General features: G+C 64.1%; 98 protein-coding genes (1 of these 98 running past the window's edge). 40 read left to right on the top strand and 58 right to left on the bottom strand.

What is annotated here, in order from left to right:
* From D3227_RS03105 to D3227_RS03080, 6 genes are all read right to left on the bottom strand, one after another.
* Positions 1 to 2186 carry the 5' portion of a dipeptide ABC transporter ATP-binding protein gene (locus D3227_RS03105; RefSeq protein ID WP_120012423.1) on the bottom strand. The gene continues 19 nt to the left of window position 1, outside the view, so the window shows 2186 of its 2205 coding nt (coding positions 1-2186); the start codon lies at positions 2184 to 2186; its stop codon lies beyond the left edge, outside the window.
* Positions 2187 to 2238: 52 nt separating this feature from the next.
* Complete coding sequence (locus tag D3227_RS03100) at positions 2239 to 3396, bottom strand: ABC transporter permease (RefSeq protein ID WP_120012421.1); 1158 nt, start codon at positions 3394 to 3396, stop codon at positions 2239 to 2241.
* A gap of 12 nt (positions 3397 to 3408) precedes the next feature.
* Positions 3409 to 4443, bottom strand: a complete 1035-nt coding sequence (locus D3227_RS03095) for an ABC transporter permease (RefSeq protein WP_120012419.1) — start codon at positions 4441 to 4443, stop codon at positions 3409 to 3411.
* Between the two features lie 226 nt (positions 4444 to 4669).
* Positions 4670 to 6322, bottom strand: coding sequence for an ABC transporter substrate-binding protein (locus D3227_RS03090; protein WP_120012417.1), 1653 nt, complete (start codon positions 6320 to 6322; stop codon positions 4670 to 4672).
* A gap of 286 nt (positions 6323 to 6608) precedes the next feature.
* Positions 6609 to 12659 (bottom strand): translocation/assembly module TamB domain-containing protein, encoded by a 6051-nt coding sequence (locus D3227_RS03085; protein WP_120012415.1) that lies wholly within the window; start codon positions 12657 to 12659, stop codon positions 6609 to 6611.
* A 3-nt stretch (positions 12660 to 12662) separates the two neighbouring features.
* Complete coding sequence (locus tag D3227_RS03080) at positions 12663 to 14591, bottom strand: autotransporter assembly complex protein TamA (protein ID WP_120012413.1); 1929 nt, start codon at positions 14589 to 14591, stop codon at positions 12663 to 12665.
* A gap of 280 nt (positions 14592 to 14871) precedes the next feature.
* Here D3227_RS03080 and D3227_RS03075 point away from each other — a divergent pair, with 280 nt between their 5' ends.
* The 10 genes from D3227_RS03075 to D3227_RS03025 all read left to right on the top strand — a co-directional run bounded on the left by D3227_RS03075 (position 14872) and on the right by D3227_RS03025 (position 30779).
* On the top strand, positions 14872 to 20352 hold the full coding sequence (locus tag D3227_RS03075) for an alpha-2-macroglobulin family protein (RefSeq protein WP_120012411.1): 5481 nt from the start codon (positions 14872 to 14874) through the stop codon (positions 20350 to 20352).
* A gap of 213 nt (positions 20353 to 20565) precedes the next feature.
* Complete coding sequence (gene pbpC, locus D3227_RS03070; protein WP_245451630.1) at positions 20566 to 22656, top strand: penicillin-binding protein 1C; 2091 nt, start codon at positions 20566 to 20568, stop codon at positions 22654 to 22656.
* Between the two features lie 18 nt (positions 22657 to 22674).
* Positions 22675 to 23397, top strand: coding sequence for a M15 family metallopeptidase (locus D3227_RS03065; RefSeq protein ID WP_120012407.1), 723 nt, complete (start codon positions 22675 to 22677; stop codon positions 23395 to 23397).
* Positions 23398 to 23623: 226 nt separating this feature from the next.
* Positions 23624 to 24652 carry a sulfate ABC transporter substrate-binding protein gene (locus tag D3227_RS03060; RefSeq protein ID WP_120012405.1) on the top strand — a complete coding sequence of 343 codons (1029 nt, stop codon included), beginning with the start codon at positions 23624 to 23626 and terminating at the stop codon, positions 24650 to 24652.
* Positions 24653 to 24726: 74 nt separating this feature from the next.
* On the top strand, positions 24727 to 25578 hold the full coding sequence (cysT, locus tag D3227_RS03055) for a sulfate ABC transporter permease subunit CysT (protein WP_120012403.1): 852 nt from the start codon (positions 24727 to 24729) through the stop codon (positions 25576 to 25578).
* Entirely contained in the window at positions 25571 to 26455 is an 885-nt protein-coding gene (gene cysW / locus D3227_RS03050) for a sulfate ABC transporter permease subunit CysW (protein WP_120012401.1), read from the top strand. The genes cysT and cysW overlap by 8 nt, the downstream gene beginning before the upstream one ends.
* Positions 26456 to 26468: 13 nt before the next feature.
* A complete protein-coding gene (locus D3227_RS03045) occupies positions 26469 to 27509 on the top strand; it encodes a sulfate/molybdate ABC transporter ATP-binding protein (RefSeq protein ID WP_120012399.1) in 1041 nt (346 codons plus the stop codon).
* A 319-nt stretch (positions 27510 to 27828) separates the two neighbouring features.
* Positions 27829 to 28815 (top strand): sulfate ABC transporter substrate-binding protein, encoded by a 987-nt coding sequence (locus tag D3227_RS03035; RefSeq protein ID WP_120012395.1) that lies wholly within the window; start codon positions 27829 to 27831, stop codon positions 28813 to 28815.
* Positions 28816 to 29064: 249 nt separating this feature from the next.
* Positions 29065 to 29514, top strand: a complete 450-nt coding sequence (locus tag D3227_RS03030; protein ID WP_006202816.1) for an RrF2 family transcriptional regulator — start codon at positions 29065 to 29067, stop codon at positions 29512 to 29514.
* A 113-nt stretch (positions 29515 to 29627) separates the two neighbouring features.
* Entirely contained in the window at positions 29628 to 30779 is a 1152-nt protein-coding gene (locus D3227_RS03025) for a hypothetical protein (RefSeq protein WP_120012393.1), read from the top strand.
* Here the strand turns inward: D3227_RS03025 and D3227_RS03020 are convergent.
* The 7 genes from D3227_RS03020 to D3227_RS02990 form a co-directional block, all read right to left on the bottom strand.
* Positions 30774 to 31334 carry a gluconokinase gene (locus D3227_RS03020; RefSeq protein WP_120012391.1) on the bottom strand — a complete coding sequence of 187 codons (561 nt, stop codon included), beginning with the start codon at positions 31332 to 31334 and terminating at the stop codon, positions 30774 to 30776. The two genes, D3227_RS03025 and D3227_RS03020, sit on opposite strands and share 6 nt — an antisense overlap.
* A gap of 3 nt (positions 31335 to 31337) precedes the next feature.
* A complete protein-coding gene (locus D3227_RS03015; protein ID WP_120012389.1) occupies positions 31338 to 32324 on the bottom strand; it encodes an ABC transporter permease in 987 nt (328 codons plus the stop codon).
* Positions 32321 to 33301, bottom strand: coding sequence for an ABC transporter permease (locus tag D3227_RS03010; RefSeq protein ID WP_120012387.1), 981 nt, complete (start codon positions 33299 to 33301; stop codon positions 32321 to 32323). Before D3227_RS03010 ends, D3227_RS03015 begins: the two co-directional genes overlap by 4 nt.
* Positions 33298 to 34845 carry a sugar ABC transporter ATP-binding protein gene (locus D3227_RS03005; protein ID WP_120012385.1) on the bottom strand — a complete coding sequence of 516 codons (1548 nt, stop codon included), beginning with the start codon at positions 34843 to 34845 and terminating at the stop codon, positions 33298 to 33300. The genes D3227_RS03010 and D3227_RS03005 overlap by 4 nt, the downstream gene beginning before the upstream one ends.
* A gap of 78 nt (positions 34846 to 34923) precedes the next feature.
* Entirely contained in the window at positions 34924 to 36051 is a 1128-nt protein-coding gene (locus D3227_RS03000; RefSeq protein WP_120012383.1) for a sugar ABC transporter substrate-binding protein, read from the bottom strand.
* 305 nt (positions 36052 to 36356) lie between these two features.
* Positions 36357 to 37385 (bottom strand): HTH-type transcriptional regulator GntR, encoded by a 1029-nt coding sequence (gene gntR / locus D3227_RS02995; protein WP_120012381.1) that lies wholly within the window; start codon positions 37383 to 37385, stop codon positions 36357 to 36359.
* A 151-nt stretch (positions 37386 to 37536) separates the two neighbouring features.
* On the bottom strand, positions 37537 to 38769 hold the full coding sequence (locus D3227_RS02990) for an MFS transporter (protein ID WP_167480578.1): 1233 nt from the start codon (positions 38767 to 38769) through the stop codon (positions 37537 to 37539).
* Between the two features lie 173 nt (positions 38770 to 38942).
* Here D3227_RS02990 and D3227_RS02985 point away from each other — a divergent pair, with 173 nt between their 5' ends.
* Positions 38943 to 39230 carry a DUF3175 domain-containing protein gene (locus tag D3227_RS02985; RefSeq protein WP_120013028.1) on the top strand — a complete coding sequence of 96 codons (288 nt, stop codon included), beginning with the start codon at positions 38943 to 38945 and terminating at the stop codon, positions 39228 to 39230.
* Between the two features lie 83 nt (positions 39231 to 39313).
* Here D3227_RS02985 and D3227_RS02980 read toward each other — a convergent pair whose 3' ends face one another.
* Complete coding sequence (locus D3227_RS02980) at positions 39314 to 40966, bottom strand: ABC transporter substrate-binding protein (protein WP_120012379.1); 1653 nt, start codon at positions 40964 to 40966, stop codon at positions 39314 to 39316.
* A gap of 153 nt (positions 40967 to 41119) precedes the next feature.
* Positions 41120 to 43117, bottom strand: a complete 1998-nt coding sequence (locus D3227_RS02975) for an oxidoreductase (RefSeq protein WP_120012377.1) — start codon at positions 43115 to 43117, stop codon at positions 41120 to 41122.
* Between the two features lie 129 nt (positions 43118 to 43246).
* Here D3227_RS02975 and D3227_RS02970 point away from each other — a divergent pair, with 129 nt between their 5' ends.
* Entirely contained in the window at positions 43247 to 44275 is a 1029-nt protein-coding gene (locus tag D3227_RS02970) for an AraC family transcriptional regulator (protein WP_147377572.1), read from the top strand.
* 40 nt (positions 44276 to 44315) lie between these two features.
* Here D3227_RS02970 and D3227_RS02965 read toward each other — a convergent pair whose 3' ends face one another.
* Together D3227_RS02965 and D3227_RS02960 are read right to left on the bottom strand one after the other, a co-directional pair.
* The gene (locus tag D3227_RS02965) at positions 44316 to 45092 is read right to left on the bottom strand and encodes a FadR/GntR family transcriptional regulator (protein ID WP_120012373.1); all 777 of its coding nucleotides are present in this window, start codon (positions 45090 to 45092) and stop codon (positions 44316 to 44318) included.
* Positions 45093 to 45200: 108 nt separating this feature from the next.
* The gene (locus D3227_RS02960; RefSeq protein WP_120012371.1) at positions 45201 to 46091 is read right to left on the bottom strand and encodes an NAD-dependent epimerase/dehydratase family protein; all 891 of its coding nucleotides are present in this window, start codon (positions 46089 to 46091) and stop codon (positions 45201 to 45203) included.
* Between D3227_RS02960 and D3227_RS02955 the strand changes: the two genes are divergently transcribed.
* Positions 45997 to 47148: an NAD(P)-dependent oxidoreductase gene (locus D3227_RS02955; RefSeq protein WP_342633987.1), complete on the top strand. Its 1152-nt coding sequence runs from the start codon at positions 45997 to 45999 to the stop codon at positions 47146 to 47148. The genes D3227_RS02960 and D3227_RS02955 overlap by 95 nt on opposite strands.
* 24 nt (positions 47149 to 47172) lie before the next feature.
* On the opposite strand, the gene D3227_RS02950 is transcribed toward D3227_RS02955, so the two are convergent.
* Positions 47173 to 47970 (bottom strand): FadR/GntR family transcriptional regulator, encoded by a 798-nt coding sequence (locus D3227_RS02950; RefSeq protein WP_120012369.1) that lies wholly within the window; start codon positions 47968 to 47970, stop codon positions 47173 to 47175.
* A 189-nt stretch (positions 47971 to 48159) separates the two neighbouring features.
* Positions 48160 to 49149 carry a sugar-binding protein gene (locus D3227_RS02945; protein WP_120012367.1) on the bottom strand — a complete coding sequence of 330 codons (990 nt, stop codon included), beginning with the start codon at positions 49147 to 49149 and terminating at the stop codon, positions 48160 to 48162.
* A gap of 448 nt (positions 49150 to 49597) precedes the next feature.
* Here D3227_RS02945 and D3227_RS02940 point away from each other — a divergent pair, with 448 nt between their 5' ends.
* From D3227_RS02940 to D3227_RS02890, 11 genes are all read left to right on the top strand, one after another.
* A complete protein-coding gene (locus tag D3227_RS02940; RefSeq protein ID WP_006202797.1) occupies positions 49598 to 50341 on the top strand; it encodes an ATP-binding cassette domain-containing protein in 744 nt (247 codons plus the stop codon).
* A 76-nt stretch (positions 50342 to 50417) separates the two neighbouring features.
* Positions 50418 to 51416 carry an ABC transporter permease gene (locus D3227_RS02935; protein ID WP_120013026.1) on the top strand — a complete coding sequence of 333 codons (999 nt, stop codon included), beginning with the start codon at positions 50418 to 50420 and terminating at the stop codon, positions 51414 to 51416.
* A gap of 177 nt (positions 51417 to 51593) precedes the next feature.
* Positions 51594 to 52421, top strand: coding sequence for an AraC family transcriptional regulator (locus tag D3227_RS02930; RefSeq protein ID WP_120012365.1), 828 nt, complete (start codon positions 51594 to 51596; stop codon positions 52419 to 52421).
* Between the two features lie 114 nt (positions 52422 to 52535).
* Entirely contained in the window at positions 52536 to 52979 is a 444-nt protein-coding gene (locus D3227_RS02925) for an SRPBCC family protein (protein WP_120013025.1), read from the top strand.
* A gap of 16 nt (positions 52980 to 52995) precedes the next feature.
* On the top strand, positions 52996 to 53790 hold the full coding sequence (locus D3227_RS02920; RefSeq protein ID WP_120012363.1) for an FAD binding domain-containing protein: 795 nt from the start codon (positions 52996 to 52998) through the stop codon (positions 53788 to 53790).
* A 60-nt stretch (positions 53791 to 53850) separates the two neighbouring features.
* The gene (locus D3227_RS02915) at positions 53851 to 54333 is read left to right on the top strand and encodes a (2Fe-2S)-binding protein (protein ID WP_120012361.1); all 483 of its coding nucleotides are present in this window, start codon (positions 53851 to 53853) and stop codon (positions 54331 to 54333) included.
* A gap of 13 nt (positions 54334 to 54346) precedes the next feature.
* Positions 54347 to 55714: a xanthine dehydrogenase family protein molybdopterin-binding subunit gene (locus tag D3227_RS43690; protein WP_120012359.1), complete on the top strand. Its 1368-nt coding sequence runs from the start codon at positions 54347 to 54349 to the stop codon at positions 55712 to 55714.
* A 1-nt stretch (position 55715) separates the two neighbouring features.
* Entirely contained in the window at positions 55716 to 56720 is a 1005-nt protein-coding gene (locus D3227_RS43685) for a xanthine dehydrogenase family protein molybdopterin-binding subunit (protein WP_120012357.1), read from the top strand.
* 8 nt (positions 56721 to 56728) lie between these two features.
* A complete protein-coding gene (locus D3227_RS02900) occupies positions 56729 to 57610 on the top strand; it encodes an AAA family ATPase (protein WP_120012355.1) in 882 nt (293 codons plus the stop codon).
* Between the two features lie 35 nt (positions 57611 to 57645).
* Positions 57646 to 58743 (top strand): vWA domain-containing protein, encoded by a 1098-nt coding sequence (locus D3227_RS02895; protein ID WP_120012353.1) that lies wholly within the window; start codon positions 57646 to 57648, stop codon positions 58741 to 58743.
* The gene (locus tag D3227_RS02890; RefSeq protein ID WP_167480577.1) at positions 58743 to 59630 is read left to right on the top strand and encodes an amidohydrolase family protein; all 888 of its coding nucleotides are present in this window, start codon (positions 58743 to 58745) and stop codon (positions 59628 to 59630) included. Before D3227_RS02895 ends, D3227_RS02890 begins: the two co-directional genes overlap by 1 nt.
* A 237-nt stretch (positions 59631 to 59867) precedes the next feature.
* Here D3227_RS02890 and D3227_RS02885 read toward each other — a convergent pair whose 3' ends face one another.
* On the bottom strand, positions 59868 to 61301 hold the full coding sequence (locus D3227_RS02885) for a DHA2 family efflux MFS transporter permease subunit (protein ID WP_120012350.1): 1434 nt from the start codon (positions 61299 to 61301) through the stop codon (positions 59868 to 59870).
* Between the two features lie 115 nt (positions 61302 to 61416).
* Between D3227_RS02885 and D3227_RS02880 the strand changes: the two genes are divergently transcribed.
* Both D3227_RS02880 and D3227_RS02875 read left to right on the top strand, forming a co-directional pair.
* The gene (locus tag D3227_RS02880) at positions 61417 to 62418 is read left to right on the top strand and encodes an ornithine cyclodeaminase family protein (protein ID WP_120012349.1); all 1002 of its coding nucleotides are present in this window, start codon (positions 61417 to 61419) and stop codon (positions 62416 to 62418) included.
* Entirely contained in the window at positions 62415 to 63896 is a 1482-nt protein-coding gene (locus D3227_RS02875; protein WP_120012347.1) for an HAL/PAL/TAL family ammonia-lyase, read from the top strand. The genes D3227_RS02880 and D3227_RS02875 overlap by 4 nt, the downstream gene beginning before the upstream one ends.
* Before the next feature lie 39 nt (positions 63897 to 63935).
* On the opposite strand, the gene D3227_RS02870 is transcribed toward D3227_RS02875, so the two are convergent.
* The 13 genes from D3227_RS02870 to D3227_RS02810 form a co-directional block, all read right to left on the bottom strand.
* Positions 63936 to 64739, bottom strand: a complete 804-nt coding sequence (locus D3227_RS02870) for a 3-methyl-2-oxobutanoate hydroxymethyltransferase (protein ID WP_120012345.1) — start codon at positions 64737 to 64739, stop codon at positions 63936 to 63938.
* Positions 64740 to 64776: 37 nt separating this feature from the next.
* On the bottom strand, positions 64777 to 65091 hold the full coding sequence (locus tag D3227_RS02865; RefSeq protein WP_120013024.1) for a MocE family 2Fe-2S type ferredoxin: 315 nt from the start codon (positions 65089 to 65091) through the stop codon (positions 64777 to 64779).
* A gap of 26 nt (positions 65092 to 65117) precedes the next feature.
* Positions 65118 to 66209, bottom strand: coding sequence for a fatty acid desaturase family protein (locus D3227_RS02860; protein WP_167480576.1), 1092 nt, complete (start codon positions 66207 to 66209; stop codon positions 65118 to 65120).
* A 17-nt stretch (positions 66210 to 66226) separates the two neighbouring features.
* Positions 66227 to 67141, bottom strand: coding sequence for a sugar phosphate isomerase/epimerase family protein (locus D3227_RS02855; protein WP_120012341.1), 915 nt, complete (start codon positions 67139 to 67141; stop codon positions 66227 to 66229).
* A 61-nt stretch (positions 67142 to 67202) separates the two neighbouring features.
* Positions 67203 to 68291 (bottom strand): Gfo/Idh/MocA family protein, encoded by a 1089-nt coding sequence (locus D3227_RS02850; RefSeq protein WP_120013023.1) that lies wholly within the window; start codon positions 68289 to 68291, stop codon positions 67203 to 67205.
* Positions 68292 to 68423: 132 nt separating this feature from the next.
* Entirely contained in the window at positions 68424 to 69491 is a 1068-nt protein-coding gene (locus D3227_RS02845; protein ID WP_120012339.1) for an ABC transporter ATP-binding protein, read from the bottom strand.
* On the bottom strand, positions 69491 to 70276 hold the full coding sequence (locus tag D3227_RS02840) for an ABC transporter permease (RefSeq protein WP_120012337.1): 786 nt from the start codon (positions 70274 to 70276) through the stop codon (positions 69491 to 69493). Before D3227_RS02840 ends, D3227_RS02845 begins: the two co-directional genes overlap by 1 nt.
* A gap of 2 nt (positions 70277 to 70278) precedes the next feature.
* A complete protein-coding gene (locus D3227_RS02835; RefSeq protein ID WP_120012335.1) occupies positions 70279 to 71148 on the bottom strand; it encodes an ABC transporter permease in 870 nt (289 codons plus the stop codon).
* A gap of 67 nt (positions 71149 to 71215) precedes the next feature.
* Positions 71216 to 72277 carry an ABC transporter substrate-binding protein gene (locus D3227_RS02830; RefSeq protein ID WP_120013022.1) on the bottom strand — a complete coding sequence of 354 codons (1062 nt, stop codon included), beginning with the start codon at positions 72275 to 72277 and terminating at the stop codon, positions 71216 to 71218.
* A gap of 55 nt (positions 72278 to 72332) precedes the next feature.
* On the bottom strand, positions 72333 to 73307 hold the full coding sequence (locus tag D3227_RS02825) for a PfkB family carbohydrate kinase (protein ID WP_120012333.1): 975 nt from the start codon (positions 73305 to 73307) through the stop codon (positions 72333 to 72335).
* A complete protein-coding gene (locus D3227_RS02820) occupies positions 73304 to 74347 on the bottom strand; it encodes an ADP-ribosylglycohydrolase family protein (protein WP_120012331.1) in 1044 nt (347 codons plus the stop codon). The genes D3227_RS02825 and D3227_RS02820 overlap by 4 nt, the downstream gene beginning before the upstream one ends.
* A gap of 3 nt (positions 74348 to 74350) precedes the next feature.
* Positions 74351 to 75076 (bottom strand): GntR family transcriptional regulator, encoded by a 726-nt coding sequence (locus D3227_RS02815; RefSeq protein WP_120012329.1) that lies wholly within the window; start codon positions 75074 to 75076, stop codon positions 74351 to 74353.
* 86 nt (positions 75077 to 75162) lie between these two features.
* Entirely contained in the window at positions 75163 to 75933 is a 771-nt protein-coding gene (locus D3227_RS02810; protein WP_120012327.1) for an IclR family transcriptional regulator domain-containing protein, read from the bottom strand.
* A gap of 119 nt (positions 75934 to 76052) precedes the next feature.
* Here D3227_RS02810 and D3227_RS02805 point away from each other — a divergent pair, with 119 nt between their 5' ends.
* Genes D3227_RS02805 through pcaF form a run of 3 tightly spaced genes read left to right on the top strand, consistent with a single transcriptional unit; the run spans position 76053 to position 78907 of the window.
* A complete protein-coding gene (locus D3227_RS02805) occupies positions 76053 to 76910 on the top strand; it encodes a CoA transferase subunit A (RefSeq protein ID WP_120012325.1) in 858 nt (285 codons plus the stop codon).
* Positions 76907 to 77701: a CoA-transferase subunit beta gene (locus D3227_RS02800; RefSeq protein WP_120012323.1), complete on the top strand. Its 795-nt coding sequence runs from the start codon at positions 76907 to 76909 to the stop codon at positions 77699 to 77701. Before D3227_RS02805 ends, D3227_RS02800 begins: the two co-directional genes overlap by 4 nt.
* Positions 77702 to 78907 carry a 3-oxoadipyl-CoA thiolase gene (gene pcaF, locus D3227_RS02795; RefSeq protein WP_120012321.1) on the top strand — a complete coding sequence of 402 codons (1206 nt, stop codon included), beginning with the start codon at positions 77702 to 77704 and terminating at the stop codon, positions 78905 to 78907.
* Positions 78908 to 78920: 13 nt separating this feature from the next.
* Here the strand turns inward: pcaF and pobA are convergent, their stop codons facing one another.
* Genes pobA through pcaD form a run of 6 tightly spaced genes read right to left on the bottom strand, consistent with a single transcriptional unit; the run spans position 78921 to position 83728 of the window.
* Entirely contained in the window at positions 78921 to 80093 is a 1173-nt protein-coding gene (gene pobA, locus D3227_RS02790; protein WP_120012319.1) for a 4-hydroxybenzoate 3-monooxygenase, read from the bottom strand.
* The gene (locus tag D3227_RS02785) at positions 80093 to 81145 is read right to left on the bottom strand and encodes a 3-carboxy-cis,cis-muconate cycloisomerase (protein WP_120012317.1); all 1053 of its coding nucleotides are present in this window, start codon (positions 81143 to 81145) and stop codon (positions 80093 to 80095) included. The genes pobA and D3227_RS02785 overlap by 1 nt, the downstream gene beginning before the upstream one ends.
* A gap of 11 nt (positions 81146 to 81156) precedes the next feature.
* Positions 81157 to 81771 (bottom strand): protocatechuate 3,4-dioxygenase subunit alpha, encoded by a 615-nt coding sequence (gene pcaG, locus D3227_RS02780; protein ID WP_120012315.1) that lies wholly within the window; start codon positions 81769 to 81771, stop codon positions 81157 to 81159.
* Complete coding sequence (gene pcaH, locus D3227_RS02775; RefSeq protein ID WP_120012313.1) at positions 81771 to 82523, bottom strand: protocatechuate 3,4-dioxygenase subunit beta; 753 nt, start codon at positions 82521 to 82523, stop codon at positions 81771 to 81773. Before pcaH ends, pcaG begins: the two co-directional genes overlap by 1 nt.
* On the bottom strand, positions 82516 to 82926 hold the full coding sequence (gene pcaC / locus D3227_RS02770; RefSeq protein ID WP_120012311.1) for a 4-carboxymuconolactone decarboxylase: 411 nt from the start codon (positions 82924 to 82926) through the stop codon (positions 82516 to 82518). The genes pcaH and pcaC overlap by 8 nt, the downstream gene beginning before the upstream one ends.
* Positions 82919 to 83728 carry a 3-oxoadipate enol-lactonase gene (pcaD, locus tag D3227_RS02765; protein ID WP_120012309.1) on the bottom strand — a complete coding sequence of 270 codons (810 nt, stop codon included), beginning with the start codon at positions 83726 to 83728 and terminating at the stop codon, positions 82919 to 82921. The genes pcaC and pcaD overlap by 8 nt, the downstream gene beginning before the upstream one ends.
* A 92-nt stretch (positions 83729 to 83820) precedes the next feature.
* Here pcaD and pcaQ point away from each other — a divergent pair, with 92 nt between their 5' ends.
* Complete coding sequence (pcaQ, locus tag D3227_RS02760) at positions 83821 to 84738, top strand: pca operon transcription factor PcaQ (protein ID WP_120012307.1); 918 nt, start codon at positions 83821 to 83823, stop codon at positions 84736 to 84738.
* Between the two features lie 93 nt (positions 84739 to 84831).
* Here pcaQ and D3227_RS02755 read toward each other — a convergent pair whose 3' ends face one another.
* The 10 genes from D3227_RS02755 to D3227_RS02710 all read right to left on the bottom strand — a co-directional run bounded on the left by D3227_RS02755 (position 84832) and on the right by D3227_RS02710 (position 94441).
* The gene (locus D3227_RS02755) at positions 84832 to 85560 is read right to left on the bottom strand and encodes an ABC transporter ATP-binding protein (RefSeq protein WP_120013021.1); all 729 of its coding nucleotides are present in this window, start codon (positions 85558 to 85560) and stop codon (positions 84832 to 84834) included.
* Positions 85541 to 86305, bottom strand: a complete 765-nt coding sequence (locus D3227_RS02750) for an ABC transporter ATP-binding protein (RefSeq protein ID WP_120012305.1) — start codon at positions 86303 to 86305, stop codon at positions 85541 to 85543. Before D3227_RS02750 ends, D3227_RS02755 begins: the two co-directional genes overlap by 20 nt.
* Positions 86302 to 87303: a branched-chain amino acid ABC transporter permease gene (locus D3227_RS02745; RefSeq protein WP_120012303.1), complete on the bottom strand. Its 1002-nt coding sequence runs from the start codon at positions 87301 to 87303 to the stop codon at positions 86302 to 86304. Before D3227_RS02745 ends, D3227_RS02750 begins: the two co-directional genes overlap by 4 nt.
* Positions 87304 to 87306: 3 nt before the next feature.
* Complete coding sequence (locus tag D3227_RS02740; protein ID WP_120012301.1) at positions 87307 to 88167, bottom strand: branched-chain amino acid ABC transporter permease; 861 nt, start codon at positions 88165 to 88167, stop codon at positions 87307 to 87309.
* A 77-nt stretch (positions 88168 to 88244) separates the two neighbouring features.
* Positions 88245 to 89417 (bottom strand): ABC transporter substrate-binding protein, encoded by a 1173-nt coding sequence (locus tag D3227_RS02735; protein ID WP_120012299.1) that lies wholly within the window; start codon positions 89415 to 89417, stop codon positions 88245 to 88247.
* 205 nt (positions 89418 to 89622) lie between these two features.
* A complete protein-coding gene (locus D3227_RS02730) occupies positions 89623 to 90477 on the bottom strand; it encodes a sugar phosphate isomerase/epimerase family protein (RefSeq protein WP_120012297.1) in 855 nt (284 codons plus the stop codon).
* 3 nt (positions 90478 to 90480) lie between these two features.
* Positions 90481 to 91257 (bottom strand): ATP-binding cassette domain-containing protein, encoded by a 777-nt coding sequence (locus D3227_RS02725; RefSeq protein ID WP_120012295.1) that lies wholly within the window; start codon positions 91255 to 91257, stop codon positions 90481 to 90483.
* The gene (locus D3227_RS02720) at positions 91254 to 92246 is read right to left on the bottom strand and encodes an ABC transporter permease (RefSeq protein ID WP_120012293.1); all 993 of its coding nucleotides are present in this window, start codon (positions 92244 to 92246) and stop codon (positions 91254 to 91256) included. Before D3227_RS02720 ends, D3227_RS02725 begins: the two co-directional genes overlap by 4 nt.
* 67 nt (positions 92247 to 92313) lie before the next feature.
* Positions 92314 to 93303 (bottom strand): sugar ABC transporter substrate-binding protein, encoded by a 990-nt coding sequence (locus D3227_RS02715; RefSeq protein ID WP_120012291.1) that lies wholly within the window; start codon positions 93301 to 93303, stop codon positions 92314 to 92316.
* A gap of 70 nt (positions 93304 to 93373) precedes the next feature.
* The gene (locus tag D3227_RS02710; RefSeq protein WP_120012289.1) at positions 93374 to 94441 is read right to left on the bottom strand and encodes a LacI family DNA-binding transcriptional regulator; all 1068 of its coding nucleotides are present in this window, start codon (positions 94439 to 94441) and stop codon (positions 93374 to 93376) included.
* A gap of 141 nt (positions 94442 to 94582) precedes the next feature.
* On the opposite strand from D3227_RS02710, the gene D3227_RS02705 reads away from it, so the two are divergent.
* Positions 94583 to 95614, top strand: a complete 1032-nt coding sequence (locus D3227_RS02705) for a hydroxyacid dehydrogenase (RefSeq protein WP_120012287.1) — start codon at positions 94583 to 94585, stop codon at positions 95612 to 95614.
* A gap of 215 nt (positions 95615 to 95829) precedes the next feature.
* A complete protein-coding gene (locus tag D3227_RS02700; protein WP_120012285.1) occupies positions 95830 to 96135 on the top strand; it encodes a hypothetical protein in 306 nt (101 codons plus the stop codon).
* 62 nt (positions 96136 to 96197) lie between these two features.
* On the opposite strand, the gene D3227_RS02695 is transcribed toward D3227_RS02700, so the two are convergent.
* On the bottom strand, positions 96198 to 96875 hold the full coding sequence (locus D3227_RS02695; protein WP_120012283.1) for a GntR family transcriptional regulator: 678 nt from the start codon (positions 96873 to 96875) through the stop codon (positions 96198 to 96200).
* A gap of 142 nt (positions 96876 to 97017) precedes the next feature.
* Between D3227_RS02695 and D3227_RS02690 the strand changes: the two genes are divergently transcribed.
* The 8 genes from D3227_RS02690 (at position 97018) to D3227_RS02655 (ending at position 105801) form a co-directional block, all read left to right on the top strand.
* Positions 97018 to 97605 carry an amino acid synthesis family protein gene (locus D3227_RS02690; RefSeq protein WP_120012281.1) on the top strand — a complete coding sequence of 196 codons (588 nt, stop codon included), beginning with the start codon at positions 97018 to 97020 and terminating at the stop codon, positions 97603 to 97605.
* On the top strand, positions 97598 to 99382 hold the full coding sequence (locus tag D3227_RS43680) for an alpha/beta fold hydrolase (protein ID WP_120012279.1): 1785 nt from the start codon (positions 97598 to 97600) through the stop codon (positions 99380 to 99382). Before D3227_RS02690 ends, D3227_RS43680 begins: the two co-directional genes overlap by 8 nt.
* A 5-nt stretch (positions 99383 to 99387) precedes the next feature.
* Complete coding sequence (locus D3227_RS02680) at positions 99388 to 100440, top strand: LLM class flavin-dependent oxidoreductase (protein ID WP_120013020.1); 1053 nt, start codon at positions 99388 to 99390, stop codon at positions 100438 to 100440.
* Positions 100437 to 101912: an aldehyde dehydrogenase gene (locus D3227_RS02675; protein ID WP_120012277.1), complete on the top strand. Its 1476-nt coding sequence runs from the start codon at positions 100437 to 100439 to the stop codon at positions 101910 to 101912. The genes D3227_RS02680 and D3227_RS02675 overlap by 4 nt, the downstream gene beginning before the upstream one ends.
* Before the next feature lie 81 nt (positions 101913 to 101993).
* Positions 101994 to 102998: an ABC transporter substrate-binding protein gene (locus tag D3227_RS02670; protein ID WP_120012275.1), complete on the top strand. Its 1005-nt coding sequence runs from the start codon at positions 101994 to 101996 to the stop codon at positions 102996 to 102998.
* A 67-nt stretch (positions 102999 to 103065) separates the two neighbouring features.
* Positions 103066 to 103926, top strand: coding sequence for an ABC transporter permease (locus D3227_RS02665; protein WP_120012273.1), 861 nt, complete (start codon positions 103066 to 103068; stop codon positions 103924 to 103926).
* 1 nt (position 103927) lies between these two features.
* Positions 103928 to 104728 (top strand): ABC transporter permease, encoded by an 801-nt coding sequence (locus D3227_RS02660; RefSeq protein WP_120012271.1) that lies wholly within the window; start codon positions 103928 to 103930, stop codon positions 104726 to 104728.
* Positions 104725 to 105801, top strand: a complete 1077-nt coding sequence (locus tag D3227_RS02655) for an ABC transporter ATP-binding protein (RefSeq protein ID WP_120012269.1) — start codon at positions 104725 to 104727, stop codon at positions 105799 to 105801. Before D3227_RS02660 ends, D3227_RS02655 begins: the two co-directional genes overlap by 4 nt.
* 3 nt (positions 105802 to 105804) lie before the next feature.
* On the opposite strand, the gene otsB is transcribed toward D3227_RS02655, so the two are convergent.
* The 8 genes from otsB to D3227_RS02615 all read right to left on the bottom strand — a co-directional run.
* Positions 105805 to 106563, bottom strand: coding sequence for a trehalose-phosphatase (gene otsB, locus D3227_RS02650; RefSeq protein ID WP_245451628.1), 759 nt, complete (start codon positions 106561 to 106563; stop codon positions 105805 to 105807).
* A gap of 17 nt (positions 106564 to 106580) precedes the next feature.
* On the bottom strand, positions 106581 to 108368 hold the full coding sequence (locus D3227_RS02645; protein ID WP_120012265.1) for an alpha,alpha-trehalose-phosphate synthase (UDP-forming): 1788 nt from the start codon (positions 108366 to 108368) through the stop codon (positions 106581 to 106583).
* Between the two features lie 157 nt (positions 108369 to 108525).
* Positions 108526 to 110688 (bottom strand): amylo-alpha-1,6-glucosidase, encoded by a 2163-nt coding sequence (locus tag D3227_RS02640; protein ID WP_120012263.1) that lies wholly within the window; start codon positions 110686 to 110688, stop codon positions 108526 to 108528.
* 49 nt (positions 110689 to 110737) lie between these two features.
* Positions 110738 to 111799, bottom strand: coding sequence for a glycosyltransferase family 4 protein (locus tag D3227_RS02635; protein ID WP_120012261.1), 1062 nt, complete (start codon positions 111797 to 111799; stop codon positions 110738 to 110740).
* Between the two features lie 160 nt (positions 111800 to 111959).
* A complete protein-coding gene (locus D3227_RS02630) occupies positions 111960 to 113135 on the bottom strand; it encodes a hypothetical protein (RefSeq protein WP_120012259.1) in 1176 nt (391 codons plus the stop codon).
* Between the two features lie 38 nt (positions 113136 to 113173).
* A complete protein-coding gene (locus D3227_RS02625) occupies positions 113174 to 114184 on the bottom strand; it encodes a succinylglutamate desuccinylase/aspartoacylase family protein (RefSeq protein ID WP_120012257.1) in 1011 nt (336 codons plus the stop codon).
* 4 nt (positions 114185 to 114188) lie between these two features.
* Entirely contained in the window at positions 114189 to 114533 is a 345-nt protein-coding gene (locus D3227_RS02620; protein WP_120012255.1) for a RidA family protein, read from the bottom strand.
* 36 nt (positions 114534 to 114569) lie between these two features.
* Positions 114570 to 115343: type III PLP-dependent enzyme domain-containing protein (locus D3227_RS02615; protein ID WP_483466628.1), on the bottom strand; the 774-nt coding region annotated here is incomplete at its 5' end.

Here is a 115343-nt window from a genome sequence, read left to right as displayed (position 1 = left end):
CCCGGGCGTTTGGGCTTGGCGGCGGCCGGTTGCGCCTTCGTCACCTGCGGCGCGTCTTCCGGCACGCCCTCATGCGCGGCGTGCTCCTTGTCGAACTTGATCACCGGCTCCATCTTGGCCAGCACGTCGTCGGCAAGCCAGCACAGGCTCATATGGCCATCGCCCAGATTCTTTACTGGCGGCACCTTGGTCTCGCACAGATTGTCCGGCACCAGCTTCTTGTAGCCGCAGCGCGTCTGGAACGGGCAACCGCTCGGCGGGTTCATTGCCGACGGGATGTCGCCCTCCAGCACGATGTGCTTCTTGACCACGCTTGTGTCGGCGATCGGGATCGCCGACAGCAGCGCCTCGGTATAGGGATGATAGGGCGGTGCGAAGATCTGGTCGGTCGTGCCCTGCTCGACGATATAGCCGAGATACATGACGACGACACGGTCGGCGATGTAGCGCACGACGGACAGGTCATGGCTGATGAACAGCATCGTCGTCTTGTTCTTGCGCTGGATGTCCATCAGCAGCTCGGTCACCGCCGCCTGAACGGAGACGTCGAGCGCCGAGACAGGCTCGTCGGCCACCACCACCTTGGCGTCGCCGGCAAAGGCACGTGCCACGCCGATGCGCTGCTTCTGGCCGCCTGACAGCTGACGCGGCTTGCGGGTCTCGAACGCCCGCGGCAGCTTCACCAGGTCGAGCAGTTCGAGCATCCGCTTGCGGCGCTCGGCGACATTGTTGCCGACATTGAACTTTTCCAGCGTGCGGATGATCTGCGAGCCGACCGTGTGGCTAGGGTTGAGCGTATCGAACGGATTCTGGAACACCATCTGGATCGACGACACCGTTTCGACGCTGCGCTTTTCGATGCCGGTCGACTGGATTTCCTTGTTGCCCAGCGTCACGCTGCCGGAACTTGCCGTTTCCAGGCCGAGCAGCACCTTGGCCAGCGTCGACTTTCCGCAACCGGATTCACCGACGATGGCCACCGTCTCGGATTCGCGCGCCATGAACGAGATCGTCTCATTGGCCTTGACGACGCGGCCCTCGCTCGAACCGAACACCTCGTTGCCGCCGACTTTGTAGTATTTCCTCAGGTCCTCGATCTTGAGCACCGGCGCGCCGGGGACGACGCGCTCATTGACCTTCTTGGCGCCCGGCGGCAGCGCTTCCCAGTCGATCTCGTTGAAGCGCACGCAGCGCGAAAAATGCCCTTCGTGACCTTCGACCTCGATCATCGGGATCTCTGCGGCGTTGCAGACGCCCTCGACGAAATGGTGGCAGCGTGGACCGAAATTGCAGCCCTTCGGCCGCTCGTGCGGCAGCGGCAATTGTCCGGGGATCGAGATCAGCGGCCGCGAATTCTTGTCGGCGCCGGGCAGCGGGATCGAGCGGAACAGGCCTTGCGTGTAGGGATGGCGCATCCGGTCGAAGACGTCCTTGATCTTGCCGGTCTCGACCGCCTCGCCCGAATACATCACCGTGATGCGGTCGCAGGTCTCTAGGATCAGGCCGAGATTGTGCGACACGAAGATCATCGACGTGCCGAACTTCTCGCCGAGCCCCTTGACCAGGTCGACGATGCCGGCCTCCACCGTGACGTCGAGCGCCGTCGTCGGCTCGTCGAGCAGAAGCAGCGCCGGCTTCGACAGCAGCGCCATGGCGATGACGATGCGCTGCTGCTGGCCGCCGGAAAGCTGGTGCGGATAGGACCGCATCATGCGTTCGGGATCGGGCAGCCTGACCGAGCGCACCATGTCGAGCGCTCGGCTGTAAGCCTCTTCCTTCGACACCTTGTCGTGGATCAGCGGCACTTCCATCAATTGCTGGCCGACCTTCATCGCCGGATTGAGGCTGGCCATCGGCTCCTGGTAGATCATGGCAATTTTGTTGCCGCGGATGGCGCGCAGTTCCTCGTCGGACAGTTCGCCCATGTCCTTGCCCTGGAACTTGATCCGGCCGCCGACGATCTTTCCGATGTTGGACAGGTCGCGCATGATGCCGAGCGACACGGTCGACTTGCCGCAGCCGGATTCGCCGACGATGCCCATGGCCTCGCCGGGCATGACCGTGCAGGAGAAATCCATGACGGCCGGTATCTCGCCCTTGCGGGTGAAGAAGGAGATCGACAGGTTCTCGATCTCGATGATCGGCCCATCGGTCGGCTTGCCGGGATTTCGAACTGCCTCGTTCATGGGTCGCTCCAATCCTTGTTCTTCCAGTCAAGCCGGGTCGAAGACCCGTCTGTCAGTCTTTCATCGATTGTTCGCGCAGCGAGTCTGCCAACAGGTTGAGCCCCAGCACGAACGACATCAGCGCGATCGTCGGCGGCAACGCCGGGTGGATGAAGGACCGCAGCAACCGGCTGGCGTCCTTGATCGCGGTGCCCCAGTCCGGACTTTCCGGCGCCAGTCCGAGGCCGAAATAACCCAGCGTGCCGAGCAGGATCGTGGTGTAGCCGATGCGCAGGCAGGCATCGACGATCAGCGGTCCGCGCGCATTGGGCAGGATCTCCCACAGCATGATGTACCAGGGTGATTCACCACGCGTCTGCGCCGCCGCCACATAGTCGCGCGTCTTGATGTCCATGGTCAGGCCGCGCACGATGCGAAACACGCCGGGACTGGAGGCGAACACCACCGCCACGAAGATGTTGAGCTGGTTGGGATCGATGTGGACGATCTTGAGCGGATCGGCGTCGAAGACGAGGCCGACATAGACCCAGCCACCGAGAACAAGCGTCAGCCCAAGCAGGATGTAGAGGCGATCGGGCCGGTTCTTGTAGCGGGTCCAGAACAACACGCTGAAGAAGATGATCGGAAACAGGAAGAACAGCCCGGCCATGGCATAGGGGATCGGCGTGTCCATGATGCCCGGCGTCACCAGCAGGTAGAACAAAAGGATCACCGGGAAGGCCAGCACCAGATTGGCGAGGAAGGACAGCACAGTGTCGATCCTGCCGCCATAGTAGCCGGCCGGTAGGCCGAGGGTGACGCCGACCATCAGCGCAAAGCCGGTCGCCGCCGGCGCGATGATCAGCACGATCTGGCTGCCAAAGACCATGCGGGAAAACACGTCGCGGGCCAATTTGTCGCCACCGAAATAGTAGATGAGCTTCGATGCCGGCTCGATCCCGCCCGGCAGCGCGTCCTTCATGATCGGCACCTGGGCGAGTGGGTCGAAGGGCGCGACGGTCGAGGCAAAGATCGCCGTGAACAGCCAGAACAGGCAGATGCCGACGCCGACGATGCCGACGCCGCTATCGAACAGCTGGCCATAGAGGCCGAGCTTCTTCTTGTAGACGAAGCTCGCGCCCATGACGATGGCAAGTGCGATCCAGACCGGCCAGAACCGCCCGAGCACTCCGAGGACGACATTGAAGGCGCTGATATATTCGACCTGCATCCGCCCGATCCCCTACTGCACTCTGATACGCGGATTGAGAAACGCGTAGCCGACGTCTGAAATGAGCTGCGTGATCAGCACGATGAATACCGAGACCAGCGAACAGCCGAGCAAAAGGTCGATATCATTGTTGCCGGCGGCCTCGACCAGCGTGTAGCCGAAGCCCTGGTAGCGGAACATCACCTCGACGATGACGACGCCGGTGAGCAGCCAGGGAAACTGCAGCATGATGACGGTGAACGGCGCAATCAGCGCGTTGCGCAGGGCGTGCTTGACCACGACGCTGCCGAAGGAGAGGCCCTTCAGCCTGGCGGTGCGGATATATTGCTGCGTCATCACCTCGACCATCGAGGCGCGCGTCATGCGCGCGATATAGCCGATGCCGTAGATCGCCAGCGTCATCACCGGCAGCGTGAAATTGTAGAAGGTGATGCCCTGGCTGGCCGAGGCCGCCGAACCGTTCAGCCAGCCTAGCCAAGAGGCGAAGATGACGGTGAAGATGACGCCCGACACATATTCGGGCGTCGCCGTCGAGGCGATCGAGGCAACCGATAGCGTCCGGTCCGTTCGCGACCCCTCTCGCATTCCGGCAAGGATGCCGATCAGCAGCGAGATCGGTATCATGACCAACAGCACGCAGAGCATCAGGATGCCGGTGGCACTGAGCGCCGGGAACAGCTTCGACGCCACGGTGGTCTTGAACTTGGTCGAACAGCCGAAATCGCCCTGCAGGATACCGGAAAATGTAGGCACAAGCGGATCGTTGCAGAAGGAAAAACGCTGGGCCGGCTTGCCCGTCGCGGCATCGGTCACCGGCTGCTTGGGCAACACGCCGAGCCACTGACCATAGCGGACGAAGAAATTCTGACGATAGCCGTGTCCCGCCAGCCAGCTTTCGAGCTGCTCGGCCGACGTATGCATTTCAGTTTGGCTGATCGCCAGCTTCTTCAAATTCGGATCGAGGTTGATCAGGAAGAAGACGATGATCGTCAGGCACAGCATCGTCAATGCCATGGTGCCCAGGCGCCTGAGAACGAAAGATAGCATGGCGGTCCCCTGCCGGTCTGGTTGGGGTTGTAGCCAGCTTCAAAACCAGCCCTACCGTTGCCGGCAGAGTTGGCTGTCAAACCGGCCCTCGGATGCGATCAACCCTGTTTTATTGCACGATCTTTCCCGAAGAGTCCGCAACTTTTTTGCTGCGCCGACTTCCGGTTCTGGAACCATGCAAGCAGTGATGGGGAAGGGGCGAACGCCCCCTCCCCGATCGGTCCGATTACGCCTGTTCCAGCCAGACCTTGCCATAGTCGCGTTCGAAGGTCGGATGCATCTTGTAGTTCTGCACCGCCTTGACCGAGTGGCTGTAGAGCTTGCGCCAGTAAGGCTGGATGATGATGCCGGCATCCTGCAAGATCTGCTGGATATCCTTCATCATCTCCTTGCGCTTTGCGGCGTCTGCAACGGCGAGCGCAGCATTGAGCTTGGCGTCCCAGTCGGGATTCGACCAGGCTGTCTCGTTCCAGGATTCGCCGGTGCGGTAGCCCAGGGACAGAACCTGGACGCCGAGCGGCCGCATGTTCCAGGTGGTCATGGACAGCGGATATTTGGTCCAGTCGTTCCAGAACGTCGAGCCCGGCAGCACCGTACGCTTGACCTTGATGCCGGCGTCGCGCAATTGCGCGGCGATCGAATCGCCGGTATTCTTCTGCCAGTCCTCGTCGACCGTGATCAACTCGTGCTCGAAGTCGGCTTGGCCGGCTTCCGCCATCAGCGCTTTCGCCTTGGCCGGGTCGCGAGCGATTTTCGGCAGCTCGTAATATTCCGGATGAATCGGGCAGACATGGTGGTTCTCGGCGACAGTGCCGGCATTGCCGTAGCCCAGTTGGAGCACGACAGCGTTGTCGACGCCGAGCTGCAGCGCCTGACGCACCTTCTGGTCGTCGTAAGGCTTGTTGTTGACGTTGGTGCGGCAGACGATGGTCCCGGCGGTGACCACTTCGGACTTCACCAGATCCAGACCGTCGAGGATTGACACGTAGTCGGCCGTGGTTTCGTAGTTGGCGTGCACTTCGCCCGCTTCGAAGGCGCTGACAGTGGCCGCCGGATCGGTGCCGTAGTCGATGAACTCGATGCCGTCGAGAAAGACTTCGCCGTCCCACCACTTGTTGTCTTCGCGGCGCTTGTAGACCACCTTCTGGCCGACATCGTAGGAGACGAGTTCGAAAGGACCGGTACCGATCGGACAGGCTTTGAAGTCGCCGCCTTTTTCATCGAAGGTCTTGTGGACGATCAGGCCCGGATAGTCGCAGACATTGGGAATGATCGAAATGTCCGGCGAGCCAAGCTTCAGCTTTATGGTGTGATCGTCGACCTTGGTGACGGCGCTTTCATCGAGCTTGTCGTCCTTGACCAGCGTGCCGAGGCGGCCGGGCATGGAATTTCCTTCGGCTTTCTTGTCGGCCCAGCGCTTGAGGTTGAAGATGACGTCATCGGCGTTGAATGCATCGCCGTTCGACCAGGTCACGCCCTTGCGCACATGTAACGTGTATTCGGTGGCGTCGTCGTTGATGTCCCAGCTTTCGAGCAGATAGGGGCGGAACGTGTATTCGGTCGTGTACTTGACCAGCGGCTCGAGCGCCTGGCGCTCGGCATTGGCGATTTCAGACCAGTCGGCCTTGCGTGGATCCTTGGGGTCCTTGATCCACTGCGCGACCTTCAGGATGCCACCCTTCTTGCCCTGTACTTCTTCCGCCTTGGCCGGCGTCGGATCGGCGAGACCGAGCATGCCGTAGGCCATCGCCGTGGATGCGCCGAAGACGCTGGCCAAAGCGAGAAATTCGCGGCGATCCATCTTGCCTGCTTTGGCTTCTTCGGCCATTGCCAGGATATGATCCGGAACGCGGTCACCGTTGCTTTTGTAGATTGCCATGACTGACTCCCATTGTTGGCTTTCTGCCTTTTAACATTCCGCATCCGCGCCGTGATGTCAAAGACCGACACGGACTGGGAACATGTTAGCGAATGTGCAACTTTGGAAGGAGGGCAGTTCGCGCGATAACGACAGTCTTGGCGCAAAATTGCTACTGCCCGGCAGATTCCGTTCGAATCCCGGCGCCCGATTAAGATGAGACATTTAAGCGGGATAGGACAGCGCCAGCTGATCCTTGAGTTTGCGCCAGGGCGATAGCTCCCGACGCTCGCGATCGTCGCCGATTTCAGTATTCGCGCTCGTAGAAGATGCCGCCCTTGGCTTCCCCTGCATCGTTGGCTTCGCCGCGCAATTTGACGCCGCGCCCGACATTGAGATCGATGGTCGCCTTGCCAGACCCCGGCTTGTCGCCCTTCTGGATCGTCACATAGGTGCGGTCGTTGAGGTATTTGCCGGCCGAAACGGCTGTGCCGCCCTTCTCGTCCGTCGTGACGTCGAGATCGTCGACGCCGATCGCGCTGCGCAGGTTTTCGAGCAGCGATGTCGAGCCGCCGACGCCAGCCAGCTGCCCTGCGGCTTCGGCAAGCTGGGCGATCTGCAGCGGCGACAGGTTCGACATCGAGCGGCCGAAGATCAGTTGCGCCAGCACCTCGTCCTCCGGCAGGGCCGGCACGGACGAGAAGGTGAATTTCGGATTGGTCGCCTCGCCCGACACCACAATGGTGACGGTGGCGCTGCTCGTCGTCGACGTCGCCGTCAGGTTGAGGTAGGGCACCAGCGAACCGGAAAACCCGACCGTGCCTTCGGTGAAGGTGAGCCGCTTGGCGAGGATCGACAGCCGCCCGCGCTGCAAGGTGAAAGTGCCGACCGCATGCGGCGACGCCGCCGGGCCGGTCAGCTTCAGCGAGCCGCCAAGCTCGGCATCGACGCCCCTGCCCTGGATGAAGATCTGGTTCGGCGCGTTGACCGTGACGTCGAGGGCAAGCCCGCTGCCGCCACCACCACCGCTTGTCGTTGGCGGACGCAGCGCCTTGTCCTGCGCCCGCACGGCGACCGGCGCGTTCTTGTGCTTTACGTCGAGTGCCGACAGCGATCCCGGCAGCTTCTCGGGGACAGTGATGACGGTCTTGGCCAGGTTGATGGTTCCAGAGATCACCGGCGCCGAGGCGAGCGGTCCCTTGATGGTAAGGTCGCCGCCGAGATTGGCGGTGACCACCCGACCGTCGGTATAGCGGCCGTCGGTGAGCTTGACCGACAGGTCGGCGGGGAACCCTTGCGCCGGGTTGATGCCGACCGTGCCGCTGGCCGACAGGCTGCCGCGCGTCGACAGCGTGCCGGTCAGGCGGTTGATCCGGGCAACGCCGGCGCCGATCGAAACGTCGAAAGCGATGTCGTTGACGGCAAGGCCGGAGCGCGCATCGATCAGGCGGGCACCTGACGTGCTGACCGTGCCGCCGATGACCGGCGACGTCGCCGGGCCGCGCACTTGCACATTGACACTGGCAGTACCGTTCAATGACAGGCCTTGCGCGGCAAGCTTCGCGGCAAGGAAGGAGAACGGCACCTTGCCGGAAAAGTCGAGCGCCAGCGCCGGCGTGCCCGCAATGGTCACCGTGCCGCCGCCCTTGAGGCCAAGTCCGGCCCCGTCACTGATGTTGGCGTCAAAGGTAAGTTTCTTGCCGGCGAACGTTCCTGACGAGGAAATGTTCATGCCGCCAAGGCCGGCGCCGCGGGTCTGCGAGGTCTGCACGCCGCCTGCATCGATTTTGAACGCAATGCTTGGATTGGCTGGTGCGCCTGTCACCTTGACCGTGCCGGAGATCGAGCCGGCGGCATCGAGGCCTGGCGAGAAACTGTTGGCGAGCGAGATTGGCACCTTGGCCAGTGCGGCATTGACGTCGAGCGCCTGCCCGACCTTGCCGGTCACCGTCGCCGTGCCGCCACCGAGGTTGAGCACCAGCCTGTCCAGCGTCGTCGTGCCGTTGGCGATGCTGATGGTCGAGGCCTGCGCGATCGCGGCCCTGATCCCCTGCACCGTCGCCTGGCCGGAGGCGAGCTCGATGGTCGTCGTGCCGTTCGCCACCTTAACCCGGCCGGCGGCCTTGGCAGGAATGTCCTTGACGGTGGCGCCGCCGGAAAAGCCGGTCCAGTCGCCGTCGCGCTTCAGATCGACATCAATGCCGCGGATGACGGTGCCGCCGGAGATGACGCTGTCGGCGCGGATCTTGCCGGAGATCACCGGCGCGGCAAGATAGTTGGCGATCAGCGCGTCGATGGAAACGGTCTTCGCCACCAGGTCGCCACGCGAAAGCGAACCGGTTGTCGCCTTGATAGCGACTTGCGGCGCGTTGCCGCTCTTCGAGAAGACAATCGTGCCGCGCACGTCGCCTTCGGCCTTTTCCAGGGCCAATGCGGCCAGCGGCCCGATATCGGGCAGGTCGAGGGCGACCGTGCCTTCGGGCACGAAGGCCTGGTCGAGCGCGAGGTCGCCGGAGATCCGGTTCTTGCCGAGCGACAGCAGCAGTCCGTTGATGGCGCTCTTGCCGTCCGTCGTCGCCAGCACGGCGCTGCCTTGCAGTGCTTGCCCGGCGACATTGCCGGTCAGTTGCACATTGGCCGCCGGGTTGGCGGCATCGGCCTTGCCGGTGGCGGTCAGCTTCAGGCCAGTGATCTCGCGCTCCGCCACCGAAAGCCGGTCACTATCGACCGTCAGCGAAAGGTCCGGCGCCAGGCTCGGGCCTTGCGCATTCAGCGCAAAAGCGATGGCGCCCTTGGCGTCTTTCGACAGCAGCGAGATGTCTGATAGAGCGCCCTTGATGTCGGCGCTGAGCTTGTTGTCGGCGAGGCTTGCCTGCCCATTGGCGGTCAGCGCACCCGACGCCAGCGTGACCGGGCTCGCGCTGACATTGCCATGGGCATCGCGCTTCAGCGTCGCGCTGAGCTGGGTCCGCTCGGCCAGCACGCCATGCGCCGCTGCCGGCAACGCCGCCGAAAGGGCGTCAGCCTTGAGGTTGAGGTCGATGGCGCCGTCGGCCAGGGAAACCCGGCCGTTGAAAGCGCTGTCGAGTGCTGCGCCCTGCACCGAGCCGCTGTCGATAGTGATGGCATCGGCGGCCAGGCTGCCGGCGACTTTTGCAATGATCTTGCCAGCGATCAGCGGCGCGATGGTCGAGTTGTCCAGTCCTATCTTGTCCGCCGTCACCGTACCCGAGATCGGTCCGGTACGGCTCTTGACGTCGAAGGCGTCGGAATGCAGCGCAAGCGCGATGCCTTCGACCTTGGCGTGGTTGGTGGCGACCGAGGGCAGCGCTGCGGAAATATCCAGCTTCACCTTCATGCCTTGCCCCGCCGCCTTCACCGACAATGCCTGCAGCTCGAATTTGATCGGGCTTTCGGCGCTGCCGAGCGTCAGCGGCAGGCTGGGACCGGTGGATGTCAGGTCGAGCGCGAAATCGCTGGCGCCGTTGGGGTTGATCGTGCCGGCGGCCTTGCCGGAGATCTTTTCGCCGGCAAGCGTCGCATGATCGATGGCGATCCCGCCGGCCGGCGTGAAACCGCCGGCGGCATTGAGGTTGAGCGGCCCGAGCCCGGCCTGCCGGGTCTGGCTGGTCTCGGCGCCGGCGAGCTGGACATTGAAGCGTATGTCGGGGTTTGCCGGCGATCCCGTCACCTGCGCCGTGCCATCGAGTGTCCCCACACCGTCGAGGCCGGGGGAGAAATCATTGGCAAGTGCTGCCGGCAGTGCGGAGAAAATTGCCGCTAGGTCGAGCGTCCGGCCTGCAGTGCCGGAGAGCGTCACCGCGCCACCGCCGACATCGACCACCAGTCGCTCGATGCTGGTCACGCCATTGGCGATGGAGAGACTTGATGGGCTGGCGATGGCCGCCTTGATGCCGCGAACGGTCGCCTCGCCCGAGGCAATCTCGATGCTGGTCGTGCCACCGGCGATCTTCGCCCGGCCGGCGGCGGTAGCTGGGATGCCGGCGATCGTCGCGCCGCCGGTGAAATTGGTCCAGTCGCCGTCGCGCTTCAGATCGACGCCGATGCCGCTGATGACAGTCGTTCCCGATGTCACGCTGTCGGCCCTGATCGTACCGGAGATCGCCGGCCTCTTGAGATAGTTGGCGATCAGCGCGTTGACGGTGATCGCCTTCGCCGCCACCTCACCGCGCGAGATCGATGCACTGGCCGCATTGATGCTGACGGTCGGCGCTTCGCCCTCCTTGGCGAAGGCAATGGTGCCACCGATATCGCCTGCCGCCGTCTGCCCGCCGAGCGAAGCCAGCGGCGCGATATCGGGGGCAGCAAGCGTCAGCGTGCCGAGAGGCAGCAACTTGTCGTCGAGCACAAGATCGCCCGAAACCTTGTTGTCGCCCAGCGACAGGCTCAGCCCCTTGATGGAACGCTTGCCATCGCTGGTCACCAGCGCCGCCTTGATGTCGAGCGGCTGGCCGTCGACAGACCCGGTCAGCGAGACATCCGCCGCCGGATTGGCGACGTCGGCCTTCCCCGCTGCGGTCAGCTTGATGTCTTTCACCGTGCGGCCCGACGCCGTCAGGCTGGCGCTGTCGGCCGAAACGGAGAAGTCCGGTGCCCAGCGCGCGCCGCTTGCCGTCAGCGCGAAATCGACGCCGCCGGCGAGAGGCACGCCGGCCAGCTGCGAGAGCACCGAAACGTCGCCGAGCGTGCCCTTGATGTCGGCCTGGATATCGCTGCCTTGCGCGCTGGCGGTGCCGCTGGCCTTGAGCGAACCGGAGGTCAATTCGAGTGAATTGGCGGCGAACGAACCTTGCGGGTCGCGGGTCGCGGTCGCCGAGAACGTCACGCGCTCGCCCAGCACCGAGCCGATCTGAGGCGGCAGCGCCGATGAAACCGCATCGGCGTTCATGTTCAGCTTCATCGCCAGGTCGGTCAGCGATAGAGTGGCCGTCAGGGAGGCGTTGAGCGCATCGCTGCGCAACGTTCCCTGGTCGAGCGAAATCTCGTCCTTGCTTATCTTACCGGCGAGATCGGCCGCCAGCTTGCCGGTCACCAGCGGCGTCAGCGTCGCAACGTCGGTTTTCAAGCCGCCGGCTTCAAGCTTGATGCTGACCGGGCCGCTGCGATTCTCAATGTCGAACCCGTCGGAATGGATCTGCGCCGCCAGATCGTTGAGCTGCGTGCCGCCTGCCGCCACCGAAACCAGCGACGCACCGATATCGACCATCGGCGCCTTGCCGTCGCCGAAGGCGCGGGCAGTCGCGTCCTTCACCGCCACCGTGACCGGTTGCGCCTTGGTGCCGACGTCGAGCACCACGGGCTCGCCCTTGGCGGCGATCTCCACCGAAAGGTCGCTAGCGCCCTTGGGATCGACCCTGCCCGCGGCGGTGCCATGCACGGCGTCGCTCTCGATCGTGGCGCGCTCGATGTCGACGCCGCCGGCCGGCGTCGCGGTGCCGGCAAGGTCGAAGCTGGTCTTGCCGGCAAACAGCGGCTTCAGCTTCTCTGGCAGGAAACGCCCGAAATCGCCGTCGCCCTTGGCCTCGACGTGATTGCCCTGGTCGCTGAGCTGGTGGCGGCCGGTAAGCTGGGTAACGATCTGGCCGTCGACGACGAAGGTGCCGATGCCGCTCCAGTTGGCCAGTGGCCCCGTCCCCGAGACGATGATGTCGACCGGCGGCGCGTCGGGCAGTTTGAGCAGGTTGGCAATGATGCCGCCCGCCGGCTCGGATGCCTTGAGATCGAGGTCGAGCTTGTTGTCGGCGGGCGCGAAATGGACCTTGGCGTCGACATTGCCCTGCTTGCCGTCACGGCGAGTGATCGCGAGCACCGTTTCGACCGCCAGCGGCGACGCATCGACCTTGGCCGATCCCTTGGCGGCAAGCTCGGCAATGCCACTCCCGGCCAGTTGCTCGCCAAGCGCAATCTCGGGCATATCGATCTGTTTAATGTCGATCGAAACCGGCAGCGTCGTTGCACCACTCTGCGCCGGCTGGGTGCTCGCAGCCGGCAAGCGGGCGAGTTCGATGCGCTCGGCGCCGATGCGCTCGGCGCTGAAGTTCTTCGACAAAAGTGCTGTCGGCGACCAGTCGACGGCGACCTTGCGCGCCACCAGCCAGGCGCCGTTGCGGTCTTCCAGCACGACATGGTCGAGCCTGAGCGCGCCCGACCAGATGCCGTCTATGCCGCTGACGGTGACTTTTCGGTCATCGCTGGATGCAAGATGCGAGATGATGCCGGCGAGGTTGTCGCGGCCGCGCTCGGTCTTGGTCAGCACGACGAGCGCGCCGACGCCCGCCGCCACCACGATGAGCAGCGTGTAAAGAACAATGCGGAGGATGCGCCAGAACGTCTTCATGGCTCAGAACGCCTGTCCGATGCCGGCATAGATGCCGAAACGCGGGTCGCCCGGGTCGCGGTTGAGCGGGATCGCCGCGTCGACCCTCAATGGTCCGAATGGAGTAAGATAGCGCACGCCGACGCCGGCGCCGACCTTCATGTCGGAAAAGTCCGGGAAAGATTTCGTCGAGACGGTGCCGGCATCGACGAACGGCACGATGCCGATCGTATCGGTGACCGCAATGCGCATCTCAACCGAGGTTTCGAAGAAGGAAAGGCCGCCGATCGGCTGCCCGTCGATGTCCTTGGGCCCGATGCCCTGATAGGCATAGCCGCGCACCGAGCCGCCGCCGCCGGAATAGAAGCGGCGGTCGGCAGGGACATGCTCCAGGCTGGTGCCGACGATGGAACCGATGGCAACGCGCTCGGCGAGCACGAATTTTGAGGCGGAGTCGATCGATTGGTAGGCAGACCCTTCGCCCTTCAGCTTGAGGAAAGCTGCGCCGCTCAAAATGTCGTAGCTCGGCTCGGCATAGGCCAGCACCCTGAAACCTTTTGTCGGATTGAGCCTGACGTCGCGATTGTCATAGACATATTGCAGCGGAATGCTGGCGATCAGATAGGTGTGTTTGCCGAAGGCATCGGTGATTTTCGAATAGTCGAGCGCGACTTCCGCCGACACCCTCTGCTTCTTGTCGATGTCATAGGAAAGCCCGGTGCTGCCCTTGATCGAGAAACGGTCATAGGCGTCGGGATGCTCGAGCACGGTCTTGACGCTGGCGATGAATTTCGACGCCGGCCCGACCACGCCCGGCTTTTCGAACATGATGCCGGCATTGTAGTTGAGCTCGCCCAGATCGTTGCTGCCGATGCCGCTGATGGCGCCGTCGATGCGCAGCTTTTCGGCGCGGCCGAACAGGTTGCGGTGACCCCAATAGCCTTCCAGTCCCAGGCCTTCCGTATTGGACACGGTGCCGCCGAGGCCGAAGTAACGCGGCTTGCGCTCGCTGACCTGGACGTTGATCGGGATGTTGCCGTCGGCGTCGAGGCCGTCGGCCTCCTTCAGCGTCACGCTGTTGAACACTTCGAGCCCAAGCAGCCGGTCGCGTGCATCATCGATCTCGTCGGGCGAATATTGGCGGCCGCATTTCAGGCCGGTCATGTATTCGGAGAAATCGCGGTCGACCTTCTCGGTGCCCTCCACCGTGGTGTCGCCATAGCCGGCGACCGGTCCGGCCGCCACGGTCAGCGTGACGTCGAGCGTCGAAGTCGCATGGTCGGCAACGATATGGCTGCCCGTGACCTTGGCCAGCGGCCTGCCTTCCTGCTTCAGCGCCCGGATGATCAGCGCTTCGGCCTTGAGCACGGCGCCGGATCCGGCATCGCCGCCAGCGATCAGCCCGAAATCGGCGCTCGCCAGCCCGGCCGCATCGCCCTCCAGCCTGATGTTGCCCAGCGTGAATTTCGGCCCGGGCGTCACTGTGACCACCACGGGGATCGGCTGCGGCCCGGTGAATTCGGCGTCCGGCGGCAATTCGTCGAGCGGCTTGCCCTGGATGGTGATGGTGACGATGCCTTCATAACGGGCATCCGCATAAAGCGCGGCAACCAGTTGCTCGCGGTCGCTGCGCGCCTTGGCCAGCAGGCCGAGCGAACCGGACACAGGACGTTCTTCGTCGGCCTTCAGCGTTGACGCGTTTTCGAGTTTCTTGACCAGATCCTTGTCGGCATCGGTCGCCTCGATGGTCACGGCGTAGCGCAGCGGGTCGACGATATCGGCGTCCTCGTCGTTCGACGAGCCCCACAATTTGATGCCGAAAATCTCGAAAGCGGCAGCATTCCGGCTTTCCGCGGCGAGCATGGTGGAACACATCAGCACGAAAAGCAGGGCGCGCGGAAGCCCGCGCATTCGCGCGGTTCCTCCCGACATATGTCTTTCATGCGCCGACATTACAAATCTAACCTAGCTTGCAATGCTAAAATTGGAATGAAGTTCTGAAGTGCTCGTAAAGGGGCCACAATCCAATTGTCTGAAATAGACAGGGCTTGGAATTCACACCTTCTGCGTCGCCGCAAGAATGCGTGATCCCCTGTCCTATGGAGGTTCTATCCGATACCGGCTCTCGGCCGGAAAGGAAACCGTTGGCAGGCGGAACCTGCCGCGTCCTCGTGTTGACAAGCCTGACTGAAGCTTGATCATGTCGGGACGTAAGCACTGTCTGGAGGGTGTTATGGCAATGCGCGCGGCTCGTGGTCTGTCTTTTCTTCTCCTTCTCTTTTTTGCCTTGGGAAGCGTCGCGCAAGCGGCCGAAGCCCGGCGAATCGTGACGACCGATAATTCCGACTATTTCGGTTTCGATCTCAGATCCGACCAGAATGTCAGCCTCGACCAGTGCAAGACGACCTGCCTGGGCGATCCGGCCTGCCGCGCCTTCACCTACAACACCAAGGCCAAATGGTGCTTCCTCAAATCCGACTATAACCAGCTGAAAACCTTCAACGGCGCCATCGCCGGCAAGGTCGCCAATGTCGATGGCGATCCCGATATTGGCGCGCCGCCGGAGCTTGCCTTCTTCCCCAACTGGATGGCCGACCAGGCACAGCAGTACCGCAACAAGCTGACCGATCCGGCCTATGACAAGCCGACCGAAGGGCTGGAAGCGCTCAAAGCAGCGGCCGAGCAGTCGTCGCTGACCGGCGACCATCGCTCCGCCATGCAGAAATACGAGGCCGCGGTTTCGGTATTGCCCGATGACGGCCACCTCTGGTTCGAACTGGCGCGCGAGACGCTTGCGGTGCAGCCGGCCTCCAACACCTCCGAAGCATCGACCTTGCCGGCAAACGCCACCTCCGCCGGCTTCAACGCCTACAAGCTGCTGCGCACCACCAGGACGCGCGCCGAAGTGCTGGCGCTGCTCGGCGCCGGGCTTGACCGCCGCGACCTCTACCGTCCCGCGCTCCAGGCCTATGAAGCCAGCCTCGCGCTGGTCGCTTCGCCTTCGGTCCAGGCCGACTATGCGGACCTCAAGTCGCGCAAGGGCTTCCGCGTCATCGACCACACGGTCGATGCCGACACCAGCGCGCCACGCATCTGCGCGCAGTTTTCAGAGGATCTGGTCAAGACCGGCGTCGACTATGCCCAGTTCGTCACCGTCGGCAACGCGCCGCCGAAGGGCGTCGAGGCCAAGGACAAGCAGATCTGCGTCGAAGGGCTGGAGCACGGCCAGCACTACGAAGTGACCTTCCGCACCGGCCTGCCGGCGGCCATCGGCGAGGTGATTTCCGTACCCGTGGTGCTGTCGATCTACGTGCAGGACCGCGCGTCATCGGCCCGCTTCACCGGCGACAGCTTCGTGTTGCCGGCCGGCGCGCGCCGCGGCATTCCGGTCGTCACCGTCAACATGGCCGCCGCCAAGATGAAGCTTTACCGCATCGGCGACCGTTCGCTGGCGCAGCTTCTGTCCGGCTATCAGTTCCTGAAGCAGCTCGACGGCTACGACCTTTCCAACATTTCCGACCAGATGGGCGAGCCGGTCTGGGAAGGCCAACTCGACATCGCCAACGATCTCAACAAGGAGGTCACCACCTCCTTCCCGGTCGACGAGGCCCTGCCGCAGCGCAAGCCTGGCGTCTATGTGCTGACCGCGCAGGCTGTCGACGACCGCAGCGACGACTACAATTCGCGGGCCACGCAATGGTTCGTCGTCTCCGACATCGGCCTGTCGACCTATACCGGGCAGGACGGGCTCAACGTCTTCGCCCGGTCGCTGGGAACCGCCAAGCCGATATCGGGCGCCGAGCTCACCCTGCTTGCCCGCAACAACGAGATCCTCGGCACCGCCACCACCGACGCCGAAGGCAGCGCTGTCTTCAACCCCGGCCTGACGCGCGGCGACGGCGGCATGGTGCCGGCCGTCCTGATGGCCAAGCAGGGCGACAACGACTTCGTGTTCCTGGATATGGGTCGGGCCGGCTTCGACCTGTCCGATCGCGGCGTCTCCGGGCGCCCGGCGCCGGGCGCGCTCGACGTCTATGCCTGGACCGAGCGCGGCATCTACCGCGCCGGCGAGGATGTCCATGTCGCGGCACTCGCTCGCGACGGCGCCGCCAAGGCGGTCGAGAACCTGCCGCTGACCTTCATCTTCACGCGTCCCGACGGCGTCGAAAACCGCCGCATCGTTAGCGACGGCGCATCGGCCGGCGGCCATGCCGTCGACCTGCCGCTCGAACCCAACGCCATGCGCGGCACCTGGACCGTATCTATCTACACTGACCCTAAACAGGCGGCGGTCGCCAGCCAGATGTTCCTGGTCGAGGATTTCGTGCCGGATCGCATCGAGTTCGACCTCGCCGCCGACAAGAAGGAGATCGCGCAGGGCGAAACCGCCAACGTCACGGTCGATGGCCGCTTCCTCTATGGCGCGCCGGCGGCGGGCTTGGCTCTCGAAGGCGAATTGACACTATCGACCGCCCGCGACTGGGATCGCTTCAAGGGCTATTCCTTCGGTCTCGCCGACGAGCAGTCGGCCGAACCCTCGGTGACCCCGTTCATCGGCCTGCCCGTGGTCGGCGAAGACGGCAAGGCGATCTTCCCGGTCTCCGTCGACCAATTGCCATCGACCACCAAGCTGGTCGACGCCAAGGTCACGGTCAGGATGCGCGAAACCGGCGGCCGCGCCATCGAGCGCTCGCTCGAGATCGGCATCCGCCCGCAAGGCCACATGATCGGCATCCGGCCGGATTTCGACAATGACGAGGTGCCGCAAGGCGGCACTGCCAAGTTCAGCCTGATCGCCGTCGATCCCGACGGCAAGCGCGAGGCGCTGAAAGGCGCGCTGTGGTCGCTGGTCAAGGTCGAACGCAATTACCAGTGGTACCGCTCCAACAATTCCTGGAACTATGAGCCGGTGACCTTCACCAAGTCGGTGGCCAACGGCCAGGTCGACCTCAGTGCCGACGGCGAGGCGACGGTGTCGTTGCCAGTCGACTGGGGCCGCTACCGGCTGCAGGTCGAAACTGCCGACCCGGAAGGCCCGGCGACCAGCTATGAGTTCGACGGCGGCTGGTATGTCTCCTCCACCACCACCGAAACGCCTGATGGCCTCGAGATCGCCCTCGACAAGGACGCCTACGCGGCGGGCGAAGTGGCCAAGCTCAAGGTCTCGCCGCACTTTGCCGGCGAACTGCTGGTCACCATCGGCGCCGACAAACTGCTGAAGACCGTCACCGCCACGGTGCCGGTCGGCGGCAGCACCGTCGACATCCCGGTCGGCGACGACTGGGGTGCCGGCGCCTACATCACCGCGACGCTGTTCAGGCCGGGCGATGCGCAGGAAACGCGCATGCCGGCGCGCGCCATCGGTGTGAAATGGCTGAACGTCGATCCGGGCTCGAAGAAGCTCGCCGTCACCCTGACGCCGCCCGACAAGACGATGCCGCGCCAGCAGCTGTCGATCCCGATCTCCGTCGCCGGCGTCCAGCCCGGCAGCAATGCCTATGTCATGGTCGCCGCCGTCGATGTCGGCATCCTCAACCTCACCAATTACAAGGCGCCGGACCCGGAGAACTGGTTCTTCGGCCAGCGCATGCTGGGGCTCGAGATCCGCGACCTCTATGGCCGCCTGATCGACGGTTCGCTCGGCACCACCGGCAAGTTGCGCACCGGCGGCGACGGCGCCAATTTGCAGGCGCAAGGCAGCCCGCCGACCGAAAAGCTGGTCGCCTTCTTCTCCGGCACGGTCCAGCTCGATGCCGACGGCAAGGCCAGGGTCGATTTCGACATTCCGCAGTTCAACGGCACCGTGCGCGTCATGGCCGTCGCTTGGACCAAGGAAGCGGTCGGTCATGCCCAGTCCGACGTCATCGTGCGTGATCCGATTGTGATTACCGCCGGCCTGCCGCGCTTCCTGGCGCCCGGCGATGCCGCTGTCATGCGGCTCGACATCGCCGACACGGACGGTCCGGCCGGCGATTATGCCCTGTCGATCGACACGACAGGCGACCTGTCGACCGGCGACAAGCCGCTGCCGCAGATGCTGACGCTCGCCCAGGGCAAGCGCCAGACGCTGACCGTACCACTGATCGCGAAGACGGCCGGCAATGCTTCGCTGACCATCAAGCTCGCCCATGCCGACGGCACCAAGGTCGAGCAGACGCTCTATGTCCCGGTGCGGCCGCCGCAATTGCCGGTCACCACCCGCCTGGTGGTCGATCTCAAACCCAATGTCGGCGCGCTGCGCGTCGACAAGGAACTGCTGGCGGCAAGCCTGCTCGACGGCGCCTCCGTCAGCGTCGGCGTTTCGCAGACGGCAGCCTTCGACGTGCCGTCGCTGCTGATGACGCTCGACCGCTACCCCTATGGCTGCGCCGAGCAGACGACCAGCCGTGCGCTGCCGCTGCTTTACGTCAACGAACTGGCGTCAGGCATCGGCATGGCCAGCGACCCGGACCTGCATAACCGCATCCAGGAGGCCATCTACAAGGTGCTGAGCTACCAGGCCTCGGCCGGTAGCTTCGGCCTGTGGGGCCCGGGTTCCGGCGATCTCTGGCTCGACGCCTATGTCAGCGACTTCCTGACCCGAGCGCGCGAGCAGAAATACGACGTGCCTGCGCTGGCGATGAGCCAGGCACTGAACAATCTGCAGAACTCGCTCGGCTACGACCAGGACGTCCAGGGCCGCGGCAGCGAGATCGCCTACGCGCTCTATGTTCTGACCCGCAACAAGAAGGCGTCGGTCGGCGACCTGCGCTACTATGCCGATACGCAGCTCGAGGCCTTCACCAGCCCGATGGCCGTCGCCCAGTTGGCGGCGAGCCTCGCGCTCTACGGCGATACGCAGCGCTCGGAAGCGACTTTCCAGGCGGCATTCCGTCTGGCCCAGTCGGCCACCGACTATGACTACTACAGGTCGGATTACGGCTCGCCGTTGCGTGACGGCGCGGCGATGCTGGCGCTGGCGGCGGAATCGAAGCCGGTGCCGACCATCGTGCCGGCGCTGGTCAAGCTGGTGGCAAGGAAGCGCGCCGACGCCCGCTGGACGAGCACGCAGGACGAGTCCTGGATGCTCTTGGCGGCGCGGGCGCTGAAGGAAGGCAACGACTCGATTACGCTCTCGGTCAATGGCGCCCCGCATGCCGGCGGTTACTCCGACCAATTCAGTGGCAGCGACATTGCCGAAAGCCCGCTCACCATCGCCAACACCGGCAAGACGCCGCTGCAGGCGGTGGTCACCACGGTGGCTTCGCCGGTCGAGCCACTGCCGGCCGGCGGCGACGGCTTCACCATCGAGCGCACCTACTACAAGCTCGACGGCACCGAAGCCAACGTCACCGAGGTCCAGCAGAACGAGCGCTACGTGGTCGTGCTCAAGGTCTACGAGCAGAACAAATGGCCGTCGCGCCTCTTGATCACGGATCTGTTGCCGGCCGGCTTCGAGATCGACAATCCCGGCCTGGTTTCCAGCGCCCAATTGTCGAACTTCTCCTGGCTGGCGCAGACCGATGCCGCCCATCTCGAATTCCGCGACGACCGTTTCGTCGCGGCGTTCAACCCGAACGACGGCGACGGCGACCGCAGCATCGCGCTGGCCTATGTCGTGCGCGCGGTAACGCCCGGCACCTACGCCCATCCGGCGGCAACGGTCGAGGACATGTACCGCCCGCAATATTCGGCCCGCACCGCCACCGGCATGATGGAGGTCAAGGCGCCGTAGGGCAAAGATGGCGAACAGGAACATGGCGATGGCGCCGCCCCTCATTGCCCTGCCGGGCATTTCTCCCCGTATAGTGACGGGGAGAAAGAAGCCTGCGTCGAAGCTTTCGCCAATCTCGAACGCTGCGGAAAAGGCGCCGAGGGTCGCGACAGCTTTCTTCTCCCCGTCACTATACGGGGAGAAGGTGCCGGCAGGCGGATGAGGGGCAGCGCCATGCTCTCCAGAATAGTCCTGCGTCGGGCGGCCATTGCGGTCGCCACCCTCGCCGGTCTCACAACAATTGCCGCCGTCGCTCTCTGGCAGCTCGACCGCGCCTTTCCACCGCCGCTGCCGGAAAAGCTCACAGTGTCGACCGAGGTGCAGGACCGCGACGGCCAGTTGCTGCGTGCCTTCGCCACGCCTGACGGTTACTGGCGGCTCGAAACCCGTCTCGACCAGGTCGACAAGCAGTTCGTCGACATGCTGGTCGCCTATGAGGACAAGCGCTTCTGGGACCATGATGGCGTCGACGTGCTGGCGCTGGCCCGCGCCGCCAGGCAGTTCGTCAGCAATGGCCATATCGTCTCCGGCGGCTCGACGCTGTCGATGCAGCTTGCCCGGCTGACCGAGCCGCGCGACAGCCGCAGCCTTGGTTCCAAGATCAAGCAGATGCTGCGCGCCATCCAGATCGAGCGGCGGCTCTCCAAACGCGAGATCCTGGAGCGCTATCTGACGCTGGCGCCATATGGCGGCAATCTCGAGGGCGTGCGCGCCGCCTCGCTCGCCTATTTCGGCAAGGAGCCCAAGCGGCTCACCGTCTCGGAAGCCGCCCTGCTCGTCGCGCTCCCGCAATTGCCGGAAAGGCGCCGGCCCGACCGCAACCTCGGCATTGCGCACGCCGCCCGCGACCGCGTGCTGACCCGCATGGTTTCGGCCGGCTTGCTCGGCGAGCGCGAGGCAGCGCGCGCCGCGCTCGACGATGTTTCGGGCCTGCGCCGCAAATTGCCGGCGCTCGCTGCCCACGCTGCCTATGCAATGCTGCCCAAGGCCACGCCCGGCAAGCCGCTGCAGCTGACGATCCGCAAAAGCGTCCAGGAAGGGCTGGAACAGGTCGCGAAGGAGGCAGCCGCCAAGCTCGGCCCGCGCCTGTCGGTGGCCATGGTGATGGCCGACTCCCGCACCGGCGACATCCTCGGCGAAGTTGGTTCGGCCGATTTCTTCGACGCCAGCCGCTCCGGCTGGATCGACATGACCAGGATCATCCGCTCGCCGGGTTCGACGCTGAAGCCTTTCATCTATGGGCTCGCCTTCGAGCAGGGGTTGGTGGCGCAGGAGACCATCATCGAGGATAGCCCTGCCGATTTCTCCGGCTACCGGCCGAAGAATTTCGACATGGGCTACCAGGGCGATGTCAGCATCCGCCAGGCGCTGCAGCTGTCGCTCAACGTACCGGCGATCCGGGTGCTCGACGCGGTCGGCCCGGCGCGGCTGACGGCGCGCTTTCGCCAGGCCGGCGTCAGCCCAGTACTGCCGGTCAACGAGGCGCCGGGCCTTGCGATCGGTCTCGGTGGCGTCGGGGTGACGTTGCGCGACCTTGTCCAGCTCTATACGGGGCTCGCCAATGGCGGCAAGGCGCACACGCTGCATGACGGCACCGAGCCGGCCAATGCCGAACGCTCCACCGCCACCATCCTCGACGACCAGGCGAACTGGCAGATCACCGACATATTGTCGGGCGTCAAACCGCCCGAAGGTGCCTCCCAGCGCGGCATCGCCTACAAGACCGGCACCTCCTATGGCTACCGCGATGCCTGGTCGGTCGGCTTCGACGGCCGCTACGTGCTGGGCGTCTGGGTCGGCCGCGCCGATGCCGGCGCCGTGCCCGGCCTGTCCGGCTATGTCTCGGCCGCACCGATCCTGTTCGAGGGCTTTGTCCGCTCCGGCCTCGCCACCGTGCCGCTGCCGGGACGGCCGGCCGGTGTGTTCAGCGCCAGGCGCGAAGACCTGCCGGTGACGCTGGCGCGCTTCGGCGCCGTCACCGAGGGGCTGGCGCAGGCAGCACCCACCGAACCCGCGCCGACGATCATCTTTCCGCCCGACGGCGCCCGCGTCGACCTCGCCACCAATTCGCCTGACGCTTCGCCGCTGGTGCTGAAGCTGCAAGGCGGCCGCGCGCCGTTCCGCTGGCTGGCCAACGGCAAGCCGCTGACCGGCATCGACCGACGCCGCACCGCGACCTGGCTGCCCGACGGCGCCGGCTATTCGACGCTCACCGTTATCGACGCCGCCGGACGCGCGGCCAGCGTGAAGGTGTTCGTCGAATGAAAGTGCTCGTTGAATAGAATGCGCCAAACGATTCAGCGCATTGGGCTTTGCGTCCTGCTGCCCCTCGCCTGCACCCTCCCCACCTCCGCCGATCCCCTCCCAGCCGGCTTCGTCCGTCTCGCCGATGTCGACCCCTCGATCCGCCAGGACATCCGCTATGCCGGTCTCGAAAACTTCCTGCACCGCAAGACCGATGGCTATGACGCCCCGGTCTGCATCCTCACCCGGCAGGCGGCGGCGGCTCTGTCCAGCGTGCAGAACGCGCTCACCGTCGAGAACCTGACGCTGGTCGTCTTCGACTGCTATCGGCCCGCGCGCGCCGTCACCGATATGGGCGAATGGACAAGAAAAGGCGGACCATCCGATCCGCAATGGTATCCGGCGGTCAAGCGCAACGACCTCACTGCCAAGGGCTATATCGGCGAACTGTCCAGCCACTCACGTGGCTCGACCGTCGACGTCGCCATCGTCAGGGCCGATCGCAGGAGCGCACCAAAACCCGCCTGTGGCGCACCCAATGCCGACACGCTCGATTTCGGCACCGGCTTCGACTGCTTCGATCCAATGAGCGAAACCGCCCACCGCCCACTTACCGGCGACGCGGCGGCAAACCGCAGAAAGCTTGTCGAGGCCATGCGGGCCGGCGGCTTCAAGAACTATGCCCGCGAATGGTGGCATTTCACGCTCTCAGACGAACCGTTTCCCAAACAGCGCTTCGACTTTCCCGTCAGCGCGCAATAGAACGCCGTAAGCGCAAACCTCTCGCAACGTGGCCTTGCCTGAACACACGCCGTTTCTAGATAGCGTCGGACCGCGTGGTGTCGGTGCTGGCTAATATGAGGAAAATGTTTCCTCAGCAGGCCAATCCCCGGCGAAAAATTGCTTCGAGACAGCAAAAAAGGCAACGTTGAATGCATCTAATTTCTATCAATTCGGTAGAGTTCGGCCATCATCAACGGAGGCGGAAATGACCAACCCTCATTTCAGGAAACTGCTCGGCGCACTGGTCGCCACATCTGTCCAGTTCGGCACGCTCGGTTTCGCGTTTGCCGACACAACCCTTCTCAACGTGTCCTATGACCCGACACGAGAACTCTACAAGGCCTATGACGAGGCCTTCGCCGCCCATTGGAAGGCCGAAACCGGCGAGACCGTGACCATCCAGCAGTCGCATGGCGGCTCCGGCGCCCAGGCCCGCGCCGTGATCGACGGCCTCGATGCCGATGTGGTGACGCTGGCGCTCGAAGGTGACATCAACGCCATCGTCTCCAAGTCGCAGAAGATCAATCCCGACTGGCGCACGAAATTCGAGAACAACTCCGCCCCCTACACCTCGACCATCATCTTCCTGGTCCGCAAGGGCAACCCGAAGGGCATCCATGACTGGAACGACCTGGTCAAGGAAGGCGTCCAGGTGATCACGCCGAACCCGAAAACCTCGGGCGGCGCGCGCTGGAACTACCTCGCAGCCTGGGCCTATGCCAACGCCAATGATGGCGGCGACGAAGCCAGGACCAAGGAATTCGTCGGCAAGCTCTACTCCAATGTCCCGGTGCTCGACACCGGCGCGCGCGGCTCGACCGTGACCTTCGCGCAAAAGGGCCTCGGCGACGTGCTGATCGCCTGGGAGAACGAAGCCTATCTGGCGCTTGACGAATTCGGCGCCGACAATTTCGACATCGTCTATCCGCCGACCTCGATCCTGGCCGAGCCGCCGGTCGCGGTTGTCGACGCCAATGTCGACGCCAAGAGCACACGCAAGGTCGCGGAGGCCTATCTGGGCTGGCTCTATTCCAAGGAAGGCCAGACGCTGATCGCCAAGAACCACTATCGCCCGGCAAAACCCGACCTGGTGCCGGCGGAAGACCTCGCCAAACTGCCCGCGATCAAGCTTGTCACCATCGACGATCCGCTTTTTGGCGGTTGGAAGAAGGCACAGCCTTACCATTTCGGCGACGGTGGTATATTCGACCAGATCTACAAGCCGGCCCAGTGAGGCGCGGCGGCCGCACGGCCGCGATATCACCGACGGCAATCTGGTCTGAATAAGAAGGGACGAACCAGAATTCCATGACCACAGCACCCGCTCGGGCGGGGTGGCGGTTCAGACAGCCGAGCGTCATTCCGGGTTTCGGATTGACGCTCGGCTTCTCGCTTGCCTACCTCACGCTCATCATCCTCATCCCCCTCTCGGGGCTGGTCTGGCGCTCGGCCGCGCTCGGCTGGACCGATTTCTGGGCGATCGTCGCCGACCGCCGCACCATCAACGCACTCCAAATCAGCTTCGGCACCGCCTTCGCCGCCGCCGCCATCAATGTCGTCTTCGGCACGCTCGTCGCCTGGGTGCTGGTACGCTACCGCTTTCCCGGCCGCCGTATCGTCGATGCCATGGTCGACCTGCCCTTCGCGCTGCCCACGGCAGTCGCCGGCATCGCGCTCACCACGCTCTACGCGCCGAACGGCTGGATCGGCAAATTGCTGATGCCGCTCGGCATCAAGGTCGCCTACACGCCGCTCGGCATCGTCATTGCGCTGGTCTTCATCGGCCTGCCCTTCGTCGTGCGCACAGTGCAGCCGATCATGGAGGAAATCGACAAGGAGGTGGAGGAAGCCGCCGCAACGCTTGGCGCCAGCCGTTTCCAGATTATCACCCGCATCCTGTTTCCCGGCCTGGCGCCGGCAATCGTCACCGGCTTCTCGCTGGCCTTTGCGCGCGGCGTCGGTGAATACGGCTCCGTCATCTTCATCGCCGGCAATCTGCCGTTCAAGTCGGAGATCGCGCCGTTGCTGATCGTCATTCGGCTGGAGGAGTACAACTACCCTGCGGCGACCGCGATCGCCGCGATCATGCTGGCGCTGTCGTTCCTGATGCTGCTCGTCGTCAATCTGGTGCAGTCGTGGAGCCGCAAACGCTATGGCTGACCCCGAGATCAAATCCTACGAGCCGCATCACGAAAGCCAATCGGCGGCGGTGACGGAAAGCCGGCCGGTGCGGGCGGTGCTGATGGCCGTGGCCTTCGCCTTCCTCGGCGTCTTCCTGGTCCTGCCGCTGATCGTCGTCTTCAACGAAGCTCTGGCAAAGGGCGTCGGTGCCTACACGGAGGCGCTGGCCAGCCCCGACACGCGCTCGGCGATCCGCCTGACGCTGCTGGTGGCGGCGATCTCGGTGCCGCTCAACATCGTCTTCGGCATCTCGGCCGCCTGGGCGATCGCCAAGTTCGAGTTCAAGGGCAAGGCCTTCCTGACCACGCTCATCGACCTGCCCTTCTCGGTCTCGCCGGTCATTTCCGGCCTGGTCTATGTGCTGCTGTTCGGCGCTCAAGGGTTGCTCGGCGCCTGGCTGAAGGCACATGGCATCGTCATCCTGTTTGCCGTGCCCGGCATCGTGCTCGCCACCGTCTTCGTCACCTTCCCCTTCGTCGCCCGCGAGCTGATCCCGCTGATGCAGGAACAGGGCAATGGTGACGAGGAGGCGGCGCTTTCGCTTGGCGCCAATGGCTGGCAGACCTTCTGGTACGTGACGTTGCCCAACGTCAAATGGGGATTGCTCTACGGCGTACTGCTGTGCAATGCCCGCGCCATGGGCGAGTTCGGCGCGGTGTCGGTGGTGTCTGGACATATACGCGGCCTGACCAACACCATGCCGCTGCATGTCGAAATCCTCTACAACGAGTACAATGCCGTCGGCGCCTTTGCCGTGGCTTCGCTGCTTGCTGGCCTTGCGCTGGTCACGCTGGTCTTGAAAACACTTCTCGAGATGCGCTACGGCGCCGAGATCGCCGCGACGCGCGGACACTGACAGAGGGATTTGCATGGAAGTTCGCGTTGCCAACGTGCGCAAGGAGTTTGACCGGTTTCCGGCCCTCCACGACGTATCGCTCGACATCAAGTCCGGCGAGCTGATCGCGTTGCTCGGGCCATCCGGTTCCGGCAAGACCACCCTGCTCCGGCTGATCGCCGGACTGGAGCGGCCGACCAAGGGGGCCATCTTCTTCGGCGACGAGGATGCCTCGCAGAAGTCGATCCAAGAGCGCAATGTCGGCTTCGTCTTCCAGCACTATGCACTGTTCCGGCATATGACGGTCGCCGACAATATCGGCTTCGGCCTGAAAGTCCGGCACGGGCCGTCGCGCCCGCCGGCTCAGGAGATCCGCCGACGCGCGTCGGAACTTCTCGATCTCGTCCAGTTGTCGGGGCTGGAGAAGCGCTATCCGGCGCAGCTTTCAGGCGGCCAGCGCCAGCGCGTGGCTCTCGCCCGCGCCATGGCGATCGAACCCAAGGTGCTGTTGCTCGACGAGCCCTTCGGCGCGCTAGACGCCCAGGTGCGCCGGGAACTGCGCCGCTGGCTGCGCGATATCCATGACGCCACCGGCCACACCACGGTGTTCGTTACCCACGACCAGGAAGAGGCGCTGGAGCTTGCCGACCGTGTGGTGGTGATGAGCCAGGGCCGCATCGAGCAGGTCGGCACCGCCGACGAGATCTACGACACGCCGAACTCGCCATTCGTTTATGGCTTTATCGGCGAATCTAGTTCGCTTCCCGTCAAGGTCGAGAACGGCGATATCTGGCTCGCCGACCGTCCGATCGGGCTGTCGGCGCCACATGCGGCGTCCGGTGAAGCGATGCTGTACTTCCGTCCGCACGATGTCGAACTGCTCGACGGCTGCAGCGGTTGCATCGCCGGCACCGTCGCTGCCAGCCGCCGCGTCGCCGACACAAGGCGGGTGGAACTCGAAATCGGCGGCGAGCGCCAGCGGGTCGAGATCGAACTGCCCGTCGATCATCCGGCGGCGCAGAAGAGCCGCGTAGCGTTCAGGCCGCGGCGCTGGAAGCTCTTTCCGGCTGCTTAGGCCGACGCCGGGAGTTCTCCGCCGAGCAGCAAGGCGGCCGCTGTGGTGGCCGGATGCCGGTTTGGCTCTGCTTGAAAGAAAATCCTACCAAGCGGCTGTTTCGGCGATATTCTTTCCGGCTGCTGCACCAGGGCCCTGATCGCATGTCTCGTCGTGGCGGGCTCTTCGCGGCTATGCTTGCGTCCGAGCAATTCCAGGAAAAGTGCGTAGCGGTTTTCCGTCCGGGAATTGCGCAAAAACAAACACCAAGAGCGGGTCGGCGATTCTATCAAAAGCTGAACCGCTCTGGTCCCAGGACATTCTCAAGGAGCTTGTTTTCATGAAGCGACTTTTGCTTGGCGCCGCAGCGCTTGCCGCACTCGTTCTCGCATCCTCCCAGGCCTGGTCGGCCGACAGACTACTGAATGCCTCCTACGACGTCGGCCGCGAACTGTTCGCCGACGTCAACAAGGCCTTCATCGCCGGGCATCCGGGCGTGAGCATCGACCAGTCGCATGCCGGCACCTCCGCCCAGGCCCGCGCCATCGCCGAAGGGCTGGAGGCTGATGTGGTCACTTTCAACCAGGTCATCGATGTCGATTTCCTGGTCAAGAAGGGCCTCGTCTCCGCCGACTGGCAGAAGGATTTCCCCGACAACGCCTCGCCCTTCTATTCGCTGCCGTCCTTCCTGGTGCGCGCCGGCAATCCCAAGCACATCAAGGACTGGAACGATCTCGTGCGCGACGACGTCCAGGTGATCTTCCCCAATCCAAAGACTTCGGGCAACGCGCGCTACACCTATCTCGCCGCCACCGCCTACGCCAAGGAAGCCTTCAAGGGCGACGACGCCAAGGTAAAGGAGTTCGTCACCAAGCTGTTCAACAACGTACCAATCTTCGACACCGGCGGCCGCGCCGCCACCACCACCTTCGTGCAGCGCGAGATCGGCGACGTGCTGATCACCTTCGAGTCGGAAACGCGCGGCATCCGTAAGGAGTATGGTGACGACAAATTCGAACAGGTCACGCCTTCGGTCAGCCTGCTGGCGGAGTTCCCGGTGGCCATCGTCGACAAGGTCACCGACGAGCACGGCACGCGCGATCTCGCCAAGAGCTATCTCGACTTCCTCTATACGCCCGAAGGACAGGACATCGCCGCCCGCAACGGGCTGCGAGCCCGCGATGCCGCTGTCGCTGCCAGGTACAAGGCCGAATTCCCCGATGTACGCTTGCTGACGGTGGACGAGGTCTTCGGCGGCTGGGCCAAGGTGCAGGCCGAGCACTTTGCCGCCGGCGGCCTGCTCGACCAGGTCTACGGCAGCCGCTAACCTTTTTTGCCTCATGAACTAGGCACGAAAGCCGGCTTGGCCGGCTTTCTTCGTTTCATGCGCCGGCAATCCGTTCCGGCTAAATCCAGGCATCATCTGTGAAAAACATTACAAAGCATCAACGCGTTTGTGCCTAACGTGCCGCCGGGCGGATTGTTTCGCGAAACAGCTTCGCGGCCAAAACGTCATGATTTACACACAAACAACCGCCAGATGCGGGTGGTTGGGGCTTTATGGGTTGATCAGGGCATGCTGACGAAAAAAGGCAAATACGGCCTCAAGGCCCTCGTGCATCTTTCCGGCCTGCCGGTTGGCCAGCTTGCCTTCGTCAACGACATCGCCGTCGCCAACAACATCCCGAAGAAATTCCTCGACGCCATTCTGGGCGAACTGCGCAATGCCGGCTTCGTCCAGAGCCGCAAGGGCAAGGAAGGCGGCTATCGCCTCGCCCGGCCGGCCTCCGAAATCAAGATCGGCCATGTCGTGCGCGTCCTCGACGGACCGCTGGCGCCGATCCCTTGCGCCAGCCGCACCCAGTACCAGCGCTGCGAGGACTGCGACGAGGCGACCTGCCAGGTCCGGCACATGATGCTGGAGGTACGCCAGGCAATCGCCGAGGTGCTGGACAACCGCAGCCTCGCCGCCATGCGCGACGCCGACAATGACGATTTCCCGGTCGAGCTGACCTCGCAGATTTAGCGAAGTTCCACATCATCACCTGTTCGGCTCCGGCCGGCACCCAATTGCGTCACCGCTGCGGACGCAGTAGAGGCTTTTGGGCGCAACCCAGGAACAGGCGAGACACCGATCGGATGAAGCTGCCGTGGTTCGGAAAATCCCGCAGGGCCAACCGCGCACCATCCGCCGCCAGCTACCACACTGAAATAATCGCCGACGTGCTCGTCCCGGAGCGCGGCGAACCGGTGCGGTTCTTCAGCCGCAAGCTGGTCAGGCCCGGTAAGCTGCGCCGTTTCTCGAACCGGGACTTTCGCGAGAGCCTGCTGCTGGGCTTCTATCTCGGTGTTGCCGCGGTGCTGCCGGTCGCCTGGTGGACATCAATCTGCGGCTGGACTTCGAAGCTCCGGTTGAAGCGGCACCTCCGCAAGGACTTTTCGCGCTACGCAGCCGCGGTCCGCGCGGTGCTTGGCAGCGGCATCGACGCGGAAACGCTGTTCCGGGGCCTGCTTGCCGCCACCCATCGCCGGCAACTGCTGCTTGCCGCGCATCTGACCGGCTGGGGCTGGTCGCCGGCGATCCGTCTGGAGGGGCTTGACGGCCTGGTTGCTGCACTGAAGCGCGGCCGCGGCGCCATCATCTGGTGCGATCAGTTCACCGCCCAGACTATCATCGGCAAGCGGGCGCTGCACGAGGCCGGCGTCGAAGCCCACCATGTGAGCGTCGATTTCCACGGCTTCTCGGACACGATCTTCGGCTTGCGCTTCCTGAACCGGCTGCTGGTCGTGGCGGAGAACCGCTTCCTGAAGAGCCGGGTCGTTTTCGAACGCGGCGACGCCTATCAGGTGACCGTGCGCATGCAAAGGATCCTGAGGGAAAACGGCATTGTCCTGATGACCAACACCATCCACGCCGGCACGACATTCACCGAGGCCGGTATCGGGGAAAGCGGCTGGGCCCATCTGGCCTCGGCGCCGGCAAATTTCGCCGCCAGGGGCGGCACGGCGCTGTTTGCGATGTCGACCTTCGAGATCGTCCCCTTCCGCGAATACCGAGCGGTCATCAGTCCCGAACTCGTGGCGGCGCAGAAGCCGGCATCGGCCGTGCCCGCGACGAGGGACATGGCGGCAAAGAACCTGGAGTTGCAGGCACGCTACATACTGCTCAAGCGCGACCGTTTCCTGGAAGCGCTGAAGCTGCATCCCGAGCAGATGATGGCATGGTCCGCCGCCCCGAGGCTCACCGAGCGCTCGGACGACGTGGCGGAAAGCGAGACCGGGACCTCATAAGGTCTTGCCATCCAGCAGGCCGACGGTCCTGATGACGATGTCAGAGATGCGGCCGGTGCCGTCGAGAGTCAGGGCGCGTTCATCCGGCGCCGGCGCCTCCAGGATGGCGAACTGGCTGTCGACCAGGCTTGCCGGCATGAAATGTCCCTTGCGGTCGGCGACACGTTGCCTGGCAGTTTCGCGGTCGATCTCCAGATAGACGAAAACGATGCCGTCGCAAAAACCGCGCAGCCGATCGCGATAGCTGCGCTTCAGCGCCGAGCAGGCGGCGACGACACTTTGTCCGCCGGCGACGGAGGTGGCGATGCGCTGGCCGATGGCGTCGAGCCAGCCTGCGCGCAGTTGATCGGTAAGCGGCTTGCCGCTCGCCATCAGGGCGACATTTTCGGGCGGATGCAGCCTGTCGCCTTCGACGAACACAGCTCCCAGGGCCTCGGCCAGGGCCTCGCCGACTGCCGACTTGCCGCAGCCGGCGACCCCCATCACCACGATGGCCGACACCTGCCGGGCTTCGTCTGCTCGCGCCGGTGCCGGCTGTGTTGCCTTCTCGTCCACGGGTCAGCGGCTTGCAGGCGCGCGGCCGTAGAGCAGCAGCATGGCGACGATGACGACACCATAGATGATCTGCCGCCCCGCCTCCGGCATCTGCAAGACCGATAGAATAGACTGCAGCAGCGTGATCAGGATGACGCCGGCCACGGTGCCGAGATAGGAACCGCGCCCGCCAAGGATCGAGGTGCCACCGAGCACCACCGCGGCGATCGACGGCAGCAGATAGGCATCGCCCATCGATTGCGCCGCCTTCGAAGCATAGCCGGCCAGCAGAACGCCGCCGAAAGCAGAGAGGCCGCCGGAAACAGCGAAGGCGATCATCACCACGCGCCTGGTGTCGACGCCGGAAAGATAAGCGGCGCGCTCACGGTTGCCGATGCCGTAGACGCTGCGGCCAAAGCTGGTGCGGGTCAGCACGAAGACTGTTGCCGCACCGATAAGCGCCCAGATGACGACGGCGTTGGGCACGCCCGGAATGGTAAAGCCGGTCGCCAGATAGCGCATCGCGGGGGTCGCTGAATCTTGCGGCGAGAACCCGCCCGTGTAGACCACCATCAGCCCTTGCGCGACGGCGTTGGTGGCTAAAGTGATGATCATCGAGGGAATGCGCAGGTAAGCGACACCAATGCCGTTGACGGTGCCTATCAGCACGCCGCACAGAATGCCGAACGGGATCGCCAGCGCCACGCCGACTGGCCCGAAGGCAGCCACCGCACTGGCCATCATGGCGCCGACCGCCACCGACCATGGCACTGAAAGGTCGATCTGGCCAAGCAGGATGACCAGCATCATGCCGGTGGCGATGACGCCAAGGAACGAAGCCACCTTGAGCTGCTGCAGCAGATATTCCGGCGACAGGAAGCTGCGCGAATAAAGGCTGCCGAGAAACAGCAAAAGCACGATGCAGGCAAAGGCGGTAACGACGGCCGGGTCGGCGCGGCGGATGAATTTGGGCATACGGTTGGCGATGCCGTTCATCGTCGTCTCGCTCACAGGAACCACTCCAGCCGGTTGCGGACTCTGAAAAGGGCAAAGGCGCCGAGGCTGACGGCGATCAAAAGGATAACGCCCTGGAACAGCGGCTGCCAGAGCGGATCGAAATCGAAGACGAAGAGCAGGTCGCCGATGGTGCGGAAGGCCAGCGCGCCGAAGATCGCGCCGATGGCGCTGCCCTTGCCGCCGAACAGCGAAACGCCGCCGAGCACCACGGCGGCGATCGAAAACAGCGTGTAGGCGTTGCCGCTGGCATAGGCGGCATCGCCTGTATAGGTGAAGAAGGTCAGGAACAGCCCACCGATCGCTGCCAGCAGCCCGGCAAGCGCATAGGCGGCGAACTTGCCACGCCGGATCGGCACCCCGGACATGTAGGCCGCCGTTTCCGACGAGCCGGCGGCGTAAGCCGCACGACCGAGCACCGAGCGGCTGAATGGCACCCAGACGACAAGCACGACGGCGAGCAGCACCACCAGGCTCGCCGGCACGGCGCCGAACAGGCGCCCGGTCAGCGCGTCGGCAAGATCCTCATTGACCGAACCGCCCGGAAACGGCCTGAGCAGCAGCGCGAGGCCGAAATAGACGGCGCCTGTGGCGATGGTGGCGACGATCGGCTGCAGGCGCCCATAGATGACGATGGCGCCGTTGATCGCTCCGCACAACAGCCCGGTACCGAGCACGGCGACGACCCCGAAAGCAGTCTCGATGCCGGTGCCGATGACCAGCCAGGACGCCAGGCAATTGGTCAGCGTGAAGATCATGCCGACCGAAAGGTCGATGCCGGCGGTGACCACCACCAGCGTCTGCGCCATGGCGACGAAGGCGAGCAGCACGCCCTTGTTCGAGGCCGTCTGCACGACATTGGCGGTGAAGCCCGCGGGATGGTTCGCCGTGTAGATGAAGAACATGACGATGAAGATGCCGAAAGCCAGCAACGTTCCGCGCTGTTCGGCAAGCCAGTAACGCCAGTCTTTCACGCGTCCGCTCCTTGTGTTGGGCCGGCGTTCTCGCCGTGGATGTTGAGCGCGCTTGATATCAGCGCCCGCTCGGTGAGCTCGACGCCAACCAACTCGCGTTTGACAGCGCCGTCATAGAGCACCAGCACCCGGTCACAGCAGCCGATCAGCTCGTCATAGTCGGTCGAATAGAACAGGATCGCAGCACCCGCATCGGCAAGCTTGCGCATCAGTTGATAGAGTTCCTGCTTGGTGCCGACATCGATGCCGCGCGTCGGATCGTTGAGCAGGATGATACGCGGCTGCCGCATCAGCCATTTGGCGATGACGACCTTCTGCTGGTTGCCGCCGGACAGCGCCCCGACCGGAATGTCGAGGCCGGCCGTCCTGATCGCCAGCAATCCCACCATGTCGTCGATGAGCCGCTGTTCGGCAGCGCGGTCGATAACGCCGGCCTTGGACAGCCGGTCGAGTGCGGCGAAGGAGAGGTTCTCGCGCACCGTCATCGGCAGCATCAGGCCTTCGGTCTTGCGATCCTCCGGGATCAGCGCCATGCCGATCCGGTCGTCGCGCGCCGCGGCCGGGCTGGCGATCGCCACCGGTCTGCCGTCGATCAGTATCTGGCCGGAAAGGCCGCGCAGCACGCCGAAGAAGGCAAGCAGCAGCTCCCGCTGACCCTGGCCGTCGAGCCCGCCGAGACCGACGACCTCTCCTGCCCCGACCGTGAGCGAGACATTATCGAGTCGATCGACCCAGGACAGTTTTCGCGCTTCCAGAACCGGAGGAGCGGCTGAAGCAGCGCGGGCCGGTTTCGGCGGAAAGATATGGCTGTATTCGCGGCCGATCATCAGCTCGACGACCTCGTTGTCGCTCTTCGAACCGGCCGTATAGGAGGCGACATTGCGACCGTTGCGGAACACCGTGCACTGGTCGGCAAGCTCGGCAATCTCGTTCATCCGGTGCGAGATGTAGAGCAGCGCCAGCCCCTCCCTCCGCAGCCGCTTCAGCACGCTGAATATCTTGGCGACGTCAGCCCCAGCGAGCGCCGAAGTCGCCTCGTCGAGGATCAGGATGCGCGGCTTCCTGGCCAGAGCCTTGGCGATCTCGACCATCTGCCGTCTTGAAAGTGGAAGGTCCTTGACCAGCGCCAACGGGTGGATGTCGGAGGCGCCGGCGCGGGCAAGGGCTTCTTCCGCGATGCGCCGCTGCGCCTTGCGGTCGATCATGCCGAAGCGCGTCGGCGGATCGGAAATGACGATGTTGTCGGCGACGCTGAGTTCGGGAACCAGCGACAATTCCTGGAAAATGCAGACGATGCCCGCCTTGTTGGCCGCCGCCGGCGAGGCGAAGGTCACCTCGCTTCCGTCCAGCGTCATGCGGCCCTCGTCGGGTGCGACGACGCCGGCCATGACCTTGATCAGCGTCGATTTGCCGGCGCCGTTCTCGCCGAGGATGGCGTGGATGCTGCCTGATGTGACCAAAAGCTCGGCCTTCTCCAGCGCCCGCACGCCGCCATAGCGCTTGGAAATGCCTTCCATGCGAAAGAGCGGAACCGCACCGTCCATCGGCCCTCCGAGGCAGCTTTACGATTGAGATGACAAGCCATCGGCGCTGCGGGAGATCCGCAGCGCCGAGTGTGCAGTCTATTGGTCCGCCTTGGTCTGACCCATGATTTCCTGCGCGGTGAAATTGATGCCGCAGGTCGGGAAGGCATTGCCGACGAAGAAATTATCGGACTGGTCGGGGAAGTAGTCCTGGCCTTCCTTGAAGTTCGGATCCTCGACGATGGCCAACGGCAGCTTGACCGATTGCGGCACGACCTGACCCTCGAGCGCGGCGATCGCCGTCTTGATGGCAACCGCCACCTGGGCGGGACCGGTGCCGGCCGAAGAGCATTTCAGCCCGTCGGCGGCATGCTTCGCGCAGAACTTTCGGAAGCCGTTCTCGGTTTCGCCGCCGAACGGCACGAAAGCATGCTTGGCATCGATCATCGCCTGCACGATGCCGGTATCGCCGCCCTGGCCGGTGATGCCGACGAAGGGACCGTTGGTGGCGATGGCGTCGGCCGTGACCTTCTGCGCCGTCGGATCATCCCACTTGCCGGCGACTTCGGTGACGTCCCATTTCTTGCCCGAAGCGGCGAGGACCTCATGGATACCATTGTGGCGGTCGGTATCGACTGACGTGCCGGCAACACCGCGCACTTCAAGTATCTTGCCGCCATCAGGTATATGGCTGATCAGCCACTTGGCCCACAACTCGCCAAGTCCCTTCTGGTCGACATTGACGTTGATGGCGTCCTTGGTGTCGAGGATGTTGTCGAAGGCCACCAACACGACGCCGGCTTCCTTGGCGCGCTTGATGACCGGCCCGAATGCCGTCGGGTTCTGTGCATTGACGACAATGGCGTCATAGCCGGAATCGATGAAGTTGTTGATCGCCGAAATCTGCGCCGGCACATCCTCGCCGGTCGATACGACCTTGAATTCCTTCAATTTCGCCGCGACGTCCTTTTGTGCGGCATAGGCCTTTGCCGTCTGGATCATCTGGATGCGCCAGGTGTTGGCGATGTAGCCATTGGCGAGCGCGATGCGGTAGGGGCCGTCCTTCTTGGGGAACTTGAAGAACTGCGTGTCGGCCGCCCATGGCGCGAAACAGTCCGGCTCGGCGGCCGGTCCCTTGACGACTTCAGGGCCTGCGGCCATCGCCGACGAACTCAACATGACGAATGCAGTGGCGGCAACGATGCCACCAACGAGTGACTTGATCATCGATATTCCTCCCAGTTGCAGTTCTTGTTGGTAAGTGTCGTGACGTCTCGCGCCTGACTTGGCCAAGGCACCTCCCGCCTTGCCAACCGCGCCTTCCGGGTGGCCGCATGCCGACCCGATCCCCTCCTCCGTCGCCGCTCAGGCGAGCGCAAAAACTATCATATTATACATAATAAACAAGCTTAAGCTGTCGCTTATATATAATAAACAGTCTTTGACTTTGCTTCGAGGTTTCGTGCAAAGAGGATGGTAGCGCTACCAGTAAGTTGTGTAAACCGGCATTCGCACAGTCGCTTCTGCGTGTTTCAACGCGCGGTGCTCTCGCGCCGCTTGAGCTCGAAACCGAGGTCGACGATCCGCTGTTCCGGCCTTTTTCCCGAGATCGCCGCCAGTGCCATGGCAACCGCGCGACGGCCGATTTCGTAGCGGGGCGTCCGGATGCTGGTGATCGACGGAAACGCCGACTGCATCATGTCGAGATCGTTGAAGCCGGTGATGCCGATGGTCTTCGGCACCGCGATGGCGGCACGGTGACACTCGAACAGCACGCCGAGAGCGATGTCGTCATTGTTGCAGAAAACCCCCTCGAGCGTCGGCATTTTGGCCAGCGCGTCGCGAAACAGTTCGCGGCCGAGCGGTACGCTGGAAGGCACCGGCGTGGTTGTCACCAGCCGAGGATCGAACAGGCCGGCTGTCTCCATCGCCGCGCGATAGCCGGCCAGTCGCCGCTGCGAGCGCGGGTCCATGCGCGCGCCGATGAAGCCGATCCGGCGGTAACCCGCTTCGATCATGTGCTCCGTTGCGGCGCGGCCGCCATCGAGATGCGAGAAGCCGACCAGCATGTCGACCGGATCGGACCCGGTCTCCATCACCTGCACGACCGGACAGCCGGCCGTCTCGAGCAATCTGCGCGATGTCGGCGTCTGGTCGATGCCCGCTACGATCAGCGCCGCCGGTCGCTGCGGGCCGAACACCTGCAGCAGGCGCTCCTCCTCGAGGCCGGAATAGTGGGTGTGGCCGAGCTGGATGCGGAACGGACTGTCCGACAGGCTGTCGTAGATGCCGCGCACCACCTCGGCAAAGACGTTGTTGGTCAGTGACGGCACCAGCACGCCGAACACCTCGGCGCGTGCCGAGGCGAGAGCGCGCGCATTGGGGTCGGGCACATAGCCGAGCTCGTCGACGGCAGCCTGGATCTGGCGGCGCAGATCCTCCGAGACGCGCCCCGGTTCGCGCAGCGCCCGCGATACGGTGATGGCGCCGACACCGGCCTTGCGCGCCACATCGGCGATGGTCGGCCGGCCGCCGCCACGGCGCGAGCGCGGTTTGCTCACGGCCTCGTTCCCGGCAGCATTACCCTTGTCGCCATGTCCATTCCGGCTTCCCTCGCCACGCCGTGTCAGCTTGGCGTCGCGCAGCCCTTGCCCATTGTCAAGCCAATGGTCCGGCTGGGCGACTGGGATATCGAGCCTGTCGGCGTCAGCCTCAGGCCATCGCCACCTCGCTGCGCTGCGCCTTCCACATGAGGAGCAAAATCGCCGCCAAGTTCACCAGGTTCCAGGCAATGCCGTTCAAGAAGGCGGCGGCATAGGAGCCGGTAAGGTCATAGATCCAGCCCGACGTCCAGCCGCCGACCGCCATACCGAAGATGGTCGCCATCATGACGATGCCGACGCGCTGGCCGGCTTCTTTCGCCGGCATGTAGTCGCGCACGATGATCGCATAGCATGGCACGATGCCGCCCTGCGACAGGCCGAAGACCAGCGAGACAACGTAGAGCGAGGCAAGCCCGTCGAAGGGGATGTAGAACAGCAGCGACAGGCATTGCAGCACGGAGCCGATCAGCAGCGTCTTTACCGCACCGAAGCGATCGGCGAGGAAGCCGGATGCGAGCCGGCTGACCACGCCGGCCGCCAGCATGATCGACAGCATATCGGCGCCATGCGCCACGCCATAGCCGAGATCCATGCAATAGGCGACGATATGGACCTGCGGCATCGACATCGCCATGCAGCAGCCGAAACCGGCGATGACCAGCAGCACCTGCAAGGCCGCCGGCGACAGCGAGATCGGCCGGACCGGCCGGCTGCCGGGCGAGCCGGGCGCAGCTTCGCGGGGCGCGCCGCGCCTCAGCATCAGCACCAGCGGCACCATGGTGGCGAGGCAGACGACGCCGATCGCGGCATAGGTGAAGCGCCAGCCTTCTTCCTTCATGAGCATCGGCATGACGAACGGCCAGATCGCCCCGGCGAGGTAGTTGCCCGAAGCAGCCGCCGTCACCGCGACGCCGCGGCGGCGGTTGAACCAATGCGAGATGTCGGCGATCAGCGGGCCGAAGATCGCCGACGTGCCGACGCCGATCAACAGCCCCTGGACAAGGGTGAACTGAAGGATCGATGTGGTCAGCGACGCCAAAAGGAAACCGGAGCCGAGCGCAATCGCCGCTATCAGCGCGGGGATCCAGTAGCCCATGCGGTCGATGGCGCGTCCGACAAGGACATTGCCGGCGGCGAAGCCGACCATGGTCGCGGTGTAGGGCACCGACGCGGCTGCTCGGTCGACGCCGAATTCAGCCTGCACGGCGGGCAGCACCACGACCACCGCCCACATGCCGACACCGCCGATCGTCGACAGCAGCATCGAAATGCCGAGCCGGGTCCATGCATAGGCGCTGTCGATGCCAGGGCTGCTCGTCTGGCTGGAGACGATTGGGGTCAAGGCGTTTCCTGTCCGCGGTGCTGCAGATCGACCGGTTCCGCGCCACTATCGGCGCATTCGCCTCTGCGAGCAGCGCCACGACGGGCAATTCCGTGACGCCAGGGATGCGGCTTCAGCGATTGCGGAACCCGCCACACCGCCTGACGTTTCCCGACACGGAAGGAGTTCCTGTCATGACCGCGAAAAGAAAATGGTCGGCCCAAGTGACCGAGCACAGCGATGCAATGGATCTCGAGGAGCATGTCTTCGAATCCGACGATGCCAAGAAGATCGCGGCCTCGCTCAAGCGATCGGCCGAGCACAGCAACCGCCGCAAGGCCGAGCCGTTCCAGTCCGCCTTGTCGATGCTGAATTTCTACATCAACCGCGCCGGCAAGAACCTGCCGCAGGAGCGCCGGGAGGTGCTGGAGGAGGCGAAGGACGAGTTGCGCGCCGCGTTCGGGCGGCCAAAACAGGACTAAATTTTGCGGCTGCGAAATTTTCCTTCCGAAGGAAGGGCATTTCGCAGCCGCCACTTGGCCTTTAAGGCAAGGATGCCAAAGGGTCAGGCCTGTTCCAGCCAGACCTTCTGCAGATCTATCTGGAATGTTGGGTGGATGGCGTAGTTCTTCACCTTCTCACTCATGTGATTGTAGAGCTTCTGCCAATAGGGCTGGATGATGATCCCCGAGTCCTGAATGATGGCCTCGACGTCCTTCATCACCTCACGGCGTTTTTCGGGGGCGCTCACCGACAGAGCCTCCTGGAGCTTCTTGTCGAACTCCGGATTGGAGTAGCCTGTCTCGTTCCAGGCCTCGCCACTACGATAGGCCAGCGCCAGAACCTGAACTCCAAGAGGGCGCATGTACCAAACCGTCAAGGAGTAAGGATACTTCGTCCAGTCGTTCCAGAAGGTCGAGCCAGGCAGCACCGTGCGCTTGACCTTGATGCCCGCTTCGCGAAGCTGGGCGGCGATCGCATCACCGGTGCCCTTGTTCCAATCATCGTCCACGGTGATCAACTCGTGCTCGAAATCCGCTTGGCCGGCCTCGGCCATGAGTTTCTTGGCCCCTTCCACGTCGCGCGTTTTCTGAGGCAGGGGGTAGTATTCCGGATGAATTGGGCTGACATGATGATTTTCGCCCACCGTGCCGAGCCCGGCATAGCCGAGTTGAAGCACAACGTTGTTGTCGACTGCCATCTGGAGCGCGTTGCGCACCCGCTTGTCGTCGTAGGGCTTTTGCGTGACGTTGGTGCGCGCAACAAGCGTAGTCGCTGTCTGGATCTCTGTTTTCTTAAGTCCAAGGCCGTCCAGGATCTCGACATAGTCCGCCCCGGTTTCATTGTTGAGATCGACCTCACCCGCCTCGAAAGCGTTCACCATTGCGTTTGGATCGGTACCGTAGTCGATGAACTCGACCCCATCGAGCAGCGCCTCTCCACCCCACCACTTGCCGCTCTCGCGCCGCTTGACGACTGCCTTTTGGCCAACATCGTAGGAGACAAGCTCGAATGCACCCGTACCAATCGGTTTCGTGGCCGGGTCGGCGCCATCTGCGTCAAAATTGCGGTGCACGATCAAGGCAGGATAATCGGTAAGATTGGCGATGATCGCGATATCCGAAGAGCCCAGCGAAAGCTTGACCGTGTAGTCGTCGACCTTGGTGACGCCGCCCTCGCGCGCCTTACCGGTGTTCTGGTCGATCAAGCTGTTGACGCGTGCCGCCATGGAATTGCCTGGCGCCTTCTTGTCGCACCACCGGTTGAAATTGTAGACGACATCGTCGGCATTGAACGCGTCGCCATTGTTCCAGGCTACGCCCTTGCGGACATGGAGCAGGTATTCGGTGGCATCGCCGTTGACTTCCCAGCTCTCCAGAAGGACCGGCTCGAAGGTGAATTCGCGGGTATATTTGACCAGCGGCTCCAGCCAGGTGCGGCTGATATTGGCCATCTCGACCCAATCATAGGTACGCGGATCCTTCTGTTGCTTCACGACCATGGCAACGCGAAGCGTTCCGCCCTTCTTGCCTTCCTCGGCAAAGGCGGGGACCGGCACAGCCAGGCCAACCATGCCGTAGGCCAGCGCAGTCGATGCGCCGAAGGTGCTGGCCATCGCGAGGAACTCGCGCCGGTCCATAAGGCCCTCGCGAACGTCCTTGGCCATGCTCGTGACTGCTTCCGGTACGCGGGTTCCACCGCTTCTGAAAAACTTCATTTTGGATCTCCCATTGTTTGTGTCTAACGCATTGCCCAACCAACCGTTGAACCCCGGGATTTCCCGCCCGGGTCTCGGAAATCAGGACCACTGCACGAAAGCCGCGCCTGGTCGGCCAAGGATCTGGTCTGCCATTTGGCAGTTGGCAGCAGTCTAGATAGACTGGCCGAGCACCCTCCCTTCGTAGATTGCCGCCACAGCTAGCCGAGGCGCCAAGGCGTCGCCGATTATTTTCGGCATCAGTGCGGGTACCTGCTCGGCGAGATCGTCCAGCACCCATGTGTCCGAGACGTTGGTGGTCGCAAGGACGAGGGTATCGGCCCTGATCACGGTTTCGGTCCCATCGAGATGGCACCTGACTGTGGCGCCGTCGCCGTGCCATTCCTTGACCACCGCGTCTGTTATCCAGCCACCGCCCGCAGTCTTCAGCCGGGCTCGCGCAACGCCGTCGCTTTCCGTTCGCTGCAGGTAACGGCCGAGGACGGGCCATGCCGTGACAACCGTCACACTGTGTCCGCGTGCTGCGATTTCGAGGGCCGTGCCTAGCCCGCGCCAGTCGCCCGTGTCGTCGATGAGAAGGACATGGTCGCCCAACCGCGCCGTCCTCGTCATCACGTCCTCGACGGACCAGACATTCGGCAAATCCACCCCTGGCAGACGATCCTGCCCCGGCAAACCGCGCTGGAAGCCTGTCCCGGCAGGTTGCGAACCGGTCGCGATGACGATTTCATCGACGTCGTGCCCGGCGATCTCCGCAGCGTCGAGCGGCGCGTTGAGCAGCACCCGTACGCCCAGCCTGGTCAACTGCTGTTCGTACCAATCGATCAATTCCAGTATCTGCGACCGGCGCGGCTGCATGCCGGCCAGCCTGAATTGTCCGCCGAGCTGCGAGGCGGCTTCTGCGAGCGTCACGCTATGGCCGCGCTCGGCCGCGACGCGAGCCGCTTCGAGTCCGGCCGGTCCGCCTCCTACCACCAGCACGCGCTTCGGCGTCCTGGCCGGGATGAAGGTGTCGCCTCCCCATTCGAATTCACGGCCCGCCGACGGATTGACGAGGCACGAGATCCAGTAATCCCTCGAGCGTCTTCCCCAGCACATTTGATTGCAGGAGATGCAGCCCCGGACCTCGGTGTCACGGCCGCCCGCCACTTTCTTGACCCAGTACGGATCCGCGATCTGGCCTCGCACGATACTGACCATGTCCGCCTGTCGCGACGATATGACCTCATTTGCGTTCTCGGGCGTTCGGATGTGGCTCTCTGCCTGGACGCGTATGTGCTTGCAGACCTCCTTCAGCGCCTGCGCATGGGGCGCGCCGAGTTTGTCGGCGAAGAGAAACGTGGGCATGACCGAGGAGTGATCGAAATAGCTGCCAGTGCCGCAAGTGATGTAGTCGATCAGAGCGCGCGTATCGTGGTACGCGGCGATTTCCTGGAGAAGTTCGGTACCCATTCCGACGTCAACCGAGGTATCGATGCTTGAGGCGAGCCCGATAATGAATTCATCTCCCGCAGCCGCACGGATGCGCGAGGTGATCTCGGTCGAGAACCGCATCCTGTTTTCGAACGAGCCGCCCCATCGATCGTCGCGGCGGTTTGACCAGGGCAGCCAGAACTGCTCGATGAGCGAGTTGTAGGGGCCGAACAGCTCCACCCCGTCGAAGCCGCACGCCTTCGCCCGGACAGCCGCGCGAACGAAGCTCTCGATTATCTCCTCGATCTCGGCTTCCCGCATGCGGTGACTGCCGTCTCCGTCGTGGTAGGACGGAAGCCCGGAGGGGGACCAGTTCGCGCTGTACGAATTGTCGAAATCGCCGTGCTGTCCGACATGATAGAGCTGGTGGACCATGACCGCTCCCTCGGCTTTGCAGGCCTCGGTAATCGCCCTGAATCCGGGTATTACGGCGTCATCGTCATGGCGGAAATTGCCTCGCGTCAGACGGGCGGTCTGATGAACCGGCATCGGCTCGACCACGATCATCGCTGCGCCCCCTCGGGCGCGTTCCCGATAGTAACCCAAGTGGCGCGAGCCGGGCAGTCCATCCTCTGCCATGTTCGCGGTGTGCGCACCGAAATTTATGCGATTGCGCAGCGTCTTGTGGCGCAATTGGAGCGGCTCAAGAATCCTATGAAAGGCCGGCTTCGCAGTCATTCTCAGGCTGTCCGGTATCGTGGACACAGCTTAGGCATGACTAATATTAGCGGCGCACGACACGGGAGGATTGTGATTCCGGCTCATTTTTCATAACATTTGAATCGGGAGGCGGATCGGGAGCGCGCGTTGACATCTACGCTGAGGGTGCCAAACCGAACGGCCCTTCCTTACCTCCGCGTCGGCTTGATCCTTTGTCCGAGCTTCACGCTGACGCCGATGGCCAGCTTTGTCGACGCTCTTCGACTTGCCGCGGACAAGCAGGACCATAGCCGCCAGGTCTATTTCGCCTGGGATTTCATCTCGGCGGGGCCGTCACCCGTGCGCGCCAGCTGCGGACTGGAAATGACGCCGGCAGGGAACCTGGACGATCCCGAGGCGTACGATTGCATCGCGGTATGCGGCGGATTGATACCTGACCTTGCAGGCATTCATCCGGCGACGTTTGAGTATCTTCGTGCCGTGAACGCCCGCGGAATCCCTCTTGTCGGTCTATGCACGGGCAGCTTCGTCCTGGCCCAGGCAGGGCTGCTGGAGCATCGCGAATGCGCTTTGCATTTCGATACCTTGGGCGAGTTCCTGAGCAGGTTCCCAAACAGCAATCCCGCGACGAGCCAGAATTATGTCATCGATGGCAACATCATCACATGTCCGGGCAGCATCGTCGCCATCGACATCGCGGCGTTCCTGATCGCGCGATACAGTGATGCGGCCCGAGCCCGGAAAGCACTGAACTATCTTCTCTTCAAACCCGAAGAATCTCGGATCGTCCTCAAGGCGAAGCCCTACGAGGAAGCCCTTGGCAGCGCCGCGCGGCTGACGGTGGAGGCCGTTAAGGCGATGGAGACCCGCATCGATTCGCCATGTTCGATCGAGGATCTGGCGCTATCGCTGAACACCACAAAAAATACGATTGAACCGCGCTTTCCATGCAGACCTGCAGATGGCCCCTGCAGCGTTCTGGCGACAGATTCGCTTGATGGCGGCGCGCGAACTCCTGAACAGTCGGCGGCGCAGCGTGACCGAAATCGCCTACGAAACAGGTTTCAGCGACACCGCGCATTTCTGCAGCGCATTCAAGAAGCACTATTCGATGACTCCTCGGGAGTTCGGGCGAATTATGCAGAAAGATGCTGTAGGATCAGGCGACTAGAGTGAGGCAGCGACTACTCGAACCTTACTCGCGACGATCTCGCACCTATCTCGACTTGATGACGTCGTCGGTGTTGGCGAGCAGCTTGCGCACCGCGGCGCGCGCCGCATCCGGCCGCTGCAGGCGGATATTCTTCTCGATCGCCTCATGCAGCTTCTGTGCGTGCTGCAGATCGTCCAGTTCGCGCGTCGTATAGGCGAACAGATGATCGAACGCCGATTCGATCAGCACGCCGAGCGGCACCAAGAGGTCGTTGCCGGAAGCCCTCAATATGGCGAGATGGAAGCGCGTGTCGGCGCGCGTGCGCTCCTGCAGGCTGGGGGCTTCGCCCATCTCCCGGCAGGCCTGGCTGATCTCGGCCATCTGCTCGTCGGTGCGCCGCATCGCGGCGTAGGCGGTCGCCTCCGGCTCGATGATGTGGCGGAATTCCTGCACCGTCTTCAGGAACACTTCGCGGTCGGGCGAAGTCGCGTACCAGGCGAGCACGTCTCGGTCGAGCAGGTTCCAGCGCTCCTTCGGCTCGACCCAGCTGCCGATCTTGGGGCGCGAGGCCAGAAGGCTCTTTGCCATCAGCATTTTGATCGCCTCGCGCACCGCCGAGCGGCTGACGTCGAAGGTTTCCGACCATTTGGCTTCGTTGGGCAGGATGGTGCCCGGCGGATAGTCGCCGCGCACGATCCGAAGTCCGATCTCGCTGGCCAAAGAGGCATGCACGCTGGAGCCCGGAATACGCGCCGCATCGGCCCGCCGAACGGCAGCCGGACGCTCGGCGGATGCCGCCTTGGCCGGTGTTTTCTCGTTGTTCGGCTTCCCGTCCCGCATGTGGTTCACAAAGTCTGGATTTCGAAAGCTGTCAAGCCGCCGACAGGCGCCGGAGCACAATGCGGGCGGCTGTGCACAGATCAGTCCGGTATCATGGCCCGGCCGGGCCTATTTGACGTATTTGCGCCAGCTATGTTCGGGGCGGAAGCCGAGCATGTCGCGCGCCTTGCGGTTGGAAAGCAGCGTCTCGTATTCGCCGAGTTCGGCCTTGACCGGCACGTTGGGGTAGAAGCGCTGCAAAAGCTCCGCGGTCGGCAGATCGGACGAGGTGTCGTCATTGGCGGCGTTGAACACCTGATAGCCGAGTCCGTCCTTCTCGATGGCGCGCAAGGTGATTTGGCCAAGGTCGCGCGCGTCGACATAGCTCCAGGCGATGCGCTTGCGGAAGCCCGGATCGGCGAACCATTTCGGGAACAGCGAATATTCATGCGGCTCGATGACGTTGCCGATGCGCAAGGCGTAGATGTCGGTGCCGTTGCGCTGCGCGAACGCGCGCGCCGTCTGCTCGTTGACGACCTTGGACAGCGCATAGCTGTCCATCGGATCAACGTCGTACGCCTCGTCGAGCGGGAAATATTTAGGGTCGCGCGGCTCGTTGGCGAACACCACGCCATAGGTCGTCTCGCTGGAGGCGATCACCACCTTGCGGATGCCGAGCTTCACCGCCGCCTCGATGACATTGTAGGTGCCGAGTGCGTTGATGCGGAACACCTCGTTGTCGGTCGTGATCATGATGCGCGGAATGGCGGCGAAATGCACCACGGCATCGACCGGCTGCGGACGCAGCGACGGATCGAACTCGTGCAGGCCCGTATAGCTGGACAGCGCGTTGAACACCTGGCCGCTGTCGGTGATGTCGGTGATTAAAGTGCGCACCTTGGGGTTGTCGAGCGGCTTGGTGTCGATGTTGAGCACCTGGCAGCCATGCTCGACAAGATATTGCACGACATGGCGTCCAGCCTTGCCGCTGCCGCCGGTGAACATGATCCGCTTCGTCATTTTGCTCTCCACATTGCTCGGGAATTATGTGTATTGTCAGACAATATTGCATTCTGCAACCGCATGCGGCAAGAACGACGGCGCCATTATCGATAATTTCCAGACAGGACGAAACGACATGAGCACGACTGCCGCCCGCGAGAAGATCGGTTTCATCGGCCTTGGCTTGATGGGGCACGGCATCGCCAAGAACATCGTCGACAAGGGCTATGCGCTGACGTTCCTCGGCCGCAAGAACCGCAAGCCGGCGGAGGATCTGCTAGGCCGGGGTGCTGCGGAAGCGGCGACGTCGAGCGAGGTCGCCGCCGCATCCGACATCGTCTTCATCTGCGTCACCGGCTCGCGCGAAGTCGAGGCCATCATCCGCGGTCCCGGCGGGCTCAAGGAAAGCCTGAAGAAAGGCTCCGTCGTCGTCGATTGCTCGACGTCGGATCCGGTTTCCACGATAGCCCTTGCCGCCGAACTCGAGGCGCTCGGCGTCGACTATGTCGACGCACCGCTCAGCCGCACGCCGAAGGAGGCCTGGGAAGGCACGCTCGACACAATGGTCGGCGCCTCCGATGCGCTCTTCGCCCGGCTGAAGCCGGTGCTCGAAACCTGGGCCGGGCGCATCGTCCATATCGGCGGCACCGGCGACGGCCACCGCATGAAATTGCTCAACAACTTCATTTCGCTGGGCTACGCTGCGATTTATTCTGAAGCGCTCGCCCTGGCCGAAAAGGTCGGCATCTCGCCGCCGCGTTTCGACAGTGTCATCCGCAACGGCCGCATGGATTGCGGCTTCTACCAGACCTTCATGCGCTGGACGCTCGAGGGCGATCGCGACGCCCATAAATTCTCCATCGCCAATGCCTTCAAGGATCTCACCTATCTCGAATCGATGGCGGGTGCTGCTGGCATCGCCAACCCGCTCGGCAACGCCACCAAGAACTCCTTCGCCGGCGCCTTCGCCGCAGGCCCTGCGGAACAGTTCGTGCCGATGCTGGCGACGCATGTCGCCAAGGTCAACGGCGTCGACCTGATGCCGTCGAAGAGCGGCAAGAAGCAGACGATCTGAGGCTCCTCGATATCGCGAGCGGCGTCACCGCCGCGATCGCCCGATCACCTCGTCGGTGTTGGCGAGCAGCCTGCGCACGGCGTTGCGGGCCGCTTCCGGACGCTGCAGGCGGATGTTCCTCTCGATTGCCTCGTGCAGTTTCTGCGCCAGACGCTGGTCGCTGGTCTCGCGGGTGACGAACACGAACAGGTGGTCGAGCGCCGATTCGATCAGCACGCCGAGCGGCACCAGCAGGTCGTTGCCAGAAGCACGCAGGATGGCAAGGTGGAAGCGCGTGTCGGCGCGCGTGCGCTCCGGCAAATTCGTGGCCTGCCCCATCTCCCGGCAGGCCTGGCTGATCTCCAGCATCTGCTCCTCGCTGCGCCGCATGGCGGCGTAGGCGCTGGCTTCAGGTTCGATGATGTGGCGGAATTCCTGCACGGTGCGCAGGAACAATTCGCGGTCCGGCGCGGTCGCGTACCAGGCGAGCACGTCGCGGTCGAGCAAGTTCCAGCGCTCCTTCGGCTCAACCCAGCTGCCGATCTTGGGACGTGACGCCAAAAGGCTCTTGGCCATCAGCATCTTGATCGCCTCGCGCACCGCGGAGCGACTGACGTTGAAGGTTTCCGACCATTTGGCTTCGTTGGGCAGGATGGTGCCCGGCGGATAGTCGCCGCGCACGATCCTGAGGCCGATCTCGCTCGCCAGCGAGGCATGCACGCTCGATCCTGGGTTCCATGCCACATCTGGCCGTCGAACGGCGACGGCGGGTGGGCTGGCTGGAGGGGGGCTGGCTGGCGCCCCTGCCCTGGCGGGTCTCTTTCTTGACTTGTCGTCCGGCATCGGCGTTCCGGCATCGGCAGTCTGTCGCTGGGAAACTGTCCGGAATTGTCCGCGCCCGCGGATATTAGGTCGAAAAGCGAGAAGTATGGGCGCGTCAAAGCCGGAGCACGCTGCCCCGACAATGCTGCCTTGTCCTTGTTCTGAAGGAAGTGACGGGGCGCCCTTCGAAGGGCGCCCCGAGATCGAGGCCTACTTCTGGATGCAGGTGTCGACCGTGTCCTTGGTGCATTCGTCGAGGCCGGTGAAGACCGGATCATCGACCTTCTTGCCTTCGATCAGGTCGATCATCACCGACGGTGCCTTGTAGCCCATTTCGAAGGGCCGCTGGCCAACCAGTGCTGTGACGAGGCCCTCACGAGCGATCGCCACTTCGTCGCCGATCGTGTCGGCAGCGCCGATGACGAAGGCGTTGCTGGCGATCTTGTCGGCCATCGGCTTGAACAGGTCGCGATAGGGCTGCGGAGCGCCGAACAGCGGCCAGCCGCCCATGATGCCGAAAGCGTCGAGATCGGGATTGGCGGCGAGGATGTCGGTCATCGCCTGCACGCCCTTGGCGCCGTCGTCATTGGTGAACACCGGGCAGCCGGCGACTTCCGTCCAGCCGCCTTCGCCGGCGAGCGCCGGAAGATCTTTCTTGCCCGAGAGCGCGTCGCGCATGCCTTGCGCACGGCGCAGGATGTTGTCGGCCGCGGGATTGCCTTCGATGGTGCAGATCTTGCCGCCATTCGGCTTGCCCTTCTTGATGTATTCGCCGATTTTGAAGCCCATCAGGTAGTTGTCGGTGCCGAGATAGGTCTTGCGCAGCGCCGCATCTTCCTTGGCAAGGTCAGCGTCGATGGTCATGATCGGGATCGACGGATTGGCGGTCTTGATCGTCTGCGCGATCAGCGGCGCATTGGACGGTGAAATCGCCATCGCCACCGTGTCGGGCTTGCTCAGCATATCCTGGACGATCTGGGCTTCGCCGGCCTCGTCGGACGTCGACGCCGGGCCGGTGTAGAAGCACTCATATTCCGAGCTGGCGTTTTCCTTGTTCCACTTCTCGCAGCCCTGGTGGATGGCTTCGAAGAACGGATTGTCGAGACCTTTCACGACGATGACGAGCTGTTTCTTGGCCAAAGCCGGCCCGGCGCCCAACGCCATGACGGCGGCAGCGGCGAGCAAAAGTGATTTCCTCATGTCAGTCCTCCCTTGAAACAGACGGGCACGGCGTGCCCGCCACACAGATCAACCCGGACCGAACGATGACAGAGGGTCGTTTCACGAGCACTCTTGCCGCAAGGCCAGGTCGATAAGCATTTCCAGATGCAGTCCTGGGCCGGCCCCCAAAAGGGCACTACCGAATCCTGGGACCCATAATCTCGGCTGATCCATCGGGCGAACCGGCCGATGGATCGGCATAATCTCCTCCGACGCTTAGCTAATATCGGCTCGCTGCCAACGTCAATTGCTATTTGTCCTACAAAACGGATTTTTGGAAAAACTTGCGTTCAATTCGTCCGACAAATGATTGACGCTTGCATGAGCATTCGCGTAAATGCGTGAAATCGCCGTCCCCCGGGACGAGCTGGGGAGAGCGAGGCCGCGGCGCAGCCGCAGGCTGGAAACATGGGAGGCATGAAGGCTGGTGGCGGTTCTCGAACTCACCAACATCTCGAAGCATTTTGGCGCCATCCAGGCGGTCAACGACGTGTCGCTGTCGATCGAGCCCGGGCAGGTCGTCGGCCTGATGGGCGACAACGGCGCCGGCAAGTCGACGCTGGTCAAGATGATCGCCGGCAATTTCCGCCCGAGCCACGGCACCATGCAGATGGACGGCAAGGAGCTGATCCTGCACAAGCCGGTGGAGGCGCGCCAGCACGGCATCGAGATCGTCCACCAGGACCTGGCGCTGTGCAACAACCTGACCGCTGCCGCCAACGTCTATCTCGGCCGCGAGCTGCGCCGGGGCGTCGGACCGTTCCGCATTCTCGACTACGCCGCGATGTACAAGCGCGCCGGCCAGATCTTCGCCGAGCTGAAGTCGGAGACCCGTCCGCGCGACCTCGTCAAGCAGATGTCCGGTGGCCAGCGGCAAGCCGTGGCGATCGCCCGCACCATGCTTTCGCAAGCCAAGATCGTGCTGATGGACGAACCGACGGCGGCGATTTCAGTGCGTCAGGTGGCCGAGGTGCTGAACCTCATCCGCCATCTGCGCGACCAGGGCATCGCGGTCGTGCTGATCAGCCACCGCATGCCCGACGTCTTTGACGTTGCCGACCGCGTCATCGTCATGCGGCGCGGCAGGAAGGTCGCCGACAAGACGATCGCGTCGAGTTCGCCCGAGGAAGTCACCGGGCTGATCACCGGCGCCATCGAACAGGTATTGTGAAATTGATGCGTCCGGAATTTCGCAGCTGCGAATGCACCGGGTTGGCGCGGTCAGCCGCCGCCAGGAAAGGTCGATAATGGCAGTCACCCTTGATCAGACGATTGCGCAGAAACAGCACACCTTGCTGTCACGGATATTTGCCAGCCAGACCTTTTGGGTGGTGATCGCCGTCATCCTCGCCTGTCTGTTCCTGTCGTTTGCCACTGATGCCTTCGCTACGCAGAAGAACCTCTACAACATCACCCGCAACATCACCTTCGTCGCTATCATCGCGCTCGGCATGACCTTCGTCATCATCACCGGCGGCATCGACCTGTCGGTGGGCTCGGTGCTCTGCCTGTGCTCGATGGTGCTGGCGGTCACCATGCATGCCGGCTACAGCATCGAGGTCGGCATCGCCGTCTCGATCGCAACGGCGCTGATCATCGGCGCCTTCAACGGCATATTGATCGCCTATCTCGGCTTTCCGCCCTTTGTGGTGACGCTCGGCATGCTGTCGATCGCACGCAGCCTGGCCATGGTCGCCTCCAACAACACCGTCGTCTTCCAGTTCGGACCGGACCACGACAAGCTTCTGGCGCTGGGCGGCGGCGCCTGGGTGTTCGGCATCGCCAACCCGGTGCTCTACATGATCCTGCTGGCGCTGATCACCGGCTTCACCTTGCGCTGGACCAAGTTTGGCCGCCACATCTTCGCCATCGGCGGCAACGAGCACGCGGCGACGCTGACCGGCGTTCCCGTGCGCCAGATCAAGGTCGCGGTCTATATGATCTCGGCGCTGGCGGCCGGCATCGCCGGCATCATCCAGACCGGGTGGCTGGGCGCCGTTACCACCAATCTCGGCACGGGCATGGAGCTTCAGGTCATCGCTGCCACCGTCATCGGCGGCGCCAATCTTGCCGGCGGCGTCGGCACCGCCTTTGGTGCCATCGTTGGCGCCGCGCTGATCGAGGTGATCCGCAACAGCCTCGGCCTGCTCGGCATCAACGCCTTCTGGCAAGGCGTCTTCATCGGCGGTGCCATCCTGCTGGCGGTTCTGTTCGACCGCATCCGCAACTTCAGGCGCAACGATTAACTCTTTGCCACTGGGCCGTTATTCCATTCGGCCCCTATCGCTCAGTCTGAAAATCGGCCTGCCCCACGCATGGTGCGCCCAAGGTCCCGGGCCTGTCCCTTGACGCCGGCACGACGTCCGCCGCACAATCCACTGAGCAGGTGAAGGGAGGCCAGTCGCCTGCGGGAGGATATACCCATGACGGAAGCGATCAGGCTCTATTGGGGCCGGTTCGGACATGTTTCTGTCCTGAATGTCGCCAATGACTTCGTCACCCATGCCCATGTCGAGGCGCATCTCATCATCTGGCTGGAAGGCACGGCCGGCGAAATGACCATCGGTCGCGAGACGGTGCGGCTTGGGCCCCGCACTGCCGCCGGCATCAATTCCTACCAGCCGCACAGCCATGCTCTGTCCCATGACGGCAGGCCGGGCTTGTTCCTCGCCTTCTACATCGATCCCGACTGGGCCCGCCGGCGCCGCGACCTGCCATCGTCGGCGCCGCTGTTTGCACAGGCGGCGATCACGCTGGAGCCGTGGCTGCACCAGGCAGCAGGCAGCCTGCTCGATCATCTCAGCGACAATGAGAGCATCGACGACGTCGCCAACTACGAGATCGAGCGCTTCATCGACAGCGTGCTCGACGCCGCCGACGCCTCGGCCCCGCAGGTGTCGCGCGGACGCATTAACACCATGCAGGATTTCCGCGTCCGCAAGGCGATCCAGCTGATGAAGGCCAATGTCTGCGAGCGCATCTGTTTCGACGACGTGGCGCGCAGCGTCGGCCTGTCGCGGCCGCATTTCTTCGCCCTCTTCAAGGAACACACCAATCTGACCCCCAATGTCTACTGGAACACGCTACGCATGGAGGAAGCGGTGCGGCAGTTGCAGTGGTCGGAAGCGCCACTGATCTCGGTCGCCTGCAATCTCGGCTTCACCACCCAGGGCAATTTCTCGCGCTTCTTCCGCGACCATGTCGGTGTCCCGCCGACGCTCTACCGCGAGGCCGCGCGGGCAGCTGCCTGAACCGAGCGGCCCCTTTTTTCAGACTATTTGATACGCGCTCAAGACGCATTGATAAGCGCTGCCGGACGCACCGCCCTACCCTTGATCCAGATGCATTCGCAAGGGAACGAGCTTATGGCGAAGGTCACCATATCCAGCGTCATTGACGCGCCGGTCGAAAAGGTCTGGGCGCTGATACGCGACTTCAACGGTCTGCCGAGCTGGCATCCGCGCATGGTCGAAAGCCAAATCGAGGACGGCAAGGACGCAAGCACGATCGGCTGCGTGCGCAATTTCCAGCTCGCCAGCGGCGCTCGCATCCGTGAAAAGCTGCTCGATTTTTCCGACCAGAATTTCCTCGTCAGCTATTCCATCCTCGAAACGCCGCAGCCGATCACCAACCACAAGGCGACCCTGCAGTTGCGGCGCGTCACCGATGGCGACCGCACCTATGCCGAATGGACGGCGAGCTTCGACGCGGCTCCGGAAGAGGCCGAAAAGCTGGCCGAAGGGATGGGCGCCAACGTCTTCCAGGGCGGCTTCAACGCCTTGAAGACCCATTTCGCCGGCCAAGGCTAAGCCGAGGGAGCGCGCCATGACGCTTGCACTGCAGACCTTCTCGACGGTGAAAGACGCCAACATGGCGCTGCAGGCCGCCGGCACGCGCTATCTCGGCGGCGGCACGCTGGTCGTGCGCGCGGCCAACGAAGGCGACGTGTCCGTGTCCAGCCTGGTGCGCGTCACCGAACCTTCCCTGTCGGCAATCGCGGTTTCCGGTGGCGAGACGCGGCTCGGCGCCTCCGTCACCATGGCGGCGATCGCCCGTCATCCCGAGCTTGCCGCTCTCGCGCCGGCCGCGCGCGCCGTCGGCGGGCCGGCGATCCGCAACATGGCGACCGTCGGCGGCAATCTGTTCGCGCCGGCGCCCTATGGCGACTTCACTGTCGCAATGCTGGCGCTGGATGCCATTGTCGTCACCGAGGACGGCCAAGTGCCGATCCAGACCTTCCTGGCTGGGCGCGACGCCAGCCGCGCGATCGTCACCGGGATCACCTTTGTTTTGCCCCGCGCCGAGAGCTTCCGCTTTCTCAAAGTGGCGCGGGTCAAGCCGAAAGGGGTTTCGGTATTGAGCATCGCCACGCTCCTGCAACGGGCGGCCGACGGCACGGTGACGTCCGCACGGATCGCCCTTGGCTGCATGGCCGACCGGCCGATGCGCGCCAGGGCGGCCGAGAGGGCGCTGCTCGGCTGCAGGCTGACAGCCGAGGAGATCGCGCCGGCACTCGCCGTCGCCGGCGAAGGCACGTCGCCGATCACCGATCCGATCGCCAGCGCCTGGTATCGCAACGAAGTTCTGCCGGTTCATCTCGGCCGGTTGCTGCTCGCTTAACCACAGGCTGGGGGGCGCGCGTCTGTCCGATGGTTCGGGCAGGCGCGCTGGGAGGAAAAAATGGCAAAGGTTCCGGTTCAGTTCACGCTCAACGGCTCCGAGAAGGCCGAATTCGTCGACAGCGGCACGACGCTGCTCCACGCACTGCGAGACAAGATAGGCGACACCTCGCCGAAAGGCGGCTGTCATCAAGGCACCTGCGGCGCCTGCTCGGTCATCATCGACGGCGAATTGAGGCTCTCCTGCCTGACGCTGGCCGAAACCTGCAACGGCGCCGACATCAGGACGACGTCAGGCCTTGCCGAAGCCGGCGTGCTGCATCCGCTGCAGCGCGCCTTTCTCGATGCCTTCGCCACGCAATGCGGTTTCTGCACGCCGGGCATGATCATGGCGGCCAAGGTGCTGCTCGACCACACGGCCAACCCCAGTCGCGAGGAAGTGGTCGAGGCACTATCCGGCAACATCTGCCGCTGCACCGGCTACGAGCCGATCATCCAGGCGGTATTGACCGCTGCGCGCGCCAATTCGCAGAACGCTGCCTGAGGGGGCAAGAAAAATGGAACTGCGCAAGAGCTACTTCGCCGATGTCCGCCAGAACGGCCTCAACGAGATCGGCCAGCCCCGGCCGCGGCTCGATTCCCCCGGCCATGTCACCGGCAAGACCGCCTACTTCGCCGACCGCAACTTTCCCGGCATGCTGCATCTGAAGATGGTGCGCAGCCCGCACCATCACGCCCGCATCCGGAGCATCGACACCTCGGAGGCCGAGAAGCATCCGGGCGTGGTCAAGGTGCTGACGGCCAAGGACGTGCCGCACAATGTCTACACCATCCTGATCCTGATCCAGATCGGACCGGAGGACGAAACGGTGCTCGCCGACGGCAAGGTGCGCTGGAAGGGTGAGGCCGTGGTGGCGGTGCTGGCAGAGACCGAGCGCGCGGCGCAGGAAGCAGCAGCCAAGGTCAAGGTCGACTACGAGGTGCTGCCGGCCGTCTTCGACATGGAGGAAGCGCTGAAGCCCGGCGCGCCACTCGTCAACGAATATCACGGTCAGAACTATTACCTCTATGACAGCGGCGAATGCCGCAAGGTGCGCTTCGGCGATGTCGAGGCGGGCTTTGGCCAAGCCGATCATATTCTCGAACAGAGTTACCAGTCCTCGCCGATCGAACACGCACCGACCGAGACGACGGGCTGCGTGGTGGCGCCCGAAGGCAATGACCGCTTCACCTGCTACACCAACACCCAGGCGATGTTCTTCACCCTCGACAACGCCTCGATCATCCTGCAGATGCCCGGCAGCAAGCTGCATTTCGTCGGCGGCACGGTCGGCGGCGGCTTTGGCGGCAAGGTCGACGTCATCGTCGAGCCGATCGCCATTCTTGGCGCCAAACTAACCGGACGCCCGGTTTGTTTCATCTACAGCCGCGAGGAGGAGATGCAGATATCGTCACCCCGCGCGGCGGAAAAGGTCGTCATCAAGGATGGCGTCATGATGGACGGCCGCATCGTCGCGCGCAAGGTCACCGGCTACACCGATGCCGGCGCCTATTCGCGCCACTCGCCCTATGGCGCGCAGAAAGGTGCGGCGCACTACCCCGGACCCTATACAATCCCGAATGTCTGGATCGACACCTATTGCGTCTACACCAACCGCACGCCTTCGTCGGCCATGCGTGGCTTCGGCGTCACCATCGGCGATTTCGCGCTGGAGGTGCAGATGGACAAGCTGGCGCGGCTGATCGGCATGGACCCGCTCGAATTCCGCTTCGTCAACGCCTATCGCGACGGCGACATGAAGGCGCATCGCCAGCCGACGGAAGGGGCGGCGCTGATCGAATGCATGCAGGAAGCCTCGCGCGCCGCCAACTGGCCGGTGGCAGAGAAATACATGGCCATGTCCTCCTATACGAAGGGAGCTTGAGATGGCGATCAGGCGCGGACGCGGCGTCGCCGCGATCAACTACCCGACCGGCATGAACCTCGGCGGTGACCCGACCCAGGCGCTGGTGCATTCGACCCCGACCGGCAATTTCATGGTGACGCTGTCATCAGTCGATCTCGGCCAGGGCATGAAGCAGATCATGGCGCAGATCTGCGCCGAGACCATCGGCGTGCCGACCGACCGCGTCATCATCGACACTGCCGACACCGACACCGGCCCCCACTGCATGGGCACCTTCGCTTCGCGCGGCACGCATCGCGCCGGCAATGCCGTCATCCAGGCAGCGAAGGAAGCCCGCCAGGTGATGCTGGAAGTGGCGGCCGAGGAACTGGAGGTCAACGCCTCAGACCTCGAGACGGACGGCCAAGGCAACATCCTGGTCAAGGGCGCGCCGCAGAAGTCGATCTCGATCTTCGATGTCGCGCTGTCGGCGCATTTCAAGCGCGGCCGCTCGATCTCCGGCCGCGGCATGTTCCTGATTCCGCGCTCCTATCCGGAGAAGGAAACCGGCGCGATGAAGCCGTCGACCTGCTATGCCCACGCCTGCACGGTGGCAGAGGTCGAGGTTGACGACGAGACCGGTGAAGTCACTGTGCTGACGGTGAAGAACGTCTTCGAGATCGGCCGCGCCCTGAACCCGAAGATGGTCGAGCAGCAGCTGGTCGGCGGCTCCTGGATGGGTATCAGCCACGCCCTCTACGAGACCACCGAACCCTATTATCCCAACCGCGACTATGGCGGCACCGACTTCAATCAGTATTTGATGCCGGGGCCGGGCGATCTGGCAAAGACCGAGATCATCGTGCTCGAACGGCCGTCGGCCGACGGACCGTTTGGCGCCAAGGGGCCGGGCGAAATGTGCGCCAACCCGCAGATCCCCGCCGTGGCCAATGCCGTCTTCGACGCCGTCGGCGTGCGCATCGATACGCTGCCGATCACGCCGGAGCGCATCATGCGCGCGCTCAAGGCGCAGGCCGCGGGCTGAGGGGCGAAATGCCTGATCCAAGCGCCGAGACTGTCGCTCCCTCGCCCGAGGCGGTGGCATCGCAGCTCGCCGCTTCGCGCTATCTGGCAGATGAGAGCCTTGCGACGGCCATCTTCTTGGCGATCAGGCTGGGCAAGCCGCTGCTGCTCGAAGGTGCACCCGGCGTCGGCAAGACGGAAGCGGCAAAGGCAATCGCCGAACTGCTCGGCCGCGAGTTGGTGCGGCTGCAATGCTATGAAGGCATCGACGCCGCGCACGCCCTCTACGAATGGAACTACCAGCGCCAGCTGCTCGCCATCCGCCATGCCTGCGAGCACGAGATCGACATTTATGACGACCGTTTTTTGATCGCGCGGCCGCTGCTGCAGGTGCTGCGAGCGCCTGAGCAGCGCGTGCTGCTGGTCGACGAGATCGACCGCTCCGACCATGAATTCGAAGCGTTGCTCTTGGAATTCCTCTCCGATTTCCAGATCAGCATCCCCGAGCGCGGCACGATCCGCGCCGCCACGCAGCCGATTGTCATCCTGACCTCGAACCGCACCCGGGAACTCGCCGAGGCGCTGCGCCGCCGCTGCGTCTATCACTGGATCGGCTATCCCGACGTCGCGCGCGAGGCCGAGATCATCATGCTGCGCACTGGTGATGTCGCTGAGGCCACCGCGCGCGCCGTGGCCAACGCCGTGCAGTCGATCCGCGCCCGTCCCCTGGCCAAGCCGCCCGGTATCGCCGAAGCGGTCGAATGGGCCAATGCCGCCACCATCCTCGAGAAGGGCGGCAGCCCGTGGCCCGAAGCCTTCCGCCGCGCCATCGGCGTCCTGATCAAGGACGAGGAAGACCTGTCCTCGATCGCGCCCGAGCTCGGCCGGATCGTCGAGGAGGCTCTGGCTTGAGACCCGCCGCGAACTTACCCCGCGCTGCGGAACCCATGCTCGGCTTCGCCCGCCTGTTGCGCCGCTACGGCTTTGCCATCGCGCCGGAGCAGATCTCCAGCTTCATGCAGGCGGTGAAGTTGCTCGGGCCGCGCTCGATGGCCGACATCCGCGAGGCAGCATTGGCCACGCTTGCCCCCTCGCCCGACCGCCGCGATGAATTCGAGGCGCATTTTCGCAGCTATTTCTATGGCGACGTCCGGCCTTCGATCGACGGTGAGGAAGACGAGGAAACCCGCATCAAGGATGATCGCGGCACGCGCGAGGCAGAGAACCAGACCGCCCGCCAGGAGAAAGGCGGCGAACTTTCCTCGGCGATCGAACAGTTGAGCAACCGCGACTTCCAGCGTGACAGCGACAGCCTCGCCCCCTTCCGCCGCAAGCTCGCCGCCGCCCTGCCCGCTCGCCGTTCCTTCCGCATTATGCGCACCCGCTCGCGCGGCACGCTCGACCTGCGCCGCTCGCTCAGCGAAATCGTCAGCGCCGATGGCGATATCCCCTCGCCGATGCTGCGCCGCCGCCAGGCCGTGCCGCGCAAGCTGCTGCTGCTCATCGACGTTTCCGGCTCGATGAAGCTGCACACGGCAGACTACCTCCGGCTGGCGCATGCCGCTGTGCAGGGCGCCGGCCGTGCCGAGATCTTCACCTTCGGCACGCGGCTCACCCGCATCACCTCGGCGCTACGCATCCGCGACCGCGGCCAGGCCCTGGCTCGCGCGGCCGCCCAGGTCGACGACTGGGACGGCGGCACCCGCATGGGACCAACGCTGCTCGCCTTCCTCTCGGTGCCGCGCTTTTCCGCCTTCGCGCGGGGTGCCGCAGTCGTCATCCTCTCGGATGCCCTTGAGCGCGGCGACCATGCCGAGTTGGAAACAGCAATGCGCCGGCTGAGCGCCCGCGCCTTCCGGCTTTCGCTGGCGACACCGCTGGCCGGCGATCCGCGCTTTCGGCCGGCGACGGCAGCACTTCGCGCCATCCTGCCAGTGCTCGACGATCTCGTCGACGGCTCATCCATATCGGGTCTCACCGATTTCATCCTGTCGCTCGCGCGGCCCGCCCCTGCGGCCGCAGCCATCTGGAAGAGGGTCTCGTGATGCAGAAAGCGATCGACGCGCATTTCCACATCTGGCGCCAAAAGGACCAGCCCTGGCTGGTCGGACCGAAGGTGCCGCGCATCTTCGGCCCCTACGAGCCGATCCGCCGCGACTACCCGATCGAGGAATTCTTGACCGACCAGAGGGGCGCCGGCGTCGAAAAGGCTGTCTATGTCCAGACCAACTGGGCGAAGGAAGACTTCGAAAACGAGGTCGCCTTCCTGCAGAAGACTGCGGAAGAAACCGGCTGGCCGCATGCAATCGTCGGCTATGCCGACATGACGGTCGACGATGTCCGCCACCAGATCGACCGGCTCAAAAAATATCCGCTGCTGCGCGGCGTGCGCATGCAACTGCACTGGCACGAAACGCCGGCCTTCCGCTTCGCCGCTTCGGCCGACCAGGTCATCGACCCCAAGGTGCGGGCAAATGTAGCACGCCTGAAAAACTATGACCTGTCCTTCGACCTGCAGCTCTTCCCCGCACAGATGAAGGACGGGCTGACGCTGGTCGGCGAGAATCCGGAGACGAACTTCATCCTCACCCATGCCGGCATGCTGACCGGCATGGAGCCGGAAGCCACCGAGGCTTGGAAGGTCGGCCTGCGCACTTTGTCCGCCGCGCCCAATTTCCACGCCAAGCTCTCTGGCCTCGGCACCTTCGTCCACCGCAACGACCCGGCGCTGATCGCCTACATCGTCGACAATGCGATCGATATTCTTGGCTCGGACCACCTGATGTTCGGCTCGAACTTTCCGATCGAAAAACTCTGGACCAGCCACGCCGAACTTATCAAGGCGCACCGCGCAGCGGTGGCGAAACATGGCGCGGGGGCAGAGGCGGATATCTTCTGGAACACGGCTGAGCGGGTGTATCGGCCGGTGTAGCACGGCGGACTTCCCTTGACCCCTTGTGGGAGAAGGTGGATCGGCGCGCAGCGCCGAGACGGATGGGATGCCGAAAGAAAAGCGGCGCGAAAAAGATCAATTAATTTCAAGCGTTTAGTTCTTCAACGTAGCGATCCTTCCAGCACCCCTCATCCGACCGAGCTTCGCTCGGCCACCTTCTCCCACAAGGGGAGAAGGGACAACCGCCGCGCCCATGCCGGTGCGAAAAATTCGACGTCAATTCTCCAGCGCATGGCCCGAAACTTCCGCGCCCGCGGTGCGCGGCAATGCCAGGAAACGGAACGCTGCCACCAGCCCGATCACGCCGATCGCGAGGAAGGCTATCCGGAAGTCGACGAGGTCGAGCGCCGTTTGGCCTCTGGCGATCTGCGACAAATTGAGGATCGCCGCCGCGACCGCGACGCCGAACAGCATCGCCACCTGCTGCAGCATGCTGGACAGCGTCGCCGCGGAACTGCGCTGCGTGGCCGCGATGTCGGCGAAAGCCAGCGTGTTGAGCGCGGTGAACTGCATCGAGCGCGACAGGCCGGCGATCAGCATCAGCGCCACCACCAGCGCCTGCGGGGTCTGCGGCGAGATCGCCGCGCAGGCGATGATCGACAGAGAGGCGACCACGCCATTGACGACCATCACCGAGCGAAAACCGAAGCGCCTCAGCGTCGGTGTCGTTACCGCCTTCATGCCGAGATTGCCGAGGAAATAGGCGAGGATCATCATGCCGGCATCGATCGGGCTGAGGCCGAAGCCGACCTGGAACAGCAGCGGCAACAGGAACGGCGTGGCGTTGATCGCCACCCGAAAGATGGTGCCGGCCGACAATGTCGAGAGGGCGAAGGTCAGCACCTTGAACGATGAAAGGTCGAGCAGCGGATGCGGCGTGCGCAAGAGATGGCGCACAGCCAACCAGCCGATCAGGATGCCAAGGGCGAGCAGCATCACGGTCGGCAAGACACCATCTTCCGCATGCGCGATGCGTTCGAGACCGTAGAGCAGGCTTGCGAGCCCCGCCGACGTCAAGAAAAAGCCCGACCAGTCGAGCGGCTTGGATTCGGCTTCGCGGTCGCCGGGAACGAAGCGGGCGACCAGCACCAGGCCGGCCAACCCTAGCGGAATGTTGATAAAGAAGTTCCAGTGCCAGGACAGCGCAGTGGTAATGAAGCCACCGAGCACCGGCCCGACCACCGGCGCAAACAGCGCCGGCCAGGTGATCAGCGCGGTGGCGTTGAGCAATTCCGACTTCGAGGCGTTGCGTAGCACCAGGATGCGGCCGACCGGCGTCATCAACGCACTGCCGAGGCCCTGCACCGCGCGCGCAGCGACGAATTCGGTCAAATTCTGGGAGAAGCCGCAGGCGATCGAGGCCAGCGTGAACAGCGCTATCGCCACAAGGAAGATGTTGCGTGCCCCGAATCGGTCGGCGAGCCAGCCGGACAGCGGCACGAACACCGCCATGGTCAGCATGTAGATGGTGATGCCGATGCTCATCGCCACCGCGGGCACGCCGAAGCTGGCTCCCATCTGCGGCAGCGAGGTCGAGATGATCGTCGAATCCAGCAGCTGCATGAAGAAGGCGATGGCGACGATCAGCGCCACGCGCCGGGAATTCGTGGCCGTTTTTGACGAAACTTCACTTTCGGGAATGGCAGTCATGACGAACCGGTTTGAACAGCATTTGGCCGACTGCGTCCAGATATCGACTAACAAACTTTCGTGTCGCCTCGCCGCCTGCTATGCATGAAGGGGGCTCCCCGGGGACTACACACGCATGAAGCCCATCTATATCGACTACCTCAACGCCCTCGACATCGAGGCGCTTGCCATGACCGATGCCGAAATCATCGGCGCGGTCGAGGCCGGGCTCGTCGCCCAGGGCAACGGCCAGACCGTGATCGAGCCGCGTGTCCATCTCGAGCCCGACCCGTCCTTCCATGGCCATTTCAATGTTCTGCGCGGCTACGTCGCGCCGCTCGATGCGGCCGGCGTCAAGATCGTCGGCGACTATGTCGACAACTACAAGCATGGCCTGCCGTCGGAGTTCGGCATCCTGAACCTGTTCGATCCGCGCACCGGCACGCCGCGCGCGATCCTGGACGCCACCGTCATCACCGACATGCGCACCGGCGCGATCACCGCCATCGGCGCGAAACATCTGGCGAAGAAGACATCGAAGGTGCTCGCCCATATCGGCGCGCGCGGCACTGCCTACTGGAACGTGCACCTGCTCGATCATCTCTTCGACTTCAACGAGATCCGCGTCCATTCGCGCCGGCCCGAAAGCCGCGACGGCTTTGCCGCCAAACTGGCGGCCGACCTTGGCAAGCCGGTCACGGCGGTGGCCGACTGGAAGACCTGCGTGGAAGGTGCCGACATCGTCGTCGAGGCCACGCGGCTGCCGGAACCGCAGCCGTTGCTCAAGACCGAATGGATCAAGCGTGGCGCTTTGGTCGTACCTTACGGCACGATGAGCGCGGTGGAGCTGTCGCTGACAGACATCATGCAAAAGATCGTCGTCGACGACTGGGGCCAATGCAAGGGCGGCAAGTTCGGTTCGCTGCGCGCCCATGTCGAGACGGGAAGGCTGAGCGAGCAGACGCTGCATGCCGAGCTCGGCCAGATCGCCGCCGGGCTGAAAGCCGGGCGTCAGAGCGACGGCGAGACGATCCTGTTCTGGCATCGCGGCCTGTCGCTGTCCGACATAGCGCTGGGCATGGCGATGCTGGCCAAGGCCCAGGCGCAAGGCATCGGCCAAAGGCTACGCTTCGCATGAGCCCGCTCGTTCTCACCGGCGCCGGCGTCAGCATCGAGGATGTCGCATCCGTCGCCCGCGAGGGATGCAAGGTGGAGGTTACGCCCACCGTCCTGGAGCGGCTCGTCAAGGCGCGCAAGGTGCTCGACGACGCCGCGGCCGCCGGCCAGCAGATCTACGGTCTCAACACCGGGCTCGGCGCCAATCTCGGCACCTCGGTCAGCGGCGACGCCAGCGCCTTCCAGCGCCAGCTCCTCGACGGCCGCAGCGGTGCGGTCGGCGAGCCTTTACCCTTTGAAACCGTGCGCGCCGTCATGTTTGCCCGGGTGGCGATGCTTGCGGCAGGCGGCTCCGGCCTGTCGCCGCATGTGTTCGTGGCCCTGCTCGATGCTCTCAATGCCGGTGTCCATCCGGTCATGCCGTCGCTGGCTTCGATCGGCGCCGGCGATCTGGTGCTGATGGCGGCGCTCGGACGGATGCTGATCGGCGAAGGCGAAGCCGACTACCAGGGCCGGCGCATGCCGTCGGCCAAGGCGCTGATGATGGCGCGCCTCGCTCCCGTCAGCCTGGCGCCCAAGGACGGGCTGTCGCTGATCAATGCCTCGGCCGTCTCCATCGGCAGCGGCGCGCTGGTGCTCACCGACGCGCTCTCCGCCTTCGCGCAACAGCAGCAGGCCGGCGCGCTGACCTTGGAAGGCATCGGCGCCAACCACACCATCCTCGATCCGCGCCTGCATCTGGCGCGGCCGGCCGCCTGCCAGCAGCTGGCGGCAAAAGGCCTGCGCGAACTGCTTGCCCGCCACGAGGCGCCGGAGCCGACGACCTTGCAGGATCCCCTGTCGATCCGCTGCATGCCGTCGATCCACGGCGCGCTGATCCAGGCGATCGACCACGCGCGGCTGGCGACCGAGATCGAGCTCAATTCGGCTGCCGACAATCCGCTGGTGCTGGGCGAAGACGAACTGGTGCTGTCGACCGGCAATTTCCATACCGCGTCGCTAGCGTTGGCCTTCGAGACGCTCGGCCTGGCGATCGCTCAAAGTGCGGCGGCCTGTGCCGCCCGCTTCATCCAGCTCACCGGCTCCGGCCGCAACGGCCTGCCGAAATATCTGTCGCCGCTCGGCGGCGCCTCGGCCGGCTTCGTGCCGTTGCAAAAGACCGTGGCGGCGATCATGGCCGCCATCCGCCACAAGGCCAATCCGGTGATGCTCGATTTTCTTCCGGTTTCTGAAGGCGTCGAGGACCATGCCACGCAAACTCTGCTGGCCGTTTCGAAATGCGCCGACATGATCGCGCTGTGGCGGCGGTTGATCGCCTTCGAACTGATGGCCGCCGCACAGGCGGTAGACCTGCGCGATGGGCTGACGCTGGCGCCGGGCACCGGCGTGATCCATGCGGCCGTGCGCACGCATGTGCCGAAACTCACCGAAGACAGGCCGCTCGGCATCGAGGCCGAAGCACTCTACGCCGTGCTCGCCAAGGGGATCTGGCAGGCTTAGCTTGCTGCCGACGAGCCAAACCTTGCGCAGAGCGAGCGCTCAGGTCGCGCCGTCGACCCTCTTCATGAACAGACTGAGCTCCTTCGGGTCGATGTGCACGATGTGCCTGTCTTCCGGATAAGCCATGCTGTTGACGTCGGCGACATATTCGGAGAAGGCCGCGATGCGCTCCGCCTGCAGCCGGTCGTATTCGGCGGCGAAGTTGCGGTAGACCTTGGAATGGCGGGGCATGTGGCCCCGGTTTTGTCCGAGTATGTCCTCGGCGAATAGATACTGCGCATCGCAGCCGGTGCCTGCCCCCATCGACAGCATGATCAGCGAGGTGCGCTCCGAGATCGCCTTGGCCACCTCGACCGGCACCACCTCGATCTCGGCGCCGATGGCGCCCGCGGCCTCCAGTTGCTTGACCGCCTCGAATACCTGCATGGCGGTGTCGGCGGTCTTGCCGACCGCCTTGAAGCCGCCGGTCCAGGTGGCGCGCGACGGGATCAGGCCGACATGGCCGATCACCGGGATCGCGTCGTCCGCCATCCGCTTGATCGTGGCGTAGCCGGCGCTGCAGTAGACTGCGTCGGCGCCGGCCTTGTAGAGCCGGAATGCCCAGCGCACGAAATCGTCGGCGGTGCCGATTTCGAAAAAATTCTCGCCCGGCATGGTGAAGAGGCTCGGCGCCGCATCGCGATACTGAGGGTTGAGCACCAGCTCCGGCGGCACCGAGACGATGTCGACGCCGGCCCGCTCGGCGGCTTCGGCCTCGTCCATCGTCAGCACGCGCAGCATGGTCAGCTGCCGCTTGCCTTTCATGGCGCGCAAATCTGCGATCGTCGGTCTCTTACGGCTCATCAAACTGGGTTCCTTGTGGTTTGCTGCGGACGGGCGATCAGTCGATCTCGATCATGACCTTCCCGGCCTCGACCTTGACTGGATAGGTCTTGAGATTGACACAGACGGGAGCTCCCTTGGCCTGCCCGGTCTTGTAGTTGAAGCGGCCATTGTGCTTGGGGCATTCGATGATGTCGTCCATGACGAGACCATCGGCGAGATGCGCCTTCTCATGCGTGCAGAAACCGTCCGTGGCGAAGAACTCGTCATCCGGGGAGCGGTAGATCGCAAAAGTACGGTTGCCATGATCGAAGCGGATCACATCCTCTTCGTCGACATCGTCCACGGCGCACGCCTCGACCCATTCGGCCATCTTTCTCTCCTGATTGGTCCGCGCCGCTACCACGCCGCGCGCAAAATCCTATCGTGGAACTCCCCGCGATAGGGCCTCGCCGTCGGCGGCAATTCGCGCGTGAGGTAATAGTCCTCGTATCTCAGCTGCCTCAGCAGCACCGGCCAGACCTCACGATAGGCATGCCACATCGACGGGTTCGGCTCGGGCAGATCGTGCTTGATCAGCTCGTGCAGCCTGGGCAGCGCGTGATAGGGCACCATCGGGAACATGTGGTGTTCGACATGGTAATTCATGTTCCAGTAGATGAAGCGGCTGATGGGGTTCAGATAGACGGTGCGGGTGTTGAGCCGATGGTCGACGACATTGTCGGCGAGCCCGATATGCTGCAGCAGGCCGGTCATAACCATGTGCCAGGTGCCATAGAGGCGCGGCAGGCCGATCAGCACCAGCGGCAGCCATGACCTCAGCGCGATCGCAAGAGCGATCGTCGCCATGTACACGGCGACATGCCAGCGCGCGGCGGCGACGGCTTTGGCCTGCTCCATCTCGGGCACATAGCTCTTCTCGTCGTCCGACAGCCTGCCGAACGCCTGGCGCACCAGCGCCGGCAGCGAGTAACGAAAGTCGAGGATGCCGGTGAAGGCCAGCCCCGCCTTCAAGAGGTCCGGCGGCCGCATGACCGCGATCTCGGCGTCGCGCCCGACGATGATGGTGTCGGTGTGGTGGCGGGCATGGCTCCAGCGCCACGTCACCGGATTGCGCATCACCATGAAGCTGGCGATCTGGTAGACGACATCGTTCATCCAGCGCGTGCGGAAAGCGGTGCCATGGCCGCATTCGTGCCAGCGCGAGTCGCTGGACGAGCCGTAGAGCATGCCATAGACGAACAGGAACGGCACGACCCACCACGTGCCCCAGAACCAGATGATGCCGGCGGCCGAGCCGAGGATGGCGGCGATCCAGATGATCGTGTCGCGGATCGCCGGGCCGTCGGAACGCTGCATCAGCTCTTTCATCGCCTTTCGCGAGACGTCGGTGTGGTACCATTCGGCCGAGGCTAGCCCGGTCTCGATCGCCCTGCGGGTGGTTTCGCCAACCAGGCTGTAGTCGCGCGTTGTCTTGCCAGCCGCCATCATGGGCTCCCCTGCGGTCATCAAAGACCGTTGGCGCGGAACTTTCCGTCCAGAAAAATCTTGGCGCGCGGCACGTCGTCTTCGGTCAGATGCTCGATGATGACCGGGATGTTCGGGTGCATCTCGCTGAGCCGCTTCAGATAAAGGTCATAATTGAGCGAACCGAGACCGGGTGCCGGCAGCTCGATCTCGCCGACGCCACGGAACGTCAGCCCCTCATGCGCGTCGTCGTCACCGATGTCGGCATGCTTCTCCGACTTGTCGCTGCCGGCGCGCTTGACGTCCTTGGCGTGCGCGATCCTGATCTTGTCGGTCAGCGTGTCGAACACCTGGTTCAGCACCTGGTCCATGCGGTCGATGTTGTGCGCCTCGAAATAGTTGGTCGGGTCCATCAGCAGACCGAGGCCGGGGTGGTCGACCTGGGCGAACATCTTCACCGTTTCCTCGACAGAACCGACGACATTGTTGACATAGGTTTCGAGTAGGAACACCGCGCCATGATCATAGGCCGTCTGGGCAAGGTCGGAGATCACCTTGCGGCATTCTTCGAACCCTTCCTCGGACTTGTTTTTGGGATGATGCACCCAGTCGGACTCGGTGTTGTAGGTGCCGGTCTCCGAAATCACGTAAGGGCTGCCGAACTCGCGCGCGTTGCGGATGATCTCCGTGAGATAGGCAAGCCGCCTCTCGCGTTCGGCCTTGTCGGGATGGATGATGTTCGTGTAGCCGGATACGCAGCAGATCGGCAAATTGTGGTCGCGGAAAATGTCGCGGACCTTTCTTGCCTTGTCCTTCGTGATCTGCCCGGCAGAGAGGTCGATATCCTTGAAATGCAGATCGAGCTGCACGGTGTTGAAGCCGAGCGCGCGGATGCGCCTGGCGGTCTCTTCGAGCTCATAGGGGAAATAGCCGGTGAAGATACCCGCCTGCATCATGATGTGAACTCCTCCCGGTAAGCGATTCAGCCGCCACGCTATTCGGCGGCCAACAGATATTTCAGTCGGTCGATATCTCGGACAGCCTGATCGTGCGGCCTTCCGCCATTGAGCGATAGCCTGCCTCGACCAGTGCCATGGTCTTGACGTTGTCGGCGACGGACAGCGCCGGTGGCGTTCCGGTCTTCACCGCATGCTGCAGCTGTTCCATCACGCCAATGAAGGCATGCGGGAACCACATCGTGTCCCAGCGGGGCGTCAGCCATTTGCCGCCCGTCGTCTCTGTCGAGGCATAGGTCAGTGTCGAAGCCACACCCTTCGGCCAGCCGATCGTGCCCTTGGCCACACCCTTGGTGCCGTCGATGCGCCAATTGATATGCTGGTCGTCCTTGTAACCCTCTTGACGCGGACCGGACCAGACATCCTCCAGCGACACGGCAAGCACGCCTGAGGGAAACCGCAGCGTCGAAACTGTGATGCCGTCGGAGTGCTCGAAGCGCGTGCGCGGATCCTTGCGCGTCAGGGTGGTGATCTCGTCCGGGTCGCCGAACAGGAAGCGCAGCACGTCGAGGTGATGCACGCTCATATTGGCTAATGTCAGCCGGTCGTAGTCGGCGAGGAAGGTCTGCCAGTGCGGGATCGCATGCATGTCGATCTGCGCGAAGACAATGTCGCCGAGCGCACCGCTATCCATGATCTGCTTCAGCACCCGCATCGACTGGTCGTAGCGCATGTTCTGGTTGACCGAGAGGATTTTGCCGGACTTCGCCGCTTCGTCGCGCAGCACGATCGCTTCCTCGACCGACAGCGCCAGCGGCTTCTGCGCCAGGATCGCCTTGATGTGTGGTTGCTTCAGTGCATGCCGGATCAGTGCCGGCTGCAGGTCGGGCGGAAAGGCCAGGTCGACGATCTCGACATTCGTGTCCTCGATCAACTGCTCCGGCGTATCGCGAACGGTCGCAATTGCCCAGCGGGCGGCGACCTTCTCGGCATTCGCCCTGGTTCGAGAAGCGATCGCCACGACCGGAAAGCCGGCTTGCTCGTAGGCAGCGAGATGGCATTCGGCCATGATCATGCCGGCGCCGATGCAGCCGATCCGGTATTCCCTGGTGCGAACCGTCACATCCGGCTCGAAACCCATGCTTGCCATCCATTCCTCCGTCGAGGACCGGATATAACGCCATGGCCCCTGCATCAGCCAAGGCCCGCACCATCATTTCCCATCAGGCAAGGACAGTGGCAATTCCGAAATCGGGCCGATCGGCCACGCGGACATTGCCTGCTAGCTCGTGGCGATCAGCACCGTGCTCTCCGGCGCCCAGCGCAGCACCACGTCCTGCCCCTCGGCCAGCCTGTCGATGCCGGTATTCTGCACGATGACCTTGAGGGTCTGGCCGCCGCGCTCGACAAAGTAGGTGCTGTTGTTGCCGGCGAAGATGCGCTTGGAAACCTGGCCCTTCAGCATGTTCGCATTGGCGGCATCCTGAGCTTCGACATCGGTGGCGATACGGATGCGCTCAGGCCGCACGGCACAGCTCGCCTTGGCGCCGGCGGCAAGCTTCGCGCCCGCGCCGGCGGCGATCGCAGTGCCGTCGGGAAGCTTGATGCCATTGCCGGTGCTCTCGCCGCGAAAAATGTTGGCGTCGCCGAGGAAGGTGGCGGCGAACTCGCTCTTCGGCTGATCGTAGATCTCCTCGGGCGGGCCTTCCTGCACCAACCTGCCGTCGCGCAATATGCCGATGCGGTCGCTCATCGTCAGCGCTTCTTCCTGGTCGTGGGTGACGAAGATGGTGGTGATGCCGATCTCGCGCTGGATGCGTTTCAACTCGATCTGCATGTCGACGCGCAGCGCCTTGTCGAGCGCGCCGAGTGGCTCGTCGAGCAACAGCACACGCGGTTTCGTCACGATGGCGCGGGCGAGAGCCACGCGCTGGCGCTGGCCGCCGGAGAGCTGATGTGGCCGGCGGCCGCCGAGCTTGCCCAATTGCACCAGGTCGAGCGCGCGCTGCACTTCGCTGGCAATCACCGCCTTGGCCTCGCCGCGCACCGACAGGCCGAAGGCGACATTGTCGGCGACGCTCATATTCGGGAACAGTGCATAGTTCTGGAACACCATGCCGATGCGCCGCTTTTCGACCGGCACGCGCTCAACGCTTTCGCCGCCGATCGAGATGCGACCGGAATCGGGGAAGTCGAAACCAGCGACCTGCCTGAGCAGCGTGGTCTTGCCGCTGCCCGATGGGCCAAGCAGCGCGTAGAAGCCGCCATCGGCGAAATCGATGGAGACGTCGTCCAGCGCCTTGTGCGCACCGAAACTGCGGGAGACGTTCGATACCTGCACGCCGGCCATTATTTCTCTCCGCCGAATTTGAAGAACCGCGCCGTGAGCAGCATCAGCGCCATCGACACGACGATGATGATCGTCGAGACCGCGTTGATCTCGGGCGTGAAACCCTTGCGGATCGCGGCGTAGATTTCGACCGGCAGCGTCGTCTGTCCCGGCGTCGACAGGAAGTAGGAGACGACGAACTGATCGAAGGACACGGCGAAAGCGAACAGCCCGCCGGCGATCACGCCAGGCATGATCCATGGCAGCGTCACGCGGCTGGTCACCTGCCACTGGTTGGCGCCGAGCGAGCGCGCCGCCTCTTCCAGTTCCGGCGCGAAGGTCTGCAGCCGCGCCGACACCACGACGATGACATAGGGCAGCGCCAGCGCGACATGGCCGAGCAGGATCGCAAACAGGCCACGGCCGATACCGACGCCGAAGAAGAAGATCAGCATCGCCGTGCCGGTGATCAGCCACGGAATGGCGATCGGCGGAAACAGCAGCGCCTGCAGGAATCTCTTGCCACGGAAATCATAGCGGTAAAGCGCCAGCGACGCCGCCGAGCCGAGCACCGTGCAGATGAGCGTGGTGATGACGGCGATCTCGATGCTGTTCCAGGTGGCCGCGATCAGCTGGTCGTTCTGCCACAGGGAGGCGTACCACTCCGTCGTCCATTCGAACGGCAATTGGTAGAAGGGCGAGACGTTGAACGACATCAGCGCCATGATGATGATCGGCAGATAGAGGAAGGCGAGCAGCAGCCAGATATAGAGCCGGCCAAGTCCTTCGAGGATGCGCGTCGTCATGGTTACGCGGCCCTCCGCAGCACCGGCGATGCGACCGCCAGGATGATCAGCACGACTGCCAGCAGGATAAAGGACAAGGCCGCGCCGAGCGGCCAGTTGAACACTGCGACGAACTGGTCCTCGATAACCGTGCCGTAGAACGTGCCGGTGCGCCCGCCGAGGATGCGCGGCTCCATGAACGAGCCGACCACCGGCACGAAAATCAAAGCCGCACCCGCCACCAGCCCCGGCATGGATAGCGGGATGATCACCCGCTTCAGCACCTGCAGGCGCGAGGCGCCGAGCGAGCGCCCGGCCTCGATCAGCGAGTCGTCGATAGCCTGCAGCGTGAGATAACAGGTCAGAACCATGTAGGGCACGTAGGAGTGCACGAGCCCGATGATGACGGCCGGATAGGAATACATGAGGTCGATGTTGATCTTGAACGGCAGCACGGCATTGAGCGCCGTGTCGAGGATGCCGCCTTCGCGCAGCACCATCGCCCAGGAAAAGATGCGCACCAGCCCGTTCGACCAGAACGGCAGAATGACGAGCAGAAAAATCGCCTCGCGGCTGCGCCCCTTCAGCACCTTGGCCAGCACATAGGCGGCCGGATAGCCGATGACGATGCACCACAGCGTCACCACCAGCCCAAGTCTGAGCGAGGCCAGCAGCAGCGTCAGATAGAGGCTCTGCGAGAAGAAGGCCGCATAATTGCCGAGCGTGAAGGCCCACGGCTTTCCCGACAGCGGCAGCTCGGTCATGAACGAGAAGAAGACCATGGCCGACAAAGGCAGGAAGATCGCCACCGTCAGCCACAGATAGGCAGGCGCAAGCAGCGGCAAGGCCGATCTCAGCCCGCTGCGCGATGCGGTCGCACCCTGTGCTGCCATGATGCCTCTCCTCCCCAGGATCGGAAGGACCAGCCGGCGAACATCGCCGTCTGGTCCGGACGTCGACTTACTTGACGTCGACCTTGAGCTGCTGCCACAGCGCCAGATAGGCTTCGCGCTGCGCGTCGGTGATTGGCGCCTGGAACTGGATAAGCTTGGCCACCTCAGGGTCACCCATGACCTTGCGGTTGAACGAGTCTTCGGGAAGAGCGGCAACCGCCTTGGTGTTGGCCGACACCGGCGCGCCGACCTTGGTGACCCATTCGACATAGAATGCCGGGTCGATCATGTAGTTGATGAAGGCCTCGGCGCCCTCGACATTCTTGGAACCGACCGGGATGGAAAAGGCATCGAGCCAGGCGACAGCGCCTTCCTGCGGGATGACCAGTGAAACCGGCAGCTTGAAGTGGGTCTTGGCGCGATCGGCCGAGCCGCTCCAATAGGTGCCGATGTCGATCTGGTTGGAAGCCACCATCTGGTTCCAGTCGTTCTCCGAACTCCAGAACGTCTTGATCTGCGGCATCAGCGAGGTCAGCTTCGCCTTGACCGCTTCCATATCCTTGATGTCGTTGATGTTCTGGCCGGTGGCGATGGCACCGAACTGGACAGCTTCGACGGCGTCGTCACGAATGACGACACGGCCCTTATGCGCGGCATCCCACATCTCGGCGATGCTCGTCGGCGGTTTCTCGAAGGACTTTTCGTTGATGGCCAAAGCGGTCAGGCCCCACACCCACGGCACGCCATAGACCTTGCCGTCATGGTCGAGCATCGGCGAACTGGCCTTGTCCGGGCTGATGTCGGCATAGTTGGAAAGCTTCGACACGTCGATCGGCTGGATCAGCTTCTCCGCCATCGCCTGGTCGTTGAAGGCGGCGTTGATCATGACGACGTCGTAGAGGCCGGGATTGGTCCGGAGCTTGGTCAGCATTTCCTGTTCGGAATTGAAGAAGTCGTTGACGACCTTGTTGCCGGTCGCCTTCTCGAAGGCGGCAATCGCCCACGGTTCGTCGGCGCCGTAGCCTTTCCAGTTGAGCACATGCACTTCGGCCGCGCTAGCGGCCAGCGTGAGCACGGAGGTCAAGACGGCGGTCGCCGTCAGCAATGCAGTCAGTTTGGGCATGCGCATGTTCGTTCCTCTCATTGTTTGCCCGCTTCGCAGGCTTGTTAAGAAATTTAGGCTGTCACAAATGGGCCTCTTGCTTCCGGCCATGCGCGGTCGACGATTGATCGTGATGGCTGAGGAATTCCTGGATCTCCTGGTTGTTCGGCGCCGACGATCCCCCGTGCCGGGTGACCGAAAGTGCCGCCGCCGCGTTGGCGTAGCGCGCCGCTTCGAATGCCGGCACGCCGCGCGACAGCGCGCTGACGAAGGCGCCGATATGAGTGTCGCCGGCGCCATTTGTGTCGACGGCATCGACCTTGAAGCCGGGAACCGCTTGCGTGCTGCCGTCGGCCAGCCGCACGAAGCAACCCTTTGAGCCGGCGCGGATGATGACGCCAGCCGCCTTCGGGCAATGGTCGGACAGCAACAGGGCTGCGAGTGCCTCGACACCGCCCAGGCCAGCGATCTCGGCCGCTTCCGTCGTGTTGCAGCTCAGCCAGGTGGTGCGGGCAAGCACCCGGTCGAGAACGGCCCGCGGAATGTCCGCGATAACCGGGGTCGGGTCAAAGGCGAAGGGTATGTTTGCCGGCAGCGCCTCGATCCAATCGGCCAGCGCATCGCGGCTGCCAGGATAGCTCAGCGTATAGCCGGAAGCGAACACCCAGTCCCCCGGCGCGACCCGGACCGGTGCCATCATGTCGAGGCTGAGCACGCTCTCCGCGCCCGGCCAGGAGACGAAGGTGCGTTCGGCATCGCCGCTGATCATGGCGACGCAATTGCCACTGTCCATCGCCGGTGACGCCGGCGTCAGCGTCTCGATGCCTTCGGCTGCAAAGGCAGCGCGCAAAAAGTCGCCATTCGGTCCGCTGCCGAGCTGGCCGCCGAACACCACTTTCATGCCGGTGCGGTCGGCCGCGACCATCATGTTGAAGCCGCCGCCGGCAACCTGCGCAAAGCTCGATGCCGTCTTTTCCGTGCCCGGCGCCGGCAAGGCGTCGATGCGGTAGACATAGTCGACCACGGCGCTGCCAATATGGACGAGACGCCCGCTCATGCCGCCGCATCCTTGCCGGAGCCGGCCTTGGCCACGCGTGCCGCAACAAGATCGGCAGCCAGTGCACGAACCTGCTCGATGTCGATACCGACGAGCCTGGCAATGCGCTCTTGCGGCAAACGGGAAAAGCCGGCGCGGGCGCCGGCCATGCCGGCGGCGATGGCGCCGATCGTGTCGGTGTCGCCGCCGAGATTGGCGCTGATGACGGCTGCCTGCCAGGGATCGCCTGCGGCGACCTCCAGCACGGCGAAGGCCGCCGGTACCGATTCCTGGCTGGCGACTCCGGTACCGATGAGATCGACGATCAGCCGGATGGCATCCTTCACCGCTCTGCCGCGCACAAGCTCCTGCGCCCAGACGATGCGCGCGGCGATGTCGCCGCCGGTGACCCAGTGTCCGAGCGCAGCCCCCTGCCTTGCCGCCGCCACGGCGCTATCGGAAGCCGCACGCCAGTCGCCGCCTGCAACGCCGCGGCTGACGGCCGCAGCGACGGCTGCGGCCGAGGCGATGGCGATCGAGGTGTTGTGCGTGGCTTGGCAGGTCTCAGCCACCTTGGCGACAAAAGCGTCGAGCGGCGCCAGCGGCATCATGATACCGACCGGCGCAATGCGCATGGCCGCGCCATTGGTGTCGCCGCCGCGCCCTGCCTCTTGCGCCGGCACACCATTGTTGATGGCGTCGATGGCACGCTTGGTCGACGGCCCCAAGAGATCGTAGCTGCCGCGCGCCTTGACGTCGCGCTCCCAGTCGAGCAGCGCATTGACCCAGCGCGTGTGGTCGAAGCGGTCGCCGGAATCGACCAGGATCCGGCCAAGCAGCAGCGCCTGTTCGGTGTCGTCGGTGATGGTGCCGGCGAGCAAACCCTTCGACACCGGGTGATCGGCGACGGGGGCAACAAAATCCTCGACATGGCCGTAGAGCGCCGCAATGCGGGCCGGCGACAAAAGCTGCGTCGGCATGCCCAGCGCATCGCCCAGCGCTCCCCCAACAAGCGCGCCCATGGCGCGATCGAGCATATCTCTGTTGGTTGCATCCGGCATCGCTCAGAACCGCATATGCAGCGCGAAGTGCGCCGGGTTGAGCAGACTGGTGACATATTCGATCGGCCGGTCGTCGGCGGCACGCGCTAGCCGTCGTCCGCGCAGAAAAGGCGTGCCTTGCGGACAACCGAGGATGGCGGCGTCCTCGGCATTGAGCATCTCGATCCCGACCCATTCTTCACCATGGTCGGGAATGAGGCCGGCGCTGCGCAGCGTCTGGTGCAGCGAGCCTTCGCGCAGGCCGCGCAGCGGCACGTCCTCAAGCTCGGGTGACAATGGCAGGCGGCTGCGCTCGATGGAGATCGCATGGCCGTCGCTGGCGTTGGTGCGCACCCGGTCGACAGCGATGAAGAATGGGCTCTCAATGCCGAGCAGCGCCGCAAGATCGGCGTCCTCGATCACCTCCAGCCGCAGTGTTCGCGTTTCGGCATTGGCGCCGGCATTTGCCAGCGCTCGCGACCAGCCGATGGCGTCGTCGACCGGCTTGCCGTCGAAGGTGACGAAGGAGCCGATGCCAACCTTGGTGGTGATCAGCCCGCGGCTCGACAGTTCCTCGAGGCCTTTGCGGACGGTGTTGCGACTGACGGAAAAGCGCTGGACGAGCTCATTCTCGCTTTGCAGGCGGTCGCCGAAGCCGAGCACGCCGGAGCGGATTTCGTGCTCCAGAACGGTGGCGATCTGCTCGGGCTTGCCCGTGCCGGGAGACAGTTGAACCGCGCGCCGCTTCATATGGGTACCTGTTCAGTGAACCTGTATAATCCTGTTCAATATTGGATTTTGACCACCTCGTCAATCGCCATCGATCCACGTTTTCTTCAGACGAAAAAGAACTCCTCGATGCGCTGTTTAGCGCGAAGCAGCGCGGGCAGGATCTCACGCTCCATCGCCTCGACGGAGAAACGGGCCGACTGGGTCGAGACATTGATGGCTGCCACAGTTTTCCCGGTGCGGTCGCAGATCGGCACGGCGATCGAGCGCAGGCCGAGTTCCAGTTCCTCATCGACGATGGCGAAGTCATCCGCCCTTGCCGCGTCGATCGCTTTGCCCAGTGCGCCACGACTGGTGATCGTCTTCGGCGTCCGCCGCTCGATCTTTGCTTCGGCAAGGAAGGACTTCAGTTCGTTCGTGCCCAGCCCGGAAAGCAGCACGCGCCCCATCGAGGTGCAATATGCCGGTAGCCTTGTACCAACATCGAGCGACACGCTGAGGATGCGGCGGCCGGGAATGCGGGCGACATAGACCACATCCTCGCCCGACAGCACCGCCGCGTTGCAGGCCTCGTCGAACTGCCCCGCCACCTCGCGCATGATGGGTGCCGCGAAGGTCCACAGCGACGCGCCGCCGAGCCAGGTGCGGGCGACGGTCAGCAGCCGCGGAGACAGCGAAAACAACCGGCCGGATTGTGTCGCATAGCCGCTCGCGGTCAGCGTCAGCAGGAAGCGGCGAGCACCGGCGCGGGTCAACCCCGCCTCCTCCGCCATTTCGGTCAGCGTCATGCCGGCGGGATGCCGGGCCAGGATTTCCATGACCGCCAGCCCGCGTCCGAGCGAGCCGACGTGATCCCGCGAAATGCTGTCGTCGTCCATCTAGTTCCCTGAAATGGCGATGCCGCCAGGATTGACTCCCAGCCAACGCTCAAGGTAAAAGTATCTCATATAAAACATGTGTTCGCAATACGAACTTTTATGAGCCCGGAGTTCCTGCGATGGTCAAGTTTCTGCCGCTCAAAGAGGCCGTGGCCGAGAACCTTCATGACGGCGACGCGGTCGCCTTCGAAGGCTTTACCCATCTGATCCCGACGGCTGCGGCGCATGAGGCGATCCGCCAGGGTTTTCGCGACCTGACCCTGATCCGCATGACCCCCGACCTGATCTACGACCAGATGATCGGCATGGGCATGGCGAAGAAGATCATCTTCTCCTATGTCGGCAATCCCGGCGTCGGCCTGCTCAGGCGCGCCCGCGACGCTATCGAGAACGGCTTTCCCCGATCGATCGAGATCGAGGAGCATAGCCACGCCGGCATGGCCAACGCTTACGAGGCAGGTGCCGCCGGCCTGCCCTGCGCCGTCTTCCGCGGCTATCGCGGCGCCGGTTTGGCGTCGGTCAACCCGAACATCCGATCGGTGACCTGCCCGTTTACCGGAGAGGTGCTCGCCGCCGTTCCGGCCATCCGTCCCGACGTCAGCTTCATCCATGCGCAGAAGGCTGACCGCAAAGGCAATGTGCTGGTCGAAGGCATCATCGGCATCCAGAAGGAAGCGGTGCTCGCCGCAAAGCGCGCGGTCGTGACGGTGGAGGAAGTGGTCGACAGCTTCGCTGATCTCCATCCCAATTTGACGGTGCTGCCGAATTGGACGATCTCCGCCATATCGGTCGTTCCGGGCGGCTCGCATCCGTCCTACGCGCATGGCTATTATGTCCGCGACAACGCCGCCTATCTCGAATGGGACGAGATCGCCGCCGACCGCGACCGCTTCCAGGCCTGGATGCAGGCAAACGTCATCGAAAGCACGGCGGATGACTTTGCTGCCCGTGTAGAGCATCTGAGGAAAGCTGCATGAGCGACCTTGGCTTCACCCCCAACGAGATGATGACGATCGCCGCCAGCCGTGCGCTGAAGAACGACGACGTCTGCTTCGTCGGCATCGGCGCGCCGTCGGCCGCCTGCAACGTCGCGCGGCTGACGCATGCGCCAGATATCACGTTGATCTACGAAAGCGGCACCATCGGCACCGCGCCCGACGTGCTGCCGCTGTCGATCGGTGACGGTGAACTCTGCGAAACGGCGGTCACCACCGTCGCGGTGCCGGAGATGTTCCGCTACTGGCTGCAGGGCGGCCGCATCTCGATCGGCTTCCTCGGTGCGGCCCAGCTCGACAAATTCGGCAACATCAACACCACCGTCATCGGCGACTATGCCCACCCTAAGACCCGCCTCCCCGGCGGCGGCGGTGCGCCGGAGATCGCCACCTCGTCGAGAGAGATCTACATCACCATGGCGCAGACCAAGCGCGGCATGGTCGAAAAGATCGATTTCTTCACCTCCTTCGGTCATGGCGACGGCGGCGATCACCGCCAGCGCCTCGGCATCGATACGGCAGGCCCGACATTGCTGATCACCGATCTCGCCATCTGGAAGCCTGACCCCGTGACCAGGGAATTCACGGTCGTGTCCTTGCATCCCGGCGTCAGCCGCGAGGAGGTGCAGGCGACCTGTGGCTGGGTCGTAAAGTTTGCCGAGGCGCTTGACGAAACGCCGGCCCCCAGCGAACTCGAACTGAAGACACTGCGCGACCTGCAGGCCCGCACCAAGGCCGCGCATGAGGGAACCGCGAAAGAGAAAGCTGCTTAGATGGCCGAGGCCTTCATCTGCGACTACATCCGCACGCCGATCGGCCGCTTCGGCGGTTCGCTGTCCTCGGTGCGCGCCGATGATCTCGGCGCCATCCCCTTGAAGGCTCTGGTCGAGCGCAATGCCGGTGTCGACTGGCAGGCGATCGACGACGTCGTCTATGGCTGCGCCAACCAGGCTGGCGAAGACAACCGCAACGTGGCGCGCATGGCGCTGCTGCTCGCCGGCCTGCCCCAGGACATTCCAGGCTCGACCGTCAATCGTCTCTGCGGCTCCGGCATGGACGCCGTCACCATCGCTGCGCGCGCCATCAAGGCCGGCGAGGCCGAGCTGATGCTTGCCGGCGGTGTCGAATCAATGAGCCGCGCGCCCTTCGTCATGCCCAAGTCCGAAACCGCCTTTTCGCGCAACGCCGAGATCCATGACACCACTATCGGCTGGCGCTTCGTCAACCCGCTGATGAAGAAGCAATACGGCGTCGATTCCATGCCGGAGACTGGCGAGAACGTTGCCGAGGATTTCTCCGTCTCGCGCGCCGATCAGGATGCTTTCGCCGTGCGTAGCCAGGACAAGGCGGTCACCGCTCAAGCCAATGGCCGGCTGGCGAAGGAAATCACCCCGGTGACGATCCCGCAGCGCAAGGGCGATTCGGTCGTTGTCGATAAGGATGAACATCCCCGCACCGGCACCACGATCGAAGCGCTGGCCAAACTGCCGACGCCCTTCCGGCAGGGTGGCACGGTAACCGCCGGCAACGCCTCAGGCGTCAATGATGGTGCGGCGGCCCTCATCATTGCTTCGGAAGCGGCTGCGAAAAAATACGGCCTGACGCCGATCGCCCGCATCCTTGGCGGCGCCGCCGCCGGTGTGGCGCCGCGCATCATGGGCATTGGCCCTGCCCCGGCAACACAGAAGCTCTGCGCCCGCCTTGGCCTGACGCCGCAGCAGTTCGACGTCGTGGAACTCAACGAAGCTTTTGCTTCCCAGGGCATCGCAGTGCTCCGCCAACTCGGCATCGCCGAGGACGCGGAGCACATCAACCCGAATGGCGGCGCCATCGCGCTCGGCCATCCGCTCGGCATGTCCGGCGCCCGCATCACCGGCACGGCCGCGCTGGAGCTTCGCGAACGCGGCGGCCGTTACGCTTTGGCCACCATGTGCATCGGCGTCGGCCAGGGTATTGCGATCGCGCTGGAACGGGTGTGACGGTTCCTACCGGTCAATAAGGCAAGCCGACATAATTCTCCGCCAACGCAGTCGAAGCCGCCTGCGAATGCACGAGATAGTCGAGTTCGGCCTCCTGGATGCGCTGGCCGAATTCACCGGTGTCGGGAAAGCGGTGCAGCATGGTCGTCATCCACCAGGAAAAACGCACCGCTTTCCAGACCCGCGCCAGCGCTTTTCCGGAATAAGCGTCGAGCCCGGCCTGCGACTTCTCCTGATAGAATTCGCGAAGCCCGGCAAAGAGATAGCGCACGTCGCTCGCAGCAAGGTTGAGCCCCTTGGCTCCGGTCGGCGGCACGATGTGGGCGGCGTCGCCGACCAGGAACAGCCGGCCAAAGCGCATCGGCTCGGCGACGAAGGAGCGCAGCGGCGCAATCGACTTTTCGAACGACGGTCCGGTGACGACGGCGGCCGCAGTCTGCGGCGGCAGGCGCCGGCGCAACTCGTCCCAGAAGCGATCGTCTGACCATGTCTCGACACGGTCGTCCAGCGGGCATTGCACATAGTAGCGGCTGCGATGCGTCGATCGCATCGAGCACAGCGCAAAACCCCGCTCATGGTTGGCATAGACCAGTTCGTGGTCGGCCGGGGGCACTTCCGCCAGCACGCCCAGCCAGCCGAACGGGTACTGCCGCTCGAAGGTTTTTAGCGCATTTGCGGGCACCGATTTGCGGCTCACGCCGTGATAGCCATCACAGCCGGCGATGAAGTCGCAGTCGATGTGGTGGCTGGCGCCATCCTTGTCATAAGTGACGAAAGGCGCCTCGCCGCCGAAATCGTGGAGCGCGACATTCGCGGCCTCATACACAGTGACGAGCCCCGCAGCCTCGCGCTTATCCATCAGATCATGCGTCACTTCGGTCTGGCCGTAGACGGTGACATGCTTGCCGCCGGTGAGTGCGGCCAGATCGATGCGGTGCAGGCGTCCGTCGAAGGCGAGCGAGATGCCGCAATGAGGCAGTCCCTCGGCGTGCAGCCGGGCGGCAGCACCCGCCCCCTCAAGCAATTCGACGGTGCCCTGCTCGAGCACGCCGGCACGGACGCGGCCCAGCACATGTTCGCGACTTGAGCGCTCGAGGATGATCGCCTCGACGCCGATGGTGGCCAGAAGCTGGCCGAGCAGCAGGCCGGACGGCCCCGACCCGACAATCAAAACCTGTGTGCGCATCAGTGTCCGAGACTTTCGATCCGCCCAGCGAGTTCGGCGGCGAGCCGCAAGGCGGCGGCGGTCGCGACCACCATCTGCGGCAGCAGCAGCCATTCCAGCGTCCAGGCAGCACCTGATCGCTCCTGTTCATGCACCAGCGCCTGGTGCATGCCGGCAAGCTGCGTGGCGTTGAAGCGGCCCAGCGCCACCAGCGCCTCGGCCTTCACCGGGTTCTGCTTGTGCGGCATGGCCGACGAGACGCCACCGCCCGAAAGCGCGATATCGGTGCCGGCCTGCGCCATCAGCGCGATGTCTTGCCCGAACTTGCCGAGGCTGCCGGTCACCAGCGACAGCCAGCCGGCGAAATCGGCGAGCGCATCGCGCTGGCTGTGCCATTGCGGCGCGTCACCGAGGCCGAGCCTGGCGGCGAGCGCCGCGCGGACAACCCCGGCCTTGTCGCCCAGTTTCTCCAGCGTGCCGGCCGCACCGCCGAACTGCACCACCAGCAGCCGCGCGGACTGTTCCGCCAATCGCTGCTGGTGCCGTTGCAGCGGCGCCTGCCATGCCCTGACGCGGTCCGACACCTGGATCGGGATCGCCGGCTGCATGCGCGTCATCGCCATCAGTGTCCTGCCCCCGAACTGCTCTTCGAGAGAAGCAAACCGTACGATGTTTTCGGTCAACAGCAGGCCGAGATGCTCGACGACCGGTTTCAGCCGAAGCATCAGCGCGGTGTCGATGACATCCTGGCTAGTCGCGCCGAAATGGACGAAGGCATTGTGCGGTTCGCCGACCGCCGCCTTGATCTGGCGCACCAGCTCGGGAACCACGACACCGTCCCTGGCGACGCCGGCGCGCAGCTTCGCCGTGTCGGGCCGGAATGAGGCCAATGCTGATAGGATCGCCGCTGCGGCATCGCTGGCGATGACGCCGCTTTCGGCCTCGGCTTCCGCCAGCGCACGCTCGAAGGTGAGCATCGCGGCGATTTCCGCTTCCACGGAAAAATGCCACGTCACCTCGTCGTCACCGAGAAGGCCGGACAGCAGCGGATGGTCGAAGGGCGATACGGTCATGTCGCGGCCGGTCAGCTGTCGAAGAAGACCGTCTCCTTCTCGCCCTGCAGATGGACATCGAAAATGTAGCTGTCGCCCTTACGCTCGGCGATCAGCGTCGGCACGCGCACGGGATGTTCGATGCGGGCGAGGATCGGATCCTCTGCATTGGCCTTTGCCTCGTCCGAAAAATAGAGCCGCGTGTGCAGGCCGATATTGATGCCGCGCGCCACGATCCACAGGCTGACATGCGGCGCCATCAGCCGGCCGTCGCGGAACGGCACGCGGCCGGGCTTGATAGTCTGGAAGGTGCACAGCCCGGTTTCCATGTCGCTCGGGCAGCGGCCCCATCTCGGGAAATCCGGATCGGCAGCACCGCGCAATTCGGCTGGCGAATTGTAGAGCCCGTTGGCATCGGCCTGCCAGATCTCGATCAGCGCATCCCTGAGCGGCGTACCGGTGCCGTCGAGCACCCGAATCTCGAGCCCGATCCGCTCGCCCTTGGTCTTGTCGTTGACCATCGAAGCGCCGAGATCGGCCGGATAGACCCCGCCGATGCCGCAGAAGTTGGGCGTCAGCCCGATATGCACGTAAGGGCCCGCGGTCTGCGAGGGGCTTTCCTTGAGACGGTCGAGCGACTGCGTCATCAATTGCCCTCCGGCCGGTTCTCGAACAGCGAGGCGCGCCGGCCGCGCAACACGATGTCGAACTTGTAGGCGCGCGCATCCATCGGGATCGTCGCCTGCATGTCCAAAACGGCGATCAGCGTCTCGATTGCAGGCTTGTCGCGAATGCCGCGCACGATCGGGCAATGCCAGATCAGCGGATCGCCCTCGAAATACATCTGCGTGATCAGCCGCTGCGCGAAGGCGTGGCCAAAAATCGAGAAATGGATGTGCGAAGGCCGCCAGTCATTGGGCCCGTTCGGCCAGGGGTACGGTCCGGGCTTGACGGTGCGAAAGGCGTAGCCGCCATCCTCGCCGGTGATGGTGCGGCCGCAGCCGCCGAAATTCGGATCGAGCGGCGCCAGGTAGCCGTCCTTCTTGTGTCGGTAACGGCCGCCTGAATTGGCCTGCCAGAATTCAAGCAGCGCGCCGGGCACGCCCTTGCCGCGCTCGTCAAGCACCCGCCCATAGACGATGATGCGCTCGCCGATGGCGCTCTCGCCGGGCCTGGCGAAATTGTGGATCAGATCGTTGTCGAGTTCGCCGAGCATGGCGTGGCCGAACACCGGACCGGTGAGTTCCGACGCCGTGTTGTCGAAGGCAAGCAGCGCCTTCTGCGGCGAGCGCAGCACCGAGGTCTTGTAGTCCGGCGTCAGCACCGGCGGGTGCCATGTCCGGTCGCGCTGGAAGAAGGCACCGGTCTCCGGCATCCGGTTCGAGCCGGGCTCAGGCATGGGCGCTCTTGCCTCCGTCCATTTCCGAGAACACCTCCTTGGCGATCTTGAAGGCGCGATTGGCCGCCGGCACGCCGGCATAGATCGCGACATGCAGGAACGCCTCGCAAATGTCGTCGCGCGAGGCGCCGGTGTTGGCGGTGGCGCGCACATGCATGGCCACCTCCTCATCATGGCCGAGTGCCGCCAGCAGCGCCAGCGTCACGATCGAGCGCTCGCGCTTCGACCAGCCAGGACGCGCCCACACGGTTCCCCAGGCGGCCTCGGTGATCAGCTGCTGGAACGGCCGGTCGAAATCGGTGGCGGCGTCCTCGGCGCGGTCGACATGCGGATCGCCGAGCACCGAACGCCTGACCGACAGTCCGGTGCGGAATGCATTTGTATTCTTCGACACTTCATCCATGAATTTGCTTTCCATCGGCAAGCGAGGCGACAAAGTCGCGGATCAGTGCGGTCAGCAGCTCTGGCTGCTCGACGCAGGGAATGTGGCCGGCGTCGCGGATCACCTCGAAGCGCGCGCCGGGGACAAGATCGGCCAGCGAGCGCACCAGGGCGGGCGGCGTCGAGCCGTCCTGGTCACCGACGATACAGAGCGTCGGCACCGCGATGCGGCGCGCGGCCTCGGTGAAATCCGCGTCGCGAATGGCAGCGCAGGTCCCGGCATAGCCGGCGAGCGCTTGCCTAGTCAGCATGTTCCAATAGCCGTCAAGCTCGGCCGAACGCGCCGTGTGGAAGGCGGGGGTGAACCACATTTTGAGCACCCCGTCGGCAATCTCCTGGATGCCCTTGCTTTCGACCGTTGCGATGCGCGTATTCCAGCTGTCCGCCGTGCCGATCTTGTGCGCCGTATCGGACAGGATAAGGCCTTCGACACCTTCCGGGCGCCGCGCGTAAAACCCTTGCGCGATGAGACCGCCGACCGACAGGCCGCACAGCACCACCTTGCCAAGGCCGAAGTGATCGACGAGGTCGCAGAGATCGTCGACATGATCGTCGATCGAGTTGATACCGCCGATGTCGGAGAGCCCGTGACCGCGCTTGTCATAGACGAGCGTGGGCATTTCACCATCAAGCGCCGAGACAACCTCATCCCAGATCCGGAAGTCGGTCCCCAGGGAATTGATGAATATGATCGGGCGCGCATTGCCAGCTGCCGGCCTGTAGCGGTGATGCAGCGTGACGCCGCCGATGCTGACGAATGGCACGATTTCGATCCTCCATTGTTACCTTGCACTAGGTGTTTGGTTCGGTAAAATGATATTTTGCGGCATTTCATTAACTTGGGGGTTATCGAACCATGGGCGAAAGCCGCATCCGCTTCCGACATTTGCAGGCGTTTCTCGAAGTGGCGCGGCAAGGCAGCGTGGCGCGCGCCGCCGACTTCCTGCATGTCAGCGCACCGGCGGTAACCAAGACATTGCGCGAACTGGAAGAGGCTTTAGGCATCGCCGTCGTCGAGCGCGACGGCCGCGGCATAAGGGTGACCCGGCTCGGCGAAATCTTCCTCGGCCATGCCGGCACGGCGGTCACGGCGCTGAAGCGCGGCGTCGATTCCGTCCGGCAAGACGGCGCCATCAACCGCCACCCGATCCGCATCGGCGCGCTGCCCACCGTGTCGGCACGGGTGATGCCGCTCGCCATGAGCCTGTTCCTGAGCGAGAACACGGGCGCCGCGATCAAGATCGTCACAGGCGAGAACGCGGTGCTGCTCGAGCAGTTGCGCGTCGGCGCGCTCGATCTCGTCGTCGGCCGGCTCGCGGCACCGGAAAACATGACCGGCTTCTTCTTCGAGCATCTCTATTCCGAGCAGGTGTTGTTCGTGGTGCGGGCCGGCCATCCGCTGCTGGAACCTGGCCAGGATGTCTTCGCGCGGCTCGACGAATTCCCGGTGTTGATGCCGACGCGGGAATCGGTGATCCGCCCCTTCGTCGACCGCCTGTTCATCACCAATGGCATGACGGCGCCGGCGACCGAGATCGAGACCGTCTCGGATTCCTTCGGCCGTTCCTTCATGCGCCAGAGCAATGCCGTCTGGATCATCTCGGCAGGTGTCGTCGCCAACGAAATCGCCAGCGGCGCCTTCGTCGCCTTGCCGGTCAACACTGAAGAGACCAAAGGCCCGGTCGGGCTGACGATGCGCACAGACACCGCCCCCTCGCCGGCCCTCACCATCCTGCTACAGACGATCCGCGAAGCGGCCAGCCACCACGCCTGACGTTCACGAGTGCCCTGCCCTCTTCTGGAAATTGCTCTTTGTCTTTGCGCAATTGCGGACGGAAAACGGCTGCACACTTTTTGTGGAATTGCTCTATGCGACCGAATGCGGCATCGCGGCAACGCCGAGCAGTCTCTCGACGGTCTGCGGGCTGGCGTGCAGTGCCGCCGGCGTCCCCGTCCAGGCGATCCGGCCGCGCTCGAGGATGAGCACCTGATCGGCGAAGTCCAATGCGGCACGGATCCTTTGCTCGACGAGCAGGATGGTCATTTCGCCGCCGGAAGCGAGCCGCATAAGCGCCGCCATGAGTTCGTCGCAGATCACCGGGGCCAGTCCCTCGAGCGGCTCGTCAAGCATGAGGACGGATGGACGGCCGAGGATCGTGCGGGCCGTCGTCAGCATCTGCTGTTCGCCGCCCGAGAGCTGGTTGCCGCGATTGCGCCGCCGCTCCTTCAGCCGGGGGAACATGGCGTAAGCCTCCTCCACGGCCGAGCGCTGGCGATCCTTCAGCCCGACAAGAAGGTTCTCCTCGACGGTCAGCGACGGGAATATGTCGCGCTCCTGCGGCACGTAGCCGAGGCCCAGCCAGGCGCGCGAGGCGCTGTCCCTGCCGACAATGTCGACGCCCCCGAGCTTGATCTCTCCGGCATGACACCGTGTCTGGCCGGCGATCGTGGCGAGCAGCGTCGACTTGCCGACGCCGTTTCGTCCGAGCACCGCCAGCCTAGCACCCGCAGGCGCAACGAAAGACACGTCTTCGAGCACGCGGGTCTGGCCGTAGCCGGCAGTCAGCCCCGATATCTCAAGCGGCGCTGCGGTCATCGGCATAGCTCCCGAGATAGGCCTCGCGCACGCGTGCATCCTTCGTCACGTCGCCCGGCGCGCCGTCGAAGATGATCGTGCCGGCGGCCAGGACAATGACCCGCTTCGCAAAACGGAACACGAGATCCATGTCGTGTTCGATCATGAGCACCGCCAGGTCGGCGGGAAGCCCGGCGAGTGCGGACTCGATGCGCGGGGTTTCGCTTTGCGGAACACCGGCCGCGGGCTCGTCCAGCAGCAGCACTTTCGGCCTCAATGCCAGCGCGAGGGCGATCTCCAGCAGCCGCTGTTGCCCGTAAGCGATCTCCGCCACCTTGCGGTCGGCGGCGGCCTCAAGGCCAAGCGTGCGCAGCAGCACCTCGATCTCCTCGAGGACTTCCGGCATCGACCAGAACGTTCCGAACAGGCGGCCGGTACGGCCCTGGCGCTGCAGCACGGCGAGCGCCAGATGTTCCCGCGGAGTCATTTCCGGAAACAGGCGAGTGACCTGAAAGGATCGCACCAGGCCGCGTTGCACGCGCTGCATAGGATTCATGCCGTTGAGCTGCTCGCCGGCGAGGCGGACGACCCCTGAATCCGGTTTCAGATGGCCGGTGACGAGATTGACGAACGTGGTCTTACCGGCGCCGTTGGGCCCGATCAGCGCCACGCGGTCGCCTGGCGCCATCGCCAGCGAGACGGCCTGGGTCACCGCCAGCCCGCCGAAGGCCTTGCTCAGCCGCTCGACCTCGAAAACCGCGCTCATCTTCGCCTCCGCCGGTCGAACAGCTGTGCGGCCGTGCCAAAAATGCCGCGCGGCGCAAACAGCACGACACCGACCAGCAGCGCGCCCATGATCGTCAGCCAGTGGAACGGATTGGCGGCGGAAACGAAATCCTCGAACAGCATGAAGACCACCGTGCCGATGATCGCGCCGTAGAGCGACCCGGTTCCGCCCAGCACCAGCATCACTAGCGCCTGCGCCGAGAGGGTAAAGCTCAGGCTGTCGAGCCCCACCACCTGGGTGGAGATTGCGTTCAGGCCACCGCCGACGCCGGCGACCATGCCTGAGATGATATACATCTTGAGCAGCGTCTTGCGGACCGACGCACCCATCGCCGCAACCCGGATCGGATCCTGCCGGATGCCGCGGCAGAGCATGCCAAACGGGGAGCGCGACAGACGCTGCAGCAGGAAGAAGACGATCACCAGCAACGCTATCCCCAGCACATAGGCGGTGCGTCCCCAAAGATCGAATGCGAAAACACCGAACAGCGGGCTTGGCGCAATATCCGTCAAGCCGTCGCTGCCACCGGTCCAACTCGCGACCTTGTTGGCCGCCTCGTGAAAAAGATTGACGATGGCGATCGAAAGCACGAGTTGCCCGAGCCCGTGGCCGCGCAGGACGACGAGGCCGGATATGAGACCGGCGACTGCGCCGCCGGCGGCGCCCGCCGCGATCATGGCGATCGGGTCGGTTATGCCGAAATGCGCGGCGGCGATGCCGGCGGCATAGGCCCCCGCACCGAACAGTGCGGCATGACCGAGTGTCGCCACGCCGCAGAAGCCTGTGACGAGATCGACCGACAGCACCAGCATGACGATGCCGATGACGCGCGTGAGCAGCGCGAGATTGTTGGGAAACAAGAGATAGCCGACGACCGCCGACGCAAAGATCGCCGCAAGGCCGATCCAGTCAGCCGAAGCCGAGAAACGCGGTCTGGCGATTTGCGCGGCAACGTTCGCAGGATGATTGGCGTCCATTCGTCAGGCCCTTCCAAGAAGGCCGCGCGGAAACGCGCAAACGATGGCGATCACCGCAAGGTAGAAGAAGAACTCGCCATATTCCGGCACCAGATAACGCCCCGTCGTGTCGACCGCGCCAAGCACCAGGCAAGCAAGCAAGGCGCCACCGATCGAACCGGCTCCGCCGACCGAGACGACGACGAGGAAGGTCACCATGTAGCGCAGCGCATAATAGGGCTCGATCGGCAGCAGTTCGGCGCCGACGATACCGCCGAACGCGGCGAGGCCGACCGCGATCGCGAAGCTCGCCGCATAGACGGATTTTGTCCTGACGCCGAGCGCGGCGGCCATCGGCGCATTGTCCACCGAGGCGCGCAGCTTCACCCCGAAGGGCGTCCTCTCGACGAGATACCAGAGGGCCGCGGCGACGGCGAGGCCGCACACGATGGCGAACAGCTTGTGCGCGGCAATCGAACGAAAGCCGAGATCGACCGGTCCGCTCAGCATCTCGGGCAACGGGATGGTCTTGAGCGTCGGCCCGAACAGATAGTTCGCGATGCCGATGACGCAGAAGGTGATGCCGATCGTCATGAGCACCTGGATGAGTTCCGGCTTATTGTAGATGCGCCGGTAGAGCAGTCGCTCGATCGGTGCCGCGATCACGACGGTGCCGGCCACCGCCAGCACGACAGCGGCGACATAGCCCACACCAAGATCGCGCACGGCATAGGAGGCAAGATAGCCGCCCACCATCGCGAAGGCGCCGTGCGCCAGATTCACCACCCGCATCAGACCCATCGTCATCGACAGGCCGATCGAGATGACGAACAGCACCATGCCGTAGGCAAGGGCGTCGACCGCGATGCTGAGCACGCTCTGCATGTCTCACTCCGAGGGTTCGCCGGCGGACGGCCGCCCGCGGACATGGATCTGGCGGCTGGGGGCTCGCCTCGGCAAGGTTACTTGGCGGCGGCGAGACCGGGATCGGCCATGTTCGCGAACGTCTGGATTTCCTTGTTGTAGTATGTGCCGTCCGCGGCCTTGGCGACCTCCCGCAAATAGATGTTCTGCGTGAGGTGGCGGCTTTCGGGATCGATCGAGACAGGTCCGCGCGGGGACTCCCAGGCCATTCCCTTGACCGCATCCACGGCCTTGGCAGCATCCTGCTTGCCCCCGGTTGCCTCGATCATCTTGTAGATCACCCGCATGCCGTCATAGGCGCCGACCGACGGGAAGGACAGCTCGGCCGGGTTGCCGATTGCGGCACGCGCCGCCTCGACGAACTTCTTGTTCTCGGGCGAGTCGTGCGCGACGGAATAATGGAAAGTGGTCGTCACGCCGAGAGCGGTATCGCCCAGCGCCGGCAGATCGGATTCCTGCGTCAGGTCGCCAGGCGCCAGGAACTGGATGCCGGCTCCCTTGAGGCCGTTCTCGTTGTAGGACTTCAGGAAGCCCAGGGTGGTCGGACCGGACGGCAGGAAGGCAAACACCGCCTCGGCGCCGGAATCCTTCACCCGCTGCATGATCGGACTGAAATCGGTGGTCGAAAGGGGCATGCGGACCGATTCGACGATCTCGCCGCCATCCGCCTTGAAGGTGGTGGCGAAGGCCGTCTCGGCATCGACGCCGGGTCCATAGTCGCTGACGACGGTGATGACCTTCTTGATGCCGCGCGCGGTCGCCACCTTTGCCATGGGCACCGAAGTCTGCCAGAGCGTGAACGAGGTGCGCACGACGAGCGGGCTCTTGGTCACGATCGCCGACGTCGCCGCGTTCATGATCACCATCGGCACGTTCGCCTGCTCGAGAAGCGGCGTGACGGCCATGGCATCGGGGGTGAAATAGAACCCGGCGAGATACTGGACGCTCTCCTTGACGACCAGATCCTGGGCAAGTGCTTTGGCCTGTGCGGGGTTGGCTGCCGGAAGGTCGCGATAGACGATTTCGACGTCATTTTCGCCGACCTTCGCGCCGTTCAACGCCATCCAGGCGTCGATGCCGGCCTTGAAATTCTTGCCCTGGATGGCGAAGGGACCGGAGAACGGCCCGACCACGCCGACCTTGATCGTCTCCGCACCAGCGGTTCCGCTGAGCGCTATTGCCGCCACCGCGGCCAGAAGCATGCGTTTCATGGCTTTCCTCCCTCAGCAGCCACCCAGCCTCCAGCAGGGTTTTCGACCGCATCGGTCTGGTCTCTCATGCAGAAATGGTAATGTAAAATGAAAATAAGTCGTCGATTGTTAACCTAGCGGATAGGGAATCCGAACAGCAAGTCGGCATGGTTTTCCACCGGCGCCGATTCCGACGCCGTTGAAAGGACAGGAGGTGCGGCTGTTTCTATCCGAGAGTGAGCCCGGCCTTGCGCGCTTCCTCGCGCAGGAACGGCAGGCCGACCTCGATGACGTCGCGCGGGTCTTCCGCCACCGGCCGCCACACGGCGAGCCCGCCGGCGATGTCGACGTCGACATGGTTCATGCTTTCCAGCGTGATCGGTCCTTCATAGCCGATATCGGCGATCGCCTTCATGCAGGCCGCCCAGTTGAGCATGCCGCGTCCCGGCACGCCGCGATTGGCTTCCGACACATGCACATAGCCGAGGAAGGGTGCGGCCGCCTCGAACCCGGCGGCAAAACTCTCCTCCTCGATATGCATGTGATACGTATCGAGGTGGATGAAGATGTTGGGCGCGCCGATGCGCTCGATGATCCGCGTCGCATCGATGCCGCGATTGATCAGATGCGTCTCATAGCGGTTGCAGGGCTCGATGCCGAGCTTCAGGCCGCGTGACTTCGCCGCCTTCGCCGCCCGTTCGAGGAAACGGCACATGCCGTCGATTTCCTTGCGCGTCGGCGCCCGCCCGGAGGTCTTGCCGATCGTGCCATAGGTGACGCCGCCGAGCGCTTCGGCGCCGACCTCGTTGCAGACCTTGAAGGCAGGTTCGAGGAAATCCAGCGCCTCGTCCGGCCGCTCGACAACGTCGAGCCCGCGCGGCAGGCCGAGCGACGGGATCAGCTCGACGCCGTAATGATTGGCGAAGGCGCGCGTGCGCTTGGTGTCGATCTCCTCGGGGCGCAGCAGCGGGATCTCCATCAGGCCGATGCCGTATTCCTTCAGCCTGTCCATCTGCGGCTCGATGCGGGCGAGATCCCAGACCGGGGCGATGGCGAAGGTATGCAGTCCAAAAGTATTCATCAGTCAGCCTCGTTGTTCATGCGCCGCCGCGGCGCTGGTATCGCCGCCGCCGACGATGCGGCTGACGACTTCGTTCATGCTGGTCTTGGCGGTGATCAGATCGGCATCGGCGCGGCCGTGGCGCAGCACCACGATGCGGTCGGTAACCGATAGCACATCGTTCAACCGGTGCGAGATCAAGATGACGGCAATGCCTTCCGACCGCAGCCGCCGGATCAGGTCGAGCACGCTCTGCACCTCGCGCACGGCAAGGGCTGCAGTCGGCTCGTCCATGATCACCAGCTTCGGGTTGAAGGTCAGCGCGCGCGCGATCGCCACCGTCTGCTGCTGGCCGCCCGAGAACGAGCCGACCGAGCGGTTGATCGAAGGCAGATGCGCGCCGAGCCGCTCGATCATTTTCGCCGCCTGGCGGTCCATCTCGGCCTTGTCGACAATGCCCGGAAACAGGCCGAACAGCTTCTTCGTCGGCTCGCGACCGAGGAAGATGTTGGCGGCCACGTCCTGCTGCTTGGCCAAAGACAGGTCCTGGTAGATCATCTCGATGCCAAGTTCGCGCCGCTGGCCGGGATCGAGCGCGAGGATGTCCTTGCCATCGAATTCGATCGACCCGGAATCGGCCCGGTAGATGCCGGTGATGGTCTTCATCAGGGTTGACTTGCCGGCGCCATTATCGCCGACGAGGCCGACGACCTCGCCCGCCGCGACCGAAAGGTCGACACCATGCAGCACGTCGACCGCGCCGAAGCTTTTGCGAATACCGTGGAGCGAAAGAAGGGTCATACGCGCGACTCCTTCCGGACCTGATACTGGTCGATGAACACCGCAAGGATCAGCACGGCACCGATCGCCATCTGCTGGTAATAGGACTGCACGGCAAGCAGCGTTAGCCCGTTCTGCAGCACGCCCATGATCAGCGCGCCGATCATCGTGCCGAGGATCGAGGCGCGCCCGCCGAACAGATTGGTGCCGCCGATGATCGCCGCAGTGATCGCGGTCAGCTCGTAATTGATGCCGGCGGTCGGGTCGCCGGCGTTGACGCGGGCGGTGAACAGCAGCCCGGCAAGACCGGCGAGCGCACCCGACAGCGTGTAGATGATGCGGCGATGGTGTTCGACGCGGATGCCGGCGGCGCGCGCCGCGCCCTCGCTGTCGCCAAGCGCCAGCGTGTGACGGCCGAAGCGCGTATAGGCGAGCACGCAATGCGCCACGATCGCCGTCAGCACCAGGATAATCACCGGCATCGGGATGCCGAACGGCCGACCCTGGCCGATATAGACGAGGGCCGCGGGCAAGCCGTAGATCGCCCTGCCCTGCGAGATAACCAGCGCCAGGCCGCGCGCCAGGCCAAGCATGCCGAGCGTGACGATGAAGGCCGGCACGAAGGCGCGGGTGACCAATTGCCCGTTGATGTAGCCGGCAAGCCCGCCAGCCAGGATGCAGGCAACGACCGCAAACACCGAAGGCCAGCCGAGATTGACCGCGACGAAGGCGCCGGCGACGCCCGCCAGCCCCATGACCGAGCCGAGCGACAGGTCGAGCCCACCCGAGCCGATGACGAAGGTGGCGGCGATCGCCAGCACGCCGATCGTCGAGGTCGCCAAAAGGATGTTGAGGAAATTGCTGAGTGACAGGAAGAAGGGCGACAGCACCGCCATCGCCGCGCTCAGCGCCAGAAGCACGACCAGCGACTCCAGCCTTATGTGGAGCCGTTCGACGGATGCACGCTGCACCCGAGCCCAGAAGCCGGGCTGCGCCATTTCGGAAGCCATGTTGCCTCGCTTGCGAGATAAAAGTTGGCTGGCGCAGGCTAAACCCGCGCCAGCCCGTCCGGGAGGACTATTTCACATATTGCAGCATCGGCTCCTTGCCGGCGTCGAGCACATCCTTGGTCAGCACGAGAGTCGGCACGGCGATGTTTTCCTCGACCTTGTCGCCGGCGATCGCCTTCTTGACGTTCTCGACCGCCTGCTTGCCGACCAGGTAGGGCAACTGCGCAACGGAAGCGTTGAGCCGGCCTTCCTTGATCGACTTCACGGCATCCGAATTGCCGTCGACGCCGATGATCGTCACCTGCTCGCCCTTGCCAGCGGCGTAGACCGATTCCACCGCGCCCAGCGCCATGCCGTCATTGGCGCAGAAGATGGCGACGAGATCCGGATGCGCGGTCAGCGTGTCGGTTGCGATCGACGCGGCCTTGCCGCGATCCCAGTCGCCGGGGAGTGAAGCGACGACTTCCAGCCCCGGCGCCAGTTCCTTCAGCTTGTCGGCAAAGCCCTTGGCGCGCTTCTCTCCGGTGATGTTGCCCGACAGGCCTTCGATCACCAGTACCGGGCCCTTGGCGTCCTTGCCGAGCTTGGAGACAAGGTATTCGGCCCCCTGCCCGCCGGCCGCGACATTGTCGGAGCCGATGCGGAAGGTGATCTTGATGCCTTCCTTGTCGAGCACCGCCGGATCGAGATTGCCGTCGAGGTCGACGACCTTGATGCCGGCACTCTGCGCCGCCTTCAGGCAGGGCAGCAGATTGGTGGAGTTGATGGCGGCGGTGATCATTGCCACCGGCTTGCGCTCGAGCATGGTGTTGCAGAGGTTGAGCTGCGGCTCGGCAGCCTGATCGCTTTCGGCAGCCTGCTGGAAATACTTCACGCCGGCTTCCTTGGCGCCGTCCTCGACGCCCTGGCCCATCGCGCCCCAGAACGGATTGGCCAGCGTCTTCATCAGCACGCCGTATTCGCCGTCCTCGGCCTTGGCGGCGCCGATGGCCGAAATCGCCAAAGCCACGCCGAAGGCAAGAGTAAATCGATTTATCTTCAGAACCAATGCTTTCATATCTTCCTCCCTGTTGATGTCACGCCACGAGTCAAAGCCAGGTGCGGCGCATAGTTGTCGACAATGGGGGCTATTGTCGGTTTCCTCCCCCTGAATGCGGGCCGCTGCCTGGCGAGCCAACGGATTCCCGCATCAAAACCTTGCAAGGCTCGAGCCTTGCCTTGGGCGGGCCGTCCCCGCCATCGATCCTGGCAAACAACACATCCATAGCCTGGGCGGCGATCTGCCGGACCGGCTGCACCACGGCGGCAATGGCCGGCCATGTCACCTGCATCCATTCGGCATCGTCGAAGCCGACCAGCGAGATGTCATCCGGGCAATGCCAGCCGCGTCGGCGGAATTCGGAAAGCGCGACCAGCGTGCCCTTGAGAAAGAGCGAATAGACTGCCGTCGGGCGTTCGCCCTCTTTGGCGCCCTTGTCGAAATAGTCGCGCAGCAGCGCACGCAACGGCTCGACTTCGCTCTCCGAAAGCACGACGTCGATCCGCACGTCCGGCACCAGTTCCAGCGCCTTGGCGCGAAACCCGTCGAGACGGGCGCGCACAGTCGCCGCCCGCTGACCAAGGCCGATGACCAGGATATGGCGGTGGCCCTTGCCGATCAGTTCGCGCGCCACCTCGGCGCTGGCGGCAGCACTATCGGCCGAGACCGTGTCGAAGGCATCGTCGGCAAGCACCCGGTCGATCAGCACACCGGTCATGCCATTGGCCTTCATGAAGCCGGCCGCCGGGCCATGCTCGTTGCGCACCGGCGCCAGCACCACGCCGGCGACCCGCCAGTCATGCATGCGCGCAAGGACCTCCTTCTCGCGTGCTTCCGATTCACGGCTGGAGGCAGCGACGAGCGTGTAGCCACGCTGCTCGGCGAGGCCCTCGAGTTCGCTGACCATCTGGCCGAAGAATTCGCTCTCGAATTCGGGCATGATGGCGCCGATGATGCGGCGCTTCGCCCGCCGCATGTCGGAAGCCAGCGGATCGACGCGGTAGCCCAAATGCTCGACGGCATCGAAGACACGCTGCGCATTTTCGGGCTTCACCGTGGTGACGCCCGCCAGAACCTTGGAGACAGTGGCGGCGGACACGCCGGCGCGGCTAGCCACGTCGTGGATCGACGAACGCCGATGCTCCCGATGCGCCATTATCCTCCTCCAAAAGGCCGGCAACTGCCTGCCGCCTCGCTAGCGTAACCGATAAATCGATTTTTCACAGTTGTAAATCGTTTAATCCTGAGTAAAACACAGATGTGAATGGCGTGATATGATCGCGCCGGGAGGAGCATCATGCCCGAAAATGCTTTGCCGCTGGTCATCAGCGCGCCCGAGCCCCGCACGCTCGACCTGATCTTCACGCCGCCGCAGCTGGCGCTTTTTCGCAAGAAATATCGCATCGTCGAAACAACGCCCGAAGGCGTCGCCGGGTTGCCGTCGGATGAGCTGGCCGCGGCGCGCTACATCGTCGGCCAGCCACCGATCTCGCTGGAAACTCTGGAAAGCCTGAAGGCGCTGCGCTGCGTCTTCAATGTCGAGACCAATCTCCTCAACAACATGCCTTACGAAACGCTGTTTGCGCGCGGCATCCATGTCGTCACCACCGGGCTGGTCTTCGCCGAGCCGGTGGCCGAGCTCGGCCTTGCCATGGCGCTCAACCTTGCGCGCGACATCGTTGACGCCGACCTCGCCTTCCGGCAGGGCAAGGAGTTATGGGGAGGCGACGGCAACCGGGAAGCACGACTGCTGTCAGGCGCCGATGTCGGGATCATTGGCTTCGGCGATCTCGGCCGCGCGCTGAACCGCCTGCTGTCCGGCTTCCGCACCAGGACAAAAGTCTTCGACCCCTGGCTGCCGCCGTCGATCCTCATCGACAATGGCGTCGAGCCGGCCTCGCTCGACGAGGTGCTGTCGCAGAGCGACTTCGTCTTCGTCGTCGCCTCGGTGACCAGCGAGAACCAGGGCTTTCTCGGCGCCGACGCCTTCGCGAAAATGCGCAAAGGGGCGGCCTTCATCCTGCTCAGCCGCGCCGGCGTCGTCGACTTTCAGGCGCTGATAGACGCAGTCCGCAGCGGCCGCATCGTCGCGGCCAGTGACGTCTTCCCGGAAGAGCCGCTTGCTCAAGACCATCCGGTGCGCGCGCTGCCCGGCTTCCTACGTTCCGCCCACCGCGCCGGCGCGCTCGACATCGCCTTCAAGCGCATGGGCGACATGGTGCTGGAGGACATGGATCTGATCGACCGCGGCCTGCCGCCGCTGCGCTCCAAGCGGGCCGAGCGCGAGACCGTTTCCAGGATGCGCTCCAAGCCGGTCGACAAGAACTAAATCCAGACGCAGGGCAATGAGGTTCTGGTACAACGTCAGGCCCGAAGCCAGCATCGCCGACCCAGGCGAGAAAAATTCGAACAGGTTTCAAACCTATTTCGGTAATATTTTACCGGGTTTGGCCTTTTCGCGCAAAAAACGGAACCTCGTCTGGACCTGTCGTTTGACCTCTGATCGTTGCTTCGACGATCCTAAAGCAACAGGAGAATTATACCATGAACATCAAGATGATCTGTTTGGGGGCCATGACGCTTTCGATGGTCGCGGGCTCGGCTCTCGCCGCAGGGGAGACCGGTACTTCTGCGCTTGACGATCCGGCCAAGATGCAGCCTTTCTATACCGACTCCAGCATGAAGACGATGGTCAGCAGCGACGACTTCGTGAAGGCTTGGAAGGCGCTGTCGCCTGACGACCAGACCGCGATGATGACGGCTTGCGACGAAGTGGCGAAGAACGCCAACGCCACCAACAGCCATCCGGAGTTCTGCAGCAGCGTCAAGGCAAATGGCGGCAGCAAGTAGTCGCTATCGTCAGCGCATGTGAAGACGGCCTCGCTTGAGGGGCCGTTTTTGCAGGCACGATATCACAGGGAACCCAGCCGAAGCGCGTTGCGCGCGATCCGCCAGGCGGATTCGACATGCCGCCGTGCCGCCGCCTCGGCCTCTTCGGGATTGCGTGAGCGGATGGCATCCATGATCTCGGTCATTTCGGCGATCGCCGGCTCGCGGCGGTTCTCCGAGGCAATGGTCATGGAGCGCAGTTGGTTGATGCGGACATTCAGCCCGTTGACGATTTCCCAGGCGATGCGCTTGTCGGCCGCCTCGAACAGCACCTCGTAGAACCTGGCCGTCGCCCGCATCACCTCGACCGGCTGGCCTGACGCCCATGCCTCGAACAGGTTGCCCAGCGCGCTATCCAGCAAGGCGATCTGCTGGTCCGTGGCCGACATTGCACAAGCCCGCGCGGCAATACCCTCCAGCAGCGCCCGCAATTCATAGATCTCGTCGGTACGGCCGAGATCGGGCTTCGCCACGGCGGGCCCATGGCCGGGGATCATCTGCACCAGGCCTTCCGCTTCGAGCTGCCGCAAAACCTCGCGCACAACCGACCGGCTGACGCCAAGCTGGTCGCAAAGCGGCCGCTCGACCAGCCGCTCGCCCGGCTGGAAATGGAAGTCCATGATCGCCTCGCGCATGCGCTCCAGTGCCAGCGTCCTCAGCGTCTTGGCGGAGCGGTCGATCCGCAGCCTATCGTCTGACATTTTTTCTCCGCCTCCTCGCGTAGCCACAAAAACAGATTCCATGACCGGTTGACAAGGTTCTTGGCTCTCCATAGCATGGTATACCATAAGACGATATAGGGATGACGGCGCTGCATAGCGCCATCGCGACCGAGGACATCTGATGAAACCGGCCATTCGAAAGACCGTCACCTACATCGAGAACACCTTGATCGAGGGCGGCAAGGCGGCACCCCGGCCCTTGCGTCTGATCGGCATCGCCGCGGTGCTGACCAACCCCTGGGCCGGCCGCGGGTTCACCGAGGATCTGTCACCGGAGATCCGCGCCATCGCTCCCGTCCTGGGCGAATTGCTGACGCGGGAAATTATTGCTGTCGCCGGCTCCGGCGAAACCATCGAAGGCTACGGCAAAGCCGCCATCTGCGGCACTTCGGGCGAGATCGAGCATGCTTCGGCGCTGATCCACACGCTGCATTTCGGCAACCACTATCGCCGCGCCGTCGGCGCCAAGACCTATCTCGCCTTCACCAATCTGCGCGGCGGGCCGAACACCCCGATCATGATCCCGTTGATGGACAAGAACGACGAGGGCCGCCGCTCCCACTACCTGACGGTGCATTTCCAGATCGGCGACGCGCCCGCCCCCGACGAACTGGTGGTAGCACTCGGCGCCTCCATCGGCGGTCGCCCGCATCACCGCATCGGCGACCGCTACCAGGATCTGAAGGAGGTCGGTGATTTGCATGGCTGACGCCGCCTTGATCCGACGCACGGCGCCCGACGGAACCGGCTTCATCCGTGCCGGCTCTGGCGCGCCGGTGCTGTTCATTCACGGCGTCGGCATGAATGCCGCGGTCTGGCAGCCTCAGATCGAGATGATGAAGGACCGCCACGATGTGGTCGCCATCGACATGCTCGGCCACGGCAGTTCACCCCTGCCGCCGGAAAATGCCAAGCTGTCGGACTTCGCCGACCAGGCCATTGCCCTGCTCGACCAACTCGGTCTCGCTTCCGTGGCTGTCGTCGGCCATTCGATGGGCGCGCTCGTCGCCCAGGAGATCGCGCTTCGCGCGCCGTCCCGAGTGAGCTCTATCGTCTGCCTCAACGCAGTCTTCCGCCGCCCGCCGGCCATGGCCGAAGCGGTGCGCGAACGCGCGGCTGCACTCGGCGGTCATGGCGATCCTCAGGCCATTGCCGCAACGATTGCCCGTTGGTTCGGCGAACCGGTCCCGGCCGGTCTTACAGGTGCCGCAGGCACAGCGCGTTCCGCGCTCGAAAGTGTCGACGCGCAAGGCTACGCCCGAACCTATCGCCTGTTTGCCCGTGCCGATACCGAGCATGTCGATCGTCTGGTCGGCCTTGCCGCGCCGGCGCTATTCATGACCGGATCGGAAGACAGGAACTCCACACCTGCCATGTCGGCGGCGATGGCGCGGCTGGCGCCGAACGGCCAATGCTTGGTTCTGAGCGGCGAAAAGCACATGATGACAATCGCTTCGCCGGAAAAGGTGACTCACCATATCAGGGCGTTTCTCGACGGGACGACGGAAGTTTCCGTGGGCACCGATCCCGCTTTCGACGCCACCGAATTTCGGCGCGCGCTCGGCTCCTTCCTGACCGGGGTCACCATCGTGACGACGATCGGCACGGAAGGCGAACCGCGCGGCTTCACCGCCAACTCCTTCACCTCGGTTTCGCTCGAGCCGCCGCTGGTGCTCGTCTGCATTGCCAAGAAGGCGCTGGGGCACCAGGCTTTTTCGACCTCCAGATGGTTTGCGATCAACATTCTGTCCGAGGCCCAAAAAACCGAATCCGGCATCTTCGCCTCCAAGGCCTCGGACAAATTCGCCGCCGTGGCGTGGCAATCTGGACAGACCGGCAGTCCCCTGATCGACGGTTCGGTCGCCGTGTTCGATTGCGACATGGAGCAACTGGTCGACGCCGGCGACCATTCGATCCTCATCGGCCGTGTGCGCGATTTCACCCACAATGGCGCGCAGCCGCTCGGCTACTGCCGTGGCACCTATGTGACGCCGGGACTCAGCCAGGAGGCGTTGGCTGCAGCGCCTCAAGGAACCGAAGTCGGCGCCATCCTCGAGAACGAAGGCCGCGTGCTGTTCTTCGAAACATCGGATGGTTTCCACGAATTGCCGGCCGGCCGCGGGCTAGGCACGCCGCAGGATGCCCGCAGCCTCAAGGGGCGCCTTGCTGCGAAAGGTATCGGCGCGCAGCTTGGCTTCCTGTTTGCCGTCTGGGACGACGCGGCCGACCCGTCGCGCTCACATGTCTACTACCGGGGGATGGTCGACGCTCCCGCCTCCGGCGATCGCCAGGTCAGGCTTGTCGACATCGACCGGATCGCCGGTCTCAGCATCGCTGACCCGGCGGTTCGCTCAATGCTTACCCGCTATGTGCGCGAACGCACGGAAGATGCATTTGGCGTCTATGTCGGCAACGAGGTGGAAGGCGAAGTCCGACCGCTGGCCAGGCCCGCCCCATCCGCCGCTCTTCAATCCGGTCGCAGGTGAAGCCGATGAAGTTCTCGCTTTTCGTCCACATGGAACGCTCGGATCTGACGAAGCCGCATTCCGAGCTCGTCGCCGAGTTGGAGGAACTGGTGCTGCTGGCGGAAGGGGCCGGCTTCGAGACAGCCTGGATCGGCGAGCATCACGGCATGGAATTCACCATCTCGCCCAACCCGTTCATCAACATCGCCTATCTCGGCGCGAAGACCTGCACCATCCGGCTCGGCACCGGAACCATCGTTGCGCCCTTCTGGCACCCGATCAAGCTTGCCGGCGAAGCGGCGATGGCCGACGTCATCACCGGCGGCCGGCTCGACATCGGCATCGCGCGCGGCGCCTACAGCTATGAATACGAGAGGCTTTCGCCCGGGCTGGACGCGTGGGGCGCGGGCCAACGCATGCGCGAGATGATCCCGGCGCTGCGCGGCCTGTGGGACGGCGATTTCGAACTTTCCGGCGAGTTCTGGTCGTTCCCTGCCACCACGTCGTCGCCCAAACCGCAGCAGACGCCCTACCCGCCGATCTGGGTGGCGGCACGCGACCCCAATTCGCACGATTTTGCCGTCGCCAACAAATGCAATGTGCAGGTGACACCACTTGCCTCCGGCGACGGCGAAGTGGCGAGCCTCATGGAGCGCTTCAACACGGCCTGCGCCGCCCATCCGGAGATCAAGCGACCCGAGATCATGCTCTTGATGCACACCTTCGTGGCCGAGGATGCAGCCGATGCCGATCGCCTGACGCAGGACCTGTCGCAATTCTACTGCCAGTTCGGCGCCTGGTTCCAGAACAAGAAGCCGGTGCGCCAGGGCATCCTGGAACCGCTGACGGAGACCGAGATCGCGGCCATGCCGCAATATGCGCCGGACAAGATCCGGCAGAACCTCGTCATCGGCGAAGCCAGCGAAGTGATCGCCAGGCTGAAGACCTATGAAGCTCAGGGCTACGACCAGTATTCGATCTGGATCGACAGCGGCCTCTCCCACCAGCGCAAGAAGAAGTCGCTACAGCTCTTCATCGACAAGGTGATGCCGGCTTTCGAGGAGGCGGGGCCGCGATGAGCACCGTCGCATTCAAAAACTACATAGACGGCCAGTTCGTCGAGGCGACAGTGACCTTCGACAGCATCGATCCGTCGACGGGCATGCCGTGGGCCAGGATGCCGGCCGCGACGGCCGCCGATGTCGACCGCGCCGTCGAGGCCGCACACCGGGCGCTGCGCTCCGGCCCCTGGGCATCGATGACGGCGACGGCGCGCGGCAAGCTTCTGGTGAAGCTCGGCGATCTCGTCGCCGCCAATGCCGGCCGGCTTGCGGAACTTGAGACCCACGACACCGGCAAGATCATCCGCGAGACCCGTGCCCAGATCGCTTACGTCGGCGACTACTACCGCTATTATGGCGGGCTGGCCGACAAGCACGAAGGCTCGTTCGTTCCGATCGACAAGGCCGACATGGAAGTGACGATCCGACCGGAGCCGATCGGCGTCGTTGCCGCCGTCGTGCCCTGGAATTCGCAGCTCTTCCTGTCGGCGGTCAAGCTGGGCCCGGCTCTCGCCGCAGGCTGCACCGTCGTTCTCAAGGCCTCCGAGGATGGCCCCGCGCCGCTGCTCGCCTTCGCCGAACTCGTCCATGAAGCCGGATTCCCCGCCGGGACGGTGAACATTCTGACCGGCTTCGGCCATGATTGCGGGCGCCGCCTGACCAGCCATCCGCTGGTCGCCCGCGTCGCCTTCACCGGCGGTCCCTCGACCGCACGGCAGATCGTCATCAACACGGCCGAGAACCTCGCCTATTCGACGCTCGAACTCGGCGGCAAAAGCCCGGTCGTCGTCTTTGACGACGCCGACCTGGACAGTGCCGCCAACGCCGTCGTCGCCGGCATCTTTGCCGCCACCGGCCAAAGCTGCGTCGCCGGCTCGCGACTGCTGGTCGAGCGTTCGGTGAAGGACGAGTTCCTCGACCGGTTGAAGCGCAAGGCCGAAGCCATCGCCATCGGCGACCCGCAGGATCCCGCCACCGAAATGGGTCCGCTCGCCACCTCGCGCCAGCGCGAGCGGATCGAGAAGATCGTCACTGAAAGCCTCGCAGCCGGCGGCCATCTGGTCACCGGCGGCGCGCGGCCCAAGGGCAAGGCAGACGGTTTCTACTATGCGCCAACGATCATCGAAGCGCCTGACCAGAGTTTGGCTTGCGTGCGCGAAGAGTTGTTCGGACCGGTGCTGAGCGTGCTTGCCTTCGACACCGAAGCCGAAGCGCTTGCGCTCGCCAACGACACGCCTTTCGGCCTCGCCTCCGGTGTCTTCACCACCAATCTCGCCAGGGCGCATCGCATGGCGCGCGGCATCCATGCCGGCGTCGTCTGGGTCAACACTTACCGGGCTGTCTCGCCGCTGGTCCCCTTCGGCGGCTATGGCCAGTCCGGGCTCGGCCGCGAGGGCGGCATGGACGCCATCCGCGACTACACGCGCTCGAAATCGGTCTGGATCCGCACCTCGGACGAGCCGATCCCCGATCCTTTCGTCATGCGGTAGCCGCCGCGGACCAGGAAACACCGCCGGGCAAAAACGATCCGGCAGTGCAATGAACAACGACAACAAACAGAGGAGAACGACATGAAACTGATCTTCGCCGGCATCCTTGCCGGACTTCTGGCAACCACAGCCGCCAAGGCCGAAGACATGGTCTTCACCAGCTGGGGCGGAACGACCCAGGAAGCACAGACCAAATCCTGGGCGGAGCCGTTTTCGGCGGCATCCGGCATCAAGGTCCTGCAGGACGGCCCGACCGACTACGGCAAGCTGAAGGCCATGGTCGACGCCGGCAGCGTCAACTGGGACGTGGTCGACGTCGAGATGGATTTCGCCATCAAGGCGGCCAAGGACGGCCTACTTGAACCGATCGACTTCAAGACGGTGCCGAAGGCTGACCTCGACCCGCGCTTCACCACCGACCATGCCGTCGGCAGCTTCTACTATTCCTTCGTGCTGGCCTGGAACAAGGGCGCCGTCTCCAGCGAACCGGCGGGCTGGGCCGACATGTTCGACCTGAAGAAATATCCGGGCAAGCGCACCTTCTACAAATGGTCGGCGCCCGGCGTCATCGAGATTGCGCTGCTCGCCGACGGCGTGCCGGCCGACAAGCTCTACCCGCTCGACCTCGACCGCGCCTTCAAGAAGCTCGACACCATCAAGTCCGATATCGTCTGGTGGGGCGGCGGCGCGGAATCGCAGCAGCTGATCGCCTCCGGCGAGGCGGCGTTCGGTCAGCTGTGGAACGGCCGCGTCTTTGCACTGGAGAAGGACGGCGCCGATGTCGGCGTGTCCTGGAACCAGAACCTGACGGCCGCCGATGTGCTGGTCGTGCCGAAGGGCGCCAAGAACAAAGACGCGGCGATGAAGTTCCTTGCCGCGGCAAGCAGCCCGGCTGGCCAGGCGAAATTCGCTGAAGCCAGCGGCTATGCGCCGATCAACACCAAGGCAAAGGCCGAAATGCCCGCCGATGCGGTGAAGTCGCTACCTGATGCGCATGTCGACGGTCAGATCAATCTCGACATGAACTACTGGGCCGCCAACCGCGACGCCATCGCCGAGCGCTGGTACGCCTGGCAGGCAAAGTAGCGCCAGCATCCTCGTGACAAGGAGCGGGACGGCCCCGGTCGCCCTGCTCCGCAACCCAGGTGACACCATGTCGGTGGAAACTGAGCAGAGCATTGCGACAAAGCGGATGCCGGCAGGCCTTGGCGGCCTGCTGCCGGCGCTGACGCTCATCGGGCTTTTCTTCGTCGTCCCGGTCCTGGCCCTGCTCTTGCGCAGCGTCACCGACCCCGCGCCCGGCCTGCAGAACTATACGGCCCTGCTCGGCGATGGCACCTACATGCGTGTCTTCTTCAACACCTTCCTGGTCGCAGCGGTTGTCACCATCGTCACCGTCCTCGTCGCCTTTCCGGTCGCATGGATGCTGGCCATTATGCCGCCGGCGCTCGCCTCGGTCATGTTCGGCATCATCATCTTGTCGATGTGGACCAATCTATTGACCCGCACCTATGCCTGGATGGTGCTGCTGCAGCGCACCGGCGTCATCAACCGGGCACTGATGGCCACCGGCATCATCGACCAGCCACTGCCGCTCATCAACAATTTGACCGGCGTCACCATCGGCATGGTCTACATCATGCTGCCGTTCATGATCCTGCCACTGGTCGGCACCTTGCGGGCAATCGATCCGATGACGCTGCGTGCCGCGGCCCTTTGCGGCGCGAGCCCCTTCCAGGCCTTCCGCCGCATCCTCCTGCCACTGTCACTGCCCGGTGTCGCCGCCGGCGGCCTGATGGTGTTCGTCATGTCGCTCGGCTATTTCGTCACGCCGGCGCTGCTCGGCGGCACCTCGAACATGATGCTTGCCGAGATGATCGCGCAATTGATCCAGTCGCTGCTCAACTGGGGGCTGGGCAGCGCCGCAGCCTTCATCCTGCTTATCGTGACCATGGCGCTCTATGCGCTGCAGCTGCGCCTCGTTGGCGCCAGACGCGCCACGGGAGGCATCTGAGATGCTGCTCGACTACGACCACATGGGATGGCTGAAGACTGCCCTGCTCGGCTTCACCGCTCTTGTCGCCGCCTTCCTGCTCCTGCCGGTGGTGTTCATAGTGCTGCTCTCGTTCGGCTCGTCGCGCTGGCTGGCCTTCCCGCCACCCGGCTGGACGCTGAATTGGTACCAGGAGCTGTTCGCCGATCCGTCCTGGCTAGAAGCAGCACTCACCAGCGCCCGCATCGCAGCGCTGACGGCGATCCTTGCCGTGCTGATCGGCCTGCTCGCCTCCTTTGCCTTGGTCAGGGGGGAGTTCCGCGGGCGAGAGATTCTGCGCGGCCTGTTGCTGACCCCCATGGTGCTGCCGGTCGTGGTGTTTGCGATCGCCATCTACGCATTCTTCCTTCGGCTTGGGCTGGGCGGCACCACCATCGGCTTCGTCGTCGCCCACACCGTACTGGCGCTCCCCTTCGCCATCATCCCGATCGCCACCGCGCTCGAAGGTTTCGACAAGTCGATCGAGGACGCGGCCATCGTCTGCGGCGCGAGCCCGCTCCAGGCCAAGCTCCGGATCACCTTGCCGTCGATCCGCATCGGCATTTTCTCCGCCGCGATCTTTTCCTTCCTCGCTTCGTGGGATGAAGTCGTCGTCGCGATCTTCATGGCAAGCCCGACCTTGCAGACCTTGCCGGTCAAGATCTGGGGCAGTCTGCGCGCCGATCTCAGCCCGGTGATCGCCGCCGCCTCCAGCCTGCTGGTCGGCTTGACCCTTGCCCTTATGATCGTGGCGGCCCTGCTGCGCCGAAAGTTCAAGACATGACCCAGCCCTTCCTCTCGATCCGCAAATTGCGCAAGGCATTCGGTGCCTTCACGGCAGTTCATGACGTGACGCTGGATATTCCCAAGGGGGAATTCCTGACCTTTCTCGGACCCTCCGGCTCGGGAAAATCAACGACGCTCTATGCCATAGTCGGCTTCCAGGACCCGAGCTCCGGCGATGTCCTGCTTCAGGGCAAGTCGCTACTCGCTGTGCCCTCGCACAAGCGCAACATCGGCATGGTGTTCCAGCGCTACACGCTGTTTCCGCATCTGAGCGTGGCCGAGAACGTGGCGTTTCCCCTGCGCGTCCGCCGCCGGCCGGATGCCGAGGTGAAGAAGAAAGTCGCCGACATGCTTGGACTTGTCAGGCTTGAAAGCTTTGCTGAGCGCCTCCCAGGCGCGCTGTCAGGCGGCCAACAGCAGCGCGTCGCGCTCGCCCGCGCGCTTGCCTACGACCCGCCGATCCTGCTGATGGACGAACCGCTTTCGGCGCTCGACAAGAAGCTGCGCGAGGAGATCCAGGCCGAGATCCGCCGAATCCATCGCGAGACCGGCGTCACCATTCTCTATGTCACCCATGATCAGGAAGAGGCGCTGCATCTGTCCGACCGGATCGCACTGTTCAAGGACGGCCGCATCGAGCAGACCGGCACCGGCGAGGATCTGTACCTGCGGCCAGCCACCGATTTCGTTGCCGGCTTCATCGGCAACTCGAACTTTTTGGCCGCTGAGCATCTCGAAACCGTCGGCGGTGCGGCGACCATACGCCTTGCCGACGGTTCGCTCGTCTCGGGCATAAGCGCGAACGGCAGTTTCGAACGGGGACAAAAGACCAGATTGATGATCCGTCCCGAGGCGTTTCGCCTGGAGCGGAATCCGGCGAGCGCGGAACTCACCGTCGATGTCGTCGACGTCGCTTTTTATGGCGAACGCCGGCGCATCGTTGCGCGCACCACCACCGGACAGGAGATCGACATCAGGCCGACCTCGGCCGCAATGGCCTCGCAAGATGCCACGCCCAGCCGCCGGCAGGTGTTTTTCGATCCGGGCGCCGCCTTCCTGTTTCCCGCCTGAGGCCTACTCGGCGGCATCGCGGCCGGCTTGCCTGGCGGGATCGCCGAAATTGGCCTGAAGCCAGGCGATGGCATCGGTGACGTCGGCAATCACATGGCGCGCGGCCGTCGGCCCTCGCGGCTTGATCCGGATCGAGATCCCATCCTCGCCATTGACGGTCTCGAAGCCGTTCTCGTCCGACGTATCGTCTCCCAGGAACACCGGGCGCCGGCCGACAAAGGGCGGGATTTCCATGAAGCGCCGGATAGCGGCTCCCTTGGCGGCTTCGAGCGGCATCAGTTCCACGCCGGCATTGCCGGGGATAACCCGGTATCCCCTGGGCAGCCGGTCCAGCGCCTTCTCGACCAGCACGGTTGCGCGCGCAAGCAGATGCGGTGCGGCGCGCGTATGGAGCGCCAGCACCGGACCCTTGCGTTCGACATAGACGCCCTTGCCGAGTTCGGCTTCGACCTCGTCGGCCAATGCGGCGATGTCGGCCGGCTCGTCCGCAGCCTCGACCGGACCGTCCGAGGTCAGCCGGTGCTCAAGGCCATAGAGGCCGGCGACACGCATCTTGAGAGGATCAAACAGCCTATCCACCGCGGAAACCGAGCGTCCGGTGACAAAGGCGACGGCGCCATCCAGTCGCCGTTCCATCGTTTGCATGAGCTGGCGCAACTCATTGCTGACCGACACGCTGTCCGGATGCGCGGCGTGTTCGAGCAAGGTGCCGTCTATGTCGAGGAAGAGCGCCCATTTCCCCTCCGGCAAATTCGGTGTCATCGGCCTTTCGATCCTCATCATCGTGGTCCCGCCGTCGCGCGTTTGCGCTCGAACATGGAGACCACATTGTCGATGTTTGCGTTCGCCGAACGCTCGGCGACCGCCGTGACCCGGTCAAGCTCGCCGCGCTTGCGCAAGCGGGCCGCGTCCAGAAGCATGCTGCCGGCCCAGCGATAGACATTGTTGTCGCGGACCATCTCGCGCATCGGGCGCATGCGCTGCCGCTGCTCCTCGGGCGTCATGGTCAGCGCCTGCAACAGCGCCTCGCTCATCATTGCCGGATCGTAGGGATTGACGATCAGTGCCTCCAGCAGTTCGCGCGAAGCGCCGGCAAACGTGCTGAGCATCAGCACGCCCTGTTCGTCGTCGCGCGCGGCGACGAACTCCTTGGCCACCAGGTTCATGCCGTCATGCAGACTGGTGACCATGCATATGTCGGCGGCCCGGTAGATCTCGTAGACCTGTTCCTGCGAGTGATGCTCAGCCACCATGACCACCGGCTTGTAGCCATTGCTGCCATAGCGCTGGTTGAGCTCTTCGGCATAGCGATGGCATTCGTCGTGAAGCTGCTTGTAGGCAGGCAGCGTGCCGCGGCTGGGTGCCGCGATCTGCAGGAGAACCAGCTTCCCAACCCATTCGGGATGCCGAATGAACAATTCTTCCAGCGCCTGGAAACGGTCGAGAATGCCCTTGGTGTAGTCGAGGCGTTCGACGCCGACGCACAGCTTGACGTCCGCTTTCAGTCCGAACCGCTCGCGCAGGGTGGCGCGGGATGCATCGACATCAGGCAGTTTTGCGAGAAGTTCCGCCGGCCATTCTATGGAGATGGGGTAGGCGTGCACCAGCGTTGTCTGGCCGCCATAAGAGATCGCCGCGTCCGCGCGCTCGATCCGGCTCTCCAGGAAGCGGTCGACGCTTTCGGTGAAATTGTTGGCATGGAACTGAGTGTGGAAGCCGATGATCGAGCTGCCGAGCAGCCCGTCGAGGATGCGCTCCCGCCACGGGCAGATGCTGAACACTTCCGAATTCGGCCACGGGATGTGCCAGAAAGTGATGACGATCGCCTCTGGTAGCCGTTCGCGGATCATGCGTGGCAGCAGCGCGAAGTGGTAGTCCTGGACCAGCACGATCGGCCGTTCGTTGCGCGCTTCGGCAACCACCGTTTCGGCGAATTTGCGGTTGGCCGCCTCATAGGCCTCCCAATCCGACTCGCGAAAAATCGGCCGGGTGAAGGCGATATGGCAGAGCGGCCACAGGCCCTCATTGGCAAAGCCCAGATAATAGCCCTGATATTCCTCCTCGGTCAGCCAGACCCTGCGCAGCGCGTAGGTGGGATTGCCGGGCGGCACCTGCACCCGGTCGTGCTCGTCGACCATCAGGCGATCCGCAGTTCCGCCGCCATAGGCGATCCAGGTGCCGGCGCAGGCACGCGTGATCGGCTCCAGCGCCGAAACCAGCCCGCTCGCCGGGACCACAAGCTCGACGCCGTCGTCCTTGATATTGTGGATATAAGGCTCGCGATTGGACACCACGATGACCTGCGCCTCCGGCAGGTCTTCGGTGAGGATCTTGCGCAAGGTTTCGGGTGACCATGTGACCAGCGCCGCATCGACTGACTGGCCGTTCTTTTCGAATTCCCTGAGCACTTTGCGTGCCGCTTCGGAAGCCACGTCCTCACCCGCGGTGTAGGTGGCGGGGGCGTGGGTGCGCTGTCGCCGGGATATCGAGAAAAACACCGCGAGAGCGGAAAGTCCGAGACTTGCCAGGATCACGATCCATAGAAAGTCGCTGCCATAATCTGTCATTGAAACGCCAACTTGCCACCGGGCCTGATGCAGGCCTCATTCTTCTTGTTTCGACTCCACCACCGCTCGCCGGCGACAGGCCGCCGCACGGCGGCATGGTTGTGCAACGCACAAATGGACGATCGGTTCCGACATTTCCGATCCCGCGCGTAATCCGCTAGGTGCGGACGATCAGCGGCACCAGGCCTTCGTGCCGATCGGCGAGAAAGGCGACGACCCGGTCGCCGACGCGCTGGAAGGTCAGGTCGACCGCCCTATCGCCGACATTCAGATGCCGGAGCGTGAGCGTGTCGATACCGATTGGCAGCCTTGGCCGTGTCACCCGGATTTGGCCATCCCAGCCGTCGATCTCCAGGCCGAGACAGGCCTGCATCAGCATGAAGGCAGAGCCGGCCGACCATGCCTGCGGCAGGCAGGCGACGGGATAGGCGATCGGCGCTTCGCCCGGCGATCGGGTGAAACCGCAGAACAGTTCCGGCAGCCGCATGTTGAAGTGCACGGCGGATTCGAACGTGCCGCTCATCAGCCTGACAACACTTTCGCGCTCACCATAGCGCGCCAGGCCGACGCCGCAGATGGCGGTATCATGCGGCCAGATCGATCCGTTGTGGTAGGACATCGGGTTGAACAACACGGCATCGTCGGCGAGCGTCCTCAGCCCCCAGCCCGAATGGAAGGACGCTGACAAAAGCTGATCGGCGACCATCTGCGCCCGCGCCGGTTCGGGAAGCCCGACGAAGAGGAGATGTCCGGCATTCGAGGTCCGCACCTTGCAGGGCTCGCCAGCACCGTCGATAGCAAGGGCGTAAAAGCCGAGATCGTCCAGCCAGAAGTCACGCTCCACGGCGATCCGCATCTCTTCGGCGCGGCTCTCCCAATGCTCGGCCTGCGCGTATCCGCCCCTCCGGCGCGCCAGGGCCGCCAGGCCGCGGAAGGCGGCAAAGACATAGCCCTGCACTTCGACGAGCGCGATCGGGCCTTTGGGGATGCGGCCGTCGGCGTGGAAGACCGAGTCAAAACTGTCCTTCCAGCCCTGGTTGGCGAGGCCGGATTCGGCGGCACGCTGATAGGTGACGAAGCCGGTCGCCCGGCTTGCCTCCTCCGTCCATTCGGCGGCAGCCGTGAGCGACGGCCACAGCCTGTCGATGAAGTCCATGTCGCCCGTACGGTCCGCATAAGCGCAGGCGAGATGGATGTAGAGCGGCGTCGTGTCGACGCCGCCATAGTAGCGGCCGAAGGGAAGCTCACGCAGCGCCGCCATTTCGCCTTTGCGGGTCTCGTGCATTATCTTGCCCGGCTGCGAGTCGCTGAAAGGCGAGGTCTCGGTTGCCTGATGCTGGGCGAGGAAGGCGAGCACGCCGCGCGCCAGGCCGGGGTTGAGCCACAGCATCTGCAGCGCCGAGATCACGCCGTCGCGGCCGAATGCCGTCGAAAACCAGGGTATGCCCGCATAGGGGTAGGGTCCCGTCGCAAGCTCGGTGGTTAAAAGCGCCACATCGGCGCGGGCGCGCTCGACCCAATCGTTGAAGACGCGGCCCGAACTGTGCACCGTGGCGCCGTGCCGGCGCTTGGCCCGCATGCCGAAGCGCGCGCGCGCCGCGGCGGCGCGGAAACGGTCGCGGTCGGGCGTCTCGGCCGCCTCCGGACCGACCTCGATGTAAAGCACCTTGCTGCTGCGCTTCGTCACTGCGATCAGGAAATCCGCACGCTCCGCGCTCAGCTGATCCGGCGCCTGCGAGAACGAGATCGCCGACAGCCGCGCCAGCCCGTCCAGCCCGTCATAGCGAAGCAGCACCGATGTCGCATCCATCTCGGCCGCATGCGCCATCCCGCGCTTCGCCCTCGTCGAGCCGCGCACTTCGAACATATCGCGGAAGTCGGCGGCAAAGTGCAAGGAGACACGAATGGCCGAGGTTTCCTGGCTGTAATTGGAAAGCGTGATGCGTTCGAACAGCCGGTCCTGCCACAGCAGCCGGACGCGCTCGATATGGATCGCGCCCTGTGCAATGTCGCGACCGCCGACGCTCTGCATAGGCAAGTTGGTCAGGTTGCTGGTGAACAGAACATTGTCCTGGCTGAGCGAGGCGCCGAGCAGCGATGTCTGCCTGCCGCCGACGGTTAGCCTGAACTCCGACAGCACGCGCGTGTCGTCGCGGAAGAACCCGTCGCCGGCGCCTCTGATATCGCCATAGGCATCGGCGACGGCAAAACAGTCACCCTGCTTAAGCGCGAACAGCCGATGCGGCTCGCGTGGCGCGGTCTCGTCCAGGGAGGCAAGGGCTACGGCGGGATCGAGCTTGCGCTCGTCGAGTTCTGTCATCCGTCACATCTTTCCTGTTGCTCCCCGCGCCCAGATCCAGCGCCATCGCTCACGAGGCCTTCGCTTCGGCCGAGCCTGCGAGCAGACGCACATAGGCGGCCACGTAGTCGCGGGCCATTCTCTGGGCGGAAAACCGCTTTTCGAAGGCGGCCCTCACTTTTCGCCTGTCGAGTTGAAGCAGAGCCGGCACCGCCGCCACCGCCTCGTCCATGGAATTGACGACAAAGCCGGTCACGCTTTGGTCGATGATCTCCGGCAAGGCGCCGCAGTTCCAGGCGATCGTCGGTGTGCCGCAAGCCATCGCCTCGATCGGCGCAAGACCGAAGGGCTCCGGCCAGTCGATGGGGAAGAGCAGGCCGGCAGCCTTGCCGAGGAATTCAGCCTTCTCACCTTCGGCGATCTCGCCGACATAGTCGACGCGGTCGCCGTCGATCAGCGGCTCGACCACCTCGTGGAAATAGGCGCGGTCGTCATCGCCGATCTTGGCCGCAAGCTTCAGCTTCAGCCCCGAACGCCTGGCGATCTCGATGGCGCGGTCCGGCCGCTTGTCGCGCGAAAGCCGGCCGAGGAAGGCAAGGTAAGGTTCCTCGGCCTCTGTCTCGAAAATCGGCTCGTAAATATCGACCGGCAGCCCATGCTGGATCGTCGCCAGCCAGTTGGCGCCGGCCAGCCCTGCCCTTTGGCTGTGCGAGATGGAGATCATCGGGAAGCGCGGGAAGCGCTGATAGGCCGGCGCCAGATCGACATAATCCAGCCTGCCATGCGGTGTCGTCACCGTTCGCTCCGCCATATCTTGGAAGAAGGGAAAATGCAGGAAGTGGCTTAGGTGGAAATGAATGACATCGAACTGGTCAGCCTGCTCCCGCACCTCCGCCAGCATCGCAAGATGCGCCGCCACTTCGGATTTCTTCGGGCGCGGATCAAGCCGAAGCGCGCATTCACGCCCCGGCACCAGCTTCGCCGAGGTCTGGCTGTCGCCGCTGGCAAACAGCGTCACCTCATGGCCGAGATCGACCAGCGCCTCGGTCAGGTAGGAAACGATGCGCTCAGTACCGCCATAAAGCCTGGGCGGAACCGACTCGTAAAGCGGCGCGACATGAGCAATTCGCATGGATTCCCTCGGGTGATTGGCCAAGGGCAAAATGCATCAACCCGCAGATCGTTCCTGCCAGCGTCCGCGCCGCGGCGAGAAACCGCACCGGTGCACCCATCAGGCGCCATCGCACGGCGTCCCCGATCGCCCGCACCGAACGCTGGCCGCGTCGGCGTGCTCAAGCGGACAACGCCGCCCCTATCCAGTCGAGCCGTGCCGCGGGGACGAGGCCGTAATTGTAGAAATTGATGCCGTCGATGCCCGGCGCCCTCGCTGGCCTCACCTTGGCGGCGAGAACGTCTGGCCCGGCCATCTCCGGATAGAAGAGCCGATAGCCCGTGCCGAGGAACTTCCCCGGCCCGAGCGCCGCACGACCCGCCGCCATCAGGTTTGCGACATCGCCGGCCTGCATGTCATAGGCGCACAGTATCGCTCCGTCGCAGACCTTGCCGAGTGCTTCCAGATCGCAGCCGCCGAGCCAGCCGTCTTTGAGATCGATGATGACGACACGCGTCCCGGGGTGGGCGGCTTCGCGCAGTTCCGCCACCAGGCTGGTCACGGGTTCGAACCTCCAGATGAGATAGGCGTGCAGCTCCGGCCACGGGAGAAAGACATCGAGACCGCCGGCGGGAAAATCGGCGAAGCGCCGTTCAGGCACCGCGCGCTCGCAGGTCTCGGCGATCCATTGCCTGACCAGCTTGCGCGCCGCTTCGCCGTCGATGCCGGCCTGAGCCGCGCGGCCAAGACAGGCGGGACAAAAACACAGCGACAGCAGAAAGTCGTCTTCCGGCGTCAGCCCGACACCATCCTTCTCGTGATGGTATTCATGCGCGAAGCCCATAAAGGACGGACTTTCGAGCTCGATCCGGTCCGGCCTGTAGCTGTGCGAGATGTCGGCGACCAGCGCGCGGACATAGGCACGCGCATCCGGATGCGAGGGACAGAGATTGTAGTAATTGGCATCGCCGAAGGCGTTGCGAGTGACAGCCTGCGGATGCAGCATGCCAAGGCGCGTGTTATGCAGACAGACGGTCCAGCACGAGACCCCGAGCCCACCCGCATCGCGCCGGCGCACAAGGTTGCCGAGCACGTCGCCCTGCGCGATCACGTCGGCCACCTTGGGCTGGATGGCGAGGCTCGCCCAGCGCGCGGCCCTCGGCTTGAAATAGATGGTGCCGTCCTCCGGAAAATAGGCTTTCCGGCGCGGGCTGCGCGGCTGCAGGAAGCGGCCGGCATGATAGGAGGTCGCAAGGCTGATCATGTTGAGCCCGGCACGCTCCACGAGGTCACGTTCGACCGTCTCCAGGCCAAGATCCTGGATGTCCCAGGGATAGGTCCACATCGAAAGCTGCATGAAATATCCTCAATCCTGATCCTGGCGCGGCTTCATGGTCAGCCCTCGACCGGCTCGGCGACCTGCATGAGACAGTCCCCCGCCTCGCACATCGTATGCAGCCGGCGCGACAGCACGATGCCGCCTTCGGCGAAGTGCAGCGCCTCCTCGGCCAGATCGAGCCGTTCGAGGTCGTGATACCAGCCGGCCAATTGTCCTGAAGTCACGCTGTCGCCAAGCCTGACTGCCGGCTCGAACCAGCCCCGGCGCGTGGCATAGATGCCCTGGCTGTGACGGGACAGCGACAACAGCTGCGTCGGCGTCGACGGTTTCGATGCCGGCGCCAGAACCGACGCCTCGACCACGCCGAGCGCAGCCATCAGGCTATCCAGCGCGTGGGCGGTGATCGCCATACTATCGAACGTGGCGGTGCCGCCGCCGCCGAACTCGCCACTGACGCCGATGGCGCCGGCCCGGCGCGCCGCGCCCATCGAGGTCGGTGACGCGGGGCCGTTGTCGGCGATGAAGCCGTAGGGCATGCCGAGCGTGCGCATCAGTTCCACGCCGCGCCGGTTGCGTTCGGGATCGCTGTTGTGCTCGACCAGCGCGGTCGGCAGATGCTCCATCGACGTGCCGCCCGAATGAATGTCGAAGACGACATCGTGGCGCGGAAACAGCTCAGTCTCGAGGAAGTTGGCGAGCCGGCTGGTCGGCATGCCCGACGGGTCGCCGGGAAAGGCACGGTTGAGATTGCCGCCGTCGAGCGGCGAGCAGCGTTTGGCGGCCATCACCGCCGGCGTATTCGCCATCGGCAGGATGGTCACGCGGCCCCTGATCTGCTTTGGATCGAGCCGACGCACCAGCTTTGCCAGCGACAACTCGCCCTCATATTCGTCGCCGTGATTGCCGGCCATCAGAAGCAGTGACGGACCTTCGCCGTTGCGGATCAGGCAGATCGGCACCTTGATCTGGAAATAGGGCGAACGGTCGATCGAGAACGGGATGCTGAGATGACTAAGTGTCTTGCCGTCGCGGTCGAAGTCGAGCGTGTGGACGATGCCGGTGTGCATGGGCTCAGACCGCCGCGACCGCGGTGACCTCGATGCGCAAATCCGGATCGGCAAGGCGCGCCTCGACGCAGGCCCGCGCTGGCAGGCGCTGGGGATCGACCCAGGCGTCATAGATGCTGTTCATGGCTTCGAAATCGCCGATCTGCGGCAGGAAGATGTTGACCGCGACAAGCTTGGACTTGCTGCTGCCGGCCTCGGCCAGCAGCGCCTCGACCTTTGCCAGCACGTCGCTGGTCTGGCTCTCGATGCCGGCCCTGCGGTCATCGGCCACCTGGCCCGCTATGTGTACCAGGCCGCCATAGACGACCGCCTGCGACATGCGCGAGCCGGACTGGAAATACTTGATCATATCGGATCCTTTCGTGGTTCTCTTTTGGGGGCCTGATCAGCCGAAATAGGTTGGAAAGGCGTGGCGGACTTGCCCGGTATCGTCGACACCAAAGATCACGCGATAACGGTCGAGGCAGGTGCAGGGGTGCGAGATGCCGAATTCGATAACGTCGCCGACCGCGATGTCGGCGCCCGGCTGAAGCGACAGGAAGGCGTGCTGGTCGTTGAGCTTGAAAACTTCGGCCCTCGGCTGCGCCGAAACCGGCTTGCCGGCGCGGAAAACCGTCAGCGGCGTCGGAAAGCCCTGGTCGAATGAGACGTCGCGCATGCCCATGCCGCATATGGCGAGGCCGGGTTCCGGCCGTGACAGCACTTCGGCCCAGACGCGCAAGGCCGGACGGAAGGCGTTTCGCGCCGACGCATCGCCGCCGCCAATCGCAAAGCCCTTGCGGGCATCGAGCGTACCGAGGGAGCGGTCGTAGATGCCGTGATCATGGAAGAAGATGGCGCCACTGCGCAGCACCAGCGTCGCGTTGCTGTCCCTGGAAATCACAGGCGAAAGTGCTGCGACCACCTTGTCGAAGAAGACCGAGCCGCCGGCCGTGGCGATCAGTGGCACACCGCCGCCGACGCGGGCGCGCAGCCTGAGGAACATGTCGGCCGTCGTCGCCAGCAGCGCGGACACCGCCTCGTCGGTGCGGCCAGGATCTGGTTGCGCCGCGGCCCCCTCGTAGGTTGCGACACCGGCAATCAGCAGTCGCCCGCCGGTCGCGTCTATCGCATCGGCGATTGCCTCGGCCTCGGCGGTGGTCCGTGCGCCCGCCCTGCC

Origin of the sequence: Mesorhizobium waimense (assembly GCF_003601975.1) — a bacterium.
GTDB lineage: Bacteria > Pseudomonadota > Alphaproteobacteria > Rhizobiales > Rhizobiaceae > Mesorhizobium > Mesorhizobium waimense.
Note: the sequence above shows the minus strand (reverse complement) of the source record. Positions and strands in the feature narration are given on the sequence as shown.

Excerpts from the sequence above, each read along its gene's own strand:
- D3227_RS43680 (WP_120012279.1), top strand. The coding sequence starts at position 97,598 with ATGGCTGACGCCGCCTTGATCCGACGCACGGCGCCCGACGGAACCGGC.
- D3227_RS02865 (WP_120013024.1), bottom strand. The coding sequence starts at position 65,091 with ATGGCCGAATGGGTCGAGGCGTGCGCCGTGGACGATGTCGACGAAGAG.
- D3227_RS02805 (WP_120012325.1), top strand. The coding sequence starts at position 76,053 with ATGGTCAAGTTTCTGCCGCTCAAAGAGGCCGTGGCCGAGAACCTTCAT.
- D3227_RS03060 (WP_120012405.1), top strand. The coding sequence starts at position 23,624 with ATGACCAACCCTCATTTCAGGAAACTGCTCGGCGCACTGGTCGCCACA.
- D3227_RS02625 (WP_120012257.1), bottom strand. The coding sequence starts at position 114,184 with ATGCACACCGGCATCGTCCACACGCTCGACTTCGACCGCGACGGCAAG.
- D3227_RS02885 (WP_120012350.1), bottom strand. The coding sequence starts at position 61,301 with ATGACTGCCATTCCCGAAAGTGAAGTTTCGTCAAAAACGGCCACGAAT.
- D3227_RS03005 (WP_120012385.1), bottom strand. The coding sequence starts at position 34,845 with ATGGACGGTGCGGTTCCGCTCTTTCGCATGGAAGGCATTTCCAAGCGC.
- pcaC (WP_120012311.1), bottom strand. The coding sequence starts at position 82,926 with ATGGATGAAGTGTCGAAGAATACAAATGCATTCCGCACCGGACTGTCG.
- D3227_RS02640 (WP_120012263.1), bottom strand. The coding sequence starts at position 110,688 with ATGACAGAACTCGACGAGCGCAAGCTCGATCCCGCCGTAGCCCTTGCC.
- D3227_RS02895 (WP_120012353.1), top strand. The coding sequence starts at position 57,646 with ATGCTCGGCTTCGCCCGCCTGTTGCGCCGCTACGGCTTTGCCATCGCG.
- D3227_RS02960 (WP_120012371.1), bottom strand. The coding sequence starts at position 46,091 with ATGACGAAGCGGATCATGTTCACCGGCGGCAGCGGCAAGGCTGGACGC.
- D3227_RS02735 (WP_120012299.1), bottom strand. The coding sequence starts at position 89,417 with ATGAAACGCATGCTTCTGGCCGCGGTGGCGGCAATAGCGCTCAGCGGA.
- pobA (WP_120012319.1), bottom strand. The coding sequence starts at position 80,093 with ATGCGCACACAGGTTTTGATTGTCGGGTCGGGGCCGTCCGGCCTGCTG.
- D3227_RS03045 (WP_120012399.1), top strand. The coding sequence starts at position 26,469 with ATGGAAGTTCGCGTTGCCAACGTGCGCAAGGAGTTTGACCGGTTTCCG.
- D3227_RS02740 (WP_120012301.1), bottom strand. The coding sequence starts at position 88,167 with ATGCAGAGCGTGCTCAGCATCGCGGTCGACGCCCTTGCCTACGGCATG.
- D3227_RS02730 (WP_120012297.1), bottom strand. The coding sequence starts at position 90,477 with ATGAATACTTTTGGACTGCATACCTTCGCCATCGCCCCGGTCTGGGAT.
- D3227_RS02665 (WP_120012273.1), top strand. The coding sequence starts at position 103,066 with ATGTCGGTGGAAACTGAGCAGAGCATTGCGACAAAGCGGATGCCGGCA.
- otsB (WP_245451628.1), bottom strand. The coding sequence starts at position 106,563 with ATGACACCGAATTTGCCGGAGGGGAAATGGGCGCTCTTCCTCGACATA.
- D3227_RS02660 (WP_120012271.1), top strand. The coding sequence starts at position 103,928 with ATGCTGCTCGACTACGACCACATGGGATGGCTGAAGACTGCCCTGCTC.
- D3227_RS03095 (WP_120012419.1), bottom strand. The coding sequence starts at position 4,443 with ATGCTATCTTTCGTTCTCAGGCGCCTGGGCACCATGGCATTGACGATG.
- D3227_RS02875 (WP_120012347.1), top strand. The coding sequence starts at position 62,415 with ATGAGCCCGCTCGTTCTCACCGGCGCCGGCGTCAGCATCGAGGATGTC.
- D3227_RS03090 (WP_120012417.1), bottom strand. The coding sequence starts at position 6,322 with ATGGCAATCTACAAAAGCAACGGTGACCGCGTTCCGGATCATATCCTG.
- D3227_RS02945 (WP_120012367.1), bottom strand. The coding sequence starts at position 49,149 with ATGAGGAAATCACTTTTGCTCGCCGCTGCCGCCGTCATGGCGTTGGGC.
- D3227_RS03035 (WP_120012395.1), top strand. The coding sequence starts at position 27,829 with ATGAAGCGACTTTTGCTTGGCGCCGCAGCGCTTGCCGCACTCGTTCTC.
- D3227_RS43685 (WP_120012357.1), top strand. The coding sequence starts at position 55,716 with ATGGCGATCAGGCGCGGACGCGGCGTCGCCGCGATCAACTACCCGACC.
- D3227_RS02820 (WP_120012331.1), bottom strand. The coding sequence starts at position 74,347 with ATGCCGGATGCAACCAACAGAGATATGCTCGATCGCGCCATGGGCGCG.
- D3227_RS02975 (WP_120012377.1), bottom strand. The coding sequence starts at position 43,117 with ATGACTGCGAAGCCGGCCTTTCATAGGATTCTTGAGCCGCTCCAATTG.
- D3227_RS02860 (WP_167480576.1), bottom strand. The coding sequence starts at position 66,209 with ATGATGGCGGCTGGCAAGACAACGCGCGACTACAGCCTGGTTGGCGAA.
- D3227_RS02915 (WP_120012361.1), top strand. The coding sequence starts at position 53,851 with ATGGCAAAGGTTCCGGTTCAGTTCACGCTCAACGGCTCCGAGAAGGCC.
- D3227_RS02840 (WP_120012337.1), bottom strand. The coding sequence starts at position 70,276 with ATGACGACGCGCATCCTCGAAGGACTTGGCCGGCTCTATATCTGGCTG.
- D3227_RS02825 (WP_120012333.1), bottom strand. The coding sequence starts at position 73,307 with ATGAGCGGGCGTCTCGTCCATATTGGCAGCGCCGTGGTCGACTATGTC.
- D3227_RS02630 (WP_120012259.1), bottom strand. The coding sequence starts at position 113,135 with ATGCAGCTTTCGATGTGGACCTATCCCTGGGACATCCAGGATCTTGGC.
- D3227_RS02870 (WP_120012345.1), bottom strand. The coding sequence starts at position 64,739 with ATGAGCCGTAAGAGACCGACGATCGCAGATTTGCGCGCCATGAAAGGC.
- D3227_RS03065 (WP_120012407.1), top strand. The coding sequence starts at position 22,675 with ATGCGCCAAACGATTCAGCGCATTGGGCTTTGCGTCCTGCTGCCCCTC.
- D3227_RS02890 (WP_167480577.1), top strand. The coding sequence starts at position 58,743 with ATGCAGAAAGCGATCGACGCGCATTTCCACATCTGGCGCCAAAAGGAC.
- D3227_RS02690 (WP_120012281.1), top strand. The coding sequence starts at position 97,018 with ATGAAACCGGCCATTCGAAAGACCGTCACCTACATCGAGAACACCTTG.
- D3227_RS02935 (WP_120013026.1), top strand. The coding sequence starts at position 50,418 with ATGGCAGTCACCCTTGATCAGACGATTGCGCAGAAACAGCACACCTTG.
- D3227_RS03100 (WP_120012421.1), bottom strand. The coding sequence starts at position 3,396 with ATGCAGGTCGAATATATCAGCGCCTTCAATGTCGTCCTCGGAGTGCTC.
- D3227_RS02880 (WP_120012349.1), top strand. The coding sequence starts at position 61,417 with ATGAAGCCCATCTATATCGACTACCTCAACGCCCTCGACATCGAGGCG.
- D3227_RS43690 (WP_120012359.1), top strand. The coding sequence starts at position 54,347 with ATGGAACTGCGCAAGAGCTACTTCGCCGATGTCCGCCAGAACGGCCTC.
- D3227_RS02845 (WP_120012339.1), bottom strand. The coding sequence starts at position 69,491 with ATGGCCGGCGTGCAGGTATCGAACGTCTCCCGCAGTTTCGGTGCGCAC.
- D3227_RS02695 (WP_120012283.1), bottom strand. The coding sequence starts at position 96,875 with ATGTCAGACGATAGGCTGCGGATCGACCGCTCCGCCAAGACGCTGAGG.
- D3227_RS02925 (WP_120013025.1), top strand. The coding sequence starts at position 52,536 with ATGGCGAAGGTCACCATATCCAGCGTCATTGACGCGCCGGTCGAAAAG.
- D3227_RS02950 (WP_120012369.1), bottom strand. The coding sequence starts at position 47,970 with ATGCCGGACGACAAGTCAAGAAAGAGACCCGCCAGGGCAGGGGCGCCA.
- D3227_RS02635 (WP_120012261.1), bottom strand. The coding sequence starts at position 111,799 with ATGCGAATTGCTCATGTCGCGCCGCTTTACGAGTCGGTTCCGCCCAGG.
- D3227_RS02620 (WP_120012255.1), bottom strand. The coding sequence starts at position 114,533 with ATGATCAAGTATTTCCAGTCCGGCTCGCGCATGTCGCAGGCGGTCGTC.
- D3227_RS03080 (WP_120012413.1), bottom strand. The coding sequence starts at position 14,591 with ATGTCGGCGCATGAAAGACATATGTCGGGAGGAACCGCGCGAATGCGC.
- D3227_RS02705 (WP_120012287.1), top strand. The coding sequence starts at position 94,583 with ATGCCCGAAAATGCTTTGCCGCTGGTCATCAGCGCGCCCGAGCCCCGC.
- D3227_RS02985 (WP_120013028.1), top strand. The coding sequence starts at position 38,943 with ATGACCGCGAAAAGAAAATGGTCGGCCCAAGTGACCGAGCACAGCGAT.
- D3227_RS02800 (WP_120012323.1), top strand. The coding sequence starts at position 76,907 with ATGAGCGACCTTGGCTTCACCCCCAACGAGATGATGACGATCGCCGCC.
- D3227_RS02850 (WP_120013023.1), bottom strand. The coding sequence starts at position 68,291 with ATGGCAAGCATGGGTTTCGAGCCGGATGTGACGGTTCGCACCAGGGAA.
- D3227_RS02855 (WP_120012341.1), bottom strand. The coding sequence starts at position 67,141 with ATGATGCAGGCGGGTATCTTCACCGGCTATTTCCCCTATGAGCTCGAA.
- pbpC (WP_245451630.1), top strand. The coding sequence starts at position 20,566 with ATGCTCTCCAGAATAGTCCTGCGTCGGGCGGCCATTGCGGTCGCCACC.
- D3227_RS02755 (WP_120013021.1), bottom strand. The coding sequence starts at position 85,560 with ATGACCGCAGCGCCGCTTGAGATATCGGGGCTGACTGCCGGCTACGGC.
- D3227_RS02980 (WP_120012379.1), bottom strand. The coding sequence starts at position 40,966 with ATGAAGTTTTTCAGAAGCGGTGGAACCCGCGTACCGGAAGCAGTCACG.
- D3227_RS02785 (WP_120012317.1), bottom strand. The coding sequence starts at position 81,145 with ATGACCGTATCGCCCTTCGACCATCCGCTGCTGTCCGGCCTTCTCGGT.
- D3227_RS02645 (WP_120012265.1), bottom strand. The coding sequence starts at position 108,368 with ATGACAGATTATGGCAGCGACTTTCTATGGATCGTGATCCTGGCAAGT.
- D3227_RS02965 (WP_120012373.1), bottom strand. The coding sequence starts at position 45,092 with ATGCGGGACGGGAAGCCGAACAACGAGAAAACACCGGCCAAGGCGGCA.
- pcaQ (WP_120012307.1), top strand. The coding sequence starts at position 83,821 with ATGGGCGAAAGCCGCATCCGCTTCCGACATTTGCAGGCGTTTCTCGAA.
- D3227_RS03085 (WP_120012415.1), bottom strand. The coding sequence starts at position 12,659 with ATGAAGACGTTCTGGCGCATCCTCCGCATTGTTCTTTACACGCTGCTC.
- D3227_RS03000 (WP_120012383.1), bottom strand. The coding sequence starts at position 36,051 with ATGATCAAGTCACTCGTTGGTGGCATCGTTGCCGCCACTGCATTCGTC.
- D3227_RS02700 (WP_120012285.1), top strand. The coding sequence starts at position 95,830 with ATGAACATCAAGATGATCTGTTTGGGGGCCATGACGCTTTCGATGGTC.
- D3227_RS02715 (WP_120012291.1), bottom strand. The coding sequence starts at position 93,303 with ATGAAAGCATTGGTTCTGAAGATAAATCGATTTACTCTTGCCTTCGGC.
- D3227_RS02930 (WP_120012365.1), top strand. The coding sequence starts at position 51,594 with ATGACGGAAGCGATCAGGCTCTATTGGGGCCGGTTCGGACATGTTTCT.
- D3227_RS03030 (WP_006202816.1), top strand. The coding sequence starts at position 29,065 with ATGCTGACGAAAAAAGGCAAATACGGCCTCAAGGCCCTCGTGCATCTT.
- D3227_RS02830 (WP_120013022.1), bottom strand. The coding sequence starts at position 72,277 with ATGCGCATGCCCAAACTGACTGCATTGCTGACGGCGACCGCCGTCTTG.
- D3227_RS02680 (WP_120013020.1), top strand. The coding sequence starts at position 99,388 with ATGAAGTTCTCGCTTTTCGTCCACATGGAACGCTCGGATCTGACGAAG.
- D3227_RS03025 (WP_120012393.1), top strand. The coding sequence starts at position 29,628 with ATGAAGCTGCCGTGGTTCGGAAAATCCCGCAGGGCCAACCGCGCACCA.
- cysW (WP_120012401.1), top strand. The coding sequence starts at position 25,571 with ATGGCTGACCCCGAGATCAAATCCTACGAGCCGCATCACGAAAGCCAA.
- D3227_RS02815 (WP_120012329.1), bottom strand. The coding sequence starts at position 75,076 with ATGAAGCGGCGCGCGGTTCAACTGTCTCCCGGCACGGGCAAGCCCGAG.
- D3227_RS02725 (WP_120012295.1), bottom strand. The coding sequence starts at position 91,257 with ATGACCCTTCTTTCGCTCCACGGTATTCGCAAAAGCTTCGGCGCGGTC.
- D3227_RS02810 (WP_120012327.1), bottom strand. The coding sequence starts at position 75,933 with ATGGACGACGACAGCATTTCGCGGGATCACGTCGGCTCGCTCGGACGC.
- pcaH (WP_120012313.1), bottom strand. The coding sequence starts at position 82,523 with ATGCCTGAGCCCGGCTCGAACCGGATGCCGGAGACCGGTGCCTTCTTC.
- D3227_RS02710 (WP_120012289.1), bottom strand. The coding sequence starts at position 94,441 with ATGGCGCATCGGGAGCATCGGCGTTCGTCGATCCACGACGTGGCTAGC.
- D3227_RS02670 (WP_120012275.1), top strand. The coding sequence starts at position 101,994 with ATGAAACTGATCTTCGCCGGCATCCTTGCCGGACTTCTGGCAACCACA.
- cysT (WP_120012403.1), top strand. The coding sequence starts at position 24,727 with ATGACCACAGCACCCGCTCGGGCGGGGTGGCGGTTCAGACAGCCGAGC.
- D3227_RS02955 (WP_342633987.1), top strand. The coding sequence starts at position 45,997 with ATGTTGAGCACCTGGCAGCCATGCTCGACAAGATATTGCACGACATGG.
- D3227_RS03075 (WP_120012411.1), top strand. The coding sequence starts at position 14,872 with ATGGCAATGCGCGCGGCTCGTGGTCTGTCTTTTCTTCTCCTTCTCTTT.
- D3227_RS02745 (WP_120012303.1), bottom strand. The coding sequence starts at position 87,303 with ATGGACGCCAATCATCCTGCGAACGTTGCCGCGCAAATCGCCAGACCG.
- D3227_RS02750 (WP_120012305.1), bottom strand. The coding sequence starts at position 86,305 with ATGAGCGCGGTTTTCGAGGTCGAGCGGCTGAGCAAGGCCTTCGGCGGG.
- pcaF (WP_120012321.1), top strand. The coding sequence starts at position 77,702 with ATGGCCGAGGCCTTCATCTGCGACTACATCCGCACGCCGATCGGCCGC.
- D3227_RS02655 (WP_120012269.1), top strand. The coding sequence starts at position 104,725 with ATGACCCAGCCCTTCCTCTCGATCCGCAAATTGCGCAAGGCATTCGGT.
- D3227_RS02900 (WP_120012355.1), top strand. The coding sequence starts at position 56,729 with ATGCCTGATCCAAGCGCCGAGACTGTCGCTCCCTCGCCCGAGGCGGTG.
- D3227_RS02675 (WP_120012277.1), top strand. The coding sequence starts at position 100,437 with ATGAGCACCGTCGCATTCAAAAACTACATAGACGGCCAGTTCGTCGAG.
- D3227_RS02835 (WP_120012335.1), bottom strand. The coding sequence starts at position 71,148 with ATGGCAGCACAGGGTGCGACCGCATCGCGCAGCGGGCTGAGATCGGCC.
- pcaG (WP_120012315.1), bottom strand. The coding sequence starts at position 81,771 with ATGACGCAGTCGCTCGACCGTCTCAAGGAAAGCCCCTCGCAGACCGCG.
- D3227_RS02920 (WP_120012363.1), top strand. The coding sequence starts at position 52,996 with ATGACGCTTGCACTGCAGACCTTCTCGACGGTGAAAGACGCCAACATG.
- D3227_RS02720 (WP_120012293.1), bottom strand. The coding sequence starts at position 92,246 with ATGGCTTCCGAAATGGCGCAGCCCGGCTTCTGGGCTCGGGTGCAGCGT.